The organism is Pseudoteredinibacter isoporae, from assembly GCF_040372805.1.
Classification (GTDB): domain Bacteria; phylum Pseudomonadota; class Gammaproteobacteria; order Pseudomonadales; family Cellvibrionaceae; genus Pseudoteredinibacter; species Pseudoteredinibacter isoporae_A.
This window is the reverse complement of the sequence record NZ_BAABWJ010000001.1, coordinates 1,320,729-1,436,071: the sequence shown is the minus strand read 5'-3', so window position 1 is coordinate 1,436,071 and position 115,343 is coordinate 1,320,729. Positions and strand designations below refer to the sequence as shown.

Here is a 115,343-nt window from a genome sequence, read left to right as displayed (position 1 = left end):
GAGTTCAAACGCCAGATCATCCTCTTTCAATTCCTGGCCGAGATAGAGTTCCAACGGACGAGCGTACACTTTCGCGGGAAGCGCCCACTTGCGGCCGTCAAACTTACTGCGAATGGTATGGTCCAGATAGAGCAGGTAAACCCCGAACAGCAGGGCCATGAAAAAGAAGAGTTTGAACCACCAGCGCCGAAAAAAGGGCTTAGCTGGGGCTTTTTTTGCCTTGCGTGCCATTAATTGCCTTAAATCTTATCCCTTGCAGGCTTTAACAGCAGGCATGAAATGCGCATAATAGCGCCCTTTTGCGAGCTGATTAGCAAGGTATTTGAATGAGTCATTACCACATCTATGGCCTGGGCGCCGCACTGGTCGACACTGAGATCGAAGTGAGCGATCAGGACCTTACCCAATGCGGTGTCGAAAAAGGCCTCATGACCCTGGTCGACGAAGATAGGCAACATCAACTGATGGAGCAGCTATCTGGCCACTTGGTGGCCTCGAAGCGGGCCTGTGGTGGATCTGGTGCAAATACTATCATTGCGGCCAACTATTTCGGAGCAAAAAGTTTTTACTCCTGCCGCGTCGCCGATGATGAAACCGGCCGTTTCTTCACGGACAACCTTCAGCAAGCAGGTGTCGATTTCCCTAACAGCATCTGCGCCGACGACGGCATCAGTGGTAAATGCCTGGTCATGATTACACCTGACGCTGAACGATCCATGAATACCTTTTTGGGTGCCAGCTCAACCGTGTCCTGCCAGCAATTGGACCACGACGCCATCAAACAATCCCAATGGGTTTATATCGAAGGCTATTTGGTCAGCTCGCCCACGGGCAAGGCGGCATCAATTGAACTGCGGGAAGTGGCTTCTGCTGCTGGTGTAAAAACCGCCCTGAGCTTGTCCGACCCCGCCATGGTCGAATTCTTTCACGATGGCCTGCTTGAGATGATTGGTGAAAAAGTGGATCTGCTGTTCTGTAATGAGGCCGAAGCGATTCACTTTACGGGCACAACATCCGTCAGTGAAGCAGCCCAGGCGCTGCGCAAATACGCCAACAGTTTTGCCATCACTCTGGGCGCCAAAGGCGCGTTCATCTGGGATGGCGAAAAAGAATTCACCGTACCGGCGCAACAGGTAAAAGCCATCGACAGCAACGGTGCTGGCGATTTGTTTGCAGGAGCCTTCCTGTTTGGCTTAAGCCAAGGCTGGGATTATAAACGCAGTGGTGAGCTGGCGGGCCGCTCGGCCTCGACCCTGGTCGCCCAATACGGTCCGCGTTTGCGTCACGAGCAATACGCCGAGCTGCTGTCCCAGGTTTAACTTTCTTTTTTAACATCAGCGCGCAGCGCCTTAGCCCACTGTCGCTCCAGAAGTCGGCGCTGGCGAGGCGCCGATTCACAGGCCAACGCGCACTGGTATTCCTGCTGTGCTTTTTCCAGTTCACCTTGAGCAATCAATAACTGCATACGAGCCGCGTAAAAACCGGAATGCTGCTTCAGCGCATCGCTCAATTGAGCTACAGCATCCCAAATATTTTCGGTGGGCTCACCGGAATAAAAACGCGCCATGGCTTGGTTGAGCTTTGGCACCGGCGAGGCCTGCTGGCGAATCAACAGTTCATACAGATAAATAATTTGCAGCCAATCCGTTTCCTCCCAGGACTCAGCTTGAGAATGGAGCATTTGAATAGCCGCCTGGGTTTGCATGGGGCCAAGTTCTTTCAACGCTAGCGCTTTTTGCAACAACATGTCGGCTTGACGAATGGATTTTTTATCCCACAGACGGCGGTCTTGCTCAGATAGACTTTTGATATCCTGCTCATCGTCTTCGCCAACCCGCCTCGCTAACACCGCCATGATTAACGCCTGTAGCCCCATGGCTTCTGGGCTGTCGACTTCCTTGCGCAACAGCATCAGAAGTTCAATCGCTTGCTGCAGAAGCGCTTCTCGTTGTGACGCTTGCAGTTCTACGCCGTGATTAAACATCAAATAAATCATTGAGCGAATGTGCCCCTGGCGTGAAAACAACAGTTCTCGCCCGGGAATTTCCAAAGGAATTCTTGCTTGCTTGATTTTCAACTTGGCGCGACTCAACCGACGCTGAACAACGGCGTCCGACAACATTAACTGGCGAGCAATTTCTCGGTAGTTCAAGCCACCCAACAACTGCAGCAGCAATGCGAGTTGACTTGTCTCATCAAGCGCGGGATGGCAACAACAAAAGATCAATGCCAGGCGCTGATCTTCCTCGCTGTCATCATCATAGCGCCACCCCTCCTCTCCCACGGCCAGAGATTGTCGACCTTCTTGCTGACGCCCCAGTTGACGCCAGTGATCCAACAATCGACAACGAGCGACATGCAGCAACCACGCACCGGGCTTATCGGGCAAGCCTTGCTCGGGCCATTGCTGCCAAGCCTGACTCAACGCTTCTTGCAAAGTGTCTTCAGCCAGTTCGATATCGCCACACTGACGCGCCAATGCGGCCAGTATTTTGGGTGACTCCCGTTTCAGGAAGGTCACCCACTCGATGTCGAGGTCGCAAACAGAGTTACTCATCAAAGGCCATGATAGGTCGCACTTCGATACTGCCATAACGTGCTGTAGGAATCTGCTTCGCCCAGGAAACCGCCTCCTCCAGGTTATTGCATTCAAAGAGGTAATAACCGCCCAGCTGTTCTTTGGTCTCGGCAAACGGGCCATCACTTAACAGTAACTCCCCCTCACGCATACGAACGGTGGTGGCCGTGTTAGTGGGCTCGAGCGGGTTGCCTCCCAGCATAACGCCTGCGGCCATAGCCTTTTCAGTAAAAGCGCGATATTCCCCAAACAGCTGCTCCATGGGGACATCGTCAAAAGTTTCATCACTGTAGATCAATGCGAGATATTGCATATTTAACTCCTGGTATCGTGAAACCGGTCAAGCCGGCTTAGGCTTTAACAGACTGATGGCGTAAACAACCACAGCCTTCCTAAACACGTCGATCTACCATACAGGGAAAGGACAAAAAGAATAAGAATTTATCAGTTAATTCAATTTGAGGGGTTCTGGGCGGGAAACCAAATAACCTTGCACAAAATCAACACCGAGCTTTTCCAAGGCGTCGCGCAGCTCTTCACTCTCCACGTACTCGGCAACGGTCTGCAAATCCATCACATGCGCCAAGTGGTTGATGGTACTTACCATCGCGTAGTCCTTCGCATCGCGCAGCATGTTTTTGACAAACAAACCGTCAATTTTGATGTAGTGAACCGGCAAGTCCCGCAGGTAGGCCAGAGAGGATTGACCACGACCAAAGTCATCCAAGAAAAACTTGCACCCTCTGGCACCCAATTCGCGCATTAATTCAATGGCGGCCCGACGGCTGCTGATCGCAGCCGTCTCGGTAATTTCAAACTGGATTCGAGCAGGGTCCACGCCCGTTTCATCCAGCATTTTGCACACATAGTCGCAATATCTCGAATCACCCAGACTGGCCCCGGAAACATTCACGGCATAACATTGCTCGCCCTTCTGATCGGACATGAACGCCAACACTTTTCGAAGCACCAAGCGATCCAACTCTTCCATCAGCCCAAACTGTTCCGCCGCAGGAATAAACTCCCCCGGGCTAATGAGAAGACCTTCCTCATCGCGCATCCGTAATAAAACCTCAGCATGATGCTGCTGACTGATATCGGCCGTCGCGACGATAGGCTGCGCGTACAAAATAAAACGATCTTCCGCAATGGCCTTCTGTATTCGGCTAAGCCACTGCATGGTTTCCTGGCGAGCTTTGATCCGCGCATCGCCGTGATAAACCTTGATACGGTTGCGACCCGATTTCTTGGCGGCATTACAGGACGCATTGGCAGCCGCCAACAACTGATTGGCGGATTCGCCTTCCGCATTGATGGCCACAACTCCAATGCTGATGCCGATAGCCAGTTCCTGACCAGACCAACGAAAGCGAAACGATTCCACTTTTTTTACGATACGCGAGGCCATCTGACTGGCACCCGATAAACTGCAATCGCTTAACAATACACCGAATTCATCACTGCCCAATCGGGCCAACATGTCCTTGCCTCGAAGACAGGAAACAAAGATGCCGGCGACCTGCTTAAGCAATTCGTCACCGCCGTCATTGCCACAACTCTCATTAATCACTTTGAAATGATACAAGTCGATGTAAAGCAAACCCGAGCTGATGCCAGATTGAGCGCGCTCCATAGCTTGACTCAAGGCGTTCTCAAATGCTTGCCGACCGGCAAATCCAGTTAGGCTGTCGAGCCCCCCCGCACGCAACATGGCTTCACGTGGCGAATTTAATTTTCGCAACCAAGCTACCGCATAAGCATTTTTGCTTTGCAAGTTGCGGCTGTGTATTAAATATAAATCTGCCGCACCGTGGCTGAGTGCAACAGTGCAGGTTTCCCCTTCACACAGACGTTCGAACAGGCCTTCTTCCACTCGGCATTGATAACCGTCCGGACTCATGGCCTGCAATAATTGATTGATCGGTTTACCGATACTTTGGCGGGAACCGCCCAAGAGTGTACTGCCCGTCGCATTGGCCATCAAAACCTGCCCCTGACGATCGAGAAAAATGACACCTTCGCGGGTATTGTCAGCCAATAGCTGACACAAACTCAGCGCCTCTTCACGGCCGAAACCCAGCGCACTGATATCTCGCAGTGTGCTTAGCGGTGTGGACAGGGTCCACTTTGGCTCGGAAGAATTGGGCTTCACTATATGATTCTACTGATTCCGTTAACGTCTCTAATCCCTATCGGCCGAAAACGAGTTTTCTCTAGCCGCAGCCCCGCGTTTGAATTAGCGGGAAATTCACTCATAAAGATAGAAGGCCACGATCAGTAGGCCAGAGAAACACGTCGATATGTGCTTGAATTTACACGCTTTACCGACGAAAGGTAGAGATAAGGCCAACAAAGAGCCCGGTAAGAGAATGCCTAGTGAAACAAGCTCATCTGACTGGCAGCAATGTCATCAAAGGAATCTCCCGCCATTGATAAAATGGCGTCGGCCACCGGCTTGAGTTGCCGCTCGACATACAAGCTGTAATCCAAAGGACTGCCACAGGATTGCTCTAACCATTCGAGAGGTTCCGGACCATTGACGGTCAAAACATAGTTCACCCAATCACCCTGCTTATACACATGGCCATCTCTCTGCAAACGTTTGCTGGCAGCCTGGGCATGAGGAGGAATATTGTGACGATAATCGCTGAGCTCCTGACGCAGGCGTTTGCGATACACCAACTCATTATCCAACTCACCAGCCAATACCGCTTTAACCTTATTTTCCACATAGTCTCTATAAGGTTCTTCAAGAAATACTCGCCGGTACAACTCTTCCTGAAAACTGCGCGCCAGCATAGTCCAGTCGGTGCGGACGTTTTCCAAGCCCTTGAACACCATCTCCTCTTTCCCGTTTCGCTTCACCATGCCGGCATATCGTTTTTTACTGCCAAGCTCAGAACCGCGAATGGTAGGCATAAAGAAACGGCTGAAATGAGTTTCGAATTCAATTTCCAAGTAACTTTCGATCCGGTGATCCTGCTGCAATCGATCTGTCCAAAAGTCATTCAGTTTCTGCGCCAAATCTCGACCAATATTATTGGCCTCCTCATCTGTTTCCACTTCAGGAAGATGCACAAAAACAGAATCCGTATCGCCATAGATCACACGATGGCCGGACGTCTCAATCCAATGTTTGGTCGCGATCAAAATCTCATGGCCACGCAATGTAATGGAACTGCACACACGAGGATCGAAAAAACGACACCCTGGCGATCCCAGAACCCCATAGAAAGAATTCATAATAATTTTAATGGCCTGGGAAAGTGGCTGATTATCCTCGCTCTTGGCAATTTCTCGGGCCTGCCACAACTCGGCAATGATATTCGGTAACAAACTGTGCTGCCTTGAAAAACGAGCTTCATTAAAGCCCGGCACACATTCGCTGTCGGACAAGGCCAAATGTTTCGCCTGCCAGTAGGCACAGGGGTCGATATTAAAACTGCGAATGATGGATGGGTACAGGCTCTTAAAATCCAGCACCAGAACGTGTTCATACAGGCCGGGCTTGGAATCCATAACATAACCACCGGGAGCCACGACAGAAGATTGCAATTCACCTAGATTAGGGGCGGCAAAACCGGCACGATGCAGCAACGGCAAATAAGCGTATTCAAAGGCCGCGACTGAGCCACCGTTTTTGTCAGCCGAGAGTCCAGTCAATTGGCTACGAGCCAATGCAAAATCCACCAACTGAGTCTTCGAGAAAATATCCCAGACCAACTCACAATCCTGAACATTGTATTTGGCGAGTTCGATTGGCGCTTCCCGATATTGGCGAGTAATTTCCTCGGCACGATTGTCTGACTGAATCAGTTTTTCCTTGCCGAGCAGTTCCGATGCAACCGCCCCCAAGGCAAAACTTTCAAAATTGTAAAACGCGGCTTTCAAGAGTTCTATACCATCGAGCACAATGCGCCCCGGCACGGTAATAAACTGATGTCCGCCTTGATTTGCCTGGCGCCAGCTGGGCTCTTGCCGCTCTCGACCAATACTGTACTTCAGCCCCCAACGCCGACACATTTGTTCAAGCACCCACAGATCAAACTGGATGACATTCCAGCCCATTAATATATCGGGGTCTTGTACGGCCAACCAATCGAAAAAAGCCTGCAAACATTCAGCCTGGCTGTCGAACCAATGTAATGCGGCCGTGCCGCTTTCCGTGTCGATCGATTGAGTTTCCTCAAGCCTGTCTTCGCCTTTTTCGCTCTCACTCTCATCTTCACACCTCTTGTTGGGATGCACCATAAAAACGACGGGAGCGCAGTCCCCCACCGCCGCAACCGAGTACAAAGTGCGAGCATCAAACGAGGTTTCAATATCGAGCGATATGGCTTTCAAGCTGGGTTTGTAACTCGACGCCTTGCAACGGGCCTGCTGTAAAACAGGGAAACCGTTTTCGGATTCTGTAGGGGCTTTATCAAAACGGATTCCCGCAAAAATAAAACGCTCCATCAGGAAGCGTTCGGGTGGGCGAATGTCACCTTCCCAAACCTGCAATCCTCGGGAGGTCAGTTGACGTAAGCCATCGCGCAGACGTCGCTGACTGCGGTTATAACAGGCGTAGAGCACCTGATTGTCCCAGCTCCGCAACGACACGGGCGCATAACGCCAGGTCACGCCCAGTATTTCCTGAGCATCCGCAAGATCATCAGCGGCAATGAAGAACACCGCCTCCTGCTTATCGATCAACACTTTAACCGGCCCGATATCGCTGGATACCCACAGCTCCAGACGCACCCCCTTGGGGGCATCTTTCCATTCTCGGGTTAGGATAAAGGCTTCAAACATAGTGTATAAGGGGAATACGGCTTGTGTGGTTGACATCAAAGAGCGAAAAACTCAGATCTCTCGCCAACCGATATTATGGCAGATATTGAGTGCCGATTCTGTGCCAGAGAAGCGAATTAAGACCAGAAGTGGCAGGAGAGAAAGGTGGGCGATTGCCCACCTCGAACAGTCAGGGCGTATATTAACCTTTTGACAGCAGTTCGCGCAGATCAATAATCGCGGCATTTGCCCGGGAAATGTAGGAAGCCATAACTAAAGAGTGGTTGGCTAACATACCAAAGCCACTGCCATTGACGATCATGGGGCTCAAAATCGGTTCCTGTGCGGCTTCCAGTTCGCGGATAATTTGCTGCAAACTCACTCGAGCGTTTTTCTTTTCCAGAACATCGGCAAAGTCTCTTTCCATTGCGCGCAAAAACTGTAACAGCGCCCAAGTAGAACCACGCGCTTCATAAAAGACATCGTCAATTTCAAGCCATGGCGTTTTCACTTCTAACTCGGTGGGCGTTGGCGTGCTCTGGCTGGCATTTTCCTCGCCCGCCAAATCGGTGTTAATACGACGCTGACCAACACTGGCACTTAAACGCTGGGACAAACTGCCCAATCGAGTTTCGACCGTGCGCAACCAGTTACGCAGATTATCCGCGCGAGCGAAAAACTGTGCATCAGTCGCATCGTCGTCAACCAAACGATCCAGGTACTGCTGCAGATACATAGTCGCTTCCTTGTACTGTTTCTCGGAAGCGGGCAGCATCCAGCTGTTATGATCGAAATTAAAACGCGGTTCGGCAAGCGCCAAATCGACATCTTCGGTAGATTGGGACTGGGAACGACTAAAGCTTTCACGCATGGCCTTGCTGAGGTCTCGAACCTGAATCAGCGCACCGTATTCCCAGTTTGGAATATTGTCTAGCCATACGCCGGGAGGAAAAATGTCATTGGATAAAAAACCACCGGGTTTATACAGCAGAGTATCTGCCACACTGATCAGTGTTTTGGTGGTTTCCACTCCGGTTATTTTGGAGTTCTGCAAGGCGCGGAAGCGCACTTCGCTGTCTTTCGAGAGGTAAAAGTTTTCACCCGGCTCGGAGCTCCAGTAGATACCCAACACGACGGTCACCAGCAGAAGTATCCCCAGGATAAACCCCGTACCGCGAAACCAGGCACCTCCGTTCGCTGAATAACTCATTGATTAGCTCCTTAGTATTTTGCTGTCGGGCACCTGGCTCGTCTTACAGCCCGCCCCGATTAATAGGCCTTCACCCGCACATCGACATCCAGGCTCTCACCGGTATCAGTCTCGATTTGCATAGTGAATGTATCACCAACACGTAACGGCCTTTTTACCCCGAACAGCATTATATGGTATCCGCCGGGTTGAAACCGTAAAATTTTGCCAAGCCCCAGGTCAATTCCAGAGAGCTTGCGCATCTTCATCATGCCGTCTTCATGTATATGACGATGAAACTCGGCAGATCGGGCCAAAGGACTGCTCACAGAGATCAAACGAATGGGCTTGTCGCCATCATTACGCAGTTCTAAATAAGCCACAGCGGTACTCTGTCCTGGCGGCAGAGGCCGGCTGTAGGCCTCCCCAAGCTGCTCCAGAGCCGAGACAGGGCCGGCAAGAGCCAGCAACATAGATAGGGTAAAAAAACGACAAATTTTCAAGAAAAAGCCCATTGCACACTCCGATGTTTGGGCCGGAGTATGCTTCAGGCAAGATGAACTAAAGCTTACAACGGCTGATCACTAGGTCTACCCAGATAATACCCCTGACCACCGTCCAGCCCCAAATCCTTGACGGCCTGCCATTGTTCTTCGGTCTCAATGCCTTCGGCATAGAGCGTCAGATCACAGCTGCGAGCGATTTTCAGGAGGGTTTCCACATAGAAGCGACTGTCGGACTTGGGATCAAGGCTGTGGGTGAAGCGCATATCCACCTTCAACATGCGCAGTGCAATGCTTTGCAGGTGCATAAACTCACTGCCGGCAACCCCAAAGTGATCCAGAGAAACACCCGCACAAGCCGGCCCCAAGCGCTCGACCACGGTGCGTAAATGCTCCTCATCCGCCTCCAGCATTTGTGCAGGCAATTCCAGCTGCAAGCGCTCAGCAAAGCGCGGATTGCTGCGCAGAAATTCTTCCAACCACGGCGCAAATTGTTTGTTGTGCAAGGAGTTGGGCGATAAATTAACGCACAGAATAGAACCACCTGCCGGGCCTTGCTCCGCCAGCATTTCAATCAGTACTCGATCGAGGTCGGCACTTAAATTGAAGCGTTCTACCATCGGCCAGAACACGCCCGCAGTGAGTAACTCTTCGCCCTCTTGCAAACGACACAGAACCTCCAAATGGATAAGGCTCCCATCCACGCCGTACACAGGCTGATAGTGCAGCACGAATGCACGGCGCTCGATCGCCGAGGTGATCATGTCACCCCACTCATGAGCCGGGCGGGCAGACTCGGCGGTTTCACGCTCCGCTATCGCCCAATGGCCACCCCCTTCGCCATGGTGTTGCGCCTGACGCAAGGCCATATCCGCTTGCGACAGTAAATTATTCTCACGGGCAATGGATTCCGAGTGGGCCGCCCCAATATACGGCACCAGTTCTTTGCTTTGGTACCAACTGCGGCGGGACAGCGAATTAATCAGCTCTGAGGCCAGGCTCTTGGCTTCGCCTTCATCCAGCTCAGGCACAAAGATTGAAAAATCCGCCCCGGACCGACGCCCAACAATCGCATCGCTCATAACCACCACTTCACGTAGTGTATTAGCAATGGACAACAAACATTCATCCCCGGCATCACGACCATGACTGTCATTGAATTCGATCAGGCCTTGAATCTGCAACAAATACAAAGCCCCTCGATTCCCGCTTCGCTCGGAATCGATGAATGCCCGAAAGCGCGCATCAAAGTCACGACGATTGGAGAGTTGAGTTACCGAATCCAGGTGGGCCTGTTTGTATAAACTTTCGGTCAAGCCCACTTGTTCCTGGAACATGGATTGGACTTTTTGCACCATGCGGTTCATCGCGGTGACCACCCGACGCAACTCCACGGTTTTCGGCAGTTCATCCTGCACGGGAAATTCACGTCGACAGATCGCTTCGGCCTGATTTTCCACTTTGCTCAAAGGCCTGAGCAGGTAACGTAGGCCCAATCCCACCACCACATAACAAATAACTGCGGTAATCAAAAAGATATAGATGTACTGAATGCACACGCGCCACAAATCCCGATAGGCATAACCTGGATTGCCTACCACAACCACATTGCCCAGAATTCGCCATCCGCTCACGACTTCAGCTTGCCCAACCGGTTCAGGCAGATCGATCATGTTGATAAACCAGTCTGGCACGCCTTCGATGGCTACCGGCAGTTCACGATGAATTGCGGCTTGGTTGTCCGCACTTTTGCGGAAAATAATATTACGGTAATAACCACGATCAAAAATAACGTCGACCAGTGAACGCACCTGGGCATCATCAGCCTGTGCGGCAGGCCCAGACAGCGTCAAGGCCAAAGACGTCGCCGTATCTTCAGCATGATTTTGCATTTGTTCGTGAAAGTAGAGCCGCGCGTTTAATACGCTAATGACCAGATTGATCGCCAGAAGCGTGCACATCAGCACACTGATCGCGATAATTAATTGCCGAAACAAAGTCACTGCTGTCATTCCCCTGTGGTTGGGTTTCCCTAAGGCCGGTTGAGGCTGAACCTACCCTCCACCTATCGGCCACAAGACCAATCTCCTTAAGGCTTAACATGAAAGCATAGAAGAAAAACCGCCTTCAGGCCTTAGCGTCAAGCAAAACGGCACGCATTTCCTTACGAAATTGATATGACAAGCACAGGGCGGGATCACCGTTGAGGCACAAGACAGCTCATCCCGCCACACAGCTGGTGCTCAGGGAGCCTCCAGTTTGATTTGCGGATTGCGACCGCGACGAATGTCGCCGCGTAGACGATAGCCCGGCAGCGCCTTCTTCATTTGCAAATAAATCCAACGCCCCTGGGCATCGGTGGGCGCACTGATGATGGCCAGCAAACCATCCACTTTTGCCCGCTGAGCGATAAGCTGCAGATAGGGATGCAGACTTTCGTCTTTATTTTTTAATGCCTGAGGGTCAATCAAATAGAGGTTGTCATCGTTATGTTGTTGAGCAGGGTTGGTTTTGGCGGCCGCAGGCACATTGACCTTCTGCAGTTTTGCCAACAGCGTTTTGGCTGGGGCATTCTCTGGGTCTATGGTCAGTGCGCGCCGCAACCAGGTCTTGGCCTTAGACAAACTGCCCTTTTCGGCGGCACTGCGGGACATCTCCACATACCGTAGAGGTATCATTTGCAGGCCTGAATTTGCCTGCACATTGTTGGGATCAATCGCCAACACAGCACGATACAAATCCAGTGCATTGTTGTGTTTTGGGATGGTGAGCCGATTCGCAGCCAAAGCCTTTTCCGCATCACTTAGCAGGCTGTTGATTTGGGCTGCCCGAAAATCAGGCTGAGGTTTCTGAGCACGCTTCACCGGCTCGGGAGATGGCTTTGGAACGGGAGCCTGACAGGCAACTAAAGACGCCAACAACAGCAGCAATATGCTACGGGGATACATGAACAGCCCTTGTGATACTTTTTTGAGTTAAGTTTTAGCAAATGCGGGTGGGTACGCTTTGGAATCTACGTATAATTACCCACAAAGACAGCGGAACTGTGCAACAAAGCGTGAAACAAAGCAAACCTTGCAAACGCCAAAATATGACGCCAGCCGCAGTACTGCGATTAATCGAGACAGATTTATGAGTTTTTCCACACGCTTTCGTATTTGCTTCGCCACCCTGAGCTTGCTCATTGGCTGTGCAGCTTGGGGGCAGGATCCCCAGGCCAGCCCCTTCGCCCTGAACCCTGAACAGGAACAAAGCAGCGAGCCTGCAAACACAGAAAGCCCTATCGGCCTACAAGCGACCGAATCAGGGTTGGAATCCAGCATGAGCGCCAGCGAGCCGAGCCTTGGTTCTGCGTTTAATGTCGCCAACGTCGATCAAAGCGTCGATTTCCTGCCCATCGATCAAGCCTACCAAGCAGCAGTCTTCTTCAGTGATGGGAAATTAAAAGTCGACTGGCAAATCGCCGATGGCTACTACCTGTACAAAGATCGTTTTAAATTCCAGCAACATGAAAACAGTGGCACAGAAGCCCTGACAGCAGAATTTGAAATAGGTAAACGCATTTTCGATCAGGTCTTCGAAAAAGAACTGGAAGTGTATTACCACAACACCCAGATCGAGCTGCAGAACGACAATGCGGACAGCAATCAATATCGCCTGGCGGTGGAATTTCAGGGCTGCGCCGATGCTGGATTGTGCTATCCGCCCCACACGCTGTGGTATACCGTCAATGCTGATAGTGGCAAAATCTCGGAAGCTCCCGCCCCAACTTCCATAACAGGTCCCAAGAATAGTGCCCTATCACAAGGCTCCTTACTGAGCGCCTTGGTGTTCGCCTTTCTGGGCGGCCTGATTTTAAACCTCATGCCCTGCGTGTTCCCCGTACTATCCATCAAAGCCCTCAGCCTTGCAGAAGCCAGCAACAGCCCCGGTAGCAAACAGTTGCACGGCTGGAGCTATACCGCTGGGGCCGTGTTCAGCTTTGTCGCTATTGCAGCCCTGATGCTCATCCTGAAATCCAGCGGCCAAGCTATTGGCTGGGGCTTTCAACTGCAATCGCCTCTCTTTGTCAGTCTGCTTGCCTATCTGTTTTTTGCCATGGGCTTGTCCCTGGCAGGTCTCGCCGAATTCGGAAATCGCCTGATGGGCGTGGGCCAACAGCTGACCCAGAAGTCGGGATATCAGGGGTCGTTCTTCACCGGCGTTCTGGCTTGTGTCGTCGCCAGCCCCTGTACGGCACCATTTATGGGAACCGCGTTGGGCTTTGCCCTGGGCCAAAGTGCCGGCGTGGCCCTGTCTGTATTTGCCGCACTGGGCTTCGGAATGGCTGCCCCCTTTTTGTTGCTCAGCTATTTGCCCAAACTGGGCAGCTACCTACCGAAACCCGGCCCCTGGATGGAAACGTTTAAACAGGCCCTGGCTTTCCCACTGTTTATTGCGGCCATCTGGTTACTCTGGGTATTGGGGCGTCAAGCGGGTGGGGATGCGGTTGCACTGTCTCTACTGGGCCTGACCCTGATCGCTTTTGCTCTGTGGTTATTACGTCATCAGGGCGTTATCAGCAAAGCGCTGGCAACTGTGTCTATTGTGCTGGCACTTGCCCTGCCTGGATTGATGAGCAACCTATCCACCCAAAGCCAAACCGAAACAGAGGGCTTTTGGCAAAACTACAGCACGGCGCGATTGGACAAGGCCCTGGCAAACCAGCAATCCGTCTTTATCAATGCGACCGCCGCCTGGTGTTTAACCTGCCTTGCCAATGAGCGAATTGCCTTCACCGACAAGTTTGAGCAACAACTTGAGCAACAAGGCACCGTGGCACTGAAGGCCGACTGGACCAATTACGATGCCAATATTACTGAGCTACTGCAGAGTCATGGGCGTAACGGCGTTCCCTTGTATGTGTTCTATCACGAAGGCGAAGTAACCCTTCTTCCCCAATTACTTACAGAAGATATTCTTTTAAAGGCCACCAAAACCAACTAGCGACAACTCGACTTTAGCAAGATCAACGAAGATGGGCGAAGTTTGGTCAAATTAAGCAGAGAAAACTTCAACTTCAAACATCTTCCACAAAAAGGCGGACAAAAACCTAAAAATACCGCCCATTTTCGGGAAAACATACCAAAACTCTTCAAAACAGGAGATACGCTACTCTTTTTTACTGAACCAAAGCCAAATAACTTCGCCAATCATGTTGGCATCTTCGCCAAAATCAGTGTTTTTGGTCATTCACATAGACAGGCGCCCAAAATTCGTGCACACTGCACTTATTCATCAGATCAATAATCACAACAAGGGCAGCAGCCATGGCCACAATTCTGGTTTTACACGGCCCCAACCTGAACTTGCTCGGCACTCGTGAGCCGGAGATTTATGGTCACACCACCCTTGAAGATATCAACCAGGCATTAAGCACCCGCTGCAAAGACGCTGGCCACCATTTTATGGCCCTGCAAAGCAATGCCGAGTACGAATTGATTGAACGTATCCACGATGCTCGACGCGAAGGCGTTGATTTCATTATTTTCAATCCCGCCGCCTTTACTCACAGCAGCGTCGCTCTGCGTGATGCACTGGCAGGCGTCAGCATTCCTTTCATCGAAGTGCATCTTTCCAATGTGCACCAACGTGAAAGCTTTCGACATCATTCTTATTTTTCAGATATTGCCGTTGGCGTTATCTGTGGCCTGGGCGCCAAAGGCTACGAACTGGCTTTGGACTGGGCAATCGAAAACGGCTTCTAGGCCAACGTATATACCCATAAGTTTTTAACGACAGAACATTTAGCGAGACTAAACATGGACATCCGTAAAATTAAAAAACTGATCGAGCTGCTTGAAGAATCTGACATCGGTGAACTGGAAATTAAAGAAGGCGAAGAATCCGTACGCATTAGTCGTGGCTCTTCTTCTATGCCTGCCGTTTCTATGATGCCTGCCGCCATGGCACCTATGCCTGCAGCCGCACCTGCTCCGGCGGCTGCACCTGCTGCTGCGGAGAGCAATGAACCTGCCGCACCGGCCAGCAACACTCACGCCGTTAAATCACCTATGGTCGGCACGTTCTACACCGCGCCAAGTCCAGGCGCCAGCCCGTTCGTCAAAGTGGGCCAGAACGTTAAACCTGGTGACGTTGTGTGCATCGTAGAAGCAATGAAAATGATGAACCAAATTGAAGCCGACAAAGCCGGTGTGGTAGAAGCCATTCTGATTGAAGATGGTGAGCCGGTAGAATTCGACCAACCTCTGGTAACTATTGTTTAAGTCGCCCCGTAACAACACGCGATATTACAATAGCCCATTGAGGAAACCTTTATGATACAGAAATTACTCATTGCCAATCGCGGTGAGATTGCCTTGCGCATTTTGCGTGCCTGTAAAGAAATGGGCATCAAGACCGTAGCTGTGCATTCTAAAATCGATCGCGATTTGAAACATGTGCGCCTTGCTGACGAATCCGTTTGCATTGGCCCTAACCCATCTCCGGAAAGTTATTTGAACATTCCTGCGCTGATCAGCGCCATGGAAATCACGGACTCCACCGCTGTTCACCCCGGCTATGGCTTCCTGGCAGAAAATGCCGACTTCGCCGAGCAAGTGCAGAAAAGTGGCTTCACCTTTATCGGACCAGACGCTGACGTTATTCGCCTGATGGGCGACAAAGTCTCTGCGATCTCTGCGATGAAGCGCGCCGGCGTCCCCACTGTTCCCGGTTCCGATGGCCCTCTGCCTGAGCACAAAGAAACCTGTCTGCGTATCGGCCGCGATGTTGGCTACCCCGTCATCATTAAAGCCGCTGCCGGTGGTGGTGGTCGTGGCATGCGTGTAGTGCACGAAGAAGACGAGCTGATCCAATCGATCGCCATTACCAAAGCCGAAGCAAAAGCTGCGTTTGGTGATGACACAGTCTACATGGAAAAATTCCTTCAGAACCCGCGTCACGTTGAAATCCAAGTGATGTCCGACGGACAAGGTGGTGCAATTCACCTGGGCGATCGCGATTGCTCTTTACAACGTCGCCACCAGAAAGTTCTGGAAGAGGCGCCGGCACCTGGTATTCCCGACAACGTGCGCGCTGAAGTGCAGCAGTCTTGTGTGAATGCGTGTATTGAAATTGGTTACCGCGGTGCGGGCACCTTTGAATTCCTGTATGAAGATGGTCGTTTCTATTTTATTGAAATGAACACTCGCATTCAGGTTGAGCACCCCGTTACTGAAATGGTGACAGGCGTCGATCTGATCAAAGAGCAAATTCGCGTATGCTGTGGCGAGCCTCTGTCCTTGAGCCAGGAAGACATCGTGATCAAAGGTCACTCTTTCGAAGCGCGCATTAACGCCGAAGACCCAAAGACTTTCCTGCCAAGCCCAGGCCGAGTATCCAACTTCCACCCTCCAGGCGGACTGGGTGTGCGCGTTGACTCACATTTGTACAGTGGCTACTTAGTCCCCCCCAACTACGATTCCATGATCGCCAAGCTGATCACTTACGGTGACACTCGTGAAGAAGCTCTGCTTCGTATGCGCAGCGCTCTGGATGAAATGATTGTGGACGGCATTAAGACCAACATCCCATTGCAGCAAGAGCTGTCAAGAGATCGCGCCTTCGCCGAAGGCGGTGTCAACATCCATTATCTGGAAAAGAAACTGGGCATCAGCTAAGCCTGTTCATTTTTCAGCGTATCAAAGGGGGAGAGCTCAAAAGGCTCTCCCCCTTTTTTTCTGATATGCTGCAAGCACAGTCATCAACTCAACGGAGAATAAAATGAAGTACTGGATGCTGGCCCTGTGTCTTCTCTGCGCGCCCAAGCTGTTCGCCGGGCATTACAAAATCAATTCCGATTTATCGATCCTTAATTTCGCCACCACCAAGAAGCAATACGTGATTGAACCGGCAAGCATTGGCGGCCTGACAGGCTCACTCGACAAAAACGGCAAATTTGTCGCCAATATCGACTTAAAGTATCTGGACACCATCAATCCCGTTCGAGACAACAGCCTGAGAACCTTATTTTTCAACGTTGACCAACACCCAAAAATCGAAGTAGGCGCAACCATCCGTCCCGACAGCCTGCCTAAAACCGGGGAAATTAACGTGCTGAATGTTACCGCGACACTGACTCTGTGGAATACGACAAAACCACTGGAACTGGAGTTGCTGGTTGCCAATACCGGACGCAGTTTAATGGTGAGCAGCCGCAAAGCGATTGTGATTTCCGCGACGGACTATGGCATTCCTGCCGAGAATTTAAACAAGATGGCCAGTACCGTTGGCGGCATCGCTATTGCCACAACCGCGCCGGTGAATTTCCAATTGGTTTTGGATTTAAAGGCCAATTGATCACTTTCGGGGCAGTGATACCTGCCCCGAACTCGCATCACCTACACATCATTCAAACCAGCGGTCAACAGACTGAGCCTATCTGACTAGAGTGAAAAAACCGTCTTCTCACTGCTGAGCAGTTTCATTAACGCCGCAACCAAGACCCCAGTTAACAACAGCGTAATGGCCGTCGCAATCAACAGCGAATCCCAAGGCAGAGCATTCCCTTTTACCACTTCCATCAAGGCCTTTTGCTGCCCTGACACTGGCAACCAACGCAGCACATCCGGGCCGATATCGTAGCCCGTTACCATGGCCATACCCATTGGAACAATCAATACGATGGTTAAGTAGGACTGTGCTTCTTTAAACGTTTTGGCCATGAATGACACAAACAACTGCATACTGGCTGCTAACAATCCCAATGGAAAACTGAACAACAACATATACAAGGCAAAGCGTGTATCAATCACAACATTCGCCCCAAGGTCTTGCCAGGGCACAAAACTGTACGCTATTTTCGATACCAGCAGGATCATACACAAGCCGAACAAGGCAAAACTGCTGACCGCGAACAATTTACCAAGCACCAGATCTCGAATGCGTATTGGCAGACTCAACATGAGCGCCAATGAATTGCGCTCCCGCTCACCTGCGCTGGTGTCGATCGCCAGATTCATACCAGAGATGAACACCGCGTAAATCATCATAAAGATGGCAACACCGACAATGAAACCACCTTTTGCCTCAGGCTTGGCGGTATCTTTCGCTTGCACATCAAGTACTCGAATCACTTCCGGAGAAACTCCACGAGTTAACAAACGCAGCGCTGCCACTTCCCTGGAGAACGATCGCAATTCTCTTTGCAGCCGCCGTATCGAACTGCGCAAATTGTCGTTGGAAAAATCCGCTGTAATCGTAAGCTTTGCCAATTCACCATGCTGCATGGCATACAGATAGTTCTCATCAATATGCAGACTGACGGCCTTGACCACCTCCCCTTCAGGCACATCCGAGTCAGGAAAAATGTCTCGACTCGCGAGATGACGCATCAGCTCCGGAGCCTGGCGCGCATTTTCAACAGAAATATAAAGCGCGCTGGGGCTAGAAAACTTGTCAATCATGGCTACGAACAACAGACACATAATTAACGGCGTGCCAATCGAATAGGAAAGCGCAGCCATCACCGAACGGCGATCACGGATAGCATCTTTCATTTCTTTTTTATAAATTTTCATCCAGGCGGCCATTACGCTGCAATCCCCTCATCTGATCCGATCAACGCAATAAACGCCTCTTCCAAACTGTCCTGCCCGGTACGCTCGCAAAGCGCTTGAGGGCTACCTTGAGCAATGGCTCGACCCGAAGCCATCACGACAACTTCATCACATAGGGCGGATACTTCCTGCATTACATGAGAAGAAAACAAAATGCAGTGTCCGTCCGCTTTGAGGGACAACAATAGATCCCGCAAGGTTCGGGTACTCATCACATCCAAACCACGAGTGGGCTCGTCTAGTACAATGTTTTTCGGTTTATGGACGATAGCCTGAGCGAGAGCCGTTTTCATACGCTGTCCCTGGGAAAACCCCTTGCAGCGACGATCTGCAATATCCTGCATTTGCAAACGCGCCAGCACTTCATCACACGCTTGTTGCGCGGCGTTTTTTTTCAGGCCATTCAGCTCGGCAAAATACTGAATGTACTCTCTCGGCGTCAGCCGTTCGTACAAACCAAAAGGATCAGGAAACAAGCCCAAGGTCTGTTTAGCGGCCAATGGGTGCTGACTGACGTCGATACCGTCCACTTTGGCCCAGCCCTTATCGGCACATAAGAGGTTAAACAACGTTCTCAGGCAAGTGGTCTTGCCCGCTCCATTCGGCCCGAGTAAACCGGTAATTTTTCCATCATCGGCACGGAAACTCAGATCATCCAGCGCCTGCACATCCGCAATTTTTTTTGTCAAACCTTGCACTTCAATCATTGTCCTTGGACTCCTCGGCCTTATCAGCCTGATCGGCGGCGGCCGAATTGGCATTGAGGAAAAAGCCTCGTTCTTTATCCTTGTCCACACAACTCAAATCCAACGCCTCCGGATCTGGATTGGCAATAAAGTCAGCGATGAGTTCATTTGCACAGGTATGCCCGGCAACCCCGTGAGTGGCATTGGGGAAAATAACATGCAGACTATGACTCAGTTGTGGCTCCATTGTGCTTGCCCAGGCGGGAGGCGTTGCTGGATCATATTTACCCGACAGCAACAGACTGGGAATATTACTCTCCAGCGGCTTTTCAAAATCGTCCAGCTTCGGCGCCACATTCCAAACCGGGCAGGCGATATCCAGGGCAGCCAGCATATCTTCCCCAATCAAACTGCCTTTCATCTGAGCGCGATCTTTATCCGTTAATCGAGGCCAATCTTCTGCACAAACAATCGCCGCGTGCATCCCCATTGCCAGATCCAAGCCCGACAGAGTCATCCCGAATAACCCAAGAATCGGACCACTGTCTCCGAGCTTGAGGCGGTCAATGGTGTAAGGTAATAAGGTTCGAGCCTGCTGACTGTAGAGCGCCAAGCGCAAAACACCATTGAGCTTGCCACGTGTCAGTCGAAGTGCCGCGCCTTCAGCCGATACGGGGTGCTTCACACCTTGTAACAGGGTTTGCCCACCGATATTACCCAGCAGATTTTGAAAATCCTGGCGAAGATTCGGATAACGCTGATGACAGGCGCTCTGGGTTTCACATTGATCCAACAGTAATGCCATGGAATGATCGACCGATTCGCCAACCGCCAACACATTTTGTTGCAATGGAACCAAACCATCCATAATCCCTGAAGCAACGACTTCCGGATAGTGGCGCATATAGAGCTGCACCATTCGCGTACCGTATGACGTACCAAAAACGTGTAATTTTTTATACCCGAGTTTCTTGCGTATAAGGTCGAAATCATCCAATGCTCGACGACTGTTGTAACCGTTTAAATCAGCGCCCAGTTCGTCTTTGCAATTGCGAGTCTCTTTTTCGATATCAAGGCTCTGGTCGTCAAAGGACAATTGTTCAATAGAATCCATTTGGTCACAGTGCAACTTATTGGATCTGCCGGTACCTCGCTGATCGATGAGCAAAATATCACGCTCGCGTCGTACCTTACTGAGGATGCGATTGAAGTGACCGGCCAAATCCATCGCGGATTGTCCGGGTCCACCCGCAATAACCAGGACCGCTTCTTCCGCGTGTTTTTCTCTCAGCGCTGGCAAGACTGCAAAATGAACATCGATGGTCTGTTCGCCATCTTCAGTTTCGGCTACGGATACTGAGCCACAGGAGATTTGATCCGACAGATTGGGCAAGTAGCACGGGGTGAGTACGCCGGTCTGCTCAGCAGTCGTTTCGGTTCCCGCCCTGCTGATAGCCGATGTCAGTACCAGCGTCAACATCAACGCTGCAATCAATGAATGCATAGTGTAGACCTATTGTTATTGAAGCCATGGATACTACGCGGGCTTTGCTAAAACGGCAAACTGGCGGATGCCTCTAGTCTACAAGTAACAGAGCGGGAATGTGTTACAGAATAATAACGCTGTCTGACATCAGCACGGTCACAGGAGAACCGCAGCGAAGAGAAGGAAAGGAGCGCGACATCAGCACAGAAACAACTCTCTGATATCGCGACGGGTCCGAAGATTATTTGGCGAACAACTCAAGAATAGAAGAGAAATCTTTCGACCCCTTATCCATTTGTCCACTGTTTTTATGAAGACTGTAAAGATTCCGCGCTGCTGCGCCCATTGGGGTAGATGAACGGCTTGCCAACGCTGCCTCCATGGCCAGACCAAGATCTTTCAACATCAGATCCACCATAAACCCTCCCTGATAACCATTGCTGGAGGGCACACCATCCATCACACCGGGCACCGGGTTGTATTTTTCCAGGCTCCAATTGCAACCTGAACTTTTTAACATGATGTCAGACAACACTGCCGGGTCCAGACCATTGTCCATACCCAACTGCAAGGCTTCAGCGGTGCCGGTCATGTGAATCGCCAACAGCATGTTATTGCAAATCTTCGCTACCTGACCTGCGCCGGCATCCCCCGCACGAAATATGTTGGCGCCCATCGCCTCCAGAATAGGTTTTGCCGCCTCACAAGCAGCTTCAGTGCCACCACACATAAAGGCTAGCGTGCCTGCCGCGGCCGCCGCCACACCACCGGAAACAGGCGCATCGATGGCTGAGATGCCTGCATCAGATGCAGCCGAAATTAAATTACGAGCATTTTCAGGTGCAATTGTCGAGCAATCGATAATCAACGCATCTCGGGCAATACGCTTCAGCAGCTGCTCATTGTGAATATACAGATTTTCCACAATGTGCCCATTGGGCAACATCGACACCACATAACTGGCACCATCCACGGCAGTCGCCGCGTCAGTTGCGCTTGTACAGCCATTCGCCTGGGCTTGGGCCAAAGCATCGGCGGCCAAATCAAATGCGGAAACCTCAAAGCCAGCCTTAACCAAATTAGCGGCCATCCCAGCCCCCATATTGCCCAGACCAATAAAAGCGACTTTTTTACTCATAGGATTCTCCTACTGTTAATTCCTGGTCAATGCCTGACTTAGAGATGCGCCAGAGGGTCATCGGCAAAAGGCTCAAAAAACGCCGCCACTTCTACCTCAGTAACCTCAGCAATGTTGTTATGCTGCCAATTTGGATTGCGATCCTTATCAATCAGTAATGCACGAACGCCCTCTTTAAAATGACCTTTGGCCGCACAGTGACGCGACATGGTCAGCTCCATACGAAACACGTCCGCAAGACCTTTGTGGGCCCCTTCTCGCATTTGGGCAACTACTAAATGGGGCGTCACCGGGCAACCGTTACGCAGTGTGTCAATCGCACGCGACAACCACTTGTCTTCGGTTTGGTGAGCAAGAATGTTTTCGCAAATTTCTGCAGTTGAATCGCCATCACAGAGACGATTGATCAGATCGTAGTTCGGACGAACATTGGGCTCAGGCATCTGAGCTACGGATTCAGATTCGTAATGACGCAGAACTTTATTGACCGTCGCATCCGCACTGCCAGACCAATCAGCGGCCTGCAAGTCAGCTAGCACCTTGGCCCGGTATTCATTGGCAACGAGACGATCTGCCAGCCCCACAAACTTGGCATCACTGGCATTAATGTTGGCGCCAGTTAAACCCAGGAACAGCCCCGTGTTGCCAGGTGCATGATTTAAAAACCAAGTGCCTCCAACATCAGGATAAAGACCGATGGTCACCTCGGGCATGGCCATGCGATTCGTTTCTGTGGCGACGCGATGACTGGCCGCATCCATTAAGCCAAGGCCACCTCCCATAACAATGCCATGCCCCCATAAAATTATTGGTTTCTTAAAGGTGTGCATGTGGTAATCGAGGGCATACTCACGACTGAAGAACGTCACGCAATAATCATTGGGAAGCTCTTCGCCATAAGCCGCGCTACCACCGTGCAAGGCAACTACATCTCCGCCCGCACAAAACGCTTTGTCACCAGCTCCCTGCAGAAACACACAAGCAATGGAGTCATCGTCTTCCCAGGCGCTAAAACGTTCCTGCAACAAATCAATCATTTGCAGATTCAGGGAATTCAAAGATTTCTCGGCATTCAGCGTGGCCAAGCCAATCTTCTTGCCACCCGCCGCATCCAGCTCTTCAAACAAAACAGGTAATTCAGCCATCATCGTTTCTCAAAATAATTAGACTTCGATCAAAGATTCAAGTTGTTCTTGGAGGTGTCATTTTTTCGTAAAAGCAAAGAAGCACTGCGCGCAAAGGAGGGAACGTACGCAAAGTACGCAAAGTACGCAACCGAATGAGCACAGCACTGACGCCGCTGTCACAGAAAAAGTACGCCTGACAAGGACAACGTTAAGCGTTTTTCCAATCAGGCTTTCTCTTTTCTATAAACGCCGCCACACCCTCTTTCTGATCCTGGGTATCCCACAGTTTCACAAAGGTTTCACGCTCCAGGGCGCGAGCTGAATTCATTGTTTGATTGCGCGCCGCCATAATCAGCTCTTTACACACACGAACCGAAGTTGGCGACTGAGACGCAACTTTATCGGCAAGCTCGATGGCTTTTTCCAGCGCAGAGCCGGTAGCAACAACTTCCTGCACCAGGCCGATTTGTTCTGCCTTCGCAGCTTTAACACGCTCACCTAACAGGATCATGCGCTTGGCCCAAGCTTCACCCACCAACCACGGCAGGTGCTGAGTACCCAAGCCACCTGGCAACAAACCAACCGCAGCTTCAGGCAGGGCCAACTGAGCTTGTTCTTCGCACACGCGAATATCGCAAGCCAGGGCCGTTTCAAGACCACCCCCCATAGCAAAGCCTGTAATTGCTGCAATCGACACACCTTGATAGTGTGCAAGCGCTTCAAAGGCTTCGCCGAATGCCCCAATAAATTCGAAGGCCTGACCTTTGTCATCGTGATTGAAACGATTCAAATCGGCACCGGCCGAGAAAAACTTTTCGCTCTCACTGGCGATGATCAGGGCGTAGTTATCTTTGTCAGCATTCAACGCTTCAACTTTCGCCTTCAGCTCGCGCAAACTTTCCGGCGTCCAGGTATTAGCCGGTGGATTGTTCATGGTAATAATGCAGGTATGACCACGTGTTTCGTATTTCAATAAACCTGTTTCACTCATCGTATCGACTCCGTTGCTCCGTCTTGCAAAATGCGGCGAGAAACCAGCATACGCATGACTTCGTTAGTACCTTCTAGAATTTGATGAACACGAGTATCCCGTACATAACGCTCAATGGGATACTCACGTAAGTAACCGTAACCACCATGAATTTGCATGGCCTCGTTACACACCTTAAAACTGACATCGGTTGCAAACTGTTTGGCCATGGCGCAATACGTGGTTTTGTCCGGATGGTTGTTATCCAATTTAAATCCAGCCAGACGCACCATCTGACGAGCAGCCACTAACTCCGTCGCCATATCGGCTAATTTAAACTGCAGGGCCTGAAAGTTCGCCAGGCTTTTACCAAACTGACTGCGCTCATGCATATAGCGCTGGGAAGCCTCCAGTGCAGCTTGCGCAGTACCGACGGCCGTCGTCGCAATATTAATGCGCCCGCCATCCAGCCCCATCATGGCAAATTTAAAGCCTTCGCCTTCTTTTCCAAGCAGGTAGTGCTGGGGAATTCTAACATTTTCAAAGCTAATCGCGCGGGTCGGTTGCGCATTCCAACCGAGCTTCGGTTCATTCTTACCGTAGCTCACACCTTCGGCGTCAGCCGGAATAACAAAAGCGCTGATGCCTTTTGCTCCCTCTTCTTGACTGCCCGTACGCGCCATCACCACTAGAACGTTGGTGCTGCCGGCACCAGAAATAAACATCTTGCCGCCATTGATGATGTAGCTGTCACCGTCTTTTTGGGCACTGGTGCGCAGTGAAGCCGCATCGCTGCCGGCATTGGGTTCAGTCAGGCAATAGCTCACCAAATGCTCACCCGTAACCAAGCGTGGACAAAACTCGGCTTTGGCTTGCTCGGTTCCCCAGTTCGCGATCATCCAGAGCGCCATATTATGTATGGAGATAAAAGCAGCGGTTGCAGTACAGCCGCGAGCCAACTCTTCCAGTACGATGGCCGCATCGGTACGCTTCATGTCCATGCCACCGACATCTTCTGGGCTATACATGGCACAAAAACCCATTTCACCCGCTTTGGCAATGGTCTCCAGCGGGAAGATTTTTTCTTCATCCCAGGCCGCTGCGTTAGGCATGAGTTCGCCTTCAGCAAACGCTCGAGCCGCTTCCTGATAAGCTGTTTGATCTTCGTTTAAATTAAAATCCATAGTCTTTCTCGTGTAGGATTTCTGCCTTTTAGTACGGCAATTCGTGACTACCTGACCTTTTTCCAGCAGGGCACTTGGTCATGCCGCTGCAAACCCATCCCTGGGTTCAGCGTGTGCATCCGTTATCTATTGAGCAATAGCCTCAACCAGCCCTCTTGCTGCACCATCTGCTTTTACTGATCAATCACTTCATCGTAATCGTCATGTTCAATGCCGCTTCTTCAGAATCGTCAAACCAGCGCTCGGTAATGGTCTTGGTTTCGGTGTAAAAACGAACCGCCTGTTTACCGTAAGCATGCTGATCACCCATAAAGGAACCACGCCAGCCGGTAAACGAGAAGAACGGCAGAGGTACGGGAACAGGTACATTAACACCGACCTGACCCACCAGAATCTCATGCTTGTATTTACGCGCTGCACCACCGCTGCCAGTAAAAATAGATGTGCCGTTACCATTTGGATTGTTATTGATTAACTCAATCGCCTCATCCAGGGTATCGACATTTACCACACACAAAACCGGACCGAAGATCTCATTTTTGTAAATCTCCATATCGGTTGTGACATGGGTGAAAATAGTTGGGCCAACCCAGTTACCATCGGGGAAACCTTCGACGGTACAATCGGAACCATCCAGAATACAGTTGGCGCCTTCCTGCTTACCTTTCTCGATAAAACTCAACACACGGTCGCGTGCCTGGGGATTAATCTGTGGTCCATACGCAGCTCCGGGATCATTCCAGGCGCCGGGGCGAATTTTTTGAGCTTCAGCTTTTAACTCTTCAATCCACTCCTGACTCTTGCCAACTGCAACGACAACCGAGATTGCCATACAACGCTGGCCCGCAGCACCAAAACCGGAACCCACCAGATTGTTAATCACCTGCTGCTTGTTTGCATCCGGCATTACAACCATGTGATTTTTCGCACCCACCATGCACTGAACACGCTTCAGGTTGTGAGTGCCAGTGCGATAGATATGCTCACCCACCGCCGTCGAACCAACAAAAGAAATACCTTTGACCTCTGGGTGGGTCAGCAGCGTGTCCACCTGCTCTTTACCACCGTGAACCACCTGCAATACTCCCTTAGGCGCACCGGCTTCCTCAAACAACTCAACCAGGCGAGTTGGCGTCAAAGGATCTTGTTCAGAAGGTTTCAAAATGAAGGTGTTACCACAAGCGATTGCCAGCGGGAACATCCACAAAGGGATCATCGCTGGAAAGTTGAATGGGGTAATCCCCGCAAACACACCCATCGGCTGGGTCACCGAAAAACAATCAATCGTGCGAGCGACATTCTCAACAGTTTCACCCATCGTCAGGCTGGCAACGTTGCAGGCATGCTCCACCACTTCAATACCACGGAACACATCACCCTTGGCATCTTCGAAAGTTTTACCGGTTTCCTGGCACAGGATCTCAGCCAGCTCATCGTGATGCTCCTTCAACAACTGCTGATACTTCAACATAATGCGGGCGCGAACCGGAACCGCCGTATCTTTCCAGGACTTGAACGTTTCGGCAGCTGAAGCAATCGCTCGAGCCATCTCATCTTCCGTGGCACAAGGAACCTGCGTGAGGACCTCCTGAGTGGCGGGATTCGTTACTGGAATCAACTGCTTGGATTGGCTCTGCTGCCATTCACCTTCAATAAAAAGAGGTACTTGGGAAGGAAAATTAAAGCTCATAATCACCTCGATGGTTAAATATTGCGTTATTGGAACTAGTAGAACACAGCCACAGGTGCCATTTCGATTGATTATATTGGCTTTATGATGGACTATATTGCGGAACTCAAAAAACACAGGCCATCCGAAAACCATGGCAATTACCTCAGACTGGCCCCTCCCTCCCCAGGCAACACGCTTCCTGACTCCCCACATCTTGTTTGAGTGGTTGATGGTCAACCCACTGACTAAAGGCTTATACCCAGTCGCCATGGGTTACTACCCGAGTGCATTAGGGCATCGCATGGAACGCCGCGATCACGACAATCAATTGCTGCTCTACTGCACCGCAGGCAAAGGATGCTTAAAACTCGAAAACCAAGCTCCCCAGAATATTCAACGCGGACAATTGATTGCCCTTCCCAAGGGTCAGCGCCACAGCTACTGGGCGGATGAGCAGACGCCCTGGTCTATCTACTGGTTGCATTTTGACGGGGAACTGGCCGAACAGATGATGGGCTTGCTCAGTCCTGCAGGAGCCGGTTCAGTGCACAATCTTGGTACCAAGCCCCAAGTGCTGGCCGCCTTCGAGGCGCTCTTTGACGTGCGCTACACCGCCACAAGCCGAACCGGGTTTATCCACGGCTGCCATCAAACCCAGCAATTGATCAGTTTGCTTGCTGTACTGGCTCGGCAGTCACGTCTTGAGAGCAAACAAGCGATCAACATGGAAAAAGTCGAAGCGTTCATGCAACAGCATTTGCACAGCAATTTCAGCCTGGATGATCTTGCCCAACATATGCGTCGCAGTAAATTTCACTTCAGTAAAGTGTTCAAGGAGCTCACAGGGCAATCTCCGATGCAATATTTTATCGCCATTAAGATGCAACACGCGTGCAGCCTGCTCGACAGCTCCGACCAATCCGTCAAACGAATTTCAGCCAGTTTGGGATACGAAGACGCCTATTACTTTTCGCGTCTGTTCAAAAAACACATTGGTTTGTCCCCCAGCGAATACCGCCGAAGCCGACATCAATAGCAGATCGGCACCCGCAACAAGTTCGCACTCACATGAAGTGAGGTGTCTTGGTATCACCGAATGACTGGCCAGCTTTGACTCATACAAGAAAGCGCTCTCCACTGGCCATTACGACTCACCCGCCTTTCAGTGAATTTAACGAGCCTGTGGCTCAATATTTATAGCCGAGTCATTGGACAGCACCTAAATCCTCATACATACTTATTCAATTAGTACTTTTGCATGATTAGCCGGCGTTTTGCGATAGTTATGTATGAATAAAAGTGGTTTAAACCCTGACTACATAAGGGTTATTTCAGAAGTTAGTCAATTTACCGGGACCGATTTTTTAAATCAGCTCTCCGTTCGACTGGCGAGCTTAATTCAGGCTCAGTATGTTTATATTGTGACGCTGGATTCTGCCCTGGAAAATGCGCGTGTTGTCGCGGGTTTCGAAAATGGACAGCAAGCCAAGTCCATGGAGTACTCCCTGGAAAACACACCCTGCCAAGAACTGGCCAGCCAGGGTCGCTGTGCTTTCAACCTAAACGTACAACAATGTTTCCCTGAAGATCATCACCTCGCTGAAATGAGTGTGAATTCCTATATCGGCACCGTCCTCACGAACACACTCGGGCAAAAGATTGGCCTAATGAGTGCCCTCTATGAAGAGGAAATTCCGAATCCGGATTGGGCCCACAGCGTATTTGATCTGTTCTCCGTTCGAGTACTTGCCGAAATAGAACGCCATCTACATCAGCTCGCACTCTCCGAGCAACTCATCGAGCTGGAAAAGCGGAATCGGGAAATCAGACTGTCCAGCAATATTTTACACCGAGCCAATGAAGGCATATTGATTGCGGACAGCGAACAAAAAATTCGCACGGTCAATCCTGCCTTCGAGAGATTATTCGACACACTGGAAGATCAGGTTCTTGGCGATCACCTCGATGTCAGCATGGTCGATCTACCGCCCATCATCGAAGAGCTTTCCGCTGGCCGCCGAGGAACCAAACAAGTCGAAACCAGCCTGATTGCCATCCGAGAAAACAATCAGCAACGTCCCAGCTTCTATGTCAAGTTTTACCGTGACCGCACCGAAGAACAACGAAGCAAAGCCCAGTTGCAATACCGCTCCACCCACGATGAACAAACTGGTTTATTGCAACGTCAAACCTTCTTGCGCGAACTCGATGTTCTTCTCGAAGTTTTTCACCATGAAAATCGCCGGGGCATCTACCTCAGTTTTGATATCGATAACTTTAAATCGATCAACCAGTTTTTCGGCACCAACATTGCCGACCAGGTGGTCAAGCATTTCGCCCATGCTGCGAAAGATCACTTTCAAGCACAGGATCTAATCTGCAAATCCGGCGCCGATGAAGTCAGCCTGTTCATTCAGGACAAGACACGTGCTGAGCTGGAATTTGAAATTTTTCAATTCAGACAATTTATAAGAGAAGACTTTTCAGCGCCTGGCTTTACCGGCAGTATCACCTTTACCTCAGGTGCCGCACTGTTTCCAGAAAACGGCGCCAGTGCCAGCACGCTACTGAGCAGCTCCGCTCTCGCTATGCAAAAAGCCAAAGCTAACGGCCGAAACACTCAGGTATTTTTTGATCAGGACATCAAACGCGAAAGTGAACGATTCCAACATATTTACAAAAACCTGAGTCAGGACGGTATCGATCAACGCATCTACCCGGTATACCAGGCCATTGTCTGTCTGGATTCGCGTGAGGTGATGGCCTTTGAAGCCCTTGCCCGATGGCGCAGTAAGGACGGTCAGATCGTTTCACCGCAAGAATTTGTCGAAGTCTGTGAGCACACTGGATTGATTCGCGAACTGGGCGACAAAATGTTTCAGGAAGCCACCGCGTTCCTGAATACCGTACGCACTGAGTTGGGACTTGATCACGTCTGCCTGTCGATGAACCGCTCGCCAGCTGAAATTCTGGATCGCAGCCACATCTGTGAGGAGTGGCTCAATACTCTGGCCGACAACGGACTTTGCGCCGAAGACGTTCAGATCGAAATTACTGAAAACCTGATGATCAAAGATCCAGAGCACGCGCTCAGAGAGCTGAAAAAGCTCAACCAAAGCGGCTTCTCACTCTCGATCGATGATTTCGGAACCGGCTTTTCCAGTCTGGCCTACATCAATCAGTACCCATTTTCCAATTTGAAAATAGATCGTTCATTTGTCTCAGATATCGAACATGATCCCTCCAGCCTTGCACTGGTGGAATCCATCATCAATATCGCCAAGACATTCTCATTAACCACCATTGCCGAAGGTGTAGAAACCAGGGAACAGGCCGATATATTGCAAAAATTAGGTTGTGACAAAGCACAGGGGTTTTACTTTCACCGACCCATGGACGCAGATTCATTCTTTACATATTTATCAGAAACCCCAAAGTTAGGTAGTTAGTGTTAAGCGGCATAAGCAACAAGATTCACCTGCTGTTGTTGGTCATTGTTCTTCCGGTAACAATGATCACCTCCTATGTAGGTTTGCATAATTCAGCACTGAAGGCGGTCGAACACACCGCATTGCAGTCGGCTCGCGTGATGGCCATGACCATGAACGCCGCTCGCATCCACTACAACAAAAATGTGGCCAAGAAGTTGAGCTCGACCCCCGACATATACATCGGCGCGGATTACCACGATAAGCCTCAGGCTATCCCAAACCCGGCCACCTTCACCATTGAAGTTGCCGAAATGGTGAGTAAACAGCAGCCCAATATTCGCGTTCGAATGTACAGCGACCACCCCTTTCCTCATCGGGAAGAAGAAGGTGGTCCGCAAACTGATTTTGAGGTCACCGCACTGGAATCATTTCGTCGCCAAAAGGCCAACGGTCAGCAACCCGAAGCCGTGTTCAAAAGTTTTCATGTGGGTAACAATTTGGAGTTCGATTATATCGAGCCTCTGGTCATGCAAGCTGCCTGCATTGAATGCCACAATCAATTGCTTTCCAGCCCGAAACGTGACTGGAAAGTCGGCGACATACGCGGAGGGCTGTCGATTCGGCATGTGATGGTTGAGAACAACGCCTTTGAAGATCTGGAAAATATTGCAAAGCTCAGTATTGCCTTTATTGCCATCTTTTCAACGATCATGCTGATCTGGAATTTCCGACAGTCTCGCAAGCAACTCCAAAGCAATACCCAAAACTTCTTGAAGATTGCCAACAGCGACCCACTCACAGGATTATTAAACAGGCGCGGCTTTGAACAAGCCATTCAACACAGCTGGCGAGAGCACCGCCTAAATAAGCAATATATGTCGATCATCTATTGTGATCTCGATGATTTTAAAACACTCAATGACCAGCACGGTCATGCCACCGGTGATATGCAGCTGATCAATGCCGCAGGCATCATTTCCACTACCTTACGACAGGGCATCGATTTTGCGGCTCGAATTGGCGGCGATGAGTTTGTGATTGTGCTCAGCAATACCAACCAAAGCGGGGCCATAAAAGTTGCTAAACGACTGCTGGAAAGCGGTAAAACGGTGGACAGCGAACACACCCTGAAGTGGAGCCTCGGCATTGCCTGCACCAAAGTGGCATCCGGCATCAGCGCGACTACCCTGATCAGCCGGGCTGACAAGGCGATGTATCAGGCAAAATCGGTAGCCACCGGCGGCTACCGGGTGTATCGCGGAGACGCTCCCCTGGAAGCAAATCCGTAAAAGGGGACACGTTTACTCAGCACAGCTCTTTACACTATTCCCATATCGACGCTCGCTCCATGAAGGGGCGACCACAAAACACCGCTTTACGGGAATACACCATGAAAGATTTTTGGAAAGTGATCGGCGTACTGTTACTCGTCTGGGTCGTCTATGACCTATACGCTGGCTACACCATTCTGCATGACGTCATCTATATGGACGAATCGCCAACCCTGTACTGGGGCGGAATCGTCATCTGGCTGACCTTGGCCATCAGCTGTTTCTTCTCCTGGGACAGCGAAGAAGAACACTAAGCTCTATCACCCGACGACACCCACTCAATTCTCCACACTCCGGGGCTCGATGTTTCGCGCCCGAGTGTCTATCTGCCCTAAAGGACCTCGACATGAAATACCTAAACATTCTCTTATTGTCTGCATTGACCTTTACTCTCGCGGCATGCAATAAGGGCAATATCAAAACAGACTACGATACCGCCACCAACTTCAGCAAATTCGAGCGCTTTTATCTGGTGCCCTCTCGCCAGAGCACTATGCGTGATGCTCAAATCACGGATATGGAATTAAACCGCGTGGAACGAGCCATCGCCAGTCAGGTGAAAGCTCGCTACCGCGAAGTATTCAATCCTTTGGAAGCGGACATCATTGTGAGCTACTACCTCGATTCCGGAAAGCGTGAAGGGGTAAGCCTGAGCGGAAACTACAGCGGGAGCGCCAACAACGGTTCTTGGCGAGCCAAAGCGAAAGAGACCGACAGCCAGACCCCGGAATTGATCATCGACATCAATTCCAACCGCAGTGGAAAAATGCTGTGGCGCGGCAGCGTAGAACTCGGCCAGGAGAGCAAGGCCAAGCCGGAAGAACGTCAAACTCAGTACGAGAAAGCGATCGCCAAACTGCTGGCCACCATTCCCCAATAGGCCCTCTAAGGAGCAGTTGCTGCAGGATCTCAGACCACGAACAGGCCGCATTCCGCGGCCTTTGTGTTGACCTACGTCTCGACAAAGCGCATCATGCCTCGGTTTTCGCAATTAGAGTAGACTGGAAGAGAACCGTGGACGATTTACCAAAAGAAGACCTTCCCAAAGAAGCGTCACAAGAAGAGTTACAAAAAGAACACCACCGCCTGACCGGCCTGTTTATCGAGATGTGCAACACGGCCGCTCAGGAATCAAAGAACCCTGGCTTGGTTGCAGCCGCCCTGATGACCTCTGCAGCAAACTACTGCTCCTATGTGTCTACCGGCAATGCTGGCTACCTGAGTGAAGCGGGTATCGATGATTTGACCGAGCGCTTTCGCTCAAACCTGCAAGTGTTGCAAGATATCAAGAAAGCAGAGCATGAGAAGGCCATGGCCGCTGCCCAAGCGGCTGAAGCCATCAAGAAAGATTGATGTCAGCCTCAACAAAAAAAAGCCCAGAAAATACTGGGCTTTTTTTGTTTTCAGTCGAATAAAACGCTCTGTGACTTAGCCACTGTAGAGGTCCTCACCCCGTACCCAGTTGGCGTGGAACCCACCCGGCACACGCTGTGGCAGCTTCAGTTTACATACCGGTCCTTGTGCGACATCGCGAGCATCAAAGATTAGACAATACGAGGTCCAGTCATTGCTATCCGTTACGATCGTTACAAGGTAACCGTTGTCTTCCGGGTCATTGCGTGTCGCGCCCTTGGCTGGGCAGAATGGGGCTTCACTGCCAAAGACACCTTCGCCGTAATCCCAACGCTCAAGATCACCATTTTCAACGTCGTATTTCAGCATCGCGCCAAATGCCAGCGTACCAACACCATCATCTTTACGCGTCATGATGTACTGGTTAAAGCTGTAACGGGTTTTGTGCCCCATGAAGAGCGGATTTGAACGATTGAATTCCGAATTCAGGGTATCGATGTCATGCTCGATCACTTCTCCGGTTTTCATGTTGAACTTCCACACATACAGATTGGCTTCCAAACGCATGTAGGCCAGCATATGGGAAAGTTCGCCTTCACTCGGATCCGCCTTCGGCATTGGGTTGGTGGAACGACAACCAACCTGAACAACCCAATCGCCTTCCTCCCAGCAGTTGGTGACGTGCAGAATGTAACAGGGCTCGCACTCAAACCACGTCACATCATCACCATTTCCATAACGGGGCTGAACGCCAAAGCGAGTGGGCACATCACGATGGAAGGTCATCACGCGTTTCTTGGTTTTTTCCAACAGCTCCACATCGTGGAAAAACGGGCAGTCATGCACAATAACGTAGTTGGGAGTCACTCCGATATCATGGGGCAATCGCGGGCCAGGTAAGGCAACACCGGCCTCATGAACGACATTGCCATCTTTATCGGCAATGCCGTAGCTGTAGTAGGGATAGTCGTCGGAATAGTCAAAAAAGATCAGCTCGCCATTGTCCAGGTCCACCTTGGAATGGGCCGACAGGGCACGCTTCAACCCTCCGTTAAGATCTTCTCGCCCCTTGGTATCCAGAGTTTCCATGTCCAACTTATAGGGGATACCAGCGTTGTACCAGAGGGACATGATATGACCGTTGTAATACATCACATCGGTATTGGACGTGTCTTTAATCGGGAAGCCCGGCAGGCTGAAATCAAAGGGGCCCATCACCCCTGGCCAGACCGCCTTGTCTTCTTCGGCTTCTTTCACTTTGGCATCGGTCTGAATCCAGCGATTTCGGTAGCTGGCCTTGCCATCTTTAAAGTTGATCATGTGCAGCATGCCATCACCATCGAAGGCATGATAATTAAAACGGGGTTTATACACAGCATTCGGGCCATTACGCAGATAGGCGCCATAAAGATCCGCGGGCACCTCACCCTCAATCACTTCCAGTTCATCGGCTTGCACTTCCTCGCAAATCGGCGCGTAGACACCGTGCAAATAGGGATTGTCGATTTCCTGGGTCCAGGCCGGCGCATTCGGCGCAGGGTTCCCGTCCTTATCTCGAATGATCGTGCACTTCTCAGCAACGTCCAGAGCAATGGCTTGTTCGAGTGAATTCATGGCTCAACCTCCATCAAGAGCTATTACGGCATACGGTGACGTAACGTCACTTTTTATTACTGTGACACTAATCATGGCTCAGTAAGTTTATTAATGCAAGTTATAAATATGCTGTTTCCGTATGTTTTTTATGCAGACCTGTGTCCCTCTAAAAATAAATGCCCCAGCCGGTGCGCCCCGAGGCTTGGCTCGGTTACAATAGCCGCACTTTATTTATGCACTGATTGGAGGCTGCCGCGCTATGGCGCAATACGTTTACAGCATGAACCGTGTGGGCAAAATCGTCCCACCTAAACGTGAAATCCTGAAAGATATATCTCTGAGTTTCTTCCCTGGCGCAAAAATTGGCGTTCTGGGCCTGAACGGCTCGGGTAAATCCACCCTCCTGCGCATCATGGCGGGTGTCGACACCGACTATAACGGTGAAGCGCGCCCAATGCCGGGAATCAAAGTGGGCTACCTACCCCAGGAACCCCAGCTGGATGAAGACAAAGATGTGCGCAGCAATGTCGAAGATGGGGTTCGAGAAGCATTAGATGCCCTGGCCGGTCTGGATCAGGTTTACGCGGCCTACGCTGAAGAGGGTGCCGACTTCGACGCCCTGGCTAAGAAGCAAGGCGAATACGAAGACATTATCCAAGCTTGGGATGCCCACAATCTGGATCACAAACTGGAACAGGCGGCTGATGCCCTGCGCCTGCCACCTTGGGATGCTGAAGTCAGTAAATTATCCGGTGGTGAAAAACGCCGTGTGGCGCTGTGCCGACTGCTGCTCTCTCGCCCGGATATGTTGCTGCTCGACGAACCCACCAACCACCTGGATGCCGAATCGGTATTCTGGCTGGAGCAATTCCTGCAGGAATTCTCCGGCACCGTCGTCGCCATTACCCACGACCGTTACTTTCTGGACAATGCTGCCGGCTGGATTCTGGAACTGGACCGTGGCCACGGTATTCCATACGAGGGTAACTACACGACTTGGCTGGAAACCAAAGAACAGCGTTTGGAGCAAGAGCAAAAAACCGAAGCTGCGCACAACAAAGCCATCAAAGCCGAATTGGAGTGGGTTCGCCAAAACCCCAAAGGTCGCCAGGCCAAAAACAAGGCTCGTCTGGCTCGCTTTGAGGAAATGCAATCCCAGGACTTTCAATCTCGCAATGAAACCAACGAGATTTACATTCCACCCGGTGAACGCCTGGGCGACAAGGTGATTGAAATTAACAATCTCAGTAAGAGCTTTGGCGACCGAAAGTTGATTGATGACCTGAGCATTTCTATTCCCAAAGGGGCCATTGTTGGCATCATCGGTGGTAACGGTGCCGGTAAGTCCACACTGTTTCGAATGATTGCGGGCACCGAGCAACCGGATTCCGGTTCTGTAGAGCTGGGCGAAACCGTTAAAGTGGCCTATGTTGAACAGGGTCGTGAAAACCTGGACGATAACAAAAACGTTTGGGAAGCCATTTCCGATGGCCACGATATTTTGAAGATTGGCAACTACGAGGTCAGCTCGCGCAGCTACGTCGGACGTTTTAACTTCAAGGGTACTGATCAGCAAAAACGTGTCGGTGAACTGTCCGGTGGTGAACGCGGCCGTTTGCATTTGGCCAACACATTGAAGCAAGGCGCCAATGTGTTGCTGCTCGATGAACCGTCAAACGATTTGGATGTGGAAACTCTTCGCGCACTGGAAGAAGCCTTGCTGACCTTCCCTGGCTGCGCCATGGTCATCTCGCACGACCGCTGGTTCCTGGATCGCGTAGCGACTCACATTCTGGCCTATGAAGGTGAAAGTGATATCGTCTTCTTCGAAGGTAACTACACCGAATATCATGAAGATTTTGTGGCTCGTAAAGGTGCTGATGCCGGTCCGAAGCGCATGAAGTACAAGCCGATTAAAGCCTAAGCGAAACGCGATTTAAACGGCATAAAAAACCCGGCACACGCCGGGTTTTTTATGCCTTAATGCCTGGAGGCGAGGTCTTTAAACGCGCTATCAATAGTCTCAAAGTTAAACTGAAAGCCTTCCTGTAACAAACGCTTGGGGTAAACCCGCTGCCCCTCCAATAACAATTCAGCACCTTCACCCAACATTAGCTTCGGCACAAACTCTGGTAAAGGTATCCATGAAGGGCGATGCAAGGAATGTGCGAAACGCTGCGTAAATTCCAGGTTCTGCACCGCATTAGGTGCGGTGAGATTAAAAGCACCGGAACACTGCTCATGTGACAGTAGAAATTGGATTGCCCTCACTTCATCGGCCATGTGAATCCAGGACATCCATTGTGCTCCAGAGCCTACTCGCCCCCCCATACCCAACAAGAACGGTAAACGCATTTTGGCTAAGGCACCGCCGTGCCCCAAGACGATACCGGTTCGAAGGCTGCAAACTCGAACACCGTGTTCTCGAGCTTTCTCGGCTTCCTCTTCCCAACGATGGCACAGTTCGTGGGTGAAACCTCCGCTCACCGCCCCATCTTCAGCTATAGGCTCATCACCATCATGGCTGCCGTAAAATCCAATAGCGGACGCACTCAATAAAACCTTGGGTTTGCGGTCCAGTCGTTGAATCAGCTCCAGCAAGCTTGATGTGGTATCAATGCGACTGTTGAGAAGTTGGGCCTTGCGCTGTTCGCTCCAGCGCTTCTCTGCGATCCCCTCTCCCGCGAGATTGATCATCGCGTCGATGTGAACCACACCATCAGACTCAAACAACTCGTTCAGGTGGCTGACACAGTTCAGTTGTGTACCGTATAGATGTTGGCAGCGCTCCCGCGAGCGCGTCCAGGCCCACAGTGTATGGCCGTCGGCCAATAGATGGGGAATCAACGCCTGGGCGATAAACCCACTGGCGCCAGTCACAAGAATATTCATGCTTACACGCGCTCCCTGGCCGGTCCTTGTCAGTCTTCCAGACTACGCTACTTCGGCCAATTCAGGAAGCCTCTTCAGTAAGCGTTACAAAAACGTCAAACACCAAGTAGACACTACACCGCCTCGGCGGCCATGGAATCTTTATCGCCCTGCCAACTCACGCAGTTTCTGCCGCGCTGCTTCGAGGCATAAAGTTGAGCATCCGCCAGCTCCAGCAAGGCCTTCCACTCTTGTCCACAGCCTGGCTCGTAACTGCCAATGCCTGCGCTCGCAGTTAGAACACCGTAATCGCTCTCGCAATGTGGCTCGGCCTTCTCCTCCAAGTTTTTCAATACCCGTTCAACAACTTTTGCCGCAACCAGAGGATAGGTTTCTGGCAGCAGGACCAACAACTCTTCACCGCCATAACGATACAATCGATCCGAGCTACGCAAGCTCCCTTGAACCGTATCACTGACCAAACGCAACACTCGATCACCTTCTTGATGCCCATAGTGATCGTTGTACTTCTTAAAGTAATCCACATCGAGCAACACGATAGAATAATAACGTTGATAACGCAGCGCATTATTGTGAGTGTATTGCAAATCCATTTCCATGGCCCGTCGATTGCCGATTCCCAACAAGGAATCTTCCATGGATAAAGTTTGCAGTTCATCCAGCATATTAAAATGAGCATCCAGGATATCGTTTTGGCTGATCAGCCCCATTAAATACCCATCCGGGTCCACTACGGGTAAATCGCGAAGGTTATGAGATTGAGAAATAACAAAGGCTTCTTTCAAAGGCGAGCTGTAATCTACGGTGACAGGCGATGAAGTCATTACCTCTTTAGCCTGCATATCCGCGATGCCTTTACCTCCGAGTTGACTCGTCGCCAGCACCGCCACCAAATCACTTTCGGTAATGATGCCCACAGGTTTATCGTCTTCAATTACAATCAAGCAAGGCGCTACTGCCTCGGTGATGGTTTGTAAAATTTCAGATAGCGAAGCATCAGGTTCGACCGTGATAAAGCCCATCGTCATATGGCTTTGAACACTGGAGTCATTAAATTTCATAGTCGTTTTTTATTGAAAACTCAGTTTCAGCTTCTATTGAAGTTCAGAAGCAGTCCCACGGACCAATCCCTGCCCTATTTCCATTCCAGACTTCTATTCCAATTGTTACCGCCCGGCTAATTTCTGGCGAAGTGTATACACCATACCGATAACACAGTAATGACGAATATTGAAGGTCAGGTAGTTTTGAATTCCACCCTTAAAGTATCGACCAACAGAAAGTGATTGCCAGTTTCTTTTGTCATAAGAAACCAGAAATCCAGACTTCATCCCTAAGCCGTAAAAGCATCGCGTGACAATAGAACCATTATCTCGGCTTCACATATCGAGCCATTGCGATCGTCTCATGAATGGCAATAATTGTCCGGACAACTGACTTAAAGGATAGATCAAAAAGGGAATTTTGCTAAGAGAGTTCGAGCAGTTTCTGACGAATTGATTGGATTATTTAAGACGTATTGTCACCTTAAATACTAGTAGACACGGCAATCATCCTAATAACCCATTCGTTTGTGGGCTTAAAAGCTCACAGCCTGGCGCTCGTTCTAAAAATGCTTCTTTGGCACTGTCGGCCAGACGCTGAATTTGTTTCTCACGATGGCCCTGATAGTTAAAGGGCTCAACTTCTCGCAAGCCCGCCCAACGCAAAACATAATCCATGGCGTCTTGCTGCTCGAACAAACCATGTAAATACGTAGCAATAATCTGGCCGTCCTCAGAACGATAGCCTTCGAGCTGGGAATGACCCGAGCGGTCCAAGGCCTCCAACTCCAGGAAACCGGATGCCAGCGCGGGACCTGAACTGCGGCCCATGTGGATTTCATAACCACTGACTTCACTGTCGGTTCCCGCTATTTTACCTTTGCGGTTCAACAAGGTTTTATCCGGGGTCAATTCTGTTTCCATGTCGATGTAGGCCAAACCATGGCTGCTACCTGCCTTGCCTTCTACAGCCAGAGGATCTCGAATGCATCGCCCGAGCATTTGGTAGCCCCCGCAAATTCCCATCAACTTTCCTTGGTAACGCAGATGGCGGGCGATTTTTTCATCCCACTTTTCTGACATCAAATACGCCAAGTCAGCGCGAACAGACTTGGAACCGGGAATGATGAGCAGATCACAAGCTGGCAATTCATCCGCCAGATCCACAAATTGCAGCTCCACCTGAGGGTGCAAAGCGAGAGGATCAAAATCAGTGTGATTGGAGATTTTCGGCAAGACCAATACCGCAACTCGTAAACACCTTGAAGCACTCGTTAACGTATCTTTGATCTCTATCGCGTCCTCGGCCTCAAGATGAAAGTGGTGAAGGTAAGGCAACACCGCAAGTACCGGCTTGCCGGTCCGTTCTTCCAACCAGTCAAGGCCAGGCTCCAGTAAACCGATGTCCCCGCGAAAACGATTGATAACGAAACCTACCACGCGGCTTTGTTCCGATGGGCTCAGAAGTTCAAGTGTCCCGACCAGATGAGCGAAGACACCGCCTTTATCAATGTCCGCAATGATGATCACCGGGCAATCAACAGCCTCTGCAAACCCCATATTGGCGATATCCCCTTCACGCAAATTAATTTCGGCCGGACTGCCCGCCCCTTCAACCACTACGGCACTGTACTGCGAACTCAAGCGCTCAAAGGAATCCAACACCGCTTGCTTCGCTGTGTTTTTGTAATGGTGATAATCCAGCGCCTGCATATTGCCAATGGCGTGTCCTTGGATGATCACCTGAGCACCAGTATCGCTACTGGGTTTCAACAGAACAGGATTCATATCGGTGTGGGGCGTCAATCTCGCCGCTTCGGCTTGTACCGCCTGCGCACGACCGATTTCACCGCCGTCGTCACTGACCGCACTGTTCAGTGCCATGTTCTGGGGTTTAAACGGAGCGACCTGTTCCCCCATGTCGCTGAAGATCCGGCACAGAGCCGCAACCAGAGTACTCTTCCCTGCGTCAGAAGTGGTGCCCTGAACCATAATGGCATTTGTACGAAAACGATGGAGATCCAGTGTCAATTGTTTACCACTCAATGCCTTTTTGCGCCTTGATGCCCGCCTGAAAGGCATGCTTCACCGCTTTAATTTCGCTGTAGGTGTCGCAGGCATCCTGCAGATACTTCTTGGCACCTCGGCCGGTAATAATCACACTTTGCTGCTCAGGGCGATTGGCGATAGCGTCCAGTACGTCTTGTTTATCCAGCCACTTATAATTAAGGGCGTAAGTCATCTCATCAAATAAAACCAAATGAAGTTCAGGGTTTTGTAACATTGTTTTGGCCTTCGCCCAGACCTGAGCGGCGGCTTGTTTGTCTTTTTCATCATCCTGGGTTTCCCAGGTGAAGCCTGTACCCATGACATGAAATTCAACATCGGGCATGTGCTCAAGCATATTGCGCTCACCGCACTCCCAAGCCCCTTTAATGAATTGCACGACACCTACCTTGTAACCATGACCAAGAGCGCGCAAAGCCGTACCAAAGCCCGAACTGCTCTTGCCCTTGCCATCGCCACTGAGCACAATAAAAACACCCTTGTCTTCCTGGGCTCGAGCAATGCCGGCATCGACAATTTCTTTGCGTTGTTGCATGCGCTCTTTGTGTCGCTGTCGTTTTTCTTCCGTCATGATTTAGCTCTCTTCTCGTTTTCGGCGAACATCGGCCAATTGCTCACAGAGCATTTCCGCGCCCAGCAACAGGCGAGGTGTGTGCCGTTGAATCAAATCCGGCGGCACAAAATACAGTTGGTCTTTTTCCACCGCTTGCATATTCGGCCAGGCTTTCCATTCGTCCAGCCATGGCGGTCGCCTTGCATCAGTGCCACTCGCCACAATAACTTCAGGGTTTCGTCTCAACACCGTTTCAACACTTACTTTAGGGGCAACGGCTAAGGCATCCGCAAAAATATTTTGCCCACCGCAAAGTTTGATCACATCACTTACTACACTTTGATCACTCAGAGTTTGCAAAGGTTGATTCCAGACTTGATAGAATACCGTGACAGGACTTTGTTGATGATAACGTTGGCGAAGCGTGTCTAACTTTTGTTGATATTTTTCTGCCGCAGCAAGCCCTTCAGTATGCCCACTGATTCGAGCCACGTCTTCCATCAGGTTTGCAATATCGGAAAGGCTTTTCGGTTCCGAGCGATATACAGGGAAACCCAACTCTTCCAGCTTACGAAGACTCTTGGCGGGGTTCCCACTGCCCCAGGCTAAAACTAAATCAGGTTGCAAACGAGCAATCGCTTCCACATTGATCGTGGCAAAATTACCGACACGGGGAATGGTTTTCGCGGCCTCGGGAAAATCGCTGTACTCAACCGTGGCAACTATTTTGTCCCCCAAACCCAACTCATAAACAATTTCCACCAAATGAGGGGCCAAGGCCACAATGCGCTCCGCGGGTTTACCCACAGATCCACGTTCGGCGTTCGCAGAAGAAAAGGAATTCATCAGCACCAGCGCGGTAACAAGCCAAACAACTTTTTTCATCGTTTCGAAGCCCTACATTATGATCATGGGTACGTTTTTTTCCGGGTGAGTTGAATAGTGCAATTTCACGCCGTAAACCGATTCCAGCAGACCACCTTCCACGACTTCCCAAGGAGAGCCGTTGGCATACAGCCGCCCATCGTGCATCAGCAATATTCGATCCGCGTATCGGAACGCCAAATTTAAATCGTGCAGCACCATCAGCACAACGGCATTGTCATCCGTACGATGCCGGCAGTAGTCCAAAAGCATTTTCTGATGACTTAGATCGAGGCAATTATTCGGTTCGTCCAAAAGGAGATAGTTGGGCCGGCCTTCTTCCGTTGGCCAGGATTGTGCGAATACTCTGGCTAACTGACAACGCTGTTGCTCACCACCGGAAAGCTGGGTATACACCCGCTTGCGGAGCTCGTAGCAATCGCTGGCCTGCATGGCTTGTTCACAAATGCGTGTGTCCGCCTGGTGCCCGAGAGAAAATGGCATGCGCCCCATCGCCACGACTTGTTCGACCGTAAAAGGAAAGTTGAGCCGACTGTTCTGGGACAACACTGAAACATGTGTGGCCCTCTGTTCCAGACTCATGATCGACAGATGCTCATCATGCAAAACCAATTCACCGTGATCGGGGGAATATTCCCCGGCTAGCAAGCGCAACAAACTGCTTTTACCTGCGCCATTGGGACCAATGATGACCACCAACTCACCCGCGCACGCCGAAAAACTCACAGGCTTCAAAACACGTTGCCCACCCAGGCTCAGTGATATTTCACGAGCTTCCATGCACGCAAAGCGTTGCTCTAATGACGGGAATCGATGTTTCATTCCGACGCACTCACAGTAATTGATTCCGTTTGATACGCAGTAATGCGAGGAAAAACGGCGCCCCCATGATGGCCGTAATCACCCCCACCGGTAACTCAGATGGTGCAAAGAGAGTACGCGCCAACGTATCGGCCATTAACAACAATAGTGCACCACCCAACGCCGAAGCCAGCAAGAGGTATCGGTGATCCGGGCCAATGATCAAACGCATTATATGAGGAACCAGCAGCCCCACAAAACCAATGGTGCCAGACGTGGCCACCGCCAAACCGACCCCGGCTGCGATAGCAATAATGACGTGAATTTTCAGTCTCTGAACATTCACCCCGAGATGTCGGGCTTCGGATTCGCCCAGCAATAAAGCATTGAGTTTCATTGCCTGACGTTGCAACACCACAAGAAGCAACACCAACACCAGGGCCAAACCCATTCGTTGTTCGGCACTGCTGCCAGCCAGGCTCCCCATTTGCCACAGGCTGATTCGGCGAAGCTGAGCATTGCTCGAGGCAAATTCGCTGAAACTGCTCACCGCTGCGGCAAACGCGGTAACAGCAATACCCGCTAATAACATCATGGCAACCGAGGTACCGTTTTCATTATTCGCCAGGCGATAGACCAGGACACTGGCCAGCATGCCTCCCAGAAACGCCGCCACCGCGATGACAGCCACCGACGCCACTTCGGCAAACAAGACATAGAAAAACACGATACAAAGACTCGCGCCCATGGCCGCGCCAGCACTGACCCCAATCAGACTGGGGTCTGCAAGCGGGTTGCGGAACAAGCCTTGGCTGGCCGTACCACATACGGCCAGGCAAGCTCCCACAAGCAAGGCCAGAATGACTCGCGGCAGACGAATGTCGCGGATAATTTGCTGTTCAATGTTTTCGGCTTGCCCCAGCAGAGCCACAAAAGCATCGTTCAGCGACGACAGTTCAGTGCCAAGACAAAGCGCCAACAACACCGCTGGCAGCAGGGAACTGGCCAATATCGCAATCAGTCTATGCGGTGACTTTGCTGACATAACCCCTCCTGCCTGTACGCTGAATTAAAAACTCAATTTTAACCCAGCGTAAGCCGCAGCCCCACTCGTGTTATAGCTGGGAACCTCTTGATAGTCTTCATCCAAAGCGTTCTCAACGCGTACATAGACGTCCAACTGCTCTGTCGCTGCCCAACGTAATGAAGCATCGAGAACTTGATAATCTTCAATTTCGACAAAGCTGTCTCGCTGACCAGCAACATGGCGAAAATTAGCCGACAGCTGCAGGCGAGCATTCACAAATTCGTAGTTTCCACCCAGGTTAAACAACACTCGCGGACGACGAAGGCGTTGCTCACGCTGACCATTGGAATCAGGAATGGTTTCGGTATCGTTGTACGTCGCATTGCTGTACAACTCAAAGTTTTCGCTCAAATTCTGCCGAAAGCTCAACTCGACACCTTGGGAGTTGCTGTCACCATTCTCCTGCAGATAACCACTGAAGGCCTGTAAATCAAAGAAAATCTCGTCATCAACTTTCTGGTCAAAATACACCAGTTCAAATTGAGCGCCGTTTTCCAAAAACAGCTGCGCACCAATATCAAAACTGCGCGTATTTTCTTCTCTCAAGTTCACGGCCAAAATGGAGTCGGGTGCGAAAGGACGGCGATTGTATGCCAATTCCGACAAACTCGGTGCGCGGAAACCTGTTCCCCAGGTGGACTTCAACTTCAGTTCGCCTAATGCGGTCGGAATGAAATAGGCGATCCCCAAGCGGTAGCTGTTGTGCTCACCGAAATCTTCATTGTCGTCGTAACGGACACCAGCATTAATGAACAATTGTTCCTGGGCCTGCCATTGCCAATCGATGAAAACCGCGTCCTGATCACGTTCGTTGTTGTTCAATTGATCGGTCTGGGTTTCACGCTCAACACCAAATACCAAGGTGTGTGCCTTATGATCCCAAGCACCTAAATATTGTAAGGTTTCGATATCCCCTTTCGCCTGAAAGCCGAAAGCGGTAATGTTTTCACGCTCAGTTTCGCTGTTGCTGTACGCCAGTTCATGTTGCCAATGATCACTCTTCTTGCTAACAGCAATACGGCCGGAGCGTTGCTCATAATCTGAGAAATTAACATGGTCACTGCTGGCACTGAAGCCATCGTAGCCTGCACGGCTGTCGACATCACGCAGGGTTGCCGCCACGCGCCAACCATCACCGAAATTCAATCCGGCATGAATGTGGGCCGTGGTATTCTCATAGCCGTCCAGTTCACCGGTTGCATCAATGGTGCGAGCATTAAAACCATCGGTGTCCTGTCGAGAAATGGATGCGCTGATATCACCGGCGTCTTCTCTATAAGACAGATTCGCCGCCCAGTTTTGGGAACGGTAGCGACCGGCCTCGGCACTCAAGCCACCGTGCAGCCCCTCGCGCTGAGGTAGAGTACTGATGCGAACAACACCACCTGCATCCGCGCCATATACCAAACCCTGTGCACCACGCAGAATTTCAACGCGCTGAATACCGGCACTGTTGATCTGTTGAATCTGGGGGCCAACCTGGGTTCCTGTAGGATCGGCAACATCAATACCATCGATGTACACCTTACTGCGATAGCCTTCTTCACCGCGAATACGCAAGGCGGATACCTTACCTGGGCCACCAGAATTACTGACGTTGATGGCGGTTTCACTGCGCAGAACATCCATCAGGCTGGCCTGACCACGACGTTCAATTTGTTCGGAAGTAATGATACTGACTGCTGCAGACTGCTGTCGCAGAGGCATCTCAATGCGGTTGCCAACCACCACTATTTCTTCAATTTTGGATTCTGCTGTCGCGTTGGTACTTACGCCAATGGCCAGGGCCAACAGAGACTTGGCTGCAAGCTGATTTGAATTTTTCACTATGGTTCCTCAATCAAGATAACAGACTGAGGGAGGGACGGGTGCGCACAAGACCACGGAGCTGGATTTTAATTTGCCCCAAGACTTGCCACTCACCGATAAAGCCCTCCGCTTCATCGTTTATAACGGTCTGCGAAGGCCGGTATCGGGCTTAGCGGTTTACACCGTTTCACCGTTGCGGGGGCAGCGTTGGAATTGCCATAGCTATGGCTCACCAGACTTCCCGTTTAACCTGCCCAAACTCGAAAGGTTGGCAGGCACCTGTGCAGGGGGCGCACCTTACTCGGGCGCCCTATAAAGGTCAAGTATTATACAAACTTCCACTTAGCTCGTTTTACGCTGAGCTTATATTGAATCGACGACAGCTTCGGTCAAAATGGGTAAGGCACATCAGCTCAAAAAGTAGCGATAAGCTTCGCTGTCGGTTTCTTCCTGGTAACGATATTCCAGGCTGTCTAACAAGCTCAGCAATTCCTTATTGTCTTCCTTGGGCACTTGCATACCCACCAGAACCCGACCATAGGCGGCACCGTGGTTCCGGTAATGGAACAAGGAAATATTCCAACGACTGGCCGTTTTACTGAGAAAGTTGTCCATTGCTCCCGGGCGCTCTGGGAACTCAAAACTGAAGAGGCGCTCATTGTCTACCTGAGGTGCATGCCCACCCACCATATGACGAACGTGTAATTTGGCCACCTCATTATCGGTCATGTCACACACCTCGTAGCCTTTTTCACGCAGTTCAGCCACCAGCTCGTGACGCCCTTGGTCATCTGGGACCTGCACCCCGACCAGTACATGAGCTTGTTCATGTGAGCCATATCGGTAGTTGAATTCCGTAATGCCACGACGACCAATCGCCTTGCTCAGTTTACGGAAAGCCCCGGCTTTTTCCGGTAATGTGACCGTTAACATGGCCTCGCGTTTTTCACCGATCTCCGTACGTTCTGAAATGTAACGCAAACGATCAAAGTTGGTGTTGGCACCACTGGCAATAGCAATAACCGTTTTATTTTCCCAACCCTGTTCCGCGACATGTTTTTTCAGGCCTGCTAGCGACAAAGCTCCCGCCGGTTCGGCAATAGAACGGGTATCTTCAAAAATATCCTTGATGGCCGCACACATTTCATCAGCATTCGCGGTAATAACACCGTCAACCGAATCTTTTAGGACACGGTAGGTTTCCTTACCGATTTGAGCCACCGCCACGCCGTCGGCAAATATACCGACCTCAGGCAACGTAGCTCGTCGACCTTTGTCCATCGCCAATTTTAAACAGGCAGCATCTTCTGGTTCGACAGCATACACTTTGATGTCCGGACGCACGTATTTAATATAAGCAGCCATGCCGGCACACAAGCCACCACCGCCAACGGGAATGTAAATCGCATCGATCTTGCCCGGATGCTGGCGCAAAATTTCCATGGCGACCGTTCCCTGACCGGCGATGACATCGGGGTCATCAAACGGGTGAATATAGGTGAGGCCCTGCTCTTCAACCAGCTTATTGGCATGCGCGGCAGCATCGTCATAGGCATCACCATGCAATACCACTTTGGCGCCTCGACGACGAACAGCGTCCACTTTAATGGCCGGGGTCGTCTTTGGCATAACAATAATAGCCTTCACGCCTAAGGCCTTTGCGCTCAATGCCAGGCCTTGTGCGTGGTTGCCTGCTGACGCGGCGATCACTCCACGGGATTTTTCTTCATCGCTCAGCAGGCGCAGTTTGTTATAAGCGCCTCGAATTTTGAATGAGAACACCGGCTGCAGATCTTCTCGCTTAATCAACACATCGTTATTAATTCGAGCTGAGATCAGTGGCGCTTCGTCCAATTGGGTTTCACGGGCCACATCATAAATGCGGGCATCTAATATTCTTTTTACGTAACTCTCTGGCATAGTGCTCGACAACTGATCAAAAAATAGCTAATAATAGATCGTAGAGTATAAAACAAGGGAGCCTTTGGCGTAAGTCGCCAAAGCAGCATCTGAGCCTCAACAGCAATATTTTTGGGCCAGAGCGTAGTGCTTGATGGACATTCGCTCATAATAAGGGTGCAAGCATTGAACCGCGGGACGCTAATACCGCCCGGAAATGAAGATTTTTTCAAATCTAATCCTCTAGGCTTGTCGCAGGACGCACTCGACACCATTGTCGATGGACCGGTTGGTATTTGGATATTTCAAACCAGCCCCGCCTGTCTTTTTGTGAATGAAAATGCCAAACGCCTGCTGCACCTCGATCAAGAGGCAAATTTCTACACGGATAATCCCCCGAACTGCCTACGCCATCTGCTGACACATCCAGAAAAGACCGGGCTACAAGAATGCCCCGAAAGCGATATTCTGAGCTATCTCGTCAGTCAACAAACGTCCATATACCTCGGTTTGTTCCTGCGCAGCCAGCAAAACACCGATTCACTACCACAGAGTAAAGATCGGGAACTGTTGAAGCTGATATTGCAGGTGCCCCATCTCGCGGTTCAAGGTTACGACCAGGCTGGCAAGCTTATTTATTGGAACGAATCCAGCTGCGAGTTATACGGCTACAGTGTGTCCCAAGCCATCGGCAAAAGCATGGAAGAGCTGTTGATCCCACAACATTATCGCGGCAACTTTTCCACCGTTTTCCAACGGTGGATCGCAAATACCGGAGTATCCCCCAGCCGCAACTGCATACGAATGAACCGACTCGGTCAGCAAATTCGTGTGCAGACCACTCAAATTGTTTTGGCAAATGTACAAGGCGATATTGAGCTGTACTGCCTTGACCACAGTGATGACAATACGCGTTTGCAGCAACAGAAATTACACAAGCTGGAGTACTACGATCAACTGACTCAATTGCCCAATCGACAACTTATGCAAGCCCTTCTACAGCAAAGCCTGAAGATTGGCCAACAGATGAACTTGCGCACGGCCGTCATGTTTATCGGTATTGATAAATTCAAACTGGTCAACAGTGAGTTTGGGCATGAAGTGGGTGATCTGATCCTGAAACAGGTGGCTGATCGCATTCTCACGATTACCAGCTCCCAGGATTTAAAATCCCGATTTGGCGGAGATGTGTATGTATTGTCCTTTAATCTTTCGAAGGACAATGAACAAAGCTCAGCTATTGCGCGCCGCTTACTCGCGGCCATTTCGAAAGAGCTGCGACTCAAAAAGGGCCCCGAACGAATCAGCGCCAGTATCGGCATCGCTTTGTCACCCGAAGACGGCCAAGATGCATCCACATTGTTGCAACACGGTGACGCTGCCCTGTCACAGGCCAAAACCAGCGGCGGGGGTTGCATTGCCTACTACGATTCAGAACTCAGCCGCAGCAATCACCGGGTTCACTTCATTGCTAATGATCTGGAGCGGGCCCTGCAAGCCGGGGAGCTGCACTTGATTTTTCACCCCCAATTCCGCCTCGATTCCGTTGAGCTCTGCGGTGGTGAATCATTGATCCGTTGGCGACATGAACAACTGGGTGACATTTCGCCCGCAGAATTTATTCCAATACTGGAAAAACAAAAAGGCATGTTGGTCCTGGATTTCTGGGTGACCACTCAAGTTCTGAAAACCATACAGCGCTACTTGGACTCAGGCGTTAAATCGCCCAGAATTTTTGTTAACCTGTCCGCGGATACAATCAATCACCGAAGCTTCCAGCAGAACGTTCAACGTACCATGGCAAAGTATCAAGTGCCCTATCATGCGGTGGGCATTGAGCTGACGGAACACACCCTGATTCACAACGAACCCCAGGCGGTGACGAATCTGCAATGGTGTCAGAAACAGGGCATTAAAATCGCACTGGATGATTTTGGCACCGGCTTCTCGTCACTGAGTTACCTCGCCAAGCTCCCAATTGATATTATAAAAATAGATCGCTCATTTATCAGTTCTATTGAAAAAAAGCATAACCGTGAACTGGTAAAAACCATTATTGCTATTGCACGCAGTTTATCGATGGAAGTGATCTGTGAGGGCGTCCAAACCAGACGACAAGAAGTGTTTTTGCGCAAGCACGGTTGCGAGATGGTCCAGGGCCACTACTACAGTAGGGCCCTGGACAGCGAACAATGGCTAGATTTGATTGAAAAAAGTGGAGCCTAAACTACTTCGCCTGACTGTTCATATAATCCACTGTCAACGTACTCAACACCTTCACGCCCACCTTCAATGCCGACTCATCCAAATCAAACTTGGGCGAGTGGTTATATGCAGCGCCGGGTTTTCCCGCACCCAAACCAATAAACAAACCAGGGATCTGCTGCTGAAAATAAGAGAAGTCTTCCGCCGCGGTAATAGGTTTGATTTCCATGACTTTACCCGGAGACACACGCTCCAGAGTCGGTAGCATTTGTCGGGTCAACTCCGGGTCATTAAAAGTTACCGGGTAACCCGGCACAATGTTGAGATCGGCCGTCGCGCCGGACGCCTCAGAAATATTCTCCACAGTGCGGTGCAAATTTTTGTGCAGGGTCTCGCGCATCTGAACATCATAGGTACGAATGGTGCCTTCCATGTCCACCTTATCAGGGATGATATTGTTGCGAACACCACCATGAATGGAACCTACCGACACAACCGCAGGGGCTTCGGTGATCGGCAACTGGCGAGCTGGAATCAATTGAATCGCCGTGACGACCTGACCAGCCGTGGTAATGGGGTCAACACCTGACCAAGGTGCTGAGCCGTGCGTTTGTTTGCCCTGAATCGTCAATTCAAAACGATCCTGTGCGGCCATAAAACCTTCCGCACGATAAGCCAGACTGCCGGCCGGGAAAGGGAAGATGTGCAGGCCGAAGATCACTTCAGGAGCGTATTTGCCTTTTAACACCCCTTCTTCAACCATTTGTTTGGCGCCCCAAGTCTCGATTCCTTCCATGCCTTCTTCTGCGGGCTGGAAAATAAACTTAACCGTGCCCGGCAACTCTTCTCGGTGTTTAGCCAACAGCTCGGCCACCCCCATCAAAATGGACATATGACCATCGTGGCCACAGGCGTGCATAACGCCAACCTCTTTTCCTTTGAACTGGCCTTTCGCCTTTGAAGCAAACGGTAAGCCCGTTTCTTCTGTCACCGGCAGAGCGTCCATATCAGAGCGCAGAGCGACGACCGGGCCAGGCTTGCCGCCAACCAGCACACCGACAACACCTGTTTTCGCGACGCCTTCCTGAACCTCGTCAAACCCCAGTGCCTTCAAATGCTTTGCAATATAAGCCGCTGTCTTGTGCTCTTGATTTGAAAGTTCAGGGTGTTGATGCAAATGGCGACGCCATTGGATAACCTTGGACTCCAAAGCCTTGGCATCGGCATCAATGGTCTCCAGGTCCAGTGCGGCCTGTGCTGGCACGATACCGCCCAGTACCAAAGATGACACCATGGCCGACAAGGCCAATTTGTTCATCAGTTTACCCTTATTCATTCGCTCGCTCCTTAATCCAGTATTGCAATCGCCGCTTAGCCTAGCACGGTGTTTCAAAAAGCACACCCGTTCGGCCAAGATACCCAGCGTCAGAACTGGAGGGCTCAGAGCCTAAGGCGTATAATGAGCGGCTTTTCAAGCATCTGCCCCAGACGAGATATTCATGAACCAAGATCAGTTGAAGCAAGCTGTCGCCAAAGCTGCCGTTGACTACATCCGCCCGAAACTTGAAGCCTATTCCATAGTGGGTGTGGGCACAGGCTCAACGGCAAATTTCTTTATTGATTACCTGGCTGAAATCAAAGGTGACTTTCAAGGTGCCGTAGCCAGTTCAGAAGCGACCGCTGAACGCTTAAAGGGGCATGGTATTCCAGTATTCGACCTCAATGAAGTCGACAGTCTGGTGGTGTACGTTGACGGCGCGGATGAAAGCAACCCGGACCTGGCCTTGATCAAAGGTGGCGGTGCTGCATTGACTCGGGAAAAAATCGTTGCAGCAGTTGCCGATGAATTTGTGTGTATTGCGGATAGCAGTAAATGGGTAGACTGCCTGGGTCAATTCCCACTCCCTGTCGAAGTAATTCCTATGGCTCGTTCTTACGTGGCACGCGAACTGGTGAAATTGGGCGGAGACCCGGTTTATCGTCAGGGTGTGCTCACTGACAATGGGAATGTCATTCTCGATGTGCACAATATGAACATCGAGCAGCCTTCTGAAATGGAACGCGCCATTAATGGCGTCGTTGGTGTTGTCACCAACGGATTGTTTGCCGAGCGCTCCGCCGATGTCTTACTCCTTGGGAGCGCAGACGGCGTGAAGGAAATTCACAAAACTGCGTGAACTATTCAAATAAAAAAGGCGCTCATGTCGAGCGCCTTTTTTGTCATCACAGCGATTGCCAATGAACCTGCTGCTCGCCATTGCTCTCGAGAGTTTGTTCCACCCATTGACGATATTCAGCATCAATAACGTTGCGTCGCATCTTCATAGTCGGAGTCAGTAGTTCACTTTCAATTGTCCATTCTTCGGCCACAATAAACACATTATTAATGCACTCATGGGGTGGCAGCTCGGCATTAATCGCCGCAAGCTCTTCGGCAATTGTCGCTTCAAGTCCGGCTTTATCATTGGCACTAACCCCTTCAGCTAAACCTGCCAACAAGACAGGCTGATCCAAGCCATGACCAATAATGCACATTTGTCCAAAGACTTTGGTGTTGCCAAAGCGGGTTTCCAGCGTCGTTGGTTTGACGAATTTACCTTTTGACGTTTTGAAAACTTCACTCAAACGGCCTGTGACATAGAGGTTGCCATTGTCATCGATGTAACCAGTATCACCCGTGTGGTAATAACCATCACGTAATACTTCAGCGGTTTTCTCGGGCTCAAGATAATACCCTTTCATCAATGCGCCACTCTTGAATAGAATCTCGTTGCCTTCACCGATTTTCACTTCATTGTCAGAATAAGGTTTGCCCACGGACCCTGGAATGGGCTTATCACGGCAGATACAACCGTAAATGAAATTCTCCGTCATTCCGTAACCGTCCATCAACGGCAAGCCCAAATTCACGTACCACTCCTGCAGATCAACTGGCGTCGGCGCCGAACCGGTAATGCACTTGCGCGCCTGATCCAAACCCAAACCGGCAATCACCTTGCGTTTTATGATCTTGCCTAAAAACGGAATATTGAACAGAATTTTTTGTTTATGAGGTGGCATTTTCGCATCCACCCCTTCCTTGAATTTTTTCCAGAGTCTCGGCACAGAAAAGAAAATAGTGGGTTTGACGCGATTAAGGTCTCGTACAAAGGTTTCCAGACCTTCACCGAAGTGCACGACTGCGCCACTGTAGATACTCAACATGCTCACAATGATACGTTCGGCGGCATGAGACAGCGGCAGGTAAGAGAAAAAGCGATCGTTGGCGTTATATTTTTCTTCAGCAATCATGCGTGGCACGGTGAAGGCTACCGAGGCATAGGTATGCATGACGCCCTTGGGGTTTCCAGTCGTCCCTGAGGTGTACATGATAGTGAATAGTTTATCCAACCCAAATTCCGGATTGCCTTCCAAGGGCTTCAGATTGGCAAAAATTTCGGCCGTCGAATCGTCAACGGGCAAGCCATTACCCCAGATACCAATTCGACGAACCCCATCCGGAATTGAACCATCAAGTGCGTCCGGGTTATCGGTTGCACCGATAAAAATCGCTTTTGTTTCACTGTGCTCCATACAATAGCGCATTGAGCTTTCAGGTTGGCCGGGATACAGAGGCACACTCACCAAACCCGCCAGCATAATGCCCATATCCACCATTAACCATTCGGCACAATTTTTCGCGTGTATCGCAACGCGATCACCGTCCTCAAGACCCAACTGTTTCAAATAACTGGCGATTTTGCGGGCATGCTGACCGAAGGATTGCCAACTGTAATCCACCCATTCACCGTTTAGCGATTGACGCAGATAAAGCTGATTGGGGCTGTTTCCTTCCCGGGCATACAGCTGGTGGAGTGGAGTCGTCTCTTCAAACATCGCGCTGGTCATGAAATAGCCTTATTGTTGTGTCGTTGTTGTAGGTTTCCCGCACACTTGGAGTGACGGCTTCTTATTCTGGCCGGAAGGACGCAAAACCGGCTCATGTTATTGCATTGAGCTTATGCAATTTTACACAGCGGCCCAATGACGATTACTGACAATAAAATTGATACCCTTATGCCCAACGAGTTCCGTCGTCGAATTCATCTCAGCCTGTGCTAGTATACGCCCATGAAAACAAAACCCGGCATCCATATCGATTTACTTCAGTCCTGGCTTGACGGCCCGCGTCGCCAGGGTGTGGATGTCGACCATATCATGGCCGAGCTGGGCATCAGTTTGGATGCCTTGCCCGATGACGGTTTACACCTGCATAAGGACGAATTCAGCAAACTCGTCAAAGCGACCTGGGCCATTATGGACGACGAAGCCGCCGGCTTTCTGTCGCGACCTTTACGCCAAGGTTACTTCGCTCTGCAGTGTCATGCCACCATCACCTGCCCAAATTTGCGCCGGGTGTTGCTGCGCAGCATTCGCCATGCCCGGGTTTGCAACGATGAGATGGGCTTCTCGTTGAGTGAACAGGGCGAAGAAGCCACGCTGGGCTTCAGTTTCAGTAACCCCCACGATCTCGACCCGGAATGGTTCATCGTCTCCATGATGATTATCTGGATTCGCTGGACCAGCTGGATGATCGACCGCCCTATACTATTGGAACGCATCAATTTTAGCTTCCCGGCCCCGTCGTACGCCGACGAATTCCAGGACATGTTTGCTTGCCGAAGCTATTTTAATCAACCTGAAAACAGTGTCGTGTTCAGCCGTCGTTTTCTGGAACGCCCGGTGGCTCAGGACCCGCAAACACTGAGTGAATTCCTCGCCAACGCGCCTGAGTGTCTGCTAACTCGCTACAAAAGTGATAACAGTCTGACCGCCAGAATTCGCGGTATGCTGCAATCCAGCGATTGTGTGGAAAACCTGCCCTTTGAGGTCGTCGCGGATCGCTTGCATATGACCACCCAAACCCTGCGCCGTCGTTTGAAAGAGGAAGGCAATGCGTACCAGGAAATCAAGGACGCCGTAAGACGGGACACCGCCACCTATCATTTGGCTCGCCTGAATACTCCGATCAATGACATCGCCGCCATCATGGGCTTTTCCGAGCCCAGCGCCTTTAATCGCGCCTTCAAAAAATGGACCGGCCTGACACCCGGCGCCTACCGCGAGTCCTGCCGTTAAACGCCCTATTGAATGGCAGCTCAACAACAGCAAGCACTCACCTCTTTCTCACCTGGACTGCGCTGACAGTCACTCGACAAGCTGACATTTTCTCCCATCGGCTTGAAACCTTTGGTCATTGTTCTCCCTCGCGTTTGGCCTAAGCTGTATAACACATTGGCGCAAGCGCCCTATTCCAATCCAGAACACCAAAAAGAGATAAGCTCATGAGCAATGAAGCCTTTATTTTTGATGCCATTCGTACTCCGCGTGGCCGCGGCAAGGCAACTGGCAGCCTACACGAAGTCAAACCAGTGACCTTACTGGTGCAGTTGTTACAGGCGCTGCAGGAGCGCAACGGCTTCGACAGCAAAGATGTCGACGATATTGTTATGGGTTGTGTGTCGGCGGTGGGCGATCAGGGTGCCGACATTGCTAAAACCGCCGCGCTGGCGGCGGGCTGGAATGATGATGTCGCCGGCGTGACCTTGAACCGCTTTTGCGCTTCAGGCCTTGAAGCCGTAAATACCGCCGCTCAAAAAGTGCGCTCAGGCTTCGAACACTTGATTGTAGCCGGTGGTGTCGAATCCATGTCCCGCGTGCCTATGGGCAGCGACGGAGGTGCCTGGGCCGCAGACCCGGAAACCAATATGTTCACCGGCTTTATGCCCCAGGGTATTGGTGCCGATCTGATTGCGACCATCGACGGCTACAGCCGGACTGACGTCGACACATTCGCTGCGGAATCCCATCGCAAAGCCGCTGCAGCTTGGGAACGCAGAGCCTTTGATAAATCCATCATTCCTGTGAAAGATCAAAATGGCCTCACCATTTTGGATCGTGATGAGTTTATTCGACCAGAAACTACCGTTGAAACACTGTCTGGCCTGAACCCATCCTTTGCGGGCATTGGTGAAATGGGTTTCGACGGCGTTGCCCGTGAAAAATATCACGACATCGAGCAGATCAATCACGTTCATGGCCCGGGTAACTCTTCCGGTATTGTGGACGGCGCCGCCGCTATGTTGATTGGCAGCCAGGAGATGGCAGACAAATACAACATGAAACCTCGTGCCAAAATCATTTCCACAGCGGTTGTAGGTACGGACCCAACCATCATGCTCACTGGCCCGGGACCCGCTGCGAAAAAAGCCCTGAAAATTGCAGGCCTGGACGCTAAAGATCTGGATCTGGTAGAAATCAATGAAGCCTTCGCCTCCGTAGCACTGCGCCTAATCAAAGATCTTGATTTGGACGAAAGTATCGTCAACGTAAATGGCGGCGCCATTGCGATGGGCCACCCCTTAGGGGCAACCGGTGCCATGATTCTGGGCACGCTGCTGGATGAGCTGGAAGCTCGAGACTTGAAACGCGGCCTCGCCTGCCTGTGTGTCGGCGGCGGTATGGGTATCGCCACCATTATCGAGCGCGTGTAAGCCAACATCCAGATTAGCAAGCTGTAAGAAACAGCCAAGAGAGAAAGATTATGAGCTCAGTACAATTTGAAAAAGACAGTGACAATATTGTTCACATGATTTTGGACCGTAAAGACGGTTCCGCAAACGTGATGGACGCGGCATTCCAGGCCGACTTTTTTGAATTCATTCAGAAGTTGGAAGCCGAAGAAAACTGGGACGGTGTAATTGTCCGTTCCAAGAAAAAAACCTTCTTCGCCGGTGGTGACCTGACGTCCTTGATTCAGGTTCAGCCTAGCGATGCTCAGCAGTTTTTCGACGAGGTCGAAGCGCTGAAAAAAGCCATGCGTAAACTGGAGACCATGGGCAAGCCGGTTGTAGCTTGTATCAACGGTGCAGCCTTAGGTGGCGGCTGGGAAATCGCGCTGTCCTGTCACCATCGTATCGCCTTGTCCAAAGGTGTCATGCTAGGCTTGCCCGAAGTAACACTGGGCTTGCTTCCTGGCGGTGGCGGTGTCATTCGAATGACCCGCTTATTGGGCTTGCAAGGCGCGATGCCTTACTTGTTGGAAGGCAAACAGTTCAAACCTCAAAAAGGCCAAGAGCTGGGTTTGATTCACGACATCGTGGACACACCTGAGGAAATGCTGAGCAAAGCCAAAGCCTTTATTAAAGCTAACCCAGAAAGCGCACAACCCTACGATGTAAAAGGATACAAAGTGCCTGGCGGCAAGCCAAGTAGCCCCGCATTGGCACAAATGCTGCCGATTGCGCCGGCCATGCTGCGCAGCCAGACCAAAGGCGTTTTACCCGCACCCGAGGCGATCATGTGTACCATGGTGGAAGGTCTGCAAGTCGATTTCGACACTGCTACCCGCATCGAAACCCGTTACTTCACTACGTTGACCACCGGCCAGATCAGTAAAAACATGATCGGCACATTCTGGTTCCAGCTCAATGAGATTAAAGCGGGCCGAGGTCGCCCGGACGGTTTTGAACAGAAGCCCGTTAAGAAAGTTGGCATTCTGGGTGCCGGCATGATGGGCGCAGGCATCGCTTATTCTTCAGCGATCAAAGGCATTGAAGTGGTTTTGAAAGATGTCAGCCAGGAAAACGCTGAAAAAGGCAAAGCCTATTCAGAAACCTTGTTAAACAAAAAAGTCAGCCGCGGTCGCATGAGCGAAGAAAAACGTGACGGTATTTTATCCCTGATTACCGCTACCGCGAACGCCGAGGATTTACAGGGTTGCGACCTGATCATCGAAGCGGTATTCGAAGAACGTGGTCTGAAAGCGACCGTGACCCAAGAAGCTGAAGCTCAGATTGGCAGCGATGCCGTTTTCGCATCGAACACCTCCACCTTGCCTATCACTGGGCTGGCCGAAGCGTCCAAGCGCCCTGAACAGTTTATCGGCCTGCACTTCTTCTCACCCGTCGATAAAATGCCTTTGGTTGAAATTATCTGCGGTGAAAAAACCAATGACGAGACTCTGGCACGTGCCTACGACTATGTTCAGCAGATTGCCAAAACACCCATCGTTGTAAACGATAGCCGAGGCTTTTTCACCTCCCGTGTATTCGGCACATTCACTCAAGAAGGTATCGCCATGGTCGGCGAAGGTGTCAGTCCGGTGTCCATTGAAAACGCCGCGTTCCTGTCTGGTTACCCGGTAGGGCCTCTGGCCGTTATGGATGAAGTGACCCTGACTCTGTCGGCTAAAGTCCGCAAACAAACCATTAGCGATATGGAAGCGGCGGGAGAAAGCTATACTGCTCACCCTGCTGACGCCGTTGCGGACTCCATGCTGGAACAGGATCGTGCAGGCAAATCAACCGGCGGCGGTTTTTATGACTATCCTGAAGGCGGCAAGAAGACACTGTGGTCCGGCCTGGAACAGTACTACAAAGCCGACGCCCAAATTCCATTGCAGGACATTAAAGATCGCATGCTTTATATCGAAGCCGTGGAAACGGCGCGTTGCTATGAAGAGAATGTTCTCACCAGCGTACGTGATGCAAATATTGGTTCCATCATGGGTATTGGCTATCCCGTGTGGACAGGTGGCGTACTGCAATTTATTAATCAAACTGGTTTGAAAACGTTTGTGAACCGCGCTCAGGAGTTGGCAGAAAAATACGGCGAGCGATTCACGCCACCCGCCTACCTGGTCGACATGGCTGAAAAAGGTGAGCATTTCCAAGACCGTTAATCCGCGCTCTGTCACAGACAATGGCCAGTGTTCTGGCCATTGTCGTTTCAAACTTGCTACAAATCCGTTACAACGAGAAGATCATGATCCCAAGAACTGTATATGAACCCGAGCACGAGCTGTTTCGTGAAAGCGTCCGTAAATTTTTAGAAGTCGAAGCCGCCCCCTACCACGCGCAGTGGGAAAAAGATGGGCAAGTAGACCGCGCCCTGTGGAACAAAGCTGGCGAGCAAGGCTTCCTGGCCCCCACCATTCCGGAAGAATACGGCGGTGTAGGCGTAGATTTTCGCTACAACGCTATCGTCGATGAAGAAGTATCCCGAGCCGGCTTATCCGGAATTGGCTGGGGCTTGCACTCTGATATCGGCGTACCGTACATTTTGAATTATGGCAGCGAAGAACTGAAACAAAAATACATGCCCAAATGCGTAAGCGGTGACATTGTTACCGCCATTGCGATGACGGAGCCCGGAGCAGGGTCCGACTTACAAGGCGTAAAAACCAGCGCCGTTCTCGATGGCGATGAGTGGGTGATAAATGGCTCCAAAACATTTATCACCAATGGCCAACACGCTGACCTGGTGATTGTCGTTGCTAAAACGGATCCAGAAGCCGGCGCTAAAGGCACTAGTCTGATTTTGGTCGAAGCAGGAACCCCCGGGTTTGAAAAAGGCACGAACCTTGAAAAAATCGGAATGAAAGCCCAGGACACCTCCGAATTATTTTTCCAGGATGTTCGCGTTCCTAAAGGGAATCTGCTCGGAGAAGAAGGCATGGGCTTTATCTACCTCATGCAGGAATTGCCCCAAGAGCGCTTGTCTGTCGGCGTGAATGCCATTGCCAGTGCCCGTTCTATTCTCGATCAGACGGTTGAATACGTGAAAGAGCGTAAAGCCTTCGGCCGCTCCGTGGCCACGTTCCAAAACACCCAGTTCAAGCTGGCGGAACTCGATACCGAAATCACCTCCGCTCAAGTGTTTGTCGACCGTTGTTTGGAATTGCACGTGGAAGGCAAATTGGATGTACCCACAGCGGCAAAACTGAAACTGCTGTCCACGGATTTACAATGCAAAGTTATTGATGAGTGTTTGCAGTTACACGGTGGCTATGGCTATATGTGGGAATACCCAGTGGCCCGCGCCTACGCAGACGCTCGCATTCAGAAAATCTACGCGGGCACGAATGAAATCATGAAGTTGATTATTGGCCGAACACTACTCGGCTAATTAATTTCCTTTGATTGCAGCAGGCGGTGCTTTCGCACAGCCTGCACCTCTAACAATAAACATCCAATACACGACTCGGATTCAGGAGCTTCCCATGAGCGGTCCATTAAGTGGATTAAAAATTCTCGATTTTTCGACTCTTTTACCCGGGCCCTATGCCACTCAATTGTTAGCCGATATGGGGGCCGAGGTATTGCGTATTGAATCTCCCACTCGCCCGGATTTATTGCGCTTTGCACCGCCGATGGTCGGAGACATTTCAGCGGGTCACGGCAGCATTAACCGAAACAAGCAATGCATTGCCCTGGATCTGAAACAAGCGGCATCAATCGAAATTGTGCAAAAGCTCTTGCAGGAATACGACATCGTTCTGGAACAATTTCGTCCCGGGGTTATGCAACGATTGGGGCTTGACTACCCAACCTTGAGTGCCGACAAGCCGGAGCTGATTTATTGCTCTATTACTGGCTATGGGCAAACCGGCCCACTGAAAGATCGCGCCGGCCATGATATCAACTATCTTGCCCTGGCAGGGCTTGCAAGCTATAGCGGCCGTAAGGAAACCGGTCCGATTCTTTCCGGCACACAGATTGCCGACATTGCAGGTGGCACTCACCACGCGGTGATGGGCATTCTGGCTGCGGTTATTGAACGCAGCCGTACAGGAAAAGGCCAACACATTGACATCAGCATGAGCGACGCTGCATTGGCTCTAAGCACTACTGCAGGGGCGGCTCATCTTGCGGGCGACAAGGCTCCGGAACTTTCCGGCACAATGCTCAACGGAGGCATATTCTATGACTTCTATGAGACCGAAGATGGCCGTCATTTATCAGTTGGCAGCCTGGAACCCCAGTTTTGCAAACAGCTGTGTGAAGCCATGGGGCAGCCTGAGTGGTTCGAGCGAGCGATGAACTATAGTCCTGATGTACAAGCGGAGCTCAAACGAGATTTGATTGTGGCCTTCAAACAAAAGAGCTTTGCCGAATGGAGCGATATTTTTGCCAGGCTGGATGCCTGTGTTGAACCCGTGCTAAGCCTGGACGAAACCGAACAACACCCGCATTTTCAAGAACGCGGTATGTATGTCGAAGTAGACACTGCCGATGGACAGCGTCTGCGCCAGGTCGCAAGCCCCATTCGATTCAGCGCGTCACAAACCGAATACCGAAACGCCGGTCTGCCTATTGGGGCAAACACCGATGAGGTACTCGAAAAACTGGGTTACGACACCGAGCATCTTACCCAGTTGAGGGCCTCGGGCGCTATCGCCTAACGCCTTTCGCAGGCCTCTATCGATAGAGGCCTGCCGTTATTTCTCCCCGGTTAACCGCACGCGCCATCCGATGGCCAAAAAATTTCCCCAGCCATACCGCCATTCTCGATTTTACGCCGTCTAAATGGGAAAGATCACAGCAACGGCAATCTCATGTATAAAACCATTCTTACTCTAATCGCAGCCTTCTCTATCAAAGCGTTTGCCGCACCCACATTTGTGGCCGTCAAAGACCAGGCCTTCGTCGCCAACTACTATCCGGGCGAACACGGCAAAATACCTGTATTGGTTCTGGAAGGTTCAGGCAGCGGCATTCCCAAAGTGCTGGCAGAAAAAATTTCAAAAATGGGCCATCCGGTACTAGCACTGGCTTATTATAAAGCGGAGGGCCTGCCCAAACAGCTCGAGGCCATCCCATTAGAATATTTTGAACCGGCGAAAACCTGGCTGTTACAGAAAAACAATGCCAATGAACTGGCCGTTGTCGGCTGGTCCAAAGGGGCCGAAGCCGCTTTGCTTCTCTCCACCATGGATGAACGCATCCGCAAGGTGGTCGCTATCGCTCCCAGCCATGTCGTGTGGCCAGGTATCATTCCCGGGCTGGAACGGGCTCCGCTTTCAAGCTGGACCCTGGGGGACAAAAACCTTGCTTTTGTCCCTTATCAAGCGAGTGCAGACATTCGCAGTTTACGAGACCTGTATGAAAATTCTCTGAAAAATACTCAAGCGGTTGAGAAGGCAAAAATCGAGATTGAAAACAGCAAAGCCGATTTACTGTTATTCAGCGGCGGTGAAGACAGTGTCTGGCCCGCCAATTCAATGGCCCAGGAAATCTGCAAGCGCGCACGTTTAAGCCCGCAAGACATTCTCTGTGAACATCACCACTACCCTAAGGCCGGGCATTTGTTGGACAGCAGCATTCCTCTGGACGGAGAGGAAGCTGCCAATCGAGACGCTGATGAAGACAGCCGCACGCTCATCGCACGGTTTCTTCGTTAAATGGGCAGTTCACATCAACTGGTTTGGTAGTACGCTATTTTGGTTCGGATCTCACCGGAAAGCTCCAGCAACTCACCACTGGCTGAACGCTGCTCCTCGGACAGCTGGCTTTGCAAAACGGCATCTTGCTTTAGTTTTTCGATAAAGGATTCAACCCCACTGGCGGCTTCCGACTGCCTGGAAGCCGACTGATTCAATTCAGCATTCTTCGCAGAAATGTCTGAGATATCCCCTGACAAGCCTTGCCAAAGCGCAGCGATTTCATTGGTTTTTTCCGCTGCATAGTTGGTTTTCTCCTGGCCAACTTTCATAGCCTGCACACTGGATTCAGACCCTTTGCGTAGATCCTCCAGTATGGAGGCAATCTCTTGAGTTGAGTGCTGAGTTTTCTGAGCCAGGCCTCGAACTTCATCGGCAACTACGGCAAAGCCACGCCCCTGATCACCGGCACGAGCGGCTTCAATAGCGGCATTTAACGCCAGCAAATTGGTTTGTTCAGCAATGCCCTGGATAACAGTCATAACTTCGTCAACCCGCACCACTCGTTCAGACAAGGTACTCACGGCGTTATCCGCATGCAAGATATCTTCCTGCAAAGCCTTCATCAGTTCATCCACGTGATCGACCACGGCACTCGCCTTTTCAGCTTTTTGCATGGTGGCCTCGGTCATCTCTTTGGTATGGCTGGCAGTATCGAATGCGTGCTCCGCGCTGCTCACCAGTGTGCTGACCTCTTGGGCAGCCTGGCTGGATTGAGCCACTTGTTCGGTACTCGCTTGGCTTTGCCTCGAAGACTGATCTTCAAACATTTCTGCGGTGTGCTGCAATGCTCCGGAAGTTTTGGTCAGCGATGCAATGAGATCTTTCATCTGCCCTGCCAAATCTGCCGTCGCGCTATTTAGCAAACCAATTTCTCCGCGCCCGTGGCGATTCACGTCCATCCCCAGATTACCCTTGGACAAGTCGCTGATGGCGCTCGCTGTATTCCTCAGGGGGTTTAGTACCTCCCGTTGCAGGATCACATAACTTCCAAACAACACCAAGGCGCCGGTGACAAGCGTTAATATCACTGCATAGATAACCACTGCCTCTGATTCAGCAACAGTTGCATCACCACTTTGCTTCGCGACACTGTTTACCTTCTTGGAAATATCGTCCAACAGTTTCGACGGGGCTCGATCAATGCCTTTCACCGCGACATCCCCCACTCTATAGTCATAAGCTGAGGCATTAAATTCTTCAAAACCGGTCCGATACGCCGAACCCATTTTTTCATGGGCCACGATAAACTCTTGCACCTGCTTCTGCAGGCTTGGGTCAAAATTCAACTGCCCCTTGAGTTCCTTAGCAATTTTTTGGACGCTCTCTTCCTGTGCTAAAAACTTGCCCCAATACTTTTCACGCTGAGCATCATCTTCTCCGCGAATCAGTACATTCTTCCATTCCTGAACTTGGCGCTTAAACTCGATATTCACTCGATCCGTACTGTGAATCGCCGCGACTTCATGGGACAGCAAGGAACTGAACTTGATCAGGTCATCCCTCAGTTTATAGGTAGAAAACAATGATGCCATCAATAACAGCAAGATACTGGCGGAAATCACACCAAGCACCATAGTTTTAATATCGATATTTTTCACTCAAGAACTCCTTAGTGTACACGTTGACTACACAACAACTGGCCAACCTGAAAACAATGACTGTTACTTTGTATAGTCAAATTTGGTGCCATCCGCAAAGTTCCTTTGACGGTTGGATGGCAATATAAGAGTTCGGCGACAAATAGATATTCTTGAACAAAACATGCCCAGAAGGAGGGAAACAGGTCTGAGCCACCAGATTCTGGAAATGATGGTTATATTAACGAAGAAACTCCGTTCAAACGGTTGTTAGACTGTCTCGAAAAGTCAAAAAATAAAGGCCGAAAAACAAAGAATAAATGAGCAAAAATGAAAACCAATCCATTCACGATAAGAGGTTTTTTGAATCAAGGACAAAAAAGGGAGCCAAGGCTCCCTTATTAGATATAGAGATGATGTCCGATATCAGACTTGCAGATAGTCCAGAATGCCTTCAGCAGCCTGACGCCCTTCCCAAATGGCGGTAACCACCAAGTCCGAACCGCGAACCATATCACCACCAGCGAAGATTTTAGGGTTGCTGGTCTGGAATTTATACTGCTGTTCTTCTGGAGCCTCAACACCGCCCCAGCTATTAATCGTCACGCCATTGTCGGCAATCCAGTCGGCAGGGTCCGGCTGAAAACCAAAAGCGACTAGAACCACATCGGCCGGAATAATTTCCTCCGAACCCTCTACCGCTTGCGGGCGTCGACGGCCATTCTCATCAGGTTCACCCAATGCCGTTGTTACGACCTTGATCCCTTCAACCTTACCATCACCAACAATTTCAACCGGCTGGCGATTGAAGAGGAAATGAACACCCTCTTCCTTAGCATTGGCCACTTCACGGCGAGAACCTGGCATGTTCTCTTCATCTCGACGATAAGCACACGTCACACTGCGAGCTTGCTGGCGAATGGAGGTACGGTTGCAGTCCATGGCGGTATCACCACCACCCAGAACGACGACACGCTTACCTGCCACCGAAATAAAATCATCGATATTTTTTTCAAAGCCCAAATTGCGATTCACATTGGAAATCAAAAACGGAAGCGCATCGTACACACCAGGCAGATCTTCACCAGGGAAACCACCTTTCATGTATTTATACGTGCCCATGCCCATAAAGACCGCATCGTATTCTTCCATGAGCTGATCAATGCTGATGTCTTTACCGATTTCGGTTTCCAGACGGAATTCAACACCCATCTCAGTGAACACTTCACGGCGACGGCTCATTACCGATTTTTCCAGTTTGAACTCTGGAATACCAAACGTTAGCAAGCCACCAATTTCCGGATACTTGTCAAAAACCACCGGCTTAACACCGTTGCGAACCAGAATATCCGCGCAACCCAAGCCGGCCGGGCCAGCGCCAATAACCGCGACTTTTTTATCTGTCCATACTACTTTGGACATATCCGGGCGCCAACCCATCGCGAAAGCGGTATCGGTAATGTACTTTTCAGCATTACCAATGGTCACCGCACCGAAGTCATCATTTAGGGTGCAAGCGCCTTCACACAAACGATCTTGAGGACATACCCGGCCACAGACCTCCGGCAGAGTATTGGTTTGATGGCTCAAATCCGCAGCCTCAAAAATATTGCCCTCACTGATCAACTTCAACCAGTTGGGAATAAAGTTATGAACTGGACATTTCCACTCACAATACGGGTTACCGCAGGCCAAGCAACGATGCGCTTGATTAGCCACTTCTTTTTCCGTAAACGCTTCGTAAATCTCTACGTACTGAGTTTTACGAGTATGAATGGGCTTCTTTTGTGGGTCGTTTCGCCCAACCTCAATAAATTGAAAGTTATTGCTTAAACGTTCCTGTTTGGCGTTAGGGTTTTTCATGGTCATCCCTCCGCTTATTCGGTATCAGATTTGGTTTGTGCCAACAGGTCGCTCAAGCTGGCGGCCTTCGGCTTCACGAGCCAGAACTTTCCGACATAGTCGTCAAAGTCCTCATGCAGTTCCTGGCTCCAAGCACTGCCGGTTTCTTCAGCGTGCTTGGCAATCAGGTTGCGCAAGTGGTGGCGATTGTCTTCGTAGTTTTCACCACCAATGCGGCGAATCTCCACCAGCTCATTATTAAAGCGGTCAACAAAACCGCGATCCAAATCCAAAACGTAGGCAAATCCGCCCGTCATACCGGCGCCAAAGTTAACGCCAGTCTGACCCAGAATCGCAACCACACCACCGGTCATATATTCACAACAGTGATCACCGGTACCTTCAACCACAACTTGAGCGCCTGAGTTACGTACCGCCAAGCGTTCTCCAGCCTGGCCTGCCGCGAAAACTTCGCCACCAGTCGCACCGTACAAACAGGTGTTGCCCATAATCGAAGTCTGATTGGTTTTAAACGAACTGCCTTTTGGTGGGGTCAATACCAGCTTTCCGCCAGCCATACCCTTACCGACATAATCGTTGGCGTCACCTTCTAAATAAATGTTCAAGCCCCCGGCATTCCAAACACCGAGAGACTGGCCCGCCACACCGTTTAGTTTTACCGTAAGTGGTTTGTCAGCCATCCCCTGATTGCCGTAACGCTTGGCAATCTCACCGGACACTCGCGCACCAATAGAACGGTCGCAGTTGGTAACATTGAACTCGAATTCGCCACCGCTCTTATTTTCAATACTGGAAAGCATCTCAGCGACCATACGCTCGGCCAATTCGCCTTTATCGTATGGATCATTTTGAGCGACCTGGCAGAATTGCGGCTTGGTTTCCAAGTAATCATCGGTATAGATGATAGGACTTAAATCCAAAGCACTTTGCTTGTCTGTTTTTGCCTCATCCACTTCCATCCGTTGAACTTGGCCTATGAGCTCGTCGATACTGCGCACACCAAGTGCCGCCATCCATTCACGCGCTTCTTCAGCAACAAAGCGGAAGAAGTTCATCGCCATTTCAACCGTGCCGATGTAGTGATCACGGCGCAACTGTTCATTCTGAGTGGCAACACCCGTCGCACAGTTATTCAGGTGGCATATGCGCAGATACTTACATCCCAAAGCAACCATAGGTGCCGTACCGAAGCCAAAGCTTTCTGCCCCCAAAATTGCTGCTTTCACAACGTCAAGGCCAGATTTCAATCCACCGTCTGTTTGCACACGAACATTGCCGCGTAAATCATTGGCACGCAAAGTCTGATGAGTTTCCGACAAACCCAACTCCCACGGCGAACCCGCGTAACGAATTGAGGTCAATGGAGACGCCGCCGTACCGCCGTCGTAGCCGGAAATGGTGATTAAATCTGCATAGGCTTTTGCCACGCCTGCGGCAATCGTGCCGACACCCGGACGTGACACCAACTTCACACTGATCAGGGCATCCGGATTCACCTGCTTCAAGTCGAAGATCAGCTGGGCCAAATCCTCAATCGAATAAATATCATGATGCGGGGGAGGTGAAATCAAGGTCACTCCGGGCACGGAATAACGCAGGGTCGCGATCAAGTCATTCACCTTGCCACCCGGTAGCTGACCACCCTCGCCGGGCTTGGCGCCCTGAGCGACTTTAATCTGCAATACTTCGGCGTTCACCAAATAATGCGGCGTCACACCAAAACGGCCCGATGCAATCTGTTTGATCTTGGACACTTTGTTGGTGCCATAACGTTTGGGGTCTTCACCACCTTCACCTGAGTTCGAACGACCGCCCAAAGTGTTCATGGCCTGAGCCAATGCTTCGTGAGCTTCAGGAGACAGCGCACCCAAGGACATCGCCGCCGAATCAAAGCGAGCGACAATGTTTTCCATCGGTTCGACTTCGTCCAAAGGAATTGGTGAGGCCTCTTTCAGCTTCAGCATATCGCGCAAGGTCGCAATAGGACGCTCGTTGACTAAGTCAGCGTATTTTTTCCAAATACCGTAATCACCGGTTTTTACAGCCTGCTGGAGAGTCTGCACAACGTCCGGGTTAAATGCGTGGTATTCCTGGCCGTGAACGTACTTCAGCAAACCACCCGGTTCGATGGTTTTGCGATCGATCCAGGCAATCGTGTCCAACGCTTCCTGTTCGGCCTGCAAATGTTCGAAGCTGGCGCCTTTGATGCGCGAGGGCGTGCCTTTGAAGCAAAGATCGACGATCTCTTCATCCAGACCAATAATTTCGAACAGTTGAGCCCCACGATAAGAGCCGATGGTTGAAATCCCCATCTTAGACAGGATTTTCATCAAACCCTTATTGATGCCCTTACGATAATTTTTCAATGCGGTATCGTGATCCACCAATAACTCGCCGGTGTGAATCAGGTCTGACAGCACCTGATAGCTCAGATACGGATACACGGCTGAGGCACCATAACCGATCAATGTGGCTATTTGATGTGAATCACGCGCATAAGCGGTTTTGGTAATAATATTGGAATCGCAACGCAGACCCGCATTAATCAAGCGATGGTGAACCGCGCCAGTGGCCAACAGGGAATGAATCATTCCCATACCCTGTTCCGGGTAACCGTCGCTGAGAATCACCACGACCGCGCCTTCACGGACAGCAGCTTCAACATCGTCACACAGTTTAACGATCGCTTCTTTCAAGCTGTGTGTCGATGGATCGTAGCGCAAGGTAAACTGCTGGCTGCGATAGTCACGATTATCCATTTCACGAATGGTATAAAACTTACGCGGTGACAATACCGGGCTGCGCAAGTTAATCCGCTTTCCGTGGGAAGGGGTTTCCGCAAATACGTTCAGTTCACGCCCCAACTGAGTGCCTAATGACATCACAATGGCTTCGCGTAATGGATCGATGGGCGGATTGGTAACCTGGGCAAACTGTTGACGGAAATAGTCAAACAGATTGCGGGTTTTGCCTGACAAAACAGCCATCGGCGTGTCATCGCCCATGGAGCCTGTGGCTTCCTGACCCAACTCAGCCAATGGACGCAACACCTGATCGCGCTCCTCAAAACTGAGTTGGAACATTTTCATATAGCGCGGCAATTCTTCGCGCGGCATGCCTTCTTCGTAGGCTTCCGCCTCGAGGGTCGCCTCAATTTTGAGGTTTCCTTCCTTCAGCCACTTTCGGTAAGGCTGACGGGTTTTGAGTTGCTCATTGATTTCATCGGTGTTGAGGATCTCACCACTTTCAGTATCAATCGACAGCATATCACCGGGGCCCAAACGACCTTTCGCCACCACATTTTCAGGCTGATAGTCGTAAACCCCCACCTCGGACGCAACCGTGATCACGTCATCATCCGTAAGCACCCAACGCGATGGGCGCAGACCGTTTCGGTCCAGAGTACATACTGCGTAACGGCCATCGGTCATCACCAATCCCGCAGGCCCGTCCCATGGTTCAATGTGCATGGAAATATACTGGTAGTAAGCACGCTCTTCAGGATCGATGGATTCCACATTGTGCCAAGCCGGCGGCACCAACATGCGCAATGCATGGTGCAAAGGCAAACCACCCAAAACCAGCACTTCCAGCATATTGTCGAGACTGGAGGAATCCGAGCCTTCCGTATTTACAACGGGTGCAACTTCCGCCAAATTCGGCAGCAATTCAGACTGAAATTTCGGTGTTCTCGCACGGGCCCAGTTCCGATTACCCATGATGGTGTTGATCTCACCATTGTGGGCCAACATACGAAATGGCTGAGCCAGATTCCACTGTGGCATGGTGTTGGTTGAGAAACGTTGATGGAAGACCACAATCGCCGTTTCCAAACGCTCATCCGCTAGATCTTTATAGAAGCTCGGGATGTCCTTCGGCATCATCAAGCCCTTATAGGACAGCACCGAGGAAGACAGGCTCGAGATATAGAATGCTTTGTCGTCTTTCAACGCTTTATCAGCACGTCGACGTGCCATATAAAGCTTGGCGTTCAACGCTGGCAATGAACATTCTGCGTTAACGAACACCTGATAGAAACTGGGCAGGCTTTCCAAAGCAATAGGACCGAGACAGGATTTGTCTACAGGCACCTCACGCCAACCCGCAACGCTTAGGCCTTCCGCTTCAATTTCTGCGGTAACCACATCGCGAGCCGCTTGAGCCAGAACCGGATCCTGACTCAGCATGACAGAGCCAATGCCATAGTTGGCACTCAGCTCAAAATTATTTTCTTCTGCAATAGTACGCAAAAAGCCATCAGGCTTTTGCATCAGCAAACCACAACCATCACCGGTAATACCATCGGCGGCGATACCGCCCCGGTGGGTCATACATGTTAGCGCTTCAATAGCCGACTCAAGTAGGCTATGGCTCACCGTTCCCTTGGTGTTTGCGATCAGGCCAAAACCGCAGTTATCTTTAAATTCGTCTAAACGATAGAGTCCAGTAGTCATGCTCTGTCTCTCTTCTTGCTATGGCGGAATGCTCGCTTCTTATTGAATACCAACAGCCTTATGTGAAAGACCGCTGACAGTCGATTCCGCGCGATGAGTGCATTACTGGTTCAACCTCTTATTTGAATCGGTGGGCTGATACCAGCACAAAACTGTGCTTCCCAGACAAAAAAGCCCCTAAGACAGGGGCTTTGATGGCATTTGGGCGCTGAATATTAACTGTAGGCGTGCAAATAAGCAAGTCGAACCAAGCGAATGTTCGGCCATGATCGGTCAAAGTTAGCAAATATGCTGCTAAATGCCTCTAAAAGAGCGTATATCAGCCTTAATGATTTTTAATGAGCGAGCCCAAGCACCGCCGCTTCTTCGCCTGGAGGGCAATCGCTCCTGGGCGGCCTGAACCGATTCCCAGGTATTGAAGCCCGGCTGCACAATAACGTACCAGGACTTACCGTTGTTTTCCCGGTTAAAGATCTTCAGCTCTTCGCGATTGGGCTGCACTCGCAAGAACTTCTCAACCTGCTCGGGAGTACGCACCGAAATAAGCTGTAAAACATAGGCACTGTCCGGCAAACGCAATAGATACTGCTCATCCTCGGTGAAGACACTGAGATCAAAACCTGGGTCCATCCCCAACTGGCCAAGCTCTTCTTCGCTGTAGCTCGAGTAATCCACTGGACTGTCGCCCAGCTCGTTGATGTCGGCAAGTTCAATCGACGGCTCGCTGCTCACCGACTCCTCAGTTGAACTCGAAGGGGTGGAATCGGCTTCCGCACCGCTCTCAACAGAAGCGTTTGTAATATCTCGACCTTCTCCTGACACTTGCGAGAGCGACGCATCCTCTTCACGGGAAACATCAGCAAGCGCCACATCATCAGATATCACTTCTGTTGGCAGGGAATCTGGAACCGTATTGGATTCGATGGACACCTGCTGTTCATTATCTTCTGGCTCATCCAGGATCACGGGTTCTGCAGGCGTCAGCGCCTCATTGATCAGGTTTTCAGTATCAGCCATCGCATCGACCGATTGCTGAGTAGAATCCGAATTGTCGCCGGTAGGAACCTGCTCCCGCACAGGCTGGGCTATGGGCTTGTCCGGCGACGCCGGACTTTTTTCGCTTGTTTGCAGCTCTGAATCACGAGGCTTACTGGCTTTCGTGCTCGCCGTCTCGGAGGATTGATCCGCTGTGTCCCACCACGCCTGAATTGCGTCTTTGTAAATATAAGCCGTACCCAGAATTGCAACCAAGGCCCCAACACTCAGCAGATGCCAGGCAGGAAAGCCCTTTCGTTTAAGGGAGCTGCTGTAAAGGCGGCTGATCAGCAGATTCTGAACCAGAACATCCAGCTGGGCAGGAAGGCCTTTTGACGCACGATAAAGCTCTTTAAGCTCCATGTCGCTAAACAGTTCTGGACCATCATAATCGACACTGGCCAGTTGCTGATGGATATAACTCACCAGCTCAGACTCATTTAGAGGGGTCAATTCCTTTTGATTAACGATCACGTCTGCCACATCAAACTTGCGTAGCCTATCGGCCAAACCGGGCTCTGCAAAGGCAACAATATTGAGTTTGCCTTCACCGGCTTGCTGCCCCTGGAGCAAGCCCATCAGCGCGAGCAAAGCCCTGTCATCAAGGTTCTGAGCCTGATCAACGAAGACAAACATAGACTGGGAGGCGTGTTTGACGTGTTTACGCAAGTGGCCAAGCATGGCACCGGAAGTTTGCCCCTCAATCAGATCTGCACCTAATTCAGCAGCCAGGAGCATCAACATTTGGTCCAGCCCAGCCAGCACAGGACCCTCCAGCTGCGATATTAAGGCACCATCATCGCTACGTTTGACCAGCTCTTTCAAAAGCGCCGTTTTACCGATTCCTTCAGGACCTTCCAGCACGATAATTCCTGCGCCAAAATCACACCAATGCTCGATTTGGTCCAGCACTTCCACCCGTTCGGCAGTTGAGAAAAACCCACCCTGCCCAACGAATGGTTCGCTGTTAAATCCGTAATAATCCAAATATTCGGCCAGTGTATCCACTCACTCTCCCGCAGCGACTGCCTAACATGATCCTTTATTATGAATTCAGCTTCGGCAAGCCTCAATAGCTGCCAGCACTTCCTCTTCGCTTACGTCTTCAGTGACGATCGCCTTACCAAGCGCCGATAGTAACACCAAGCGCAAACGGCCGTTCAACACCTTTTTATCTACCGCCATCAAAGGCAGGAATTCTGTTGCCGGCATAGATTCCGGAGTATGAACAGGCAATCCCGCCGCAAGGCTCAATGTGCGATTACGCTCAAGCAAACCAGGGTCAATCCAACCTTTTGACTCCGACAAGGCAATGGCCATCTGCATGCCAATAGCGACGGCTTCGCCATGTAAATATTCGCCGTAGCCCATGTGTGTTTCAATTGCGTGCCCAAAGGTATGCCCCAGATTCAGAATGGCACGCAAACCGGATTCTCGTTCATCAGCGGCTACCACTTCCGCCTTAATCTGGCAGGAGCGCTCAATTGCATAGCTCAGCGCATCCTGCTCACCAGCCCGCAAGGCATGCATATTGCTTTCCAGCCATCGATAGAAAGGCTCGTCGGCGATCAAGCCGTACTTGATCACTTCGGCCAAACCAGCGGCCAGCTCTCGCTCGGGTAATTGCTGAAGAACCGAACTGTCCGCAATAACACAGTTCGGCTGATAAAAAGCCCCGATCATATTTTTGCCCATGGGGTGATTGACCGCTGTCTTGCCCCCCACACTGGAATCCACCTGCGACAACAATGTGGTGGGAAGCTGAATAAAATCGACACCACGCTGATAGCACGCCGCAGCAAAACCCGTCATATCGCCAATCACTCCCCCCCCCAATGCAATCAGGGTTGTCTTACGAGTATGGCGAGCTCGTAACAACTCATCAAAAATTAAATTGAGAGTTTCTAGATTTTTATAGGCCTCACCGTCAGGAAGAATAACCTCGGTGTAATCGTATTGACTCAAGGACGGTTTTATTTCGGGCAGTAATAGAGTCGCTAAAGTGGTATTGGTTACCAGGCAAACTTGGCGGCCCTTGATATGAGGGGCAAGCAGGTCTTCTCTACCCAGGAGCTTTGGGCCAATGTGGATGGGGTAGCTGCGATCAGCAAGATCGACACGTAAAGTGCGCATGATAATTCCCGGCGATAAAAATTTGCGGCCAAAGGATAGCAGAAAAGAGGTCGGATGGATAAACCACTACAGCCCCTCCAATATGCTTATATTGGAATTATACAGCCTGTATCAAGACTGCAACTGTTCCGCGAGGCTGTCAGCCACTTGCTTGGGAGTTTTGCCATCCGTCTCAATAACGAGGTCAGCCACTTCACGGTAAAGGGGATCACGTGACTCCAAGAGCTCGATTATTTTTTGCTTTGGATCGTCAACTTGCAGAAGCGGACGCTTCTTGTCTTTGTCTGTACGCCGAACCAACTGGGAAATTGAAGCCGTGAGATAGACAACTCGCCCATATTTGTTGAGCAACTTACGATTGTCTTCTCGAACAACAATGCCACCACCCGTGGCAATAACCAAATCATCCTGTTGGCACAATTCAGAAAGCGTATTGTTTTCGCGCTGGCGGAAACCTTGTTCACCTTCAATATCGAAAATCCAAGAGATGTCAGCGCCGGCACGATCTTCAATCAACTTATCCGTATCATAAAAATCCCGTCGCAGGCTGGATGCCAACAGACGGCCGATGGTGGACTTGCCGACCCCCATGGGGCCGACTAACACGATACTCTTCACAAGCAGTTATTCAGTTATGCTCTGCGCCAGAATTTTAGGCGTAATAAAGATCAACAACTCACGCTTCTCTCGCACTTGGAGATCTTTCTTAAACAGGCGACCAAGGTATGGGATATCACCGAGCAATGGCACCTTGGAAGTCCCCTTGGTAACCTGATCTTGGAAGATACCACCCAGTACAATCGTTTGACCATTATCGACCAGAACTTCAGTATCGATGCGGTTCACGTCAATAACAGGGACACCCGCAATGAAGCCGTTAATGTCATCCTGCTTCACCAACAGATCCATGATAATGCGATCATCAGGTGTAATCTGTGGGGTTACTTCAAGCTTTAATACGGCCTGACGGAATGAAGTCGTCGTTGCACCACTCGCCGAAGCTTCCTGGAAACCAATTTCCTGACCAGACTCAATAAAGGCGGCCTGCTTGTCCCCAGTAACAACCTTAGGCTGGGACACAATTTCCGCAAAACCGGAGTCTTCCAAGGCACTCAGCTCGAGCCCCAAGGAACCGTTATCCGTGCTCAGCCACATAGCGATCGAGCCAAATGGATTGGTTACGCCCAAGTCAACCATATTGGCTTGATCAATTGTCGGAGTCCAAACACCGTTTGAATCAAAGTTATCGGCCAAGAAGGCTTCACTGGAACCTGAAAACAGGCCACTGCGTTGATTCACGGTTTGAGTGCGGAAAATTTGCTGGCCGTTACCATCAAAGGTGGCATTTCCGTTACCATCCAGCACGGGCACACGCTGTGTCGTAGAGCGAATCTGATGACGACCAACCGCCTGCCAACGAACACCTAACTCTTTGCGGTAATCAGTATTAGCAACAACAATGCGCGCTTCAATCATCACTTGGCGTACAGGAATATCAACCTGCGCGATCAGTTTACGAAACTCCTGAATCTTTTCTTCCGTATCCGTCAGAATAATGGAGTTAGTACGTTCATCAACGATAGCCTGACCACGCTCAGACAAAATACTGCCTGTCGCATTACCATCCTGACTTGCACTTCTACCACCTTCAGCGCCATTGTCAGGCTGATTAAACAGCTTAAACAACTCACGAGCATTGGCATAACGAACACGAATATATTCTGTCCGCAGTGGTGCCAATTCTTGCAATTGCTTCTGGGTTTCCAACTCCAAACGTTCACGCTCGGCAATCTCAGCCGCAGGTGCAACCATCAAGACGTTGCCGACCTGTCGTTTATCTAAACCTTTGGTTTTAAGCACCAGACTCAAGGCCTGATCCCAAGGCACATTGTCCAAACGCAGGGTAATGCTCCCGCCCACTGTGTCACTGGCAACCAAGTTCAAATCCGTAATATCAGCGATCAACTGCAATACCGAACGAACTTCAATGTTTTGGAAATTCAACGACAGTTTTTTGCCCACAAACTCAAACTGTTTCTTTCTCTCCTCACGCTCAGCTTGAGTGAGAGGCTTGATGGAAACCACATACTGGTCATCCGCTTGATAGGCCAGATAATCGTATTCGCGACTGGTTTCAATCACGACCTTGGTGCTGCCACCGTCATAACTGGAATCCACAAAAGATACAGGGGTAGCAAAATCAATCACGTCCAAGCGACGACGCAGCTCTGCGGGAATCGATACACCTTCAAAGTTCAGGCTTAACTTACCGCCGCTCGAATTGGCATCAATGTTAACGTTTGGATCAGACAACCCAAGAATGACCTTACCTTCGCCAGATTCTCCACGACGAAAGTCCAGACTGGTAATCATTCTCTCGTAGTCACCCTGATCTCGAGAGTTTGAAATGGCGGCCGTCATGCTGGAGCCACTCTTAACAAAGTCGCTGGCACCACCGCTGCTGCCCATTTCAACAATTACATCTGAACCGTCGACACGGGTGTTGTAATTCACCAGTTCGTTCAAGTTGACGATCATGCGAGTACGACCGCCACTTGAGAGCACCACTACGCTATTGGCAGAATCAAAGGAAACCGGAAATTTCTTTTTCGTCAACAGACTTTCTACACCCGGAAAGTCGAGCACGACACGCGCCGGCTTTTCAATGGTGTAGCCTTTGGGCACATCCGGTTGCTCATCGAATTTCAGTTTAATCTCAAACCGTTGCCCGGGTAATTCAGCAAACTGAATATCAGTGAGCTTGCTTGCCAGGGAGGAAGTCGCCAAAGACGACAGCAGCACCATGGCCACCAAACGTCCTTTAACAAGGCTTATGGATCTAAGCAGCGAAAACATAGTCAATTCCTTATTCTTCCTCTAGTTTGAGAACTCGGGGGCGCTCAACCCAACCACCCAAGTTATCTGGAATAATTTCAACAATATCTAACTGGCCATGGCTGGTGTTAATAACCCGACCATGATTTTTGCCAACGTAGTTACCTGTAGACACTCTGTGAACACCGCCCTGGCCATCAGAAACCAGCCCCCACAAAACACCGTCTTTTTCAATTGTCCCGACCATCTCCAACTCAATGAGGCTGAAGCCTTCCAGGTACTCTTTTTCGCGATTCAAGTCCGGCTCAACACCCACAGACTGCCCGACAAATTCCTGCTTTTGCTCTTCCTTCAACGGCTCGAAAGGGCTGCGCAGCTTAATGGCAGCATAGCTGAATGCCTTGTAGGGGCGAAACTCAGGTAGAGGTTCAATCCGACCTCGCGGGCGACGCTTAGTCTCTTCAATATAATCACGCAAATCCTGGTGCTGCTCTTCAAAGGAACACCCACCCATTACAAAGAAAGCCGTGACTAAAACAATATATCGCATCATGCTTAATCGTCCTGACTCTTATAGCGATAGGTCTTGGCAATAATATTCATTGTCAATTCGCCACGCTCGCCGCTTTCAATGTCGTAGTTGTGAAGGGTTACTATTCGAGGCATGCCAGCCACACCACTCACAAAGCCACCCAAATCATGGTAGCCACCATGCACTGTAATTGAGATCGGCAATTCCACATAAAACTCTTCGGATTTTTCTTCTTGAAGTTCAATTTTGGAAATGGCCAACCCACTCTCGCTGCCCTTTTCATCAATATCTTCCAGCAGACCAGGCACTTCGGTATCGCTCGGCAACTGCTTTAACAATGCACCAAAAGAGTCTTCCATTTCCTTCATCTGCTTGCGATAAGCAACCAAATTCGCTGACTCGAAAGCTTTTCGTTCAAAGTTTGTTTTTAAGGTCGCTTCCTCAGAAATTTGATTTTCCAATTCAATCTTCAAATCACCGATAAACACATAATATGTAACACCAAACACGATCGCTATGCAGATCAGCGCTACCAATAGACGGCCAGCCAATGGCCAGACACCAATCCGTTCAAAGTCGAGCTCAGCAAGGTCAAAACCTTGCACCTGCTCCATAAAATCGGACACACCAGACATTACTTCCCGCCCTCCGATTCTTCAGTTTTGGGTACCGCAGCCCTGACGCTCATGCTGAACTCACTGGCTTGATCACCCAATTCGGGTTTCGCCGTCACCGAGTTCAAATTCGGATCCTGAAACCAGGCTGAAGCTTCAAGATTTCGCATAAAAGTGGATACCCGATTATTGGATTCTGTCACGCCTTCCATACTGATGACATCACCATTACGCTCCATGGATTTGACGTAGATACCATCGGGGACCATACGCACAAACTCGTCAAAGGCACGCACAATGACCGGACGCAAGCCTTGCAATTCCTGAATAACACGCATCCGCTCCAGCAGCTCGGAGCGTCGCTTTTTCAGTTCCTTGATCTCAGAAACCTTACTATCCAAAATCGTTATTTCGTCCTGAAGTAGAGCGTTGCGCTGCACTTGTGAATCAATATCAGCCTGCGCAGAAGAGACCCACAAATACGCCAAAGCCGCCGCTAACAACACGACGGCCATCAAGATGGTTAAATACTCTTGCTTGCGACGGGCACGATATTCGTCGCGCCAGGGTAATAAGTTAATATTGGCCATTATTCGTACTCCCTCATCGCCAAACCTGCTGCAATCATCAGTGCAGGTGCATCATTGGCCAGGGCGGTAGCATTCACTCTCGGCGATACCGACATATTGGCAAAAGGGTTCGCAACCATAGTCATGGTGCCGATTTTCTCTTCAATCAGTTCACCCAACCCTTCTAGGGCAGAGACCCCTCCGGCCAACACGATCAGATCAACATCATTGTATTGACTGGAAGAGAAAAAGAATTGCAACGAACGGGTCACTTGCTGAACTACCGCATCTTTAAAGGGCTCAAGCACCTCAGATTCATAATCATCCGGTAAGCCACCCTGCTTCTTGGCCAGCCCAGCTTCTTCGGCGGACAAGCCATAGCGGCGCTGAATTTCTTCGGTCTGTTGCTTTCCACCGAACAGCTGCTCACGGGTATAAACCGTCTTACCATCCACCAGAACACTCAGCGTGGTCATGGTTGCACCGATATCGACTACCGCAACAACCTGCCCTTCTTGCTGCTCCAGTTGCTCTGAAATCAGAGCAAAGGCTCGCTCCATGGTATAGGCTTCGACATCGACCACCTTGGCAGTTAAATCTGCTTTTTCCAGCACATCCACCCGTAAATCCACATTCTCTCGGCGACAAGCGGCCAATAGGACTTCCATTTGATCAGGGTTATTGGCCGACGGCCCCTGCACCTCAAAATCAATGGAGACTTCTTCCAGAGGATAAGGAATGTACTGATCGGCTTCGAGCGATATCTGGGTTTCCAGCGCATCCTCTGACAGCCCTGAAGGCATTTCGATGACTTTGGTGATAACAGCAGAACCGGCCACGGCAACCGCTGCCAGCTTCTCCTTACTTTTGGATTGCTGCACCACCGCACGAACGGCATCAGCAACAGCGTCCGGATCATTGATGTTTTTTTCCACCACCGAGCCCGGCGGCAGGGCTTTCACCGCATAGCTTTCCACCCGAAAGCTGTCACCTTGCCGGCTGAATTCCAGCAATTTTACAGCGGTGGAGCTTATATCCAGACCAATGAGTGGCTTGGCCTTGGACTCCAAGAATCCCAGAATGCCCATTTTTTCAATCAATATCCGTGACTTATGAGATAATCATGTTATAGCACTTGAACTGTGTGCTGCAACAACCTTTGTCATAGGTAATGCCTTAAAAAGCACTTATAATGCACCTTTATTGGCAAATTGCCGACTATTACCGTTTAAGAACTAAACACATGCGAAATTCTCTATTCCGCCTTACCTTTTGGCTCGCCGTTTGCGGCGGCGGTGCCATTATTGCAGGACTGGCTGCCTTTTACCTGTACTTGAGCCCTAAACTGCCCTCAGTTGAGAGTCTTCGGCACGTAAAACTACAAACACCACTGCGGGTTTATTCACGCGACGGCCTGCTCATTGGCGAATTCGGCGAAAAACGCCGCACCCCCATTCAGCATCAGGATATTCCTGAGCTCTATACTAAAGCCTTGCTGGCAGCCGAAGACGATCAGTTCTACTCTCACAACGGCGTATCTATCCGGGGCCTGCTGCGCGCCGCGTCCCAGATAGTCAGCTCCGGCCATATTCAGTCGGGTGGCAGCACTATCACCATGCAGGTCGCACGCAATTTCTTTCTGACTCGCCAACAGACCTTTGCTCGCAAGTTCAATGAGATCCTGCTGGCCCTGCAAATCGAGCGCGAGCTAAGCAAGGACGAAATCCTCGAACTCTACGTCAATGTCATCTTTCTGGGCAACCGTTCGTACGGAATTAATGCTGCAGCTGAGGTTTACTATGGTAAACCCTTGAGTGAATTAAGTTTAGCTCAATTAGCAATGATTGCAGGCCTACCTAAAGCACCTTCCACATTCAACCCAATTGCCAACCCAGAACGTGCACTCATCCGTCGAAATTGGATCCTAGGGCGCATGCTGTCCCTGGGTTATATCGACCAAAACCTCTATGACGCCACTATTAATGAACCGGTCACCGCCAGCGTGCACGGCATTAAAGTGGACTATCATGCCCCCTATGTCGCCGAAATGGCCCGCCGTGAAGCCATGGACATCTACGGCCCCGGCGCTTACACAGATGGCCTCAAGGTCTACACCACCATTGACAGTCAATTGCAGCGACGCGCCCAGGGCGCTGTCATCGATGGGCTGCTCGCCTATGACAAACGTAAAGGCTATCGCGGTCCCGAACAGCACTGGCCGGCCAGTTTCATTGACCCCAATGTCAATGACGTTACAGATTTCAACAATCTCGATCTCGCCGCCTGGCAGAGCGCCCTAGGAAACCTGAGCGAATTCGGCGGGCTCGAGCCTGCCGTCGTTGTTCAGGTCTTTGAGCAGCAAATTCGCACCCTGCTTTCCAATGGCGATCTTGTTGATATCGACTGGGAACAGGGCCTACGTCAAGCCCGCCCGTTCAAAACCGAAAACGCTCGTGGCGCTCGCCCCAAGCTTGCCAGCGACATCGTTACCGTTGGCGACGTTATTCGGCTCCAACAAAACGACGCGGGTAACTGGGCCTTCAGTCAGGTACCCAAAGCACAAGCCGCACTGGTCGCTTTGAACCCTCAAGATGGCGCCATTATCTCAATGGTTGGCGGTTTCGACTTTGCGCAAAGTCACTTTAATCGCGTGACCCAAGCCAAACGTCAGCCAGGTTCTAACTTCAAACCCTTTGTATACACAACCGCACTTGAACAAGGACTGACTCCTGCCAGTATTATTAACGATGCGCCGATCGTATTCGAAGACGCCAATCTGGAAAGCACCTGGCGTCCAGAAAACGATGGTGGGAAATTTTATGGTCCCACACGCTTGCGCCAAGCCTTGTACCGCTCAAGGAACTTGGTTTCTATTCGGGTACTACGCAACATAGGGATTAACAATGCCATCAAGGGCATGGATCGCTTTGGCTTCGAGCCAGCCCTACTCCCCAAAGACCTTTCCCTGGCATTAGGCAGCTATGCCCTGACCCCCTTAGAAATTGTTACCGGCTACGCCGTCTTCGCGAATGGCGGATTCAAAGTCGAACCGTACTTGCTCAGTAGTATTCTGGATGTAAATGGAGACGCTATTTACGAAGCCAATCCAGCCACCGCCTGCCCGCGCTGTGAAACACTGACGACCGGTGGCGACGACGCTGAGAGCCTTTTGCTCGATGAGCCCACACCCCTGCCGAATGCAGAAAACCATCAAGTGGCCAGTCAACTCAATGACGACAGCACCAACACAGAAAGCGTTCCTGCCGAAGCGCCGCAAACGGACAGCGGACTTAATGCCGAATTTGCCTCTGAACTCGCCTCTGAGCTCGCGGCGCTGAATCAGGAAGCGGGAACCGAATCCCCCAACAATGAGGAAAACAACGAACCCGCATTCGTGCCACCCACCAATCCCGCCGAACGAGTATTGAGCCCACAGGTCGCTTATCTGATCAATTCCATGTTGCAAGATGTCATTCGAAAAGGCACCGGAACTGCTGCAAAGTCTCTGGGCCGCAATGATCTCGCCGGAAAGACCGGCACCACCAACGGTCCTCGGGACGCCTGGTTCTCAGGTTACAACCGCAACCTGGTGGTAACGACCTGGCTCGGTTTCGATCAAAACCTGATGCTCGGTCGACGGGAATACGGTGGCTCAGCCGCCCTGCCAATCTGGATAGATTATATGCGCACCGCACTTCAAGACGTGCCGGAAAATAAACGCCCCCAGCCTGAGGGTATCATTACCGTTCGCATCGACCCTAAAACCGGAGAAAGGGCGAACATCAACACCATCGGCGCAATCTATGAAAGCTTCCGTTTGGAAAATGCGCCAGAGTTGTTGAGCAATGAAAGTATTGGCACCAGTGACAGCGAAGAAGCTCTGCCCGAGGAACTCTTTTAACGCATCCGAGGCCCGGTTCTTGGCCCAACACTTTCCTGGCAATGTTTGCCTGAGCATAAAAAAAGCAGCCTTGAAGGCTGCTTTTTTTATGCTTGATCATCCGGCCGGTTCACTGCCGCAGATCTCGATGCGAACTCGACCCTATTTGATATCCGCCGCCGAACGCAACGGGTAATGATTCGGGTACGGCAGGCGTGCGACGCCAGTATCTACTGCCGCCTGCGCGACCGCTGACGCAACCGCACCCAAAAGGCGCTCATCGGTTGGCTTCGGCAAAATGTACTCGGTACCAAAACTTAAATCGGCACCGCCGTATGCCGCGCAAACCTCAGCCGGCACAGGTTGTTTGGCCAACTCACGAATGGCCTCAACAGCCGCCAACTTCATTTCTTCGTTAATGGCTTTTGCACGCACATCCAAAGTACCGCGAAACAGAAAGGGGAAACAAAGCACATTGTTCACCTGATTCGGGTAATCCGAACGGCCGGTTGCCATGATTAAATCTGCGCGAGCTTCATTGGCGACTTTGGGATCGATCTCCGGATCTGGGTTTGAGCAAGCAAACACAACCGGACGGTCCGCCATAGATTTCAGCTGACTTTCAGAAAGTAAGTTAGGCCCCGACACTCCCAGGAAAGCATCCGCACCATTAATTGCATCGTCCAGAGTACGTGCATCGGTTTCATGCGCAAACGCTTCTTTATACTCATTCAAATGATCACGCCCGGCGTAAATCACACCCTTACTGTCCAGCATAGTGATATTTTCAGGTTGCGCACCTGCGCTGATCATGAGCTTGCAACAAGCCTGGGCAGCAGCACCAGCTCCCAAGCAAACAATTTTCGCAGAAGAAATGGTTTTGCCCTGAATTTCCAGAGCGTTCATCATCCCCGCAACCGTTACAATGGCCGTACCGTGTTGATCATCGTGGAAAATCGGCACCTGGCATCGTTCGATCAGAGCCTTTTCAATGACAAAGCACTCTGGGGCCTTAATGTCTTCCAGATTAATACCGCCGTAGGTGTTGGCAATACGTTCAACCGTATCGATAAAAGCTTCGGGGGATTCGGCATCCACTTCAACATCGACAGAATCAATTCCAGCAAAACGCTTGAACAAAAGACTCTTGCCTTCCATCACCGGCTTACTCGCTAAGGGGCCCAGATTACCCAGGCCCAAAATAGCACTGCCATCGGTAATGACCGCAACCAGATTGCCTTTCAGGGTGTACTTGAACGCGTTCTCTGCGTCTTTTGCAATTTCGCGAACAGGCTCAGCCACTCCAGGGCTGTAGGCTAAGGAAAGATCTTCTTGGGTTTCCGCCGACGTACTCAACTCGATACTGAGCTTTCCGGGACGGGGGAAGGCGTGATAATCAAGCGCCGCTTTTTTCAAATCGTTTGACATGGTCCCAACCACTATTGCTTTGTTTGTGATTGCACAAAGCCGGGCAAATGCGATACCGCATCCACTCACTTGTGCAGAATATTGTAATTATTTCCCGCGAAGCTCTGACGGCTTTTTAGACAGGTCTGGGAAGCATACTCCCAGCATATACAGCCATCAATAACAATTGTAACCACAATCACGGTGTTAGCGACCATTGTTTCCATCAAATCGCCTTATAGCTAGGCTAAATTGGCCTAAATGCCGCATTATTTGAACGGACAATAACCAATATTCGTCTCACCGATAAATAGCCGGGGTTTAAGCGACGGCAATACGAGGAAAGCTTACAGGTAAGAGGTTGAACAAGCGGACACAAAAAAGCCCTTGGCGAATTTTCGCGAAGGGCTTTTTGACCACCGGCGTTAAGAAGTCCGGTGAAGGACCAGCAAGAATTACTTCTTGATGCGGCTGCCGAAACGCTTCTTGAAGCGATCGATACGACCACCGGTATCAACAACTTTCTGCTTACCAGTGTAGAAAGGGTGACACTCTGAACATACGTCCAAGTGCAGATCTTTGCCCAAGGTGGAGCCAGTCTTGATGGTATTACCGCAAGAACAAGTCGCAGTAATCTCACCGTAATTCGGATGGATATCAGCTTTCATAGTGTGCCTCATTAATTAATCTTGTCCCCGCCACTCGATCATTGCCAAGCACGGAAACGGTATAAAGCGCTTTTGGGCCAGCCGCAGCGGCCAAAAAATAGACGGCGCATACTAACAGAACAAAGCGAGAACGCAAGCAAAATTACACCCCATGGGTAGAAGCCAAGAATACTGGCCTGCTCTCGCCAACAATCCACACTTCGAATCCGATTGGTATTCAGTCGTCACTGGTACTTATAATGTGCCTCCATTAATCAGTATCAAACTATGCCTCCAAAGACCATTATTCGACTCGCCCTTCCCGTGCCGCTTCGCCGTCTGTTTGACTATATCGGTGAAGATAAGCGCGAATACCCTATTGGCGCTCGTGTGCGGGTGCCCTTCGGGAAACGCGAGCTGATCGGGATCGTGATCGAACAGTCCACGGACAGCGATCAGGATCTGCACACACTCAAACCCGCCGGAGACCTCCTGGATGAGAACAGTTTGGTCCCAGAAGATATCCGCCAGCTCCTGAATTTCTGCAGTCGCTACTATCAATGCCCCATTGGAGAGACCTACAGCACAGCATTACCCAAGCTCCTGCGTAATGGCGAAACGGTCAGTTCGCCGCAACAGGAATACCTGAAACTCACCCAGGAAGGTCTCGGATTACCTTCAGGCGGACTGAGCAAAGCACGTAAGCAAGCGGCCCTCCTGGCCGCCCTTCAGGAAGAAGGAAAGCTCGATAAAACAGACTTAAAACGTCTCTGCATCAGCAGTACTGTCGTTAAAGCCATGCAGGAAAAAGGCCTGCTGTTTTGGCAAAGCGAGCAACTGCCGAGCATTGCGGCCGAAGAACAGCAAAAGCAACCTCCTCTCGAGCTTAATGAAGAACAGAGCGCCGCTCTGGATCAATTGCGATACCGCGAGTTTGCCTGCTATTTACTGGAAGGCACCACAGGCAGTGGCAAGACCGAAGTCTATCTTCAGGCCATCGCCGAGGTGTTGCGACAGGGCAAGCAGGCCCTGGTGATGATCCCTGAGATTGGCCTGACACCGCAGACACTTGGCCGTTTTCAGAATCGCTTCCGCTGCCCGGTAGTCGCCATCCACTCAGGCTTGAACGATAGAGAGCGGCTACAGGCCTGGAGTATGGCCAAATCCGGCCAGGCCGGAATCATTATCGGCACCCGCTCCTCCGTGTTCACTCCCCTGTACAAGCCGGGCATCATTATCATTGATGAAGAACATGATTTATCGTTCAAACAGCAGGACGGCGTACGTTACTCAGGCCGCGATCTGGCCATCTTTCGTGCCCAGAAAGCGGGCATCCCTATCGTATTGGGCACTGCAACACCGAGCCTGGAGAGCCTGCACAATGCGATTCAAGGACGCTATCACCATTTGCGGCTGACCCGCAGGGCCGGTGCCGCACGACCACCGGCGATCAGTGTCGACGATATCAAACAACAAACACTGATTGGTGGTCTCAGCCAACACAGCTTGGACGCCATTGGCCAGACCTTAGGAGCCGGCAATCAAGTTCTGGTTTTCCTGAACCGCCGAGGCTTTGCCCCCAGCCTGCTCTGCCATAACTGCGGCTGGGTTGCGGAGTGCCGCCACTGCAGCGCACGCATGACTCTGCACAAGGCCCAAAGGCAATTGCGTTGCCATCACTGTGAGGCCAGCATGGCCCTACCCTCACAATGCCCGGATTGCTTCAGTCGTGAACTGATTGGCCAAGGCTACGGCACTCAACGCAGCGAAGAAACTTTGCAAGAATACTTCCCTGAAACTCAAATTATTCGAATTGATCGCGATAGCACCCGCAAAAAGCAGGCTATGCACGAGTTACTGCATGAAGTCGATCAGGGCCAACCCTGCATTCTTCTGGGCACGCAAATGCTGGCCAAAGGGCATCATTTCCCAAACGTCACTTTAGTGGTTATCGTCGATGCCGATGGCGGCCTGTTCAGTGGAGACTTTCGTGGGCCAGAACGCATGGGGCAACTGATCACCCAGGTCGCCGGGCGCGCGGGCCGGGCCGAAAAGCCGGGCCGAGTCATCATTCAAAGCCACAACAAAGATCACCCGCTGCTTGAGACTCTGCTTGAACAAGGCTACCACCTATTTGCTCGCCAAATCCTGCGCGAGCGCCAACTCGCCCATATGCCTCCCTACCGACAGCTGGCCCTACTGCATTGCGACAGCAAAGATGGCTTCCAGGCCGAAGCTTACCTACAAGGTCTGCGTCAGTGGCTTGAGCAGTACGCTCCGCCAAGCCCCGAACGAGTATATCTCGGGCCGTTTGCCGCCCCCATGGAAAAGCGCAAGCAAATGTTTCGTTTTCAACTCCAGTTTAACTGCGAAACCCGGCGCCATATGCAGCATCTGTTACAACTGGTTGGACAATATCTGGAGCAAAGTAAAATGCCCCACAACATTCGCTGCTCACTTGATGTCGATCCATTGGACATGATGTAGAATGGCCAGCTTTCCCAGTCTGTAGTCAACCATTCGCCATCAAGGATTAACAAGCAAGGACCCCATGAGTCAGGATTTCGCCAAAAAGAAGCGCAGCAGTACCGCCCGGAATAGTACTCGCAGTACCAGCAACAAGGGCAACAAGCGCCGTACCAGCAACAAGAAAACCCAGACCCGCAGCGCCAGTGGCTGGTTATGGTTTTTAAGCGGCGGCCTGCTCGGCAGCCTGGCAACGTTCCTGATTTTTCTCAGCGGCGTGATTCCGGTCCCCCAGGACAGCAGTCCACAAAAACCCCAAAGTAAGAAAACTCAGGCGGCCGCAGAAAAACCGGTTCCCCAGCCACGCTTTGATTTTTACGAACTTCTGAAAGAATCCGAAGTGGTCGTGGAAAAATCCGCCGACGCGTATGATGGCGGAGGCCTACGCGAACAAAAAGACATGGAATACCTGCTGCAGGTTGGCTCATTCCGCAGCCCCAATGATGCTGACCGCTTGCATGCAGAATTGGCCTTGTCTGGCTTCGACAGCCAGGTTGAAAAGGTCAAAGTTAGAAACGGCAGTATCTGGCATCGCGTCTTGGTGGGCCCCTATGCCAGTAAGTCCAAATTGGCCAACACCCGCGGCAAATTGATCAGCAAGGGGATAGAAACCCTGGTCATTGAGCGTGAGGCTCGCTAGAACGGTTCAACTCGGGCACCCACATTGGGGGTGCCCCGCCTTCCCTGCTCAGTTGCAAGCCCTGCACGTTTACAGTCCTTTGCATATCTCCCAACCGGAAATGCTTGAAAAGCCTGCGTATTGCCCATACTTAAATGGGTAATCGCCAATTTCCGTTTGGCATTCCGTACCCTTTAGAAAGGACGTCCCGTGGAACAATATCGAGGCACAACTATTCTATCCGCTCGTCGCAATGGCAAAGTCGTCATTGGCGGCGACGGGCAAGTATCAATGGGCAATACCGTCATGAAAGGCAATGCCCGAAAGGTTCGCCGTTTGCATGGCGGCAAAGTGCTGGCCGGTTTTGCCGGTGGCACCGCAGATGCCTTTACCCTGTTTGAACGCTTTGAAGCCAAGCTGGAAGCCCACAATGGCCAATTGGTTCGCGCCGCTGTGGAGCTGGCGAAGGACTGGCGATCGGATCGCGCACTGCGAAAACTCGAAGCCCTACTCGCCGTCGCGAATGAAGAGGCTTCATTGATTATTACCGGCAATGGCGACGTCATCCAACCCGAAGACGACTTGATTGCCATTGGCTCCGGCGGGCCATTTGCTCAATCTGCTGCTCGCGCATTACTGGATAACACCGAGATGGAAGCCATCGATATCGTCAAGCAAGGTTTGAAAATTGCCGGCGACATTTGCGTGTACACCAATCAGAACCACACTATTGAAGAACTGGAATACTGAGTAAGACCATGTCCAATATGACACCTAGAGAAATTGTTCACGAGCTGGACAAACACATCATCGGTCAGAAAGATGCCAAACGAGCCGTCGCCATTGCCCTGCGCAACCGTTGGCGCCGTATGCAGCTGGACGAAGAGCTGCGCAATGAAATCACTCCGAAAAATATTTTGATGATCGGCCCAACCGGTGTCGGCAAAACTGAAATTGCTCGCCGTCTGGCAAAACTCGCGAATGCACCGTTCATTAAAGTTGAAGCGACCAAATTTACTGAGGTCGGCTATGTTGGTCGTGACGTTGAATCCATTGTGCGTGACCTCGTCGATATGTCGATCAAAATGTATCGCGAGCAAGAAAAAGCCAAAGTTGAACATCGAGCCTACGATGCAGCCGAAGAACGCATTCTGGATGCTCTCCTGCCTCCGGCCCGTGGTGAAGATTTGAGCGAAAAAGCTGAAAGCGGCACACGTCAGATTTTTCGCAAAAAACTACGCGAAGGTGAACTGGACGATAAAGAAATTGAACTGGAATTGGCGACCACGCCTGTCGGTGTAGAAATCATGGCACCTCCGGGCATGGAAGACATGACCAGCCAATTGCAAAATATGTTTTCGTCCATGAACACTGGCAAAACCCAAAAAACCAAACTCACCGTTAAACAGGCTATGAAACAGCTTCAAGACGAGGAAGCTGCCAAGCTTATCAACGAAGAAGATGTTAAAGCCAAAGCCATTGCAGCAGCGGAACAAAACGGCATTGTGTTCATCGATGAAATCGACAAAGTGGCCAAACGGCAGGAAAACGCCGGCGGTGATGTTTCCCGCGAGGGTGTTCAGCGTGACTTGCTGCCACTCATTGAAGGCTGCACCGTCAGCACCAAACACGGCATGATCAAAACTGATCATATTTTGTTTGTGGCATCAGGCGCATTTCACCTGGCGAAACCTTCGGACCTGATTCCCGAATTGCAGGGGCGTTTACCTATCCGCGTGGAGCTGGAAGCTCTCAGTGCATCGGATTTTGAACGTATCTTGGTAGAACCGAATGCCTCCCTCACCGAGCAACAAAAAGCTCTGCTGGAAACAGAAGGTCTGGAACTTAATTTCACCGACGACGGTATACGAAAAATTGCCGAGACGGCATTCGACGTCAATGAACGCACTGAAAATATTGGTGCCCGCAGGTTACACACTGTGCTTGAACGTTTATTAGAGGAAATTTCCTTCGACGCCAGTGACAGCAAGGGCCCGATTACCATTGACGCCAACTACGTCAGCAATGCTTTAGGTGAACTGGCACAGGATGAAGATCTGAGTCGCTTTATTCTATAAGCAAGGCAAATCTCTTCCCCGCAAAAAGGCCAGAGTTTACTCTGGCCTTTTTATTGGCAGAATGTCATCCAAAGCTGAGTAAGGCCCACATATCCGCACAAGGTTCAGCCAACAATTCGAGCGAAATACTGGCTCGCCTATTCACGACCTCTCCGACAATAATCATTGCCGGGCCTGACAACTCGACCGTCAACAAATCCGTTTCAAGGCTGCGCAGCTGACTGATCAACACACATTGATCAGACAAACTGCCCTTGTCGACCACGGCTATCGCGGTGTCGCAATCCATACCATAGGCCATTAACTGATGAGCAATATATGTGATTTTTGAAAGTCCCATGTAAAACACCAAGGTACCTGACTCACAGGCCAAATGTTTCCAATCTATATCCGCACCTCCTGCCTGCTGATAGGCCGTGACGAATTTAACCGACTGAGCACAATCTCTATGCGTGAGAGGAATACCGGAATACGCCGAGCAACCACTGGCCGCCGTCACGCCAGGTACAACGGCAAAAGGAATATTGTGTCGGCTTAATAAATCCGTTTCTTCCGCGAGGCGCGCGAAAATACTTGGGTCACCGCCCTTCAGTCGAATTACCGTCGCTCCCAGGCGTGCTTTGCTCACCATCAATTCACCAATATCCGTTTGGCTCATACTGTGTTCTGAACAACGCTTACCGACATAAATCGTCTCAGCTCGCCGTGGAAAATAATCGTGCAAGGTCTTATCAACCAAAGCATCAAACAAAATCACATCAGCACTCTGCAATAAACGATGGGCTTTCAGGCTCAACAATTCCGGATCGCCGCACCCCGAACCCACAAAGTACACCTTTCCACCCTCTGTTTTTAGAGCAGAATGAGCATGATTCGTCGGTTTAGATAAGGTATTCATTATTATGCGCTCTCGCCCAAAATTGAGACATTGTTTGTACTGTGCTGTTTAATCAAACTGGCCAACTCCGGCTTGCAGGAACCACAGTTACGACCGCAACGCAGACGTTCCCCCAATTCCGAAACGGAGCCCGCTCCAGATTCGATTTCGTCCACAATGGTTTTTTGGTGCACATTGAAACAACTGCAGATCTTGGGTCCAAGCTCAAAAGCGTTGCCAGCCTGGCCACGTAATACGCATTGAATATCAGAAAACCCCAGAGGCGCTTGAGCAAAAATGTAATCCAACCACTCTCTACTGACATTCACAGGTTGATCCCGAACGAAAGCCAAAAATTCGACCTTTCCTTCCCTCAAACACATCATATTTTCAGCGACACCATGGGAGTAAGATAACCACTCGCCATGAACACCACTGATAATCTTCAAATACTCTTGGCAGTTCACCTCCTGATCAGGAAAGGCCAGCAGATAATGAAAGCCTTCGTGCCCCCGGCTCTTGACCCAAAAACCTTCTCGCAAGCTCAACTCCGTTTTTGAATAGAGCTGTATATATCGCTCACTATGTAGCGCTTCAAGGTTGACTACAGTTTGCTTGGACTCAGGCTGGCCCGATATCGGATCAACAATACCCGGGTAGAGGTTGCTGACATTCGCTGAAGACGCAAATTGTTCCGACCAATGAATAGGCATGAAACACTGCCCTTGAACAACATCATCACTTATTTCAGCAAAGGCCACCACATCAGACACTCGAGAAGATGCCTTAATTAACCCTCCCGCTTGGACCCCCAACACTTTTGCATCTTTAGAATTGATATAAACACATGGCCTATCTATGTGCCCATTTAAATTCGCGGATCGCCCCGTTCGACTCATGGTGTGCCATTGATCCCTCAAGCGCCCTGAGTTCATTACGTAAGGAAAGGAACGGTCAGCCATGTGCACAGGCAATCTCGGCTCGATCGCAAACATTTTCGCCTTCCCCGACGCGGTGCTGAAACGCATTCCCTCAAAGGGACGCCCAGATGCCTTTTTGTCAGGAAGAGGCCACTGTTGAGGCTGTAGGGAGTTGTATTCGCTGATACTCAGATTGCTGAGCTGCCCAAGATCCAACTGGCGCTGCCCATGATTTTCATAGGTCGTTAGCTTCGTCCATTCATCAAAAATCTCGGCTGGATGCTGATAATGAAAACCCGAAAAGCCCATAGCCTGAGCGACATCGGCAATGATTTCCCAATCAGCCTTGGCTTCGGCCGGAGCCGGAATCAAACCTCGCTGTCTTGAAATGCGGCGCTCTGAATTGGTTACCGTACCGTTTTTTTCAAGCCAGGCACTGGCTGGGAATTTTATGTCGGCAAACGCTAAAGTGTCGCTCTTATTGACACACTCGGACACTATGACCAATTCACAGTTTTCCAAGGCTTTTATCACTTCAGGGCGATCTGGAAGACTCACCAGCGGATTTGTTGCCATGATCCAAACGGCCTTTATCCTACCCGAGGCCAATTCAGAAAACAGTTCAACCGCCATCTTTCCCGGCTTACTCGCCATCGTGGGGGACTGCCAAAATTCTTGCACGTGATTACGATGTTCGGGAATGTGCAATTCCATATGGGCCGTGAGTTGATTCGACAAGCCACCCACTTCCCGACCACCCATCGCATTCGGTTGGCCGGTAATGGAAAACGGACCGCAACCCGGCCGGAGGATTTTCCCCGAAGCCAAGTGAGCATTAATGATCGCCTGGCATTTATCCACACCTGAGGAAGACTGATTAATCCCCATGGAATAAAAACTGACAACTCGCTTATTGATCAAAAACCAATGAAAGAACTGCTCAAGCTCTTGCTCGGACACATCGCAAAACTCTGCAGTGCGCCGCAAACTCCAGTCTTCGCAAGCCTCAATAGCAGCGGCGTAATTCTCAACATGGTGTTCCAGAAAAGACTGGTCGAGCCCACCGTTTTGGGCCAGATAATTTAACAGGCCATTGTAGAGTGCCGCATCACTGCCTGGCTTAATCTGAAGAAATAAGTCCGCCAATTCGGCGCTGGCCGTTCGTCTCGGGTCGATCAGAACAACTTTCATGTGAGGATTCAAACGCTTGGCGCGCTCCATCCTCTGATACAGCACTGGATGTGTCCAAGCAGCATTGGAACCAATCAAAATGAGCAAATCCGTTTGCTCTAAATCTTGATAATCACAGGGAACAACATCCTCCCCAAATGCACGCTTATAAGCGGCCACCGCTGAAGACATACACAGACGGGAATTGGTATCGATGTTGGCGGAACCGATATAACCTTTCATCAATTTATTCGCGAGATAATAGTCTTCTGTGAGAAGCTGGCCGGAGACATAAAAGGCCACTGCATCTGGACCATGTTCGGCAATAATATCCGCCAAGCCACTCGCCGCCTTATTCACGGCCTCTGTCCAAGTGGCCCGCTGATGATTGATTTCTGGGTACAGCAGGCGATCTTCATGACCAATCGTATCCAACAGGTGCTGGCCCTTCACACAGAGCCGACCATAGTTCGCCGGATGATCTTCCGTCCCTTGAATGTGTGTTGGCTGACCGCTCTCCATCTCGACCTCTACGCCACAACCAACACCACAGTATGCGCAAACACTCTGAGCACTGAACGCCAGCCCCTTCGAAGTAGTGTCCTTAGCGAGAATCATTATTCCGCTATCGCCATGGACAGTTGCACGTCACCTCCCTGGATACGTGCGGGATACACAGCAATTTGACGGCCCTCGTCCTCCAGGCATTGTCCATCAATTAGGGAAAAATGTTGCTTATACAAAGGAGAAGCCACAACGGGCTCATCGTTCAGTGAACCAACGATGCCCCGACTCATCACATTGGCCTTACCAATTGGGTCAAAATTATCAATCGCGTACACCTGCGGCTTCGGGCGACTGAGATAAAACAGCGCAATCTGTGTGTTCTCCATTAAAGCACACACACCCGAGTCTTTAACGAGATCACTTGTTTTACAGAGGTGAGTCCATTGTTTCATGCCCATAGTGCCTCCTTAGGCCATCTCAGTTTCGGTGATGCATTCTGCTTTCACGCATTCGGTCTTATCTGCCGGTGAGATTTGATCCCTGACGCGAACGAACTGAATGCTTTCATCCGGCTCATCGGAATTCACAAACTGTCGAAAACGCTTTAGGGCGGCCGGATTTTCCAGGGTTGTCTTCCACTCACATTGATAAGTACCCACAATATCGTCCATTTGCGCCTCCAGCTCGTCACAGACGCCCAAGTGATCATCCACCACCACTTTCTTGAGATAACCCAGACCGCCTTCCAGATTTTCCATCCACACCGAAGTGCGCTGCAAGCGATCGGCAGTTCGCACATAAAACATCAACACCCTGTCGATACAACGAATCAGACCTTCATCATTCAGATCGGTGGCGAATAAATCGGCATGCCTGGGTCGCATTCCCCCATTGCCACACACATAAAGATTCCAGCCATTCTCAGTCGCAATAACACCGATATCCTTACTTTGCGCCTCAGCACATTCACGTGTGCAACCTGAAACCGCCATTTTTATTTTGTGGGGAGCGCGCAGACCCTTGTAGCGATTTTCCAAGAAAATTGCCATCGAGACACTGTCTTTCACACCGTATCGACACCAACTTTCCCCAACGCAGGATTTCACCGTACGAAGTGATTTCCCATAGGCATGACCGGTTTCAAAACCGGCATCAATTAGCTCAGCCCAGATTTCAGGCAATTGCTCTAAGCGTGCGCCAAACAGGTCCACCCGCTGGCCACCGGTAATCTTGGTGTACAGGTCGTATTTTTTAGCGACCTCTCCCAGCACAATCAACTTATCGGCGGTGATTTCTCCGCCGGGCACTCGAGGCACGACAGAATAACTGCCATCTTTTTGCATATTGGCCAGATAGGTATCGTTTGTATCTTGTAGTGGCAAGTGCTCTTCTTTGAGCACATAATCATTCCACAGCGACGCCAATATCGAGCCAACCGCAGGCTTACAGGTATCACAACCCAGGCCGTTGCCATGTCTATCCAGAAGCTCATCGAATTGTTTAATACCTTCGACTCGGATAATGTCGTACAACTCTTGGCGACTGTAAGCGAAGTGCTCGCAAATGTCGGCATTCACCTCCAGACCGCGTTGCTCCAGAGTGGAATCAACCAGGTTCTTAAGCAATGCGGAACAACCACCGCAGCCGGTACTGGCCTTTGTGCAGTTTTTCACACTGGCAAGATCACAGGCCCCTCCATCAATCGCCGCAACGACATCACCTTTGCTAACATTGTGACAAGAACAAATGGATGCCGTATCGGGCAAAGCGTCAACCCCTAGGCTTGGTGCAGCGTCACTCATGGGCAATATAAGCGCCTCGGGGGCCGAGGGTAACTCAATGCGATTTAACATGTATTGCAGCAAGGTATCGTAATCACCGCAGTCCCCAACCAACACTGCACCCAGAAGGGTTTTTCGGTCTTCTGACACCACGATTTTTTTATAGATGCCCAGTGGCTGGTTTTCATAGGTGTAGGTCTGAGCTCCTGGTGTGGTAGCGTGAGCATCGCCAATCGACCCAACATCAACTCCCATCAACTTGAGCTTGGTACTCATATCCGCTCCGGAAAACTGCTCTTCGCTGCCTTCCTCAAGCAAACGTTTTGCAACCACCTTCGCCATTTGATAACCCGGCGCGACCAAACCAAAAACACGTTGCTGCCACAGTGCACACTCGCCCACCGCGTAGATATTGGCGTCGGAGGTTCGGCAATAGTTATCAATCACAATGCCACCGCGCTCGCCAACATCCAGATCACAGGCGCGAGCCAGTTCGTCGTGAGGTCGAATACCGGCAGAAAAGAGAATCAAATCCGTTTCTAATGTTTCACCATCAGAAAAACACATTTTGTAACGACGCTGATTTCCTGACGTAATATTTTCTGTTGCTTTTGAACAGTGAACCTTTACACCCAGCTCTTCAATCTTGCTTTTCAGCAAGCTTCCGCCCGCGCCATCTACCTGCACGGCCATAAGTTGCGGTGCAAACTCTACAACATGAGTTTGCAAACCCAACTGACGAAGCGCATTGGCCGCCTCCAGGCCAAGCAAACCACCACCCACCACCACACCGACTGTCGCATGTTGCGCAGATGCTTGAATGGCCTCAAGATCCTCAATGGTGCGATAGACCAGACAATGCTCTTGATCATTGCCGGGGATCGGAGGAACAAAGGGATAGGAGCCCGTCGCCATGACCAACTCGTCATAAGTGAAACGCTTTCCATGTTCGGTTTGGACCGTTTTGCTGTCTCGATCAATCGAGACCACACGCTCACCACAAAGAACATCCACTTGCCATTGTTTGTATTGCGCCTCATTCGCCAGCGCCAATTCTTCAGCACTCTTCCCCGAAAAATACTCGGACAGATGCACTCGATCATAAGCCAGACGTGGCTCAGAAGATAACACCGTCACGTTCACATCCGGACTCTGGGCCATTAAATGTTCAAGCAGATGGTGGCCAACCATACCATTGCCAATCACCACAATGTTTTTATGCATCATTATCATTCTCTCAAGGCTGAGCAAGTATCAGCAGCCATTAATTTTGAATTAAAACTTGGCACCCAACCAAATCCACAGTTTTTCAGCATCCACTTTATTGCTGCCGCTATCCCCAGCAGAATAATTGGCATACTTCACTCCCAGCGAGTAGCGCTTGGCGAAGGGCATAACAAACTGAAAACCAATCTCGCGGCCAAGATCATCGACGCTCCGCGAACCATTTGAGTCACTAACATCATCAGCAGAAAAATCGTGACAAGCGATCAACCATTTGCCGTCACCAGCCATGCCTGATAGCGATAGAAAACGATCTTCCAATCCTTGATTGGGCGTCCTCAGGAACGGGTCCGTCCACCCATTGAATTTATGCAAAGTAGCCAAAGGTGTCGAAAAGCCATAACGTCCCTGGTCCGAACCAAGCAACTCGTACCCCAATTTGGCGGTGAGGCCAGAAACCGTTGCGCCCAACTCCAACAAAGCGTAATCAGCATCGAAGCTCTGGCTGCCATTTTTGTTGTTTTGATGGGCAAATTCAGCCGAATACAAAATGCTCCATGAATCGATCTTTCGCTTACCGGTGAAGCGCATGCCATAACTGTCCAAGCTGTTCGGAAAATCTGAATCTACTTCAAGCAAATAGGCATAAGCGCTCAGGGTTCCAACGGAGGAGTTATACGCGACGTTGAACAGTTGATCTTGTGAGTTGATGTCTTTCTCATTGGAAAAGATTCGATTACGTTTGCCAATATAGGCATAGTTCACTGCCAGATTTTGGATTCCAGTATAAGAAACACTCACAGCATCAAAGGTTTGTCGATCCTGCCGAAAGCCAACGTGCCCCACAAAACGATGACTATCGTACGCCAGCACTTGTCGCCCCACTTTAGCGACCAGGCTCTTTGATTTGTATTGCACCAAAGCTTGGTCTACCTCGGTCGTTTCCGGATCAGCAATGACTGAATAGCGAGTGTTTTCGCCCAGAGTATTGTTGTATTCATTCAGGCCCAGAAGTTGTCTGGAATCTTCGATATCAATCAGAACGGAAAAACCTTCCATTGTTTTCGTCGTAACATTGAGTCGAGTTCTTAAGGTCAAAGCATCGGCATCCAACAAGTCATTGTCTTGATCGACGTGTTCATAACGCAAACGCAGGTCGACTTTTGCCTCAAGAACGTTATGGGCATACGCTTTACTTGCCAATAAACTGATCACAGTCATCAGCGTCATGGGCCACCGAAGGTTGTCGAGTATCTTCATGGTTTACCTCAAATTGAAAACGTCAGGAAGCACTGCTTAACGCGGCTTTATTTTCTTTCGGCACTTTGATCGGTTCTATTTTTCGCTGCTTTTCATACAGGAACGTCAATACGGCTGATCTCAAGCGGTTGTACTCCTTGTCTTCAGCCAACGACAGTCGGCTGCGTGGCCGCTCTAGATTCACATCGAGAATTTCACCAACGGTTGCCGCTGGGCCATTGCTCATCATGACAATACGATCCGAAAGCAATACTGCCTCATCAACATCATGGGTAATCATGATGACGGTATTATTCAGCTCATCCTGGATTTCCATCAGAGAATCTTGCATGTGAGCGCGGGTCAATGCATCGAGTGCTCCGAAAGGCTCATCCATCAACAAGACCTGAGGCTGCATGGCTAAGGCTCTCGCGATCCCTACCCGCTGCTTCATGCCTCCAGATATTTCATCGGGGCGTTTATGCATAGCGTGATCCATATGAACCAAGCGAAGGTTGTGCTCAATCCAATCAACCATTTCAGCCTTACCCATCGTATTTGAAAACACCTGCTTTACAGCCAACTCAACGTTTTGGTACGCCGTTAGCCACGGCAGCAAGGAATGATTCTGAAAAACAACCGCTCGTTCTGGCCCCGGTGCATTGACTTCTTTGTTATCGAGTATCACACCGCCCAGCGTTGCCTTATAGAGACCTGCCACAACATTTAACACTGTTGATTTACCACAACCCGAGTGACCGATCAGGGAAATGAACTCGCCCTTTTCAATTTTCAAATTAACTGACTTGAGTGCAGTAAAGTTTCCCGTTGGGGTCGGGAAAACCATATCGATATTACTGATGTCAAGAAACGCTGGCATTATCTAAGCTCCACAGTTTTATCCCAGGACAAAAGACGTTGCAGCTGCAACATGCTTCTGTCCAAAATGAATCCAATCAACCCAATCACCAAAACAGCCGTCATGATTCGACTTAAGGATTGCGAGCTGCCATTTTGAAACTCGTCCCAAACAAATTTCCCGAGACCTGGGTTTTGAGCGAGCATCTCTGCAGCAATGAGCACCATCCAGGCAATGCCCAGTGACATACGCATGCCGGTAAAGATGGCGGGAATAGATGCTGGCAATACAATTTTTTTAACATGTTGCAACGCTGGAAGACGGAGTACTTTGCTGACATTCACCCAATCTTTGTTCAGTGACGCTACACCTACCGACGTGTTGATCACCATTGGCCATATACAACAGAGCGTGACCGTGACCAGGGAATTAATAAATGACTTGGCAAACATCGGATCCGGAGTGACGTAGACCGCGCTTACCACGATAGTGACCAAGGGCAGCCAGGCCAAAGGTGAAACCGGTTTAAAAATCTGGATGATCGGATTGATTGCCGTATTGAGTTTCTTGCTCAAACCAATAGCTATACCCAGTGGAATGGCAAGCAATACCGCCAGCAGAAAGCCGCTCATTACCGTCAACAAACTGGTGACAATTTGATCCCAAAAGGTTTCCTTCCCGGTATACGCACGAATTTTGGGCTGATAACGAGGGTCTTCTGCCAGGCGTTTTTCATTACGAGCCTCTTGACGCTGGTAGAACGCCGCCTCTTTTTCTCTTTCTACTCGATGCTCTCGGTAAAGATTCTGAACTTGTTCAAATACAGCCTGAGGACCCGGAAATTTCCCCAGCGACGTATTAATACTGCTCGCCGCGAATGACCACAGTATAAGAAAAGCCACAATGCCCAAGCTGGGCAACAACATGCCCTTGAAAACACTCTGCACACCGCGGACGATATTCTGAGTTGAGAAACTGTCGACACGTGCAAAAGCCAATTGACGCTTAACGGTACTCATCATTTAAACCTCTCTCTGCCTGATAACGCCCGAGCTCGCTGATCGCCTCATATGGTTTCACCCTGCTTAAGGCCGATAGAGAACTTATTCAAATAATCATTAGGCGTGCGTCCGTCATAAACAATGTTGTCAATGAAGTGAGTTTGCTCAGGCCGAAAACCGGTTTCGTTGTTGAAATCCGGAAAATCGGAGGCATTCATTACCTTTTCGGCAATCAAGGATTCAGCCGCTTTTCGATAGAGATCCGGGCGATATACTTTTCGTGCAATATCCTTATACCAACTGTCCGGCTTGTCCTCGCTGATTTGTCCCCAGCGACGCATCTGGGTTAGGTACCAAATCGCATCGGAATAGTAGGGATACGTGGCGTGGTATCGAAAAAAGACATTGAAGTCGGGCACAGATCGCTTGTCACCCTTTTCATACTCAAAGGTCCCCGTCATGCTGTTCGCAATCACCTTGTAATCAGCGCCCACATAATTGGTTTGTGCGAGGATTTTCACAGCTTCCGGCCGATTGGCATTGTTATTGTCATCCAACCATTTGGCTGCACGAATCAATGCACGAGTCAGTCGTACCGTTGTATTGGGATACTTTTTGGCAAAAGCTTCGGTAATACCAAATACTTTTTCCGGATTATTTTTCCAGATCTCGTAGTCCGTCACGACAGGCACACCAATGTTTTTGAATACCGCCTGTTGATTCCAAGGCTCACCAACACAGTAACCGTGAATGGTTCCGGCTTCCAATGTGGCCGGCATTTGCGGAGGTGGTGTCACCGAAAGCAATACGTCTGCGTTGATTTGCCCAGAGGTATCGCCTTTGTGGGGAGCATAGAACCCGGGGTGAATACCACCCGCAGCCAACCAGTAGCGCAGCTCATAATTGTGCGTCGAAACCGGGAATACCATGCCCATATTGAAAGGCTTTCCAGATTCAATAAACTTATCAACGACCGGTTTCAGTGCCTCGGCTTTAATCGGGTGCACTGGGAGGCCATTGTCCATCTTGGGAAGATTCGGTTTCATCTGCGCCCAGATATCATTGGAAACCGTAATGCCATTACCATTCAAATCCATTGAAAATGGGGTAATGATCTTAGCTTTGGTTCCATAACCGATCGTCGCGGCAATCGGTTGGCCAGCTAACATATGCGCCCCATCAAGACGACCATCGATCACACCGTCCAACAGCACTTTCCAATTGGCCTGCGCCTCAACCGTAACGTAGAGCCCTTCATCTTCGAAGAACCCCTTTTCATAAGCGATGGCGATTGGTGCCATATCCGTTAATTTAATAAAGCCCAGACGCAGCTCTTCTTTCTCTGGGTATCCAAGCTTTTCTGCCAGCGCACCCACAGTGACTAAGCATAAGCCAGTGAGTAATGTAACCCGCTCTACGAAACGACCGAGCCTTCTATTCAACATAGTTTTTCTCCAAAAAAAAGCCCATCGCCACTGAAGAAACACAGTGGACGATGGGCTTCGATGCCGACAAATAATTAACTGATGAATGCACTACGCCGTTGTAGTTTATAGCCCCTACTGATCACAGCATACGCCAGCAATCCGTCTATGGTTTGTGAGGTTTGTCGAAACGCAAAATGCCTTTCTTTCACTCTCGCAGTGAATACAAACGCTCAGGGACGCAATGGACAATGCAAAGGTGGTGCCAACTTGAATTGGCCTTGTTCACAGCGGTTTAGGGAAATAGATCGCCACACCGTGAACCAAGCAGGTGCACTAACGCACAATAATCATCCATATCATCCAATATCAGCTCTCCAATAGAGAAGCCATGGAGAGAATATTCTTGGCGACCTCCTCTATCTTCTGACCGTTATCCATCGCCGCCTTGCGAATTCGGTGATACGCTTCTTTTTCTGTCAGCTGCTTGGTGTCCATAAGCCAGCGCTTGGCGCGGTCAATATTTTTCTGATTACCCAATTGCTCCTGCGCTTCCTTCAATTCACTCTTAATCGATTGATAATCCTCGAATCGTGCCAACGCTACCTTTATTACCGACTTAAGTCTCTCAGCATCTACCTCTCCAATCACATAGGCACTAACACCTGACTTAAGTATGGGCGTAATAGTTTCGTCGTCGCTTTTTTCGGAAAAGACAATCACCGGTTTGGGTTTATGTTTTGAGATCAAATTAAGACACTCAATCAACTCTCGACTGGGCATTTCAGTTCCCATCAGAATCAGATCAGGGTTAATTCGGCTGACCTCTCGTAAAATGGAAACACTCTCGCTCGACATATAAATGACCTCACAGGAGAATTCCTTGAGCACTTCTTGTGCAAGCATCGCTCTTGTCTGATCACTGTCGATCAGCAGTACCCGGATCATTTTGTCACTGGACATCGGTTTCACTCGTCTTGAATTGCGGATTCTAAGCAACTACAAAGCAAACTCTATTCCAAGTAAAAGGTGGACAACGTAATAGAAACTGCACCGCTTTCGGGCAGGCATAGGTCTCATGCTCTAACGTGGGCCACTCAGAGTGAAAGGCGTTGTCCGCTCAGCGTCGCAAAACTCAGAGCAGTGAGACCAACAGATGATTCAGATTTTCGATTGAAGAAAGGTCTTAAGACGTTCTTGAATGAGATAATGCCAGCCAGCGAGACCATGCTCATATGAGAAGAGCTCATCACCCGTTATGGTTTCGTGGCCACAGTGAGTAAACAGAAGACGCGTTTTACCCTGCTCCTCTGTCAACAACCAGCTGACAGAGGAATCGCCAGGAAAGTGTTTATACCGCCACTGATATACAAGCTTAGTAAAGGGAATGACTTCCAACACCTTCCAGTGATGCACAAAGTCTTTCCCCTCGACAGATACCGTAAATTCGGTTTCGAAGTTTACGGAGGGCTGAAAACTCTGAATTTCGGCAAACAGCCATTGCTGCATATTTTCTTGTTGAGTGATCGCCGCCCACAAGGTTTCAAGCTTAGTGTCGAACAACTGCTCAACAACGATAGGATTCGTGTTCACAATAGGTGCTCAGTTTAGGCACAGCGATCATGAAAAGCATCAATGGTTTCACCACTGGGCGCAGCAAAAGGTTGCTTAAACGTGAAGGCCGCGTAACTCGGGCCGTTGCACTTGAGTAATTCCAAGCGAATTTTGGCCTCTTCCGGCGTGGGGCGTCTGCCCGCCTCTACCCACCACAGAACCATATAGAAATCGATTTTATCGAACCATTCTTTGCGGCGACGCATAATGTCGCGATGGTCCTGATTGCGATAGACAAAATTCACCAATGACTGAACATTCGACCATACCGACATATTCAAGGCAATGTTGGGGTCATCAAAAGCCTGCACATCCAAGGCATCATTACCATCACCCGTAAAACGCCAGATAAACCCATCCTGGGACTCAGCCACCGCATTGACGCGATCCAGATTGTTGACAAAATCCGCATTCGCCGGATGCTCCTGCGGCAGTCGAAATTTCGCGATATTGGCTTGGGCTAATTCAAACTTCATTTTGCGCTCCTGTATTAATAAGGCAAAGCAGCTCAAACAGACTCTGGTTCGCCTCTGACTAATCCGTTAACAAACTCTCATTGTCAATCCGTTTACCGGCTGTTTTCCGTCGAACCGTAATAATGGCAGCGGCCACAAAAAGTTGCAGACCACCATAAAGCAACAAAGCCAACAGCACCATGTCTCCGATCGGATCGACTTGGCCCAGTACGGCAGGAAACAATAGGGCTTTCAGCATCAAACCCAAATTAATGTTACGCACCACCACTTCCATATCAACGGCTGTGGCGTCGGCGTGGGATAAACTGAGTACGCCCCAGGAAATCAACCAACTCACCAGCGCCAGCACCGCGATAAACAACACAATCAAGGCGACATTGCCAAGCCCAAACACTTCCAGATCCAATCGACCTGAAGCCGAAGCGCCCACAACAATCATAAGCAGGCCAAACATTGAGGTGCGAATGGCCCATTTCGAGAACAATTCGGCGGTGCCTGGGAAAAATCGCAAATACAACATACCAAGGGCCAGCGGTAACAACAGAGTCAGCGTGATCTCTTTCATGATATGCCCCTTAGGCATCACAAAATCCGCAGGCATATAGTTTTCAATCAGCAAATCGAGAATAAAAGGTGTTGTAAACAAGCAGGCCAAGGTCGTCACTGCGGTAATCGCCACAGACAAGGCAATATTTCCACGGGCAAAGTGAGTAAAGATATTCGAGGTTGAACCGCCCGGCACCGATGCAATCAGAGCCAAACCCACGGCCACGCCCCCCGCCAGACCAAACAGGCTGATAAAAGCATAGGCGACCAGCGGGACGATAATAATTTGAATCGCCGTACCACTCGATACTGCCTTGGGCTCCAGCAGCAATTCCTTAAAGTCTTTAGGGGTTAAGGTTGCACCCATACCAATCATGGCGGTTACGAGCTGAAATACTGAAAACCAGTATTCATGTTGAACATAGAAAGTTCCCACGGCACTACCTGTATCTATTATTATGCTGCTGTATTACTTGTCGGCTTATTATCGATGCCACAGTAGTGCAATGAAAGTTTTGTTTAGTTAAGACGTGGCTCCCCCGTGTAGCTGGCGATCAGGAAGGACAATGCCAGCAAAGATACCAGCCCCACAATAGAGACCAAACACTGCGTCAGCTGAGATGCCCGCTCCTGATCATTGATCCCCTGCTCAGGCCAGCGCTTGAGACTGAACAATCGGCAGATGGGCCAACCGACATACCACCCGATGGTTTCGAAGCAAAGTTCATACATCAACCCTATGACCATTCGAACAAGCAAACCCAATAACCGCAAAACATCCTTAAACAAAACTTCAATCAGATCAATCATCCAACAAGTCCTTTGAGTCTCTAAAGCGGGGCCAGTTCGGGACAGGGTCGCACCTACGTCCTCGTGGCGCCTTCGTGCACATAGGAAATGGCCCCCAAACCTGAGACACTCATTCGGGGCAAACAAACTGGTAGATATCGCGATACAAGCCGTCCGGGAATTCAGAGCGGCGAACTTTTTGTCCCCCCAGACGCTCAACTAAGTTGCGGGCCGCTGTGTTTTCATCGTTCATATAGGTTTCAACACAGTCCCAATGCCACTGATCAAACGCGTGTCGAATGGCCGCAATAGAAGCTTCCCGGGCAAACCCTTTTCCCCTGGCATCGGGCAATAGCCACCAGGTCAACTCTCTGGGCCAATCTTTGCCTTTCCAAAAGCCACAGGTTCCAATACTATCGCCCGTCTCTTTTTCTTGGACAATCCACACCCCAAAACCCATTAAATACCATGAACCAAGATCCGCCTTTAACCGAGCCCAGATTTGCTCCCGGGAAAGGGGTCCACCGTACATATTTGACGCCTCTGCATCGCCATAAAATGCCTCATAAACAGGAAAGTTATCAGCGGTAGGCGAAAGTAGTTTTAGCCGTTCGGTTTCAACCGTTGAAATCATAAATCGAGTTCTCTTAAGGTAATGTAATGGCTATAAGACGGTACGAGGGCTCATTTTGTAACGTGAGTCTCCCAATCATTCAGCAACGCTTGAAGTTCCAGGACCACCTCTGGGTGTCGGTAGAACAGATTGGTTCTTTCTCCCATATCTTTTTCCACATCAAAAAGCATTTGGGTATGACCATCCACAACGTATTTCCAAGCCCCCTTTCTCACCGCACGCATTGCTTTATTCTTCCAGAAAAACGCCCGATCGTCAGACGACGGATTAGGGTCGATAAAACTCATCCCATCGGTCATCGATACTCGCGCAGTATTGCCGGATACATCGAGAATCGTGGCAGATATATCCATAATAATACTCGGTGTGGAGATCAGGCGCCCCGCCCTGAGCTTGCCCGGCCACCGGGCAATCAAGGGGACACGAATACCTCCCTCCCACAAAGTATCAAAACCATGAAACAAAGGACCTGAGTTCACGAGGTGTCGGCCACCGTGATCATAGGTAAAGATCACCAAGGTCTCAGCCTCCTGATCTTCAGCCGCCAAAGCATTCAAGACTTTCGCGATGCCTTCGTCCATTCGCTCTACCATCGCGACATAATCCGAACGCCGGGCCTTCGCGGCGTCCCACCCGGATTGCCAATGTGATTGGGGTAAATCCGGCTTTTGGTAGGGTGGTAAACCAGCACTGTAAGAAAGGTATAAAAAGAAAGGCTTTTGGGCCGGCTGCTTGATGAATTGAACCGCTTCTCGCGTCAGCACATCGCTTAGGTACCCACTTTCGGAAACCCGCTCGGCATTGCGATACAAACCCGGCTCACCTTGGGGCGTGTCGTGCGTGTGATGGTCCAGAGTCCAAGAATTGAACCCCAGAAAATAGTCAAAGCCATGATCATTGGGGTGGTAACCCGGTGACATGCCCAAATGCCACTTACCGATTAAGGCTGTTCGGTAAGCGCTCGCCTGAAGGGATTTCAAGACAATGTTTTTCTCCGCGGGCAGGCCATACCCTCGGTGCAAGGCCTTCGCAGGATACACACCACTCATCAGCGAGGCGCGGGCCGGAATACACTTGGGCGCCGAGCTGTAATGGTCACTGAAACGCACCCCTTCTGCCGCCAAACGATCCAATGAGGGCGTGTTGATATCGGACGCACCATAGGGACCGATATCCGAGTACCCCATATAGTCGGCCACAATAAGAACTATATTGGGCAGTGCTTCTGACTTGTTGGCCTGGGCGGTTCCCACTGTGGCCACCGAACAACAGAATAAAAACAGCGAGCACGCATATCGAGAAAAAAGCCGCCAATGGATTAAAATGGGAACACCGGAACGAGGTTTCATAATGTCGTCTATGTGGGATCTTCCGCGGTGCTGCCACTTTCCAACACTGTCCTTGGCAAACTCGCAGAGGAATGAATGAAGGCCGAAGCTTGCACTCTGAAACCGCAGGGTGCAACTGATACTCACCACAGCCCCATGCAACCGCCCCAATCTGTACTCAAAGTCAGAATTACCCGAAAACTTTTACCCTGACGCACATAAAAACCAATCATTGAATGACCCAGGCGACGTTTTGTGGTTAAATACCTCCATGCTCCTTTCGCCCTTGATGCTGATACGCTCCAGGGGCTTTTTCTTTTTTGCCTCCCTAAAATCTTATTATTCGTTAAAACTCCTGTATTTACTGGGGCCACAAGATATGCAAGCACTTACTATCATGACTGGTTTTTACGATTGAGGTTTCTCCCAGTCGTGCTAAAGTAGAGTCCCCCTAGTGAGTTAAGGATCGTTTTATGTCCCTGATCCAACTGCAGGAACCCACCACCCAACGTCCCGGGCAGTCCGTGTTTTTCAGTATTGGTTTTCGTCCATTCTTTGCCGTGGGCAGTCTGCTTGGCGCAGCCCTAATGATTGTGTGGGTATTTATTTATCGGGGACAGCTTCAATTGCCATTGGTCAATATGTTCAGTTGGCACGCCCATGAAATGATCTATGCTTACGGCATCGCCATCGTTGCAGGCTTCCTGTTAACGGCCGTCCGCAACTGGACCGGTTTGGATACCGCTCGCGGCCCATTGCTGATGGCACTCGTTTTGTTATGGTTCCTGCCTCGGCCTCTGGCCATTATGCTGCCCCCCTCGCTGTACCTGAGCGTGCTGGATCTGGCCTTTATTCCTTGCCTGGCCCTCTGCCTGGCAATACCTATGATCAAAAGCCGTAACTGGCGGAACCTGCTGTTTATTCCCATTTTGCTGGCGTTCTTTGTCTGTAATCTTTTGTATCACTTGGCGATCCACCAACAATTGGCCCTAGCTCCAAGTCAGCCTTTGCTGTTTGCTTTGGAGCTGCTTTTGATGCTGATCACCATCATTGGTGCACGAGTGATGCCCATGTTTACCCGCAACGGCACCCAGGGCGCCGTGCAACCAACCGGGTTTGCTCAACAGGCCCTCTGGCTTCTCGCAGCGGGTGCATCGCAACTTTTACTCGCCAACGTTATTGATGCCCTATTGCCGAAGGCCTTGTTGGCCCTGGCATTTTCACTACTGATTCTATACTCCTGGTGGGGCTGGCAAGGCAAGGCACTCTGGCGCAACCCAATGCTGTGGGTGCTGCACCTGGCCTATATTGGCATCGCCATCACTTACGTATTAAAAGCGGCGAGCTATTACGCGTTGGTTCCTGCCAGCCTGTGGATACACAGTGCAGGGGTATTATGCGTCGGACTGATGACAGTGGGTTTTATGGGACGAGTAAGTCTCGGCCACAGCGGTCGTTCCCTGCATTGCAGCCGGCTGATGTTAGCCAGTTATGTGTTCATGCTGGCGGCGGTTATCTTGCGCCTGGCGGCAGGATTGCACCCGACCATGCCACTGTGGGATTCCGCCGCACTTTGCTGGAGCCTCGCCTTACTTTGTTTTGCTGTAGAATTTATTCCTTATCTTGTCAGCCCGAGAGCCGATGGAAAAGCGCCATGAAAGCAACACCATCACTGGAAAAAAGAATCCGACGTTATGCCGAACCCAACCCGAATTGAATTGCATCGCCGAAGTCAGGAACTGGAAATCTGTTTTCCCGAGGCGAGCTACCGCCTGAGTGCAGAATTTCTGCGTGTGCATTCTCCCTCTGCAGAAGTCAAAGGTCACGGCCCAGGCCAAGAGGTTTTGCAACACGGCAAACAACAGGTTGGCATTCAAACTCTGGAGCCCAATGGCCACTATGCCATTCGCATCTTGTTTGACGACGGTCATGATTCCGGCATTTACAGCTGGACTTACCTTGAAGATTTAGGCCGCAACCAAGAATCTCTCTGGCAGGATTATCTGCAAAAACTGAATGATGCCGGTCTCAGCCGCGATCCGGACACCCAGATTATTCGCCTCGGATAATAAATAAGTACTAATGTTGAAATAAAAGCGCCATAACATTTACCCCAACAGGGGCAGACGACAGAAAAATAACCTTACTTAACCCAAGTCCATGGGCAAACACTCTACAATGGCGCGGTTTTCGGGTTGGTCGATAGTGGCAGCTTATTAGGCACCGAAAGGGGAAGAGGTTGCATGGCACAAAAGCGCCTGCTTTTCGTGTTTACTTCGACGACACACTTGTCGCCAGCCCTTGATTCAGCATACTCAGCACAGACGCAACACCCTGCTCTATATTCGAATGTTAATTAGCTGCACAACCCGCTTTATTTTTTTGGAGACAGTTATGAGATTTATTCGCCTTTTATTGCAACACAACACCCTCCCCATCAAGCGCAGCGGGATTGCCTTGGCCGCCCTGGCATTCATCGTCGGCTGCAGTGAAAAAGTCGACAGGCAGGAGCCAGTGCCACCCAAAGCAATCAAGTATTTTAGTGTCGGAGAGGAATCCAGCGGCAGCGTACGAAAGGTCACTGGCATTGTCGAACCTTCCGATAAAACCGATTTGAGTTTCCGAGTCGACGGCAAAGTGTCCAATGTTCTGGTTAAGCAAGGTGATCTGGTCAGCAAGGACCAGGTGCTCGCAGAATTGGACCCTAAAGACTACCGCACGTCATTGAGCTCCGCTCAAGCTCAGCTGAATCAGGCCCGCGCTGAGCAACAAAACAGCACCGCCGAATTAAAAAGAAATATGCAATTGTTCGCGAAGAGGCTGGTCGCTCAAGCCACCATCGATAAACTGCAGGCCGCTGCAGACTCAGCCAACAGTCAAGTTAAAGTCGCCGAAGATCGCGTACAAGATGCACGCCGCAAACTGGAACGCACCAAACTTCGAGCGCCCTTCGCTGGTACGATTAACACCCGCACACTCGAACCTTTCCAAAGTGTTCAATCCGGCAGCACCGTATTTCAGTTGCAAGGCGACACCGGCTTCAAAATCAAAGTGCCCGCCGCTGAAAGCATGATGCCTTATATTGAATACGGCCAACTGGTCAGTGCCGATTTCCCCGCCGTACAGGGTCTTAACCTGGAAGGCCAAGTGTCCAGTATCGGCTCACAAGTAGAAGCTGGCAGCTCTTTTCCTGTAAAAATTCAACTCGATGGCGACACCACCGCGATTCGCGCTGGCATGACCGCAAACGTCACCTTTTCTTTCCGCCCTGAAAGCCAGGACGCACCGATTTACATGATTCCCGTTGCGGCGCTGTCGGAAAGCAATATACACAAGGACGACAACCGTTTTGCCGGTGTATTGCTGTTCAACCCAACCACATCCAAATTGGAAAAACGTGAGGTTGAACTTGGTGATTTGCGCGACAACAGCGTTGAAGTTCTCAATGGATTGCAACAAGGTGACAAGATCGCTTCCGCAGGTCTGCCCTTTTTATTCGCAGGCCAGGAAGTCACCCTTTGGGAGCCCGAGTGGCGCCAAGAGCAATAAGAAAGCGAGGCGATCACTATGGATTTAATCACACGATTTGGCCTGGATAGGCAACGTTTTAGTCAGTTCATTCTAGCCGCTATTATTTTATTCGGTTTGTTTTTGTACTCAAGTTTTCCCAGCCGAGAAGAACCCCAAATTATCATTCGCGTCGCTTCGGTTGTCGCAAACTTTGAAGGCATGTCACCTTCACGAATGGAAAACCTGATCGTCAAGCCTATCGAAAAGAAAATCAAGGAACTCGAAGAGGTTAAAGACATTACGGTAAGCATTCGCACAGGCGAAGCTATCATCAATGTTACCGTGCACGACCGCTATACGGATGTCGCGCCCATTTGGCAAAAGCTGCGCAATAAAATGAAAGACATTGCCGGCCGTTTACCCGAGGGCACTCAGGGCCCATTCGTGAACGATGATTACGGCCGCGTAGCGCCAATCACCCTGGCATTGACCGGCGATGATTACAGTCATGCCGAATTGCGCGAAGTTGCCCGTCGACTGCAAGATGAGTTCAATGCCCTCCCCTTGGTTGCACGCGTCAGCTTGCATGGTATTCAGGAAGAACGCATCTGGCTGAATTTTAACGAAGCCAAACTGCTTCAGAATCAATTGCAAAGTAGTCAAATCACCAACGAATTGAAAAATCAAAATGTGATATTGCCAGCCGGTATTATTGAGGCCGATGGCGACCGCTTTGTTATTGAACCTACCGGCACCTATCAAAGTGTTGAAGAAATTAAAAACACCTTGGTTAAACTGCCCAACAGTGAAAACATGGTGTATCTGCGGGACTTGGTAGATGTTGAACGCGGATACCAGGATCCGCCGGCCTCACCGGTAACGTTTAACGGCCAAACCGCTGTTATCTTGGGAATTTCCCAGATTCCCAACACCGCCATTGCGGAGTTTGCCCGACAGGTAGATCAACTGGCTGATCAACAGCGACAGATTTTACCCGTCGGCTTGGAACTGAAACGCGTCAACTATCAGCCTGCGGTAGTGGACAAGCAAATCAGTGAAGCCCTGAGCAATCTATTTCAAACCGTTCTGGTTGTACTGGCGGTGGTCATGGTTTTCCTCGGCCTACGCCTTGGTTTGCTGGTGGGCAGTTTAGTGCCACTGACGATTCTCCTAAGTTTAATCGGCATGAACGCCTGGGGTGTAGAGCTTCAAATCGTGTCGATCGCAGCCATTATTATTGCGCTGGGTTTGTTGGTGGATAACGGCATTGTCATGGCAGAAGATATTAAGCGTCGCATCGACGATGGGGAAACCATGTACGATGCCGCGGTCGACGCCGCCAAAAGCTTGTCGATTCCCCTGCTGAGTTCGTCTTTAACCACCATTCTGGCTTTCATGCCGCTAATGTTGGCGGATAACCAAGCGGGTGAATACATCAGTTCACTCAGCCAGGTAATCATTCTCGCCTTGTTGTCATCCTGGTTCCTGAGTGTGTACGCCCTGCCGATGCTGTACGCCAAATTTGTCGGCGACAAAAAGGCGGCCAAACCCTCAGGCCTGGATGCCATGGTGAGTGGTGTAGTCACTCGTTTGCAAGCTGGCTACAGCGTTTTACTAAAAGGTATTTTGCAATTTCGAAAAATGTTCCTGCTGGCGATGCTGGGATTATTTGCTTTGTCCGTATTCGCGATGGCCTTTATCCCGAAGGAATTTTTCCCACCAAGCTCCAGTAACCAGTTCGTTGTTTATTTGGACTTGCCAGCTGGCACCGACATCCGTAAGACCCAGGAAGTCACTCAGATATTCAGCGACTGGCTGGCCGACAAGGAACACAATCCCGAACTGGTTTCGGCAACAGCCTATATTGGCGATGGCGGTCCGCGTTTTATTCAGTCATTGTCTCCACCGGATCCGGCTCCCAACGCGGCCTTTTTTGTAGTCACGGCCAAGGACGCCAACGGCATTGACGAGATTGCGCGTCGCAGTCGTGACTTTGCGCTGACGCAACTGCCCGATGCACGAGCCCGAATTGAAAAACTCGGCGTAGGCGGCGGCGGTGGTAAGGGTCTTGCCCTGCGCTTGATCGGCCCGAACAAAGAAGTGCTACAGGACAAAGCCAACGAGCTGGTGGACAATCTGCGCCAGATTCCCGACATGAAAAGCATTCACAACGATTGGGAAAGCCCTGTGGCTAAAATCATCGTGAAGGTTGATCAGTCACGTGCACGGCGTGCAGGTCTGGACAGCAGCTTGATCGCCAATGCTCTGCAGGCACACTTCTCCGGCATGGACGTTAGTGATTATCGGGAAGGCGATAAAGTCATTCCTATTCGCATGCGCGCAGATCAGGATAAGCGAAGCAGTTTGGATTCTTTGCGCCAGATCACCATCATGTCGCCCACGAATCAAAGTTTTGTGCCATTGCTGCAAGTGGTGGAAATCGATGCGGTCATTGAGCCAAGTCAGATTCGCCGCCGTAATCTGGAGCGCACCATAGAGCTGAGCGCCAAACATCAAAGCTGGCCAGCTGCTACATTGTTGGAAAACATTCAGCCCATGCTGGACAATTTTGATCTGCCTCCTGGTCATCGACTGGAACTGGCCGGTGACGTCGCCGACAGCAACAGCGCGAATGCCGCACTGTTTGAATATATGCCAGCGTGTTTAATGGGCATTGTGATCTTACTGGTTCTGCAATTTAATTCCGCTCGCCGCCCGGCCGTCATTTTGCTCACCATTCCACTTTGTCTTATCGGGGCCAGCTTCGGCCTCTTGATCACCGGTGAAAGCTTTGGCTTTATGTGCATGCTCGGTCTGTTCAGCTTGGCTGGGATTATTATCAACAACGGGATTGTCTTGATTGAACGGATAGAAGAGGAGCGCGCCGAGAGAACGTCAATTCTGGATTCCATTCAAGCCGCGTGTGAGGCTCGAATGCGACCAATTTTGGTGACCACCTGCACCACTGCACTGGGCCTAATCCCCTTGATTCTCTTTGGTGGAAGCCTGTGGAGCGGCATGGGTATCGTAATTGCCTTCGGCATTGTCGTTGGCAGTTTGTTGACCCTGGGTTTCGTGCCGGCCTTGTACGCCGTATTGTTCAAAGCAGAGTACAAATCCTGAAGACACTCACACCGTGTTCAAGCAAAAGCTGAACACAGGCACACAAAAAAGGGCTCGTTAAGAGCCCTTTTTTAATTCACCTTGAAGGTGTGTAACCTAAAGCCCAGGCAAAGATTGCCCTGGCACCCAGGGGGCCCCCAATGATTGAAGTTCTTTTTCAAAGGCAGGGATGTCTTCCCCAATTAATGCATTCAACTCTCCGCGCACCTGCAACAACTCTTCTCTGGCCATATCCAGGCTGGATTGAATCGCCGGCGTTGGTCCATAAGTGGACTTAAACGTACCAATTTGCGCATGGAACAACCGGGTGAACACACTGACGTCATCACCCCAGGCACCGATCTGATTTTTGGCCGAATTGCCATTCAAGCGAGTATCCAATGCCAATAGTTGTGAACGCAATTTAGCAAACTTCGCATCATATTCACCCGGCGCAACCGAAGTGCGATCCAAAGACTCCTCCAACATGTTCAGGCGCTGCACGGCATTAGCCAATGCCTGAGCCGTTGCCGTCGACAAACGCTGGGCATCAGCCAGTGCTTTCCAGAACTCGGCCACTTTAACGCCATCAATGTCCTTCAGGGCCCCGCGCTTGTGCATTTGCACGACATCAAAAGGCTGTGCGGCTTGCAACTCACTCACTCGGCCATCAACTTCCTTACTCATGCTAACGGTGTACTGGCCCGGCGCAACCAATGGGCCTCTGGGCTCGGGCTCAAAGTAATCCCCCTGCAAACCAATGGCTTGTGGCGCAGGCCAGCGTAAATCCCAGGTAACGCGCTGCACACCTTTTTTGGCCTTCCCAGAAATCTTGCGGACAACCTTGCCCTCTTCATCACGAATGGTAAACCACAGTGTCGGTTTTTGCTGGCGCTCTTCCGCTTCAAGAGCCTTCCAAGAAGGCAAAGCAATTGGCTTTTTGTCTTTCTTCAGTGACTTCTCTTTGGCCTGACGAATTTCTTTCAGGCTTTTGATGTCGTCTTTGAGGTAGTAAGTGAAGGTAGCACCGAACTCCGGGTTCGGAGAACGGAAAGTGTTTTCACCTTGCGAGCCGATCGCGCCAACACCCAGAGGGGTTCTTTCGATGTACCAAAGTGCGTCTCGGGTTGGAAATAACAGGGACTCTTGCTCAAGCTTTTCTTCTGACAGATTCCTCAACGCACTGTAGTCATCAAGAACAAAAAAGCCTCGACCAAAACTGGCGCCGACCAAATCATTTTCGCGGCGTTGAATCGCCAGATCACGGAAGGAAATGGTTGGCACATTGCCTTTCAACTTCACCCATTTCTTACCGCTGTCGACCGTAAAGAACAAACCAAATTCAGTACCCGCAAAAAACAACTCAGGATCAACATGATCTTGCACGACCCGCCATACCAGATGCTTGGCAGGTAAGTCTCCCGCCATAGACTTCCAGGATTTGCCGCGATTAGTGCTCTTCAGCAAATACGGTTTGTAATCCCCATACTTGTGATTATCCAACGCGATGTACACCGTATCGGCATCAAACATATCAGCTTTGATATCGTTGACAAAAGCCGTTTTAGGTACACCGGGCAAACTGCCAACAGTCACCTTTCTCCAGGATTCGCCACCATTGTCACTGATCTGAATATGACCATCATCGGTTCCTGCATACAGCAGGCCTTCCAGCACAGGTGATTCCGACAAAGAGGTAATCGTGCTGAACTGAGACATCGCAAAGATATCCCAAGCACCATCCCACCCCTGCTTGCTTCCCATGATAGGTTGCTCAATCCGCTTCAGGTTTTGCGTAAGGTCTCCTGAAATCGCCGTCCATGTATCGCCACGGTCTTCGGAACGCCAAACTCTGTGCGACGCGAAATACAAACGACTTGGCTTATGTGGGCTGACCAGAATAGGCGCGTCCCAGTTGTAGCGTTCAGGGGCTTCACCTTTACCTGGTTGCGGCTTGATGTAAACCATTTCTCCTGTGGTTCGGTCGTAACGGGTCAGATTACCCTGCTGCCATTCAGCATAAACAATGTCTGGATTGCCTGGTTCGGTTGCAGGTTGATGGCCATCACCAAACAGAATCACTTCCCAATCAGAATTCAGAATTCCGTGAGCACTGTCCGTTCTCGAAGGACCACCTTGGGAATTATTATCCTGGGTGCCGCCATAGATATTGTAGAAAGGCGCATCATCATCTACCGCAACTTTGTAATATTGAGTAATCGGAAGATTGGCGTGATAACGCCAGTGATCACCCTTATCAAAGCTCTCGTAGATGCCCCCATCAGAACCCACCATCATGTAGTTTTTATCATTGGTGATAAATTCCATCGCATGATTGTCACTGTGCTTATGCTCTTCTTTCATCGCAGTGAACGTTTTACCGCCATCTTTCGATTCCTGCATGCGCACACCGGCTAAATAAATGTGGTCAAAATAATGGGGGCTGGCATACAGCTCTTGGTAGTAATGGGGCCCTGTGCCACCGGCAACAGCATCAGCGCCTTTCACCCAGGACGCACCTCGATCCTCTGAACGATAAACAGCTCCCTTGCGTCGATTCAACTCGATTGCAGCGTACACGACATCCGGGTCAATCGGCGAGATGGCTAAGCCAATTTTTCCCATTTCAACCTTGGGCAAGCCCTGCTCCAACTTTTGCCAGGTTTCACCGCCATCGTTCGATTTATGCAATCCAGAACCGGGGCCACCACCGTAGTAAGCGGCCACCGTGCGATGCCGCTGCCAGGTTGCAGCATACAAAACATCCGGATCGCGGGGATCGATCACCACATCCGTGACACCAACCCATTCATTGTCTCCTAGAACTTTTTTCCAAGACTTACCTCCATCTGTGGTTTTAAACAGGCCGCGCTCGCCACCTTTTTTCCACAACGGACCTTGAGCCGCCACCCATACGGTATTCGCATCTTTCGGGTGAACAATAATCTCGGAGATATGGCCAGAATCTTTCAGCCCCACATTCGTCCACTTGGCCCCACCATTGTGGCTGACATAAACGCCGTCACCAAAACTGATGTGGCGCCCGCCTACATTTTCTCCGCTGCCCACCCATACGGTATTGCTGTTGTTCGGATCCAATACCACCGCACCGATGGAATACACCGCCTGCTCATCGAAAACTGGTTTCCAGGTAACCCCCGAGTTTTTGGTTTTCCACACACCGCCGGAACCCACCCCAACGTACCAAACACTGGTATCTTTTGGATCAATGGCAATATCCGCAATTCGCCCCGACATAAAACCCGGTCCAATGTTTCTCAGTGATAATCCTTTAAAGGTCGCACTGGATAGCGGCGCATCATCTTCCTTTTCCTTCTCTGCCAGAACAGGCAAACTGATCAGTGCGCACAGAGTGCCCACCAACATGCCTTGCAAAGAGCGTGTAAGCCCTGACTTGTACATAGCGAATTCCTATTTATGAATGTTGGGA

At 50.5% G+C, this 115,343-nt stretch carries 88 protein-coding genes and 1 riboswitch (1 of these 89 only partly in view); of the genes, 30 read left to right on the top strand and 58 right to left on the bottom strand.

Annotated features, from left to right (window positions below; genetic code table 11):
• Positions 1-231, bottom strand: the start of a protein-coding gene (mrcB, locus tag ABWW03_RS06335; protein ID WP_353407077.1) for a penicillin-binding protein 1B. 2,073 nt of this gene lie to the left of the window's left edge; the window shows 231 of its 2,304 coding nt (coding positions 1-231); the start codon lies at positions 229-231; its stop codon lies off the left edge, out of view.
• Between the two features lie 95 nt (positions 232-326).
• Between mrcB and ABWW03_RS06330 the strand changes: the two genes are divergently transcribed.
• The gene (locus ABWW03_RS06330; RefSeq protein ID WP_353407076.1) at positions 327-1,319 is read left to right on the top strand and encodes an adenosine kinase; all 993 of its coding nucleotides are present in this window, start codon (positions 327-329) and stop codon (positions 1,317-1,319) included.
• Here the strand turns inward: ABWW03_RS06330 and ABWW03_RS06325 are convergent.
• The 8 genes from ABWW03_RS06325 to ABWW03_RS06290 form a co-directional block, all read right to left on the bottom strand.
• Positions 1,316-2,557, bottom strand: a complete 1,242-nt coding sequence (locus ABWW03_RS06325; RefSeq protein ID WP_353407075.1) for an RNA polymerase sigma factor — start codon at positions 2,555-2,557, stop codon at positions 1,316-1,318. The two genes, ABWW03_RS06330 and ABWW03_RS06325, sit on opposite strands and share 4 nt — an antisense overlap.
• Complete coding sequence (locus tag ABWW03_RS06320; protein WP_353407073.1) at positions 2,550-2,891, bottom strand: YciI family protein; 342 nt, start codon at positions 2,889-2,891, stop codon at positions 2,550-2,552. The genes ABWW03_RS06325 and ABWW03_RS06320 overlap by 8 nt, the downstream gene beginning before the upstream one ends.
• A 135-nt stretch (positions 2,892-3,026) precedes the next feature.
• The gene (locus ABWW03_RS06315; protein WP_353407072.1) at positions 3,027-4,730 is read right to left on the bottom strand and encodes a sensor domain-containing protein; all 1,704 of its coding nucleotides are present in this window, start codon (positions 4,728-4,730) and stop codon (positions 3,027-3,029) included.
• A 221-nt stretch (positions 4,731-4,951) separates the two neighbouring features.
• The gene (locus ABWW03_RS06310; protein ID WP_353407070.1) at positions 4,952-7,408 is read right to left on the bottom strand and encodes a DNA polymerase II; all 2,457 of its coding nucleotides are present in this window, start codon (positions 7,406-7,408) and stop codon (positions 4,952-4,954) included.
• A 145-nt stretch (positions 7,409-7,553) separates the two neighbouring features.
• A complete protein-coding gene (locus ABWW03_RS06305; RefSeq protein ID WP_353407068.1) occupies positions 7,554-8,561 on the bottom strand; it encodes a DUF2333 family protein in 1,008 nt (335 codons plus the stop codon).
• A 59-nt stretch (positions 8,562-8,620) separates the two neighbouring features.
• Positions 8,621-9,055: a copper chaperone PCu(A)C gene (locus ABWW03_RS06300; RefSeq protein ID WP_353407066.1), complete on the bottom strand. Its 435-nt coding sequence runs from the start codon at positions 9,053-9,055 to the stop codon at positions 8,621-8,623.
• 53 nt (positions 9,056-9,108) lie between these two features.
• Positions 9,109-11,055, bottom strand: coding sequence for an EAL domain-containing protein (locus ABWW03_RS06295; protein ID WP_353407064.1), 1,947 nt, complete (start codon positions 11,053-11,055; stop codon positions 9,109-9,111).
• A gap of 231 nt (positions 11,056-11,286) precedes the next feature.
• Positions 11,287-11,991: a tetratricopeptide repeat protein gene (locus tag ABWW03_RS06290; protein WP_353407063.1), complete on the bottom strand. Its 705-nt coding sequence runs from the start codon at positions 11,989-11,991 to the stop codon at positions 11,287-11,289.
• A 184-nt stretch (positions 11,992-12,175) separates the two neighbouring features.
• Between ABWW03_RS06290 and ABWW03_RS06285 the strand changes: the two genes are divergently transcribed.
• The 5 genes from ABWW03_RS06285 to ABWW03_RS06265 all read left to right on the top strand — a co-directional run bounded on the left by ABWW03_RS06285 (position 12,176) and on the right by ABWW03_RS06265 (position 17,383).
• Positions 12,176-14,029, top strand: coding sequence for a protein-disulfide reductase DsbD family protein (locus tag ABWW03_RS06285; protein WP_353407061.1), 1,854 nt, complete (start codon positions 12,176-12,178; stop codon positions 14,027-14,029).
• A 323-nt stretch (positions 14,030-14,352) separates the two neighbouring features.
• Complete coding sequence (gene aroQ, locus ABWW03_RS06280; protein ID WP_353407059.1) at positions 14,353-14,790, top strand: type II 3-dehydroquinate dehydratase; 438 nt, start codon at positions 14,353-14,355, stop codon at positions 14,788-14,790.
• Between the two features lie 54 nt (positions 14,791-14,844).
• The gene (gene accB / locus ABWW03_RS06275; RefSeq protein ID WP_353407058.1) at positions 14,845-15,309 is read left to right on the top strand and encodes an acetyl-CoA carboxylase biotin carboxyl carrier protein; all 465 of its coding nucleotides are present in this window, start codon (positions 14,845-14,847) and stop codon (positions 15,307-15,309) included.
• Between the two features lie 51 nt (positions 15,310-15,360).
• Positions 15,361-16,704 carry an acetyl-CoA carboxylase biotin carboxylase subunit gene (gene accC, locus ABWW03_RS06270; RefSeq protein WP_353407056.1) on the top strand — a complete coding sequence of 448 codons (1,344 nt, stop codon included), beginning with the start codon at positions 15,361-15,363 and terminating at the stop codon, positions 16,702-16,704.
• 103 nt (positions 16,705-16,807) lie between these two features.
• Positions 16,808-17,383 carry a YceI family protein gene (locus ABWW03_RS06265; protein WP_353407055.1) on the top strand — a complete coding sequence of 192 codons (576 nt, stop codon included), beginning with the start codon at positions 16,808-16,810 and terminating at the stop codon, positions 17,381-17,383.
• Positions 17,384-17,469: 86 nt separating this feature from the next.
• Here the strand turns inward: ABWW03_RS06265 and ABWW03_RS06260 are convergent, their stop codons facing one another.
• The 8 genes from ABWW03_RS06260 to ABWW03_RS06225 form a co-directional block, all read right to left on the bottom strand.
• Positions 17,470-18,603, bottom strand: coding sequence for an ABC transporter permease (locus ABWW03_RS06260; protein ID WP_353407053.1), 1,134 nt, complete (start codon positions 18,601-18,603; stop codon positions 17,470-17,472).
• 11 nt (positions 18,604-18,614) lie between these two features.
• Positions 18,615-19,349, bottom strand: a complete 735-nt coding sequence (locus ABWW03_RS06255; protein WP_353407052.1) for an ABC transporter ATP-binding protein — start codon at positions 19,347-19,349, stop codon at positions 18,615-18,617.
• Positions 19,342-20,832, bottom strand: coding sequence for an alpha/beta hydrolase (locus ABWW03_RS06250; RefSeq protein ID WP_353407051.1), 1,491 nt, complete (start codon positions 20,830-20,832; stop codon positions 19,342-19,344). Before ABWW03_RS06250 ends, ABWW03_RS06255 begins: the two co-directional genes overlap by 8 nt.
• A gap of 223 nt (positions 20,833-21,055) precedes the next feature.
• Positions 21,056-21,952, bottom strand: a complete 897-nt coding sequence (gene mmsB / locus ABWW03_RS06245) for a 3-hydroxyisobutyrate dehydrogenase (RefSeq protein WP_353407050.1) — start codon at positions 21,950-21,952, stop codon at positions 21,056-21,058.
• Between the two features lie 38 nt (positions 21,953-21,990).
• Positions 21,991-23,100, bottom strand: a complete 1,110-nt coding sequence (locus ABWW03_RS06240; RefSeq protein WP_353407049.1) for an enoyl-CoA hydratase/isomerase family protein — start codon at positions 23,098-23,100, stop codon at positions 21,991-21,993.
• Positions 23,101-23,287: 187 nt separating this feature from the next.
• On the bottom strand, positions 23,288-24,070 hold the full coding sequence (locus ABWW03_RS06235) for an enoyl-CoA hydratase (protein WP_353407048.1): 783 nt from the start codon (positions 24,068-24,070) through the stop codon (positions 23,288-23,290).
• Entirely contained in the window at positions 24,067-25,233 is a 1,167-nt protein-coding gene (locus ABWW03_RS06230; RefSeq protein WP_353407047.1) for an acyl-CoA dehydrogenase family protein, read from the bottom strand. Before ABWW03_RS06230 ends, ABWW03_RS06235 begins: the two co-directional genes overlap by 4 nt.
• Positions 25,234-25,417: 184 nt before the next feature.
• Positions 25,418-26,923 (bottom strand): CoA-acylating methylmalonate-semialdehyde dehydrogenase, encoded by a 1,506-nt coding sequence (locus ABWW03_RS06225; protein ID WP_353407046.1) that lies wholly within the window; start codon positions 26,921-26,923, stop codon positions 25,418-25,420.
• Between the two features lie 133 nt (positions 26,924-27,056).
• Between ABWW03_RS06225 and ABWW03_RS06220 the strand changes: the two genes are divergently transcribed.
• The 6 genes from ABWW03_RS06220 to ABWW03_RS06195 all read left to right on the top strand — a co-directional run bounded on the left by ABWW03_RS06220 (position 27,057) and on the right by ABWW03_RS06195 (position 33,020).
• Positions 27,057-27,941, top strand: coding sequence for an AraC family transcriptional regulator (locus tag ABWW03_RS06220; RefSeq protein WP_353407045.1), 885 nt, complete (start codon positions 27,057-27,059; stop codon positions 27,939-27,941).
• Positions 27,942-28,194: 253 nt separating this feature from the next.
• Positions 28,195-30,354 carry a putative bifunctional diguanylate cyclase/phosphodiesterase gene (locus ABWW03_RS06215; RefSeq protein ID WP_353407044.1) on the top strand — a complete coding sequence of 720 codons (2,160 nt, stop codon included), beginning with the start codon at positions 28,195-28,197 and terminating at the stop codon, positions 30,352-30,354.
• Positions 30,354-31,625, top strand: a complete 1,272-nt coding sequence (locus ABWW03_RS06210) for a diguanylate cyclase domain-containing protein (protein ID WP_353407043.1) — start codon at positions 30,354-30,356, stop codon at positions 31,623-31,625. The genes ABWW03_RS06215 and ABWW03_RS06210 overlap by 1 nt, the downstream gene beginning before the upstream one ends.
• 101 nt (positions 31,626-31,726) lie before the next feature.
• Positions 31,727-31,921, top strand: coding sequence for a hypothetical protein (locus tag ABWW03_RS06205; protein WP_353407042.1), 195 nt, complete (start codon positions 31,727-31,729; stop codon positions 31,919-31,921).
• A 92-nt stretch (positions 31,922-32,013) separates the two neighbouring features.
• A complete protein-coding gene (locus ABWW03_RS06200) occupies positions 32,014-32,547 on the top strand; it encodes a DUF4136 domain-containing protein (protein WP_353407041.1) in 534 nt (177 codons plus the stop codon).
• A 134-nt stretch (positions 32,548-32,681) separates the two neighbouring features.
• Positions 32,682-33,020 (top strand): hypothetical protein, encoded by a 339-nt coding sequence (locus tag ABWW03_RS06195; RefSeq protein ID WP_353407040.1) that lies wholly within the window; start codon positions 32,682-32,684, stop codon positions 33,018-33,020.
• Positions 33,021-33,095: 75 nt separating this feature from the next.
• Here the strand turns inward: ABWW03_RS06195 and ABWW03_RS06190 are convergent, their stop codons facing one another.
• Positions 33,096-34,634 carry a carotenoid oxygenase family protein gene (locus tag ABWW03_RS06190; RefSeq protein WP_353407039.1) on the bottom strand — a complete coding sequence of 513 codons (1,539 nt, stop codon included), beginning with the start codon at positions 34,632-34,634 and terminating at the stop codon, positions 33,096-33,098.
• A gap of 241 nt (positions 34,635-34,875) precedes the next feature.
• Here ABWW03_RS06190 and ettA point away from each other — a divergent pair, with 241 nt between their 5' ends.
• Positions 34,876-36,540: an energy-dependent translational throttle protein EttA gene (ettA, locus tag ABWW03_RS06185; protein ID WP_353407038.1), complete on the top strand. Its 1,665-nt coding sequence runs from the start codon at positions 34,876-34,878 to the stop codon at positions 36,538-36,540.
• 56 nt (positions 36,541-36,596) lie between these two features.
• On the opposite strand, the gene ABWW03_RS06180 is transcribed toward ettA, so the two are convergent.
• From ABWW03_RS06180 to ilvA, 9 genes are all read right to left on the bottom strand, one after another.
• A complete protein-coding gene (locus ABWW03_RS06180) occupies positions 36,597-37,508 on the bottom strand; it encodes a TIGR01777 family oxidoreductase (protein ID WP_353407037.1) in 912 nt (303 codons plus the stop codon).
• 113 nt (positions 37,509-37,621) lie between these two features.
• The gene (locus ABWW03_RS06175; RefSeq protein ID WP_353407035.1) at positions 37,622-38,569 is read right to left on the bottom strand and encodes a GGDEF domain-containing protein; all 948 of its coding nucleotides are present in this window, start codon (positions 38,567-38,569) and stop codon (positions 37,622-37,624) included.
• Between the two features lie 489 nt (positions 38,570-39,058).
• Positions 39,059-40,543, bottom strand: a complete 1,485-nt coding sequence (locus ABWW03_RS06170; RefSeq protein WP_353407136.1) for a cobyric acid synthase — start codon at positions 40,541-40,543, stop codon at positions 39,059-39,061.
• 43 nt (positions 40,544-40,586) lie between these two features.
• Positions 40,587-41,189, bottom strand: coding sequence for a cob(I)yrinic acid a,c-diamide adenosyltransferase (gene cobO, locus ABWW03_RS06165; RefSeq protein ID WP_353407034.1), 603 nt, complete (start codon positions 41,187-41,189; stop codon positions 40,587-40,589).
• A gap of 3 nt (positions 41,190-41,192) precedes the next feature.
• Positions 41,193-42,056: a cobalamin-binding protein gene (locus tag ABWW03_RS06160; RefSeq protein ID WP_353407033.1), complete on the bottom strand. Its 864-nt coding sequence runs from the start codon at positions 42,054-42,056 to the stop codon at positions 41,193-41,195.
• A 12-nt stretch (positions 42,057-42,068) separates the two neighbouring features.
• On the bottom strand, positions 42,069-42,878 hold the full coding sequence (locus ABWW03_RS06155) for a heme ABC transporter ATP-binding protein (RefSeq protein WP_353407032.1): 810 nt from the start codon (positions 42,876-42,878) through the stop codon (positions 42,069-42,071).
• A 10-nt stretch (positions 42,879-42,888) separates the two neighbouring features.
• Positions 42,889-43,902: a FecCD family ABC transporter permease gene (locus ABWW03_RS06150; RefSeq protein WP_353407031.1), complete on the bottom strand. Its 1,014-nt coding sequence runs from the start codon at positions 43,900-43,902 to the stop codon at positions 42,889-42,891.
• Between the two features lie 24 nt (positions 43,903-43,926).
• On the bottom strand, positions 43,927-45,771 hold the full coding sequence (locus ABWW03_RS06145) for a TonB-dependent receptor plug domain-containing protein (protein ID WP_353407030.1): 1,845 nt from the start codon (positions 45,769-45,771) through the stop codon (positions 43,927-43,929).
• A 120-nt stretch (positions 45,772-45,891) separates the two neighbouring features.
• A riboswitch (cobalamin riboswitch) is annotated at positions 45,892-46,051 on the bottom strand.
• A 110-nt stretch (positions 46,052-46,161) separates the two neighbouring features.
• Positions 46,162-47,673: a threonine ammonia-lyase, biosynthetic gene (gene ilvA / locus ABWW03_RS06140; RefSeq protein WP_353407029.1), complete on the bottom strand. Its 1,512-nt coding sequence runs from the start codon at positions 47,671-47,673 to the stop codon at positions 46,162-46,164.
• 228 nt (positions 47,674-47,901) lie between these two features.
• Between ilvA and ABWW03_RS06135 the strand changes: the two genes are divergently transcribed.
• Entirely contained in the window at positions 47,902-49,878 is a 1,977-nt protein-coding gene (locus tag ABWW03_RS06135; protein WP_353407028.1) for a sensor domain-containing protein, read from the top strand.
• 1 nt (position 49,879) lies between these two features.
• On the opposite strand, the gene ABWW03_RS06130 is transcribed toward ABWW03_RS06135, so the two are convergent.
• Entirely contained in the window at positions 49,880-51,193 is a 1,314-nt protein-coding gene (locus ABWW03_RS06130) for an amidohydrolase (protein WP_353407027.1), read from the bottom strand.
• Between the two features lie 163 nt (positions 51,194-51,356).
• Between ABWW03_RS06130 and rpiA the strand changes: the two genes are divergently transcribed.
• Positions 51,357-52,034: a ribose-5-phosphate isomerase RpiA gene (rpiA, locus tag ABWW03_RS06125; protein WP_353407026.1), complete on the top strand. Its 678-nt coding sequence runs from the start codon at positions 51,357-51,359 to the stop codon at positions 52,032-52,034.
• A 46-nt stretch (positions 52,035-52,080) separates the two neighbouring features.
• Here the strand turns inward: rpiA and ABWW03_RS06120 are convergent, their stop codons facing one another.
• Positions 52,081-53,745: an AMP-binding protein gene (locus tag ABWW03_RS06120; protein WP_353407025.1), complete on the bottom strand. Its 1,665-nt coding sequence runs from the start codon at positions 53,743-53,745 to the stop codon at positions 52,081-52,083.
• 222 nt (positions 53,746-53,967) lie between these two features.
• Between ABWW03_RS06120 and ABWW03_RS06115 the strand changes: the two genes are divergently transcribed.
• The 6 genes from ABWW03_RS06115 (at position 53,968) to ABWW03_RS06090 (ending at position 62,080) form a co-directional block, all read left to right on the top strand.
• The gene (locus ABWW03_RS06115) at positions 53,968-54,975 is read left to right on the top strand and encodes an AraC family transcriptional regulator (RefSeq protein ID WP_353407024.1); all 1,008 of its coding nucleotides are present in this window, start codon (positions 53,968-53,970) and stop codon (positions 54,973-54,975) included.
• Between the two features lie 206 nt (positions 54,976-55,181).
• A complete protein-coding gene (locus ABWW03_RS06110; protein WP_353407023.1) occupies positions 55,182-56,390 on the top strand; it encodes an acetyl-CoA C-acetyltransferase in 1,209 nt (402 codons plus the stop codon).
• A 50-nt stretch (positions 56,391-56,440) separates the two neighbouring features.
• Entirely contained in the window at positions 56,441-58,579 is a 2,139-nt protein-coding gene (locus tag ABWW03_RS06105; protein ID WP_353407021.1) for a 3-hydroxyacyl-CoA dehydrogenase NAD-binding domain-containing protein, read from the top strand.
• An 83-nt stretch (positions 58,580-58,662) separates the two neighbouring features.
• On the top strand, positions 58,663-59,805 hold the full coding sequence (locus ABWW03_RS06100) for an acyl-CoA dehydrogenase family protein (protein ID WP_353407019.1): 1,143 nt from the start codon (positions 58,663-58,665) through the stop codon (positions 59,803-59,805).
• Positions 59,806-59,899: 94 nt separating this feature from the next.
• Positions 59,900-61,081 (top strand): CaiB/BaiF CoA transferase family protein, encoded by a 1,182-nt coding sequence (locus ABWW03_RS06095; protein ID WP_353407017.1) that lies wholly within the window; start codon positions 59,900-59,902, stop codon positions 61,079-61,081.
• 153 nt (positions 61,082-61,234) lie between these two features.
• Positions 61,235-62,080: an acyl-CoA thioester hydrolase/BAAT C-terminal domain-containing protein gene (locus tag ABWW03_RS06090; RefSeq protein ID WP_353407014.1), complete on the top strand. Its 846-nt coding sequence runs from the start codon at positions 61,235-61,237 to the stop codon at positions 62,078-62,080.
• A gap of 14 nt (positions 62,081-62,094) precedes the next feature.
• Here ABWW03_RS06090 and ABWW03_RS06085 read toward each other — a convergent pair whose 3' ends face one another.
• From ABWW03_RS06085 to ABWW03_RS06035, 11 genes are all read right to left on the bottom strand, one after another.
• Positions 62,095-63,720: a methyl-accepting chemotaxis protein gene (locus tag ABWW03_RS06085; RefSeq protein ID WP_353407013.1), complete on the bottom strand. Its 1,626-nt coding sequence runs from the start codon at positions 63,718-63,720 to the stop codon at positions 62,095-62,097.
• A gap of 405 nt (positions 63,721-64,125) precedes the next feature.
• Positions 64,126-65,562, bottom strand: coding sequence for an FAD-dependent oxidoreductase (locus ABWW03_RS06080; RefSeq protein WP_353407012.1), 1,437 nt, complete (start codon positions 65,560-65,562; stop codon positions 64,126-64,128).
• Between the two features lie 14 nt (positions 65,563-65,576).
• Positions 65,577-70,016: a glutamate synthase large subunit gene (gene gltB, locus ABWW03_RS06075; protein ID WP_353407010.1), complete on the bottom strand. Its 4,440-nt coding sequence runs from the start codon at positions 70,014-70,016 to the stop codon at positions 65,577-65,579.
• Between the two features lie 294 nt (positions 70,017-70,310).
• Positions 70,311-72,059: an AAA family ATPase gene (locus ABWW03_RS06070; RefSeq protein WP_353407009.1), complete on the bottom strand. Its 1,749-nt coding sequence runs from the start codon at positions 72,057-72,059 to the stop codon at positions 70,311-70,313.
• Positions 72,060-72,104: 45 nt separating this feature from the next.
• Positions 72,105-73,184 carry a 3-dehydroquinate synthase gene (gene aroB, locus ABWW03_RS06065; protein WP_353407008.1) on the bottom strand — a complete coding sequence of 360 codons (1,080 nt, stop codon included), beginning with the start codon at positions 73,182-73,184 and terminating at the stop codon, positions 72,105-72,107.
• Between the two features lie 111 nt (positions 73,185-73,295).
• Positions 73,296-73,808, bottom strand: coding sequence for a shikimate kinase AroK (gene aroK / locus ABWW03_RS06060; RefSeq protein WP_353407134.1), 513 nt, complete (start codon positions 73,806-73,808; stop codon positions 73,296-73,298).
• Complete coding sequence (pilQ, locus tag ABWW03_RS06055; RefSeq protein WP_353407007.1) at positions 73,809-76,040, bottom strand: type IV pilus secretin PilQ; 2,232 nt, start codon at positions 76,038-76,040, stop codon at positions 73,809-73,811.
• A gap of 10 nt (positions 76,041-76,050) precedes the next feature.
• A complete protein-coding gene (locus ABWW03_RS06050; protein ID WP_353407006.1) occupies positions 76,051-76,572 on the bottom strand; it encodes a pilus assembly protein PilP in 522 nt (173 codons plus the stop codon).
• A gap of 2 nt (positions 76,573-76,574) precedes the next feature.
• A complete protein-coding gene (locus tag ABWW03_RS06045; protein ID WP_353407003.1) occupies positions 76,575-77,186 on the bottom strand; it encodes a type 4a pilus biogenesis protein PilO in 612 nt (203 codons plus the stop codon).
• Complete coding sequence (locus ABWW03_RS06040) at positions 77,186-77,755, bottom strand: PilN domain-containing protein (RefSeq protein ID WP_353407002.1); 570 nt, start codon at positions 77,753-77,755, stop codon at positions 77,186-77,188. The genes ABWW03_RS06045 and ABWW03_RS06040 overlap by 1 nt, the downstream gene beginning before the upstream one ends.
• On the bottom strand, positions 77,755-78,822 hold the full coding sequence (locus ABWW03_RS06035) for a pilus assembly protein PilM (RefSeq protein WP_353407133.1): 1,068 nt from the start codon (positions 78,820-78,822) through the stop codon (positions 77,755-77,757). The genes ABWW03_RS06040 and ABWW03_RS06035 overlap by 1 nt, the downstream gene beginning before the upstream one ends.
• Before the next feature lie 155 nt (positions 78,823-78,977).
• Here ABWW03_RS06035 and ABWW03_RS06030 point away from each other — a divergent pair, with 155 nt between their 5' ends.
• Positions 78,978-81,635, top strand: a complete 2,658-nt coding sequence (locus ABWW03_RS06030; protein WP_353407001.1) for a penicillin-binding protein 1A — start codon at positions 78,978-78,980, stop codon at positions 81,633-81,635.
• 141 nt (positions 81,636-81,776) lie between these two features.
• Here the strand turns inward: ABWW03_RS06030 and ABWW03_RS06025 are convergent, their stop codons facing one another.
• A complete protein-coding gene (locus ABWW03_RS06025; protein WP_353407000.1) occupies positions 81,777-83,042 on the bottom strand; it encodes a malic enzyme-like NAD(P)-binding protein in 1,266 nt (421 codons plus the stop codon).
• 434 nt (positions 83,043-83,476) lie between these two features.
• A complete protein-coding gene (rpmE, locus tag ABWW03_RS06020) occupies positions 83,477-83,689 on the bottom strand; it encodes a 50S ribosomal protein L31 (RefSeq protein ID WP_166853099.1) in 213 nt (70 codons plus the stop codon).
• A 267-nt stretch (positions 83,690-83,956) separates the two neighbouring features.
• Between rpmE and ABWW03_RS06015 the strand changes: the two genes are divergently transcribed.
• The 4 genes from ABWW03_RS06015 to hslU all read left to right on the top strand — a co-directional run bounded on the left by ABWW03_RS06015 (position 83,957) and on the right by hslU (position 88,891).
• Positions 83,957-86,155 (top strand): primosomal protein N', encoded by a 2,199-nt coding sequence (locus tag ABWW03_RS06015; RefSeq protein ID WP_353406999.1) that lies wholly within the window; start codon positions 83,957-83,959, stop codon positions 86,153-86,155.
• Positions 86,156-86,219: 64 nt separating this feature from the next.
• Complete coding sequence (locus ABWW03_RS06010) at positions 86,220-86,834, top strand: SPOR domain-containing protein (protein WP_353406998.1); 615 nt, start codon at positions 86,220-86,222, stop codon at positions 86,832-86,834.
• 189 nt (positions 86,835-87,023) lie between these two features.
• On the top strand, positions 87,024-87,563 hold the full coding sequence (gene hslV / locus ABWW03_RS06005; protein WP_353406997.1) for an ATP-dependent protease subunit HslV: 540 nt from the start codon (positions 87,024-87,026) through the stop codon (positions 87,561-87,563).
• 8 nt (positions 87,564-87,571) lie between these two features.
• A complete protein-coding gene (gene hslU, locus ABWW03_RS06000; protein ID WP_353406996.1) occupies positions 87,572-88,891 on the top strand; it encodes an ATP-dependent protease ATPase subunit HslU in 1,320 nt (439 codons plus the stop codon).
• A gap of 64 nt (positions 88,892-88,955) precedes the next feature.
• Here the strand turns inward: hslU and cobA are convergent, their stop codons facing one another.
• The 15 genes from cobA to ABWW03_RS05925 all read right to left on the bottom strand — a co-directional run bounded on the left by cobA (position 88,956) and on the right by ABWW03_RS05925 (position 105,205).
• Positions 88,956-89,789 carry a uroporphyrinogen-III C-methyltransferase gene (gene cobA, locus ABWW03_RS05995; RefSeq protein WP_353406995.1) on the bottom strand — a complete coding sequence of 278 codons (834 nt, stop codon included), beginning with the start codon at positions 89,787-89,789 and terminating at the stop codon, positions 88,956-88,958.
• Between the two features lie 2 nt (positions 89,790-89,791).
• Positions 89,792-92,476, bottom strand: coding sequence for a nitrate reductase (locus ABWW03_RS05990; RefSeq protein ID WP_353406994.1), 2,685 nt, complete (start codon positions 92,474-92,476; stop codon positions 89,792-89,794).
• Positions 92,476-92,823, bottom strand: a complete 348-nt coding sequence (gene nirD, locus ABWW03_RS05985) for a nitrite reductase small subunit NirD (RefSeq protein ID WP_353406993.1) — start codon at positions 92,821-92,823, stop codon at positions 92,476-92,478. The genes ABWW03_RS05990 and nirD overlap by 1 nt, the downstream gene beginning before the upstream one ends.
• Positions 92,824-92,832: 9 nt before the next feature.
• Positions 92,833-95,373, bottom strand: coding sequence for a nitrite reductase large subunit NirB (gene nirB, locus ABWW03_RS05980; RefSeq protein ID WP_353406992.1), 2,541 nt, complete (start codon positions 95,371-95,373; stop codon positions 92,833-92,835).
• A 48-nt stretch (positions 95,374-95,421) separates the two neighbouring features.
• Positions 95,422-96,630 carry an alginate export family protein gene (locus tag ABWW03_RS05975; RefSeq protein WP_353406991.1) on the bottom strand — a complete coding sequence of 403 codons (1,209 nt, stop codon included), beginning with the start codon at positions 96,628-96,630 and terminating at the stop codon, positions 95,422-95,424.
• A gap of 22 nt (positions 96,631-96,652) precedes the next feature.
• A complete protein-coding gene (locus ABWW03_RS05970; RefSeq protein ID WP_353406990.1) occupies positions 96,653-97,489 on the bottom strand; it encodes an ABC transporter ATP-binding protein in 837 nt (278 codons plus the stop codon).
• The gene (locus ABWW03_RS05965; protein WP_353406989.1) at positions 97,489-98,490 is read right to left on the bottom strand and encodes an ABC transporter permease; all 1,002 of its coding nucleotides are present in this window, start codon (positions 98,488-98,490) and stop codon (positions 97,489-97,491) included. The genes ABWW03_RS05970 and ABWW03_RS05965 overlap by 1 nt, the downstream gene beginning before the upstream one ends.
• A 44-nt stretch (positions 98,491-98,534) precedes the next feature.
• Positions 98,535-99,914, bottom strand: coding sequence for a CmpA/NrtA family ABC transporter substrate-binding protein (locus tag ABWW03_RS05960; protein ID WP_353406988.1), 1,380 nt, complete (start codon positions 99,912-99,914; stop codon positions 98,535-98,537).
• A 348-nt stretch (positions 99,915-100,262) separates the two neighbouring features.
• On the bottom strand, positions 100,263-100,856 hold the full coding sequence (locus ABWW03_RS05955; RefSeq protein WP_353406986.1) for an ANTAR domain-containing response regulator: 594 nt from the start codon (positions 100,854-100,856) through the stop codon (positions 100,263-100,265).
• Between the two features lie 198 nt (positions 100,857-101,054).
• Positions 101,055-101,486, bottom strand: coding sequence for an SRPBCC family protein (locus tag ABWW03_RS05950; protein ID WP_353406984.1), 432 nt, complete (start codon positions 101,484-101,486; stop codon positions 101,055-101,057).
• Between the two features lie 14 nt (positions 101,487-101,500).
• Positions 101,501-101,983: a DUF3291 domain-containing protein gene (locus tag ABWW03_RS05945; RefSeq protein WP_353406983.1), complete on the bottom strand. Its 483-nt coding sequence runs from the start codon at positions 101,981-101,983 to the stop codon at positions 101,501-101,503.
• A gap of 58 nt (positions 101,984-102,041) precedes the next feature.
• Positions 102,042-102,965, bottom strand: coding sequence for a bile acid:sodium symporter family protein (locus ABWW03_RS05940; protein WP_353406981.1), 924 nt, complete (start codon positions 102,963-102,965; stop codon positions 102,042-102,044).
• A gap of 83 nt (positions 102,966-103,048) precedes the next feature.
• Positions 103,049-103,339, bottom strand: a complete 291-nt coding sequence (locus ABWW03_RS05935; protein WP_353406979.1) for a hypothetical protein — start codon at positions 103,337-103,339, stop codon at positions 103,049-103,051.
• Between the two features lie 109 nt (positions 103,340-103,448).
• Positions 103,449-103,952 (bottom strand): GNAT family N-acetyltransferase, encoded by a 504-nt coding sequence (locus tag ABWW03_RS05930; RefSeq protein WP_353406978.1) that lies wholly within the window; start codon positions 103,950-103,952, stop codon positions 103,449-103,451.
• Between the two features lie 50 nt (positions 103,953-104,002).
• Entirely contained in the window at positions 104,003-105,205 is a 1,203-nt protein-coding gene (locus ABWW03_RS05925; protein ID WP_353406977.1) for a sulfatase-like hydrolase/transferase, read from the bottom strand.
• Positions 105,206-105,753: 548 nt separating this feature from the next.
• Between ABWW03_RS05925 and ABWW03_RS05920 the strand changes: the two genes are divergently transcribed.
• The 4 genes from ABWW03_RS05920 to ABWW03_RS05905 all read left to right on the top strand — a co-directional run bounded on the left by ABWW03_RS05920 (position 105,754) and on the right by ABWW03_RS05905 (position 111,913).
• The gene (locus tag ABWW03_RS05920; protein WP_353406976.1) at positions 105,754-106,938 is read left to right on the top strand and encodes an NnrS family protein; all 1,185 of its coding nucleotides are present in this window, start codon (positions 105,754-105,756) and stop codon (positions 106,936-106,938) included.
• Between the two features lie 36 nt (positions 106,939-106,974).
• On the top strand, positions 106,975-107,349 hold the full coding sequence (locus ABWW03_RS05915) for a DUF971 domain-containing protein (RefSeq protein ID WP_353406975.1): 375 nt from the start codon (positions 106,975-106,977) through the stop codon (positions 107,347-107,349).
• A gap of 325 nt (positions 107,350-107,674) precedes the next feature.
• Positions 107,675-108,829 (top strand): efflux RND transporter periplasmic adaptor subunit, encoded by a 1,155-nt coding sequence (locus tag ABWW03_RS05910; RefSeq protein WP_353406974.1) that lies wholly within the window; start codon positions 107,675-107,677, stop codon positions 108,827-108,829.
• Between the two features lie 18 nt (positions 108,830-108,847).
• Positions 108,848-111,913 carry an efflux RND transporter permease subunit gene (locus ABWW03_RS05905; protein ID WP_353406973.1) on the top strand — a complete coding sequence of 1,022 codons (3,066 nt, stop codon included), beginning with the start codon at positions 108,848-108,850 and terminating at the stop codon, positions 111,911-111,913.
• A 96-nt stretch (positions 111,914-112,009) separates the two neighbouring features.
• Here the strand turns inward: ABWW03_RS05905 and ABWW03_RS05900 are convergent, their stop codons facing one another.
• Positions 112,010-115,315, bottom strand: a complete 3,306-nt coding sequence (locus ABWW03_RS05900; RefSeq protein WP_353406972.1) for a VPS10 domain-containing protein — start codon at positions 115,313-115,315, stop codon at positions 112,010-112,012.
• Positions 115,316-115,343: the final 28 nt, after the last annotated feature.

Excerpts from the sequence above, each read along its gene's own strand:
- ABWW03_RS06330 (WP_353407076.1), top strand. The coding sequence starts at position 327 with ATGAGTCATTACCACATCTATGGCCTGGGCGCCGCACTGGTCGACACT.
- ABWW03_RS06325 (WP_353407075.1), bottom strand. The coding sequence starts at position 2,557 with ATGAGTAACTCTGTTTGCGACCTCGACATCGAGTGGGTGACCTTCCTG.
- ABWW03_RS06320 (WP_353407073.1), bottom strand. The coding sequence starts at position 2,891 with ATGCAATATCTCGCATTGATCTACAGTGATGAAACTTTTGACGATGTC.
- ABWW03_RS06310 (WP_353407070.1), bottom strand. The coding sequence starts at position 7,408 with ATGTCAACCACACAAGCCGTATTCCCCTTATACACTATGTTTGAAGCC.
- ABWW03_RS06305 (WP_353407068.1), bottom strand. The coding sequence starts at position 8,561 with ATGAGTTATTCAGCGAACGGAGGTGCCTGGTTTCGCGGTACGGGGTTT.
- ABWW03_RS06300 (WP_353407066.1), bottom strand. The coding sequence starts at position 9,055 with ATGGGCTTTTTCTTGAAAATTTGTCGTTTTTTTACCCTATCTATGTTG.
- ABWW03_RS06295 (WP_353407064.1), bottom strand. The coding sequence starts at position 11,055 with ATGACAGCAGTGACTTTGTTTCGGCAATTAATTATCGCGATCAGTGTG.
- ABWW03_RS06290 (WP_353407063.1), bottom strand. The coding sequence starts at position 11,991 with ATGTATCCCCGTAGCATATTGCTGCTGTTGTTGGCGTCTTTAGTTGCC.
- ABWW03_RS06285 (WP_353407061.1), top strand. The coding sequence starts at position 12,176 with ATGAGTTTTTCCACACGCTTTCGTATTTGCTTCGCCACCCTGAGCTTG.
- aroQ (WP_353407059.1), top strand. The coding sequence starts at position 14,353 with ATGGCCACAATTCTGGTTTTACACGGCCCCAACCTGAACTTGCTCGGC.
- accB (WP_353407058.1), top strand. The coding sequence starts at position 14,845 with ATGGACATCCGTAAAATTAAAAAACTGATCGAGCTGCTTGAAGAATCT.
- accC (WP_353407056.1), top strand. The coding sequence starts at position 15,361 with ATGATACAGAAATTACTCATTGCCAATCGCGGTGAGATTGCCTTGCGC.
- ABWW03_RS06265 (WP_353407055.1), top strand. The coding sequence starts at position 16,808 with ATGAAGTACTGGATGCTGGCCCTGTGTCTTCTCTGCGCGCCCAAGCTG.
- ABWW03_RS06260 (WP_353407053.1), bottom strand. The coding sequence starts at position 18,603 with ATGAAAATTTATAAAAAAGAAATGAAAGATGCTATCCGTGATCGCCGT.
- ABWW03_RS06255 (WP_353407052.1), bottom strand. The coding sequence starts at position 19,349 with ATGATTGAAGTGCAAGGTTTGACAAAAAAAATTGCGGATGTGCAGGCG.
- ABWW03_RS06250 (WP_353407051.1), bottom strand. The coding sequence starts at position 20,832 with ATGCATTCATTGATTGCAGCGTTGATGTTGACGCTGGTACTGACATCG.
- mmsB (WP_353407050.1), bottom strand. The coding sequence starts at position 21,952 with ATGAGTAAAAAAGTCGCTTTTATTGGTCTGGGCAATATGGGGGCTGGG.
- ABWW03_RS06240 (WP_353407049.1), bottom strand. The coding sequence starts at position 23,100 with ATGATGGCTGAATTACCTGTTTTGTTTGAAGAGCTGGATGCGGCGGGT.
- ABWW03_RS06235 (WP_353407048.1), bottom strand. The coding sequence starts at position 24,070 with ATGAGTGAAACAGGTTTATTGAAATACGAAACACGTGGTCATACCTGC.
- ABWW03_RS06230 (WP_353407047.1), bottom strand. The coding sequence starts at position 25,233 with ATGGATTTTAATTTAAACGAAGATCAAACAGCTTATCAGGAAGCGGCT.
- ABWW03_RS06225 (WP_353407046.1), bottom strand. The coding sequence starts at position 26,923 with ATGAGCTTTAATTTTCCTTCCCAAGTACCTCTTTTTATTGAAGGTGAA.
- ABWW03_RS06220 (WP_353407045.1), top strand. The coding sequence starts at position 27,057 with ATGGCAATTACCTCAGACTGGCCCCTCCCTCCCCAGGCAACACGCTTC.
- ABWW03_RS06215 (WP_353407044.1), top strand. The coding sequence starts at position 28,195 with ATGAATAAAAGTGGTTTAAACCCTGACTACATAAGGGTTATTTCAGAA.
- ABWW03_RS06205 (WP_353407042.1), top strand. The coding sequence starts at position 31,727 with ATGAAAGATTTTTGGAAAGTGATCGGCGTACTGTTACTCGTCTGGGTC.
- ABWW03_RS06200 (WP_353407041.1), top strand. The coding sequence starts at position 32,014 with ATGAAATACCTAAACATTCTCTTATTGTCTGCATTGACCTTTACTCTC.
- ABWW03_RS06190 (WP_353407039.1), bottom strand. The coding sequence starts at position 34,634 with ATGAATTCACTCGAACAAGCCATTGCTCTGGACGTTGCTGAGAAGTGC.
- ettA (WP_353407038.1), top strand. The coding sequence starts at position 34,876 with ATGGCGCAATACGTTTACAGCATGAACCGTGTGGGCAAAATCGTCCCA.
- ABWW03_RS06180 (WP_353407037.1), bottom strand. The coding sequence starts at position 37,508 with ATGAATATTCTTGTGACTGGCGCCAGTGGGTTTATCGCCCAGGCGTTG.
- ABWW03_RS06175 (WP_353407035.1), bottom strand. The coding sequence starts at position 38,569 with ATGAAATTTAATGACTCCAGTGTTCAAAGCCATATGACGATGGGCTTT.
- ABWW03_RS06170 (WP_353407136.1), bottom strand. The coding sequence starts at position 40,543 with ATGGTTCAGGGCACCACTTCTGACGCAGGGAAGAGTACTCTGGTTGCG.
- cobO (WP_353407034.1), bottom strand. The coding sequence starts at position 41,189 with ATGACGGAAGAAAAACGACAGCGACACAAAGAGCGCATGCAACAACGC.
- ABWW03_RS06160 (WP_353407033.1), bottom strand. The coding sequence starts at position 42,056 with ATGAAAAAAGTTGTTTGGCTTGTTACCGCGCTGGTGCTGATGAATTCC.
- ABWW03_RS06155 (WP_353407032.1), bottom strand. The coding sequence starts at position 42,878 with ATGAAACATCGATTCCCGTCATTAGAGCAACGCTTTGCGTGCATGGAA.
- ABWW03_RS06150 (WP_353407031.1), bottom strand. The coding sequence starts at position 43,902 with ATGTCAGCAAAGTCACCGCATAGACTGATTGCGATATTGGCCAGTTCC.
- ilvA (WP_353407029.1), bottom strand. The coding sequence starts at position 47,673 with ATGCCAGAGAGTTACGTAAAAAGAATATTAGATGCCCGCATTTATGAT.
- ABWW03_RS06130 (WP_353407027.1), bottom strand. The coding sequence starts at position 51,193 with ATGAATAAGGGTAAACTGATGAACAAATTGGCCTTGTCGGCCATGGTG.
- rpiA (WP_353407026.1), top strand. The coding sequence starts at position 51,357 with ATGAACCAAGATCAGTTGAAGCAAGCTGTCGCCAAAGCTGCCGTTGAC.
- ABWW03_RS06120 (WP_353407025.1), bottom strand. The coding sequence starts at position 53,745 with ATGACCAGCGCGATGTTTGAAGAGACGACTCCACTCCACCAGCTGTAT.
- ABWW03_RS06115 (WP_353407024.1), top strand. The coding sequence starts at position 53,968 with ATGAAAACAAAACCCGGCATCCATATCGATTTACTTCAGTCCTGGCTT.
- ABWW03_RS06110 (WP_353407023.1), top strand. The coding sequence starts at position 55,182 with ATGAGCAATGAAGCCTTTATTTTTGATGCCATTCGTACTCCGCGTGGC.
- ABWW03_RS06105 (WP_353407021.1), top strand. The coding sequence starts at position 56,441 with ATGAGCTCAGTACAATTTGAAAAAGACAGTGACAATATTGTTCACATG.
- ABWW03_RS06100 (WP_353407019.1), top strand. The coding sequence starts at position 58,663 with ATGATCCCAAGAACTGTATATGAACCCGAGCACGAGCTGTTTCGTGAA.
- ABWW03_RS06095 (WP_353407017.1), top strand. The coding sequence starts at position 59,900 with ATGAGCGGTCCATTAAGTGGATTAAAAATTCTCGATTTTTCGACTCTT.
- ABWW03_RS06090 (WP_353407014.1), top strand. The coding sequence starts at position 61,235 with ATGTATAAAACCATTCTTACTCTAATCGCAGCCTTCTCTATCAAAGCG.
- ABWW03_RS06080 (WP_353407012.1), bottom strand. The coding sequence starts at position 65,562 with ATGAAAAACCCTAACGCCAAACAGGAACGTTTAAGCAATAACTTTCAA.
- gltB (WP_353407010.1), bottom strand. The coding sequence starts at position 70,016 with ATGACTACTGGACTCTATCGTTTAGACGAATTTAAAGATAACTGCGGT.
- aroB (WP_353407008.1), bottom strand. The coding sequence starts at position 73,184 with ATGCGCACTTTACGTGTCGATCTTGCTGATCGCAGCTACCCCATCCAC.
- pilQ (WP_353407007.1), bottom strand. The coding sequence starts at position 76,040 with ATGTTTTCGCTGCTTAGATCCATAAGCCTTGTTAAAGGACGTTTGGTG.
- ABWW03_RS06050 (WP_353407006.1), bottom strand. The coding sequence starts at position 76,572 with ATGATGCGATATATTGTTTTAGTCACGGCTTTCTTTGTAATGGGTGGG.
- ABWW03_RS06045 (WP_353407003.1), bottom strand. The coding sequence starts at position 77,186 with ATGTCTGGTGTGTCCGATTTTATGGAGCAGGTGCAAGGTTTTGACCTT.
- ABWW03_RS06040 (WP_353407002.1), bottom strand. The coding sequence starts at position 77,755 with ATGGCCAATATTAACTTATTACCCTGGCGCGACGAATATCGTGCCCGT.
- ABWW03_RS06035 (WP_353407133.1), bottom strand. The coding sequence starts at position 78,822 with ATGGGCATTCTGGGATTCTTGGAGTCCAAGGCCAAGCCACTCATTGGT.
- ABWW03_RS06030 (WP_353407001.1), top strand. The coding sequence starts at position 78,978 with ATGCGAAATTCTCTATTCCGCCTTACCTTTTGGCTCGCCGTTTGCGGC.
- ABWW03_RS06025 (WP_353407000.1), bottom strand. The coding sequence starts at position 83,042 with ATGTCAAACGATTTGAAAAAAGCGGCGCTTGATTATCACGCCTTCCCC.
- rpmE (WP_166853099.1), bottom strand. The coding sequence starts at position 83,689 with ATGAAAGCTGATATCCATCCGAATTACGGTGAGATTACTGCGACTTGT.
- ABWW03_RS06015 (WP_353406999.1), top strand. The coding sequence starts at position 83,957 with ATGCCTCCAAAGACCATTATTCGACTCGCCCTTCCCGTGCCGCTTCGC.
- ABWW03_RS06010 (WP_353406998.1), top strand. The coding sequence starts at position 86,220 with ATGAGTCAGGATTTCGCCAAAAAGAAGCGCAGCAGTACCGCCCGGAAT.
- hslU (WP_353406996.1), top strand. The coding sequence starts at position 87,572 with ATGTCCAATATGACACCTAGAGAAATTGTTCACGAGCTGGACAAACAC.
- cobA (WP_353406995.1), bottom strand. The coding sequence starts at position 89,789 with ATGAATACCTTATCTAAACCGACGAATCATGCTCATTCTGCTCTAAAA.
- ABWW03_RS05990 (WP_353406994.1), bottom strand. The coding sequence starts at position 92,476 with ATGATTCTCGCTAAGGACACTACTTCGAAGGGGCTGGCGTTCAGTGCT.
- nirD (WP_353406993.1), bottom strand. The coding sequence starts at position 92,823 with ATGGGCATGAAACAATGGACTCACCTCTGTAAAACAAGTGATCTCGTT.
- nirB (WP_353406992.1), bottom strand. The coding sequence starts at position 95,373 with ATGATGCATAAAAACATTGTGGTGATTGGCAATGGTATGGTTGGCCAC.
- ABWW03_RS05975 (WP_353406991.1), bottom strand. The coding sequence starts at position 96,630 with ATGAAGATACTCGACAACCTTCGGTGGCCCATGACGCTGATGACTGTG.
- ABWW03_RS05970 (WP_353406990.1), bottom strand. The coding sequence starts at position 97,489 with ATGCCAGCGTTTCTTGACATCAGTAATATCGATATGGTTTTCCCGACC.
- ABWW03_RS05965 (WP_353406989.1), bottom strand. The coding sequence starts at position 98,490 with ATGATGAGTACCGTTAAGCGTCAATTGGCTTTTGCACGTGTCGACAGT.
- ABWW03_RS05960 (WP_353406988.1), bottom strand. The coding sequence starts at position 99,914 with ATGTTGAATAGAAGGCTCGGTCGTTTCGTAGAGCGGGTTACATTACTC.
- ABWW03_RS05955 (WP_353406986.1), bottom strand. The coding sequence starts at position 100,856 with ATGTCCAGTGACAAAATGATCCGGGTACTGCTGATCGACAGTGATCAG.
- ABWW03_RS05945 (WP_353406983.1), bottom strand. The coding sequence starts at position 101,983 with ATGAAGTTTGAATTAGCCCAAGCCAATATCGCGAAATTTCGACTGCCG.
- ABWW03_RS05935 (WP_353406979.1), bottom strand. The coding sequence starts at position 103,339 with ATGATTGATCTGATTGAAGTTTTGTTTAAGGATGTTTTGCGGTTATTG.
- ABWW03_RS05930 (WP_353406978.1), bottom strand. The coding sequence starts at position 103,952 with ATGATTTCAACGGTTGAAACCGAACGGCTAAAACTACTTTCGCCTACC.
- ABWW03_RS05920 (WP_353406976.1), top strand. The coding sequence starts at position 105,754 with ATGTCCCTGATCCAACTGCAGGAACCCACCACCCAACGTCCCGGGCAG.
- ABWW03_RS05915 (WP_353406975.1), top strand. The coding sequence starts at position 106,975 with ATGCCGAACCCAACCCGAATTGAATTGCATCGCCGAAGTCAGGAACTG.
- ABWW03_RS05910 (WP_353406974.1), top strand. The coding sequence starts at position 107,675 with ATGAGATTTATTCGCCTTTTATTGCAACACAACACCCTCCCCATCAAG.
- ABWW03_RS05905 (WP_353406973.1), top strand. The coding sequence starts at position 108,848 with ATGGATTTAATCACACGATTTGGCCTGGATAGGCAACGTTTTAGTCAG.
- ABWW03_RS05900 (WP_353406972.1), bottom strand. The coding sequence starts at position 115,315 with ATGTACAAGTCAGGGCTTACACGCTCTTTGCAAGGCATGTTGGTGGGC.